The organism is Treponema vincentii (assembly GCF_010365865.1).
GTDB lineage: Bacteria > Spirochaetota > Spirochaetia > Treponematales > Treponemataceae > Treponema.
Window position 1 is genome coordinate 1,611,707 of sequence record NZ_CP048020.1, and the last position, 115,343, is coordinate 1,727,049.

Below are 115,343 nucleotides of genomic sequence, written 5' to 3' on the forward strand. Positions count from 1 at the left end.
GTAATACATTAAAATATATCATACCTACATAACATGATAGTCTTCTGTCGAATATTCTCACGGCAGCTTAAATGCGGAACTAGAGTTTACTGGTCTTTTGTTGAGTTTATTCTTGTCCCATTCAAATAGCATCTGTCTATCCGACACAAGTATACCATATTTTGCATTAATGAGACGAGGGGGATCGATTCCGATTGGGGGGAAAAAGCAGCAAGATTTGCGGGAATGGGCACGAGTTTTGTGAAACACAAAATATCTCGTATAACATCTTTTATGCCGTCCCTGGTACAAGCTTCTATTATATTCTGCAGATATCCGCAATTTGTGAATAGCTTAAAAACACTACGCAGGCGGGCGAGTTGTTTACGCTGTACGTACACGCAAAGGCACTGTCGCATAAGATATTTTACCGGCAAGTACACAAGGGTTAGCGATGGGAGCTACGCTCAAGAATGTGCGTCCTTGCACATTCTTGAGCTTCGAGTTTAGGCTAACGCCTAAACTCGCTTCTGACTCACATCACGGACATCCTTGTCCGTACGGAAACGAAGTGGAGGAATGGAGCGAAAGCGGAACAGCGGACGTAGCGACCCGAACGCAGTGAGGGGAACCTCCATAAAAATTTCGAAAGAATGATAAAGCAGAGCGTTCCGGTAAGTACTTTTTGATCTATTGATGCAACTTACCTTGATTAATGCGACTCCTTGACATCATAAGTAATTTTTGTCATACTAATCATACTTATTGCACTGATCATACTTGAAATGAGGAGGAGGAAAATGAAGCATCCGGAGGGAAAATATGCGTGGACGGTTAAGGTTGGAGAGAAGGGGCAGTTTGTTATTCCGAAAGAAGCGCGGGATGTGTTTGGCATTAATCCCGGAGATACGTTGATTGTCTTGGCAGATATAGAGAAAGGTATCGCGATCCCGCCTAAAAATATGTTTGCACATTTTATGGAGACTATTTTTAATCAAAATGAACCGGAGGAGGGGGAAAAATGAGTGCCATTGTAACCGACCGGCTGACAAAAAAATACGGCGATGTTGCTGCTGTAGATAATCTGAATTTGACTGTTGAGCAGGGGGAATTATTTGCCTTACTTGGGGTGAACGGAGCGGGAAAAACTACAACCATTAAAATGCTTTCTTGTCTGATAAAGCCTACGAGCGGGGATGCCGTGTTGCTTGGGAATAGTATTGTTTCAGAGCCCAGCGCGATAAAGGAAAAAATCAATATTTCACCGCAGGAAACGGCGGTAGCTGCGAATTTGTCGGTTTTAGAGAACTTGGAACTGATTGCGGGAATTTACGGGCAAGACGATAAAACCGCAAAGAAAAATGCGTACGAGATGGCTCAAAAATTCAAGTTGGAGCATGAATTGAATAAAAAAGCAACACGCTTATCGGGAGGGATGCAGCGGCGTCTTTCTATTGCGATGGCGCTGATTTCCGAGCCGCAGATTTTATTTCTCGATGAACCGACGCTCGGGCTTGATGTGCTGGCGCGCCGTGAGTTATGGGCATCCATTAGAGAATTAAAAGGAAAAGTGACGATCATTCTGACAACGCATTATATGGATGAAGTTGAAACGCTGTCCGACCGTGTGGGAATAATGGCAAAGGGCACGTTGAAAGCGATTGGGACGGTAGCGGAATTAACGGCACAAACAGGTACTGCTAAATTGGAAGATGCCTTTGTTGCGCTTTCGGGAGGTGAGTTATGAGAATACTGTTATTTGCAAGAAGAAATGCAAAAGAAGTTTTGCGGGATCCCGTCAATTTCTTTTTCGGTCTGGGATTTCCGCTCGTACTGTTGGTGCTTCTGTCCATTATCAATGGATCCATTCCGCCTGAAGCCGGAAATCCGATGTTTGAAATAAGCAATCTTGCCCCCGGCTTGGCGATGTTCGGGAGCGTATTTATGGCGTTATTTGCGGGGATGCTGCTGTCAAAAGACCGTACCTCATCTTTTTTAATGCGCTTGTTTACGTCTCCGATGACGTCCGTAGATTTTATTTTGGGCTACACGTTGCCTATGCTCGCTATGACAATAGTGCAGGTGGCGATAACCTTAGTGGCGGCGAAAGCTTTTGGGCTTGAAATAACGGTGTACTTCCTGTGTGCGGTTATTGTAACAGCGTTGACCTCTCTGCTGTTCGTGGGGTCAGGGTTGCTTTTCGGCAGCCTGATGAATGAGAAGGCGGTCGGCGGTGTTTGCGGAGCCTTGCTAACAAATGTTGCCGGATGGCTATCAGGAGTATTTATTCCGGTCGATTTAATAGGCGGCGCTTTTAAAACGATAACACATATCCTGCCGTTTTATCATAGTGTTGAAGCGATACGGGCAACCTTAAGCGGCAATTTCGATCAGGTCTTTTCTCATTTGGCTGTTGTGATGGGCTATACGGTGGTTATCTTTGTGCTTGCGATTGTTGTTTTTCAACGGAAAATGAATGGGGAGAAAGGATAGGGGGAAGTATTGATTTAGAACAGGCTTTCATTGAAATGCAAAAGCGGGGGAAAAGTGTGCCGGGCTGAGGTTACATTTTTCCCGAGCACTGCAAACGTTGCTCTATGACTTGTCTATGTACTGAGCGAATGAATAGTATACGGCAAAACCAGAGCGCTGCAATAATTAGACAACGTATCATATAATATGGAAAGTTTTTGTTTCCACCCATCTGATGCTGCGCAAGATAGCGCTCAACCTCATCTGCATATACAAGCGAGAAGCAATGGCACAGCTGTCTTTGAATGGTATTATATTCCGCGCTCTTATGAACTCGTACGATTTATTAGCCGTATTAGGTAAAAATTGATTCCGTGATTTTAGGTTGTAAATTATTGGTTTTTATGGTATTATGTAGAAATGATTTATACCCACGTGGATCTGGTAAGAAATTTAAAAGATGCTGTTTTTTTAATAATAGAGGAATTTACGTTATCTTAAAAATGCCTAATGCCGTTTTCAAAGCCGACAAACGGAATAAACCCGCTGCGGTTTAAAACAATGTTATGTGTACAATGTACTGCGCTGGATAAGAGAGGGAAAATTAAGCGACTTTGTCGCTTGATGGAAATTATGCAAACAAACGGAAATTTGTCTGTAGAGGGAGATTTGGATATATTTGTCTTACGATGTTTTATTTTTGTAATAAGGATGGTAATCTAAATTCATAAATAAAAAAGATCATTTCCGGATAATTTCGTAAATATTGATGTATAATATAATGCAAATTAAATGATAGGGGGGACGTAAATGTCTGTTGTAAGTATTGTTAAATGTGAAGCTTCAAAATTGAGTTCAAGAGTATTTGTTGCTCCTGATATTCCAGAAAAATATCTTAATAATGCTGTAATAAGTATTTCTGAGTCTAAAGCAGATCCTGATGTTGTAATTGCCGTTTTGGATACAAGTTTGTTAAATAGTTGCAAAGCAGGTGTGCTATTTACAGGAGACTCGTTATTCTTCAAAGGAACTTTGGGAAGTTCAATTCAAATTAAATATGAAGATATTGGTTCAGCACAAGAAAAAATAACAAAAACAAAGAAAGATGATGGTAGTGTTACTGAAACAAAAACTCTTTTGATTAAAGGTAAAGATGGTTCTGAATTATATAACAAGCATGATATTTATGATTTGAAGCTTCTTGCAAAGATAATCACTGAAATAATCGAAGAAGGCTCATCTACTGATTCAGAAGGAACAGTTGATGTTTTTAAGAATACAAATCAGGTTCTTCCACTTTCAGACTGTGAAAGTGTTATCAAACAAGCATATATAAAAATAATTTGTAATTATGCACTTTCTGATGATGGAATCATTGATTCAAGAGAATACTCTGAAATCTATAGCATAATGGTTCGTAATGATTATTCAAACGAAGATAGAATGACTGTCAGGGCGTATATAATTGGTGATTCTGAGAAAGATTCAATAGATAACTTAGTCAGTATTCTGAATGAAAATGTTCCGGAAGGAAGCCGCGATGCACTTATGAAGTCTATTGTAAAAGATTTGGTGTATATAAATCATGTAAAGGGCAATGGTCTTGATGCATGGAAACGCAATGATTTTATATGTGATACAGCAAAAAAATTGAATGTTACATCTGATCAGATTTCTGTAATAATACAATCTATTCAGAATGATGAAGATATTATTGCAAAACGTAAGTCAGATACAGAAATTGAAAAATCAATTAAAGAAATAGCTGCTAAAGGCGCTTCTGTCGGAGTACCTCTTGCTGCACTTTATTTCTCCGGAACAGTTGGTTTTAGTGCTGCTGGTATTACATCAGGACTCGCAACTCTTGGTATGGGGGGAATGCTTGGTTTCTCGAGCATGGTTACAGGTATTGGAGTTGTAATTATTACTGGTCTTCTTGCCTACAATGGCGTAAAAAAACTTACTGGTGCTAAAGATCTTGAAAATAATAAAGTTCGTGAAATGCTCATTCAGGGGGTTATTAAAAACCTCCAGAAATCAATTAATTACCTGATTGAGGATGTTAATTATATCTCAGGTGAATTAATTCAGGCTTTGGAAAATCAGGTAGATGATGAAGAAAAAATTACAAAACTAAAGAAACTTCTTCAGACATTCATTGATGCTTCAAATATTTCTTCACAGAATCTGCTTGTAAATGCAAAGGAATCTATAATTGCTAAGCTCCCAACAAAACTTGATAAAACAAGATTTGATGAACTTACATCAGAACCTACAAAACAAAAACTCCGTCCATTTGTCTATCAGATGTATCCTGAAACAGAGGAAACTGTAAAGAGTGGCGATACACAGAAGAAAGTAAAGGTTTATAAAATCGATTATTCTAAAGAAACCGAATATTACGAAAAACTTTATCAGATTCTTAATACTTTGGAATATTTTAAATTATCAACAGCTATTACTGCTGCAGGAACAAGTCTTGCTAAAAAGGGCCTTGGTGCATTGAAGAGTACATTAGGTATGTAATTTATGTTCAAAGATTTCTTCAAGAATGCAGGCAATGCATTAAAAGTTCAGAAAGATCAAGTTAATAAGTTAAATCAAGTTACAGGTCAGATAGAGGAAGGTTTAGATGCATTGAATGCTATGCATACAAGAGCTTCTTTTGAGCTTGATGAGTTAATTGGTCAAGCTGAAGCTTTATGTAAGAAGAATAATATAGATATAGAATCAGCATTGACCAAAGATATTGATTTCTCAGAAATTGATTCCATTCTTGAAAGTATAAAGGTAGATAAACCAAAGGTAAATATTCCGGTCATTGAAAAAATCGATACAGTAGAAATTGGAGATGACTGGGATTCATATTTATCAAATATTGATGCTTATGCTGAAAACCATGAAATAGATTTCTCAAAAGATCCTTTTGAAGATTTACTTTCTGCAGATGAAAAGAGAGAGATTCTTCAAAGAATTGATGATGATTATAAATTACATGGAAAACTTCAATGTGATACATGGGATTACATTTTTGCAGCTACGAGTGGTATTATAACAGGTTTAATTGATTCATTCTTTGTAGGAATGCCAGGTCAAAGTAAACTTGGCAATTGGACAAACTCACAGGCTGATAAACTTGTAGAAAAGTTTGCGAATGTTGTTTATAAAGCAGATAGAAAAAAGATTGATAAATTGATAGGTGAGGGTAAAATATCAAAACCAACAGACTTTGCTCCTAACGGAATACCTGTGCCTAAAAAAGAACCTGATGGAATTGCAAGTTCAATAGGTTATTTGGAAAAGAGATTTAATGTTCCTTATGATGCCCGATATGCACAGGATTTGAAAGGTGCAGAAGGCAATGTTGTGTTTAACCCTAAAGATCATCACCTAAAATCCTTCGGACATTGTGCAGATTTGGCAGGACTTTTCTTTTCGATTTTGGATCAATTTACAGGGAAAGTTACAATTATTTCTGAAGGAAAGATTCAACGCTTTGAACCTAATTCAACCACATTTAGATTACAAGGTGATAGTTTTTATCAGAAATTATTATTTGGATTTATAAATTGGTTTGGACACATGATGTCGGACATAGCTGGAAGTTCCGGCACCAGAGGCCATGAAGGAAAGGTTGGTGCAGGAATTGCAGCACCATTCTTTGAGTTTTTCCAGTTGTGTGATTTTGGTAAAATAAACGTCGGAGAAGATACAAAAACATTGGCCCAGTTTACGAGTAATATGTATACGAACGGTTATGATGCAAGATTTACTGCAGCACAAGCCATTCCAGTTGCTCTGAATGAAGTTTTAATTCGTTTATTCTGGAGTATTAAACGACATTATTATCATAAATTGCCTTGGAAAGAATGCATTCCGTTAAAGCTCAGTAATAAACCAGAATTAAGAAGAATGTTGCTTGTTGGACATGGTTGTTTATGTTTAGTGGATGTTACTGATGCGACCATTCGTTCTGGAGGAGATATGATGACCTTTGCATTACACATCAATATGGTTGCATGGACTAAGTTTGCTAACTTAGGCTTCCAAGAATTAAGGGCTTTATATAACAAAGATGCACTTAATGTTGAAGAGATGGAAACAGATCTGAAGGCAGAATGGGATGGTCTGCTATTAGAAACAGACATAGCATAGCGTCTTTGATGACAGGAATTTTTTTGATAATCGCTAACTGTTCATATTTAATTTTTATCTTCAAATCAAAAATTTTGCGAGTCTTTTAATTATTGTCTTATAAGTTACTTATAATTTTAAATTTTTTCAAAATATTCAGTAATTAATTCTTCAAATTCAAAATATGTATATAATATGTGTATTAAAAAATCAGTATCCTTATCTTTTAATAATGGTATACGGGAATTATCTATTTTGAATATTTTGTTTCTTTTCTTTATAGTGCCTTTTTGCCTTACATCATCCAACCTAGCAATATACTCATCTATAGAATAATATATCAGCTCATAATCTATATGCTTTATAAAATAGCAATACTCATTTTGAAAAAATACAAGATGTACCATTCTTGTAAAAACAATACTATCATCATGATAATACCGTTCTTTATTTGGCAGCTCTTCAAAAATAATTTCATTATTTTCCTTTTTGACCCACAGCGTATCAAATTTCTTAGAATATAACTTTGACACAATATTTTTATCTAAATTAGATAATTCGATTTTCTTTCCAAATTCGAGTTCTTCCATAGAATAAGCACCATCTTCTTGATTTTCGCCCACTGAAAAGTAATTCGGTCTAAATGAAAAGTCAATAATTTCTTTAGTAGCAATCCTGCTTTTTATTAATTTTAAAGACTCTAAATCCATATTTTTCGGATACACCAATGAATTAATTCTTTTATCATATATTCTAGGTGGATTAAGATCCTTTATTGTCATATATTTCGGATTGAATGTTAATAAATTCCATTGGGAATACATTTTGTCATTTTCAAATAAAGATATACCGTTATTTGAATAAATATTTTCTAATTTATTTGGAGAAATGTAATCAAGTTCAGGCTCTTTTTTCAATTTATAGAGTCTATATAGGTTCTCAAAAATTCTATAATACGCATAGATATCAGCATCCTCATCACGGTATCCATTACTTTTAATTTTTTCAAAATAATTAGTATAGTATACAATTATTTCCATAACAGTATTAACTTTTTTAAGTTTGTTGAACATATCGATGTTCTCTTGATAATGTTTAATTAATATGCCTAATCTTAAGTTATTATCTTTAAATTCAGATAAATTACTTTTGTAGTTTTTTTTCTTTTCTTTTATTTTTTGATTATTTTCATATATGCGCTCATCTAAATATTTAAAAAAAGAATATTTAATATCTTTCTCATATTCGGTAGTGTTTTCTCTAATATTAGGAATAATTTTCTGAATAAGAATGCTGTTTTTATCTGAAAAAAGCTTATATGAAAACCCAGACGGTTCATATGAACTAAAATCACCAGCTTCTATCTTATCTATATATTTTCTTTCTTCGATAAAATATTTATGAAAGTAGTCCATTAACTTTTCATTTAACATTCAATCCAGCTCCTACTTCTATATATTCAATGTATATATCTTTTAGCACTTGCTTTAGATTGCCATATATATTTAAAATTTTAACTCAAGAAGTATAACATCCTTTCGACCTTTTCTGATAATACCATAAAAACCGATACTTTTCAACCTAAACTGATATAGCTTAAAAAGCTCTTGGATAGTGCCGTCATCACACTCGGCAAACTATGTATCTATCCAAGAGCCCGCAGTGTGTGTCGCGCATCTTTCAGCAACGTCCGCGCAATCAATCGCAATCCGCTGCCGTTTTTCGCCGGAAAGTGTAGAACCCGCTTCACCTGCAACCGTGTCATACTCTTTCGTCAGCTTCATAATAAAATCGCGACAATTCGCCTTTTTCGCCGTCTCGTTCAACCTTGTGTTAAACCGCCAAGCTGCTTGACCGGTTTGTCAGCTTTGAAAAACTATGTTATGTGATTGTCTCATTCCATAATTCAATTTACAGCATAATGCTTTGCATATTGAGAAAGTACTTCATTCATCATAGTCTGATATTTTGTATGATTTTTCTTTGCTTCTGTTTTGAAAAAATTAATACAATCAGAATCAATTGAGAGTGTTATTTTTCCTTTTGTTGATTTTTTTACAAGCTCTGCCGGTGAAGGAAGAAAATCTATCACTAATACGGCAGAATCCGAAAATGATACGCAAGACAGCGCTCAACCTCATCCGCATATACAAGCGAGAAACAAAGGCATAGTCGCCTTTGAGCGGCATTATAAAATTTTCCATTGACACATCCGCCTCATTGTCATACAATGCTAACAAAGTTATCAATAACAAGAGAGATGCTCTAAAAGCTTAAAGTTAGTTTTTGAGGGCGGCTACTACGGATATGGCAAGCGGAACATACGAAGCAACCCACACAAGAATTTTAGAAAGCGGCAAAAAGATGTTTTTGCGGAATGGTTATGAACGTACAAACCTGCGGGATTTGTGTGGTGAGGCGGGCGTAACGACCGGTGCGTTTTACCGTCATTTTAAGGACAAAGAAGCGCTCTTTTCGGCTTTGGTAGAGCCTGCCGTCAAGAGTATTCACGATACATACGAGACCGCTGCGGATGAGTGCTTTCATTGCCTGAGTATGGGAAACACGGAAGACATTTGGGCAATTTCGGCAGAAACGATAGAAGCATTTGTCCGCATCATTTACGCGCATTTTGATGAGTTCAAACTCCTTTTGTGCTGCGCGGATGGAACACCGTATATCAATTTTACCGACCGGCTTGTTGAACGGGAACTGCAAGACACACACCGTATGTACGAATTTTTGGATAAAAAGCATATCAAATACAGCCGGATTGATGGAAAAAAACTGCACATGCTCATCCATTCTTATTTTTCTTGTATTTTTGAAACGGTTTTGCATGATTACACGCAGGATGAAGCGCTTGAAGTTGTGCATACCCTTGCCGAATTTTTTTCTGCTGGCTGGCGGAAGGTTTTGCGAGTGTAAGTAAACTCGACGATGAGCATATATATGGACGTACATTCAGAACTGACAGGGATGTCCGGGGTGTTAACCAATAGTGAGTTTGCGGTACGCAAACTCACGTTCAGCAGATGCCATGGACGGCATCTGCTGAACAGCGGCACGGATGCCGCTGGTTCCATACAGTAGCGATGTTTCGGCAAGGCCGAAACTCGTCGTTGAAAAGCGTACACGGATGTACGCTTTTCAACAGCGGCACGGATGCCGCTGGTTCCATGCAGTGGCGATGTTTCGGCAAGGCCGAAACTCGTCGTTGAAAAGCGTACACGGATGTACGCTTTTCAACAGCGGAAGGGATTGAAGGGGCGCGCGAAGCGCGTTCCGAAGTGAGCGGTGAGCGAATGGAGGAATGGAGCCGAGAGGCGGAACCCCGCAAAGCCCGGTTTTTGCGCTGTTTTAACGGCGCAAAAAGCCGCCCAAAAGAGAAAAAAGAAGACAAAGATCGTCTTGAGACGATTTATTTTTTTTGAAGAAAAGATAACAAAGTGTGCTATCAATGTTATCATAAGAGGTGCTCTAAAAAATACAGATTTTAGAGGTTTCCAATATTTTAATGGAGGTTTGCGTATGCAAAGCAGTAAGTTGTCGGCGAAGGATCTGATAAATGTCGGAATCTATACGGCGATGTATCTGGTTATTTTTTTTGTTGTCGGGATGATAAATGCAATTCCGGTTCTGTATCCGTTTTTGTATGTGATTGTGCCGATTGCGACGGGGATTCCGTTTATGCTGTTTTTGACAAAGGCGGATAAGTTCGGGATGGTCTTTATTATGAGCGTTATTTTAGGGATATTTTGGTATCTGATGGGATACACGTATCTTCCTATTATAAGCTATTGCGTGATGGGCGCACTTGCCGATCTGGTACTGAAAGCGGGTAAATACAAGAGTTTTAAGGCGAGTGTGCTTGGCTACTGGCTTTTTTCTTGCGCGATGATAAGCTGTCAGGCGCCGATGTGGCTTTTTGCTGCAACGTATATGGAAAAGGTGCGCAGTTCAATGGGGGATCAATATGTTGAAGGGGTGCAAAAGTTTATGCCGCCGTGGATGGGATTTGCGGCAATCGGTATCCTGTTTGCCTCTTCGCTGCTCGGAGCGCTGCTTGGAAGGCGGATGTTGAAAAAGCATTTTGAAAGAGCCGGTATTGTATAGGTGCGTATAGATGCTGCCGGTGCTACATGGTGTTAGATAAGGGTTATATAAAGGATTGTATAATGGAAGATTTTGAGCCGTATAGACCGCCGCGGGCAAAGGGAGTGCACATCGATCCCCGCACCAAGGTGCTGTTTATGTTTTTTCTTGCAACGCTGATATTCTTTGTGGAAGAGCAGAGTATGCTGAATATGGTGATTGTGCTTATTCCCATTAGTCTGCTTTTTCTGAACCGCCAATACCGGCCGGCGCTGATTTACGGAGGACTGTTTGCACTGGCGGCTGCGGTCAAGCTGTCGAACATGGCGGGGTCGCTTCCGTACCTTGCGGCAATGCTGTGGGGGCTTTTAAGCGAGCTGATTTTCCGGTTTTTTCCGGTGTTTATGTTCGGCTACTATATTATCGAATCGACAAAACCGAATGAGTTTATCGCAGCGATGAGCCGGTGGCATGTGCCTGATGCGCTGATTATTCCCATATCCGTTGTGTTCCGGTTTATCCCTACGTTGGGAGAAGAAAACCGTTCAATCGGCAGCGCGATGCGGATGCGGGAAATCGGGTTCGGTACGCCGCGGTTTTGGAGGAACCCTGCGATGATGCTGGAGTACCGGCTGATTCCGCTGATGATGTCGATTGCCAAAATCGGTGAAGAGTTATCGGCGGCAGCTTTGACGCGGGGCTTAGGGGGATTGAAAAAGCGGACATGCCTTGTTGAGCTGCACTTTGGCATATACGATGCGGGCATTGCCGTTATCGCGGCTGCGCTGCTTGTCTGTACGGTGTTACGCATTGGGGGATGATTGGGGCGCGACACAGATTAGACAATGATATGGAAAATGATGCAGATGAGAGGATGATAAGATGATTGAGTTAAAAAATGTAACTTTTACCTATCATAACGCGGAGCGGAGCGCGGGAGTGTACGGCATTGACTTACAAATCTCGGCGGGACAGGTGGTGCTGCTATGCGGGCTGTCGGGCTGCGGTAAGACGACGATTACCCGCCTGATTAACGGGCTTGCTCCGGCGTATTATGCGGGGACACTGGAAGGACAGGTGCTTATCGACGGGAGAGATTCGGCGTCCGTAACGCTGTATGAGCTTTCGCAAAAAGTCGGGTCGGTGTTTCAAAATCCGCGCTCTCAGTTTTTCAGTTTGGATTCCACGAGTGAAATCGCTTTCGGCTGCGAAAATACCGGCGTTCCGAGGGAAGAAATGTACCGCCGCATCGGGCAGGTAAGCAGAGACCTTGATATGGCTGACCTTTTGGATAGAAACCTGTTTGCGCTTTCAGGCGGAGAAAAGCAAAAAATAGCGTGTGCTTCTGCGGCAGCGATGCAGCCTGCCATATTCGTCTTGGATGAGCCTTCTTCCAACCTTGATCTCCGCTCCATTGCCAATTTGAAGGCGGTAATAGGGAAATGGAAGGAGCAGGGAAAGACGGTCGTTATCGCCGAGCACCGACTGTACTATCTGATGGAGATAGCCGATCGCGTGATCTATATGGAAAACGGGCGGATTATCAAGGATTTTCCGATAGCGGAATTTCTGCAGGTGGACACGGAAGCGCTGCATCGGAAAGGTTTGCGTTCGCAAAAAGCGATGGAATACACTCCGGGATGTATCCGTGCATATCAAAGCGGAGAGATCCTTGAAGGAATCTTTGAAGGTTCCCCCGACGAGGCATTCGTATATGCTCCCACCGAAAAATCTCCGGCATTTGACTGTGCCTCTGTCGAAAGCTCTCCGGCACCCGAATGTGCTTCCGCCGAAGAGGCATTCGTATGTGACCCTGCCGAAGAAAAGCCGCCGGTGTTTGAAGATACCTCTGTCGAAAAGCTGCCGGTATTCGAGCGGTATGTTACGTTTTCCGGTCTTGCGTTTTCTTACGGGAAAAAGCGCGTTCTCGATATACCGGAGCTGAAGGTTCCTTCCGGTGCAGTTACGGGTGTGCTTGGGTTTAACGGCGCGGGAAAATCGACCTTGGCGCGGGTTATCTGCGGGCTTGAAAAACGGGCGAAGGGGGTGTTGAACGATAGCGGAAAATCCTACACGGCGAAAGCGCGGCTGAAAAAGTCCTATATGGTGATGCAGGATGTCAACCATCAGCTTTTTACGGAAAGCGTTATCGAAGAAATCTTATTGAGTATGGATGTAAATGACGTAAGCGGCGAAGCGGCACGGCAAAAAGCACTTGATATTTTGGATGCGCTGAATCTTTCGGAATTTAAGGAAGTGCATCCAATGGCGTTATCGGGCGGACAAAAGCAGCGTCTTGCCGTCGCAAGCGCGATTGCTGCCGATAAGGAGTTTCTTATTTTTGACGAGCCGACCAGCGGCCTTGACTACGCACACATGCGGGATGTTGCGGAAAATATCACACGCCTTGCCCGTGCAGGCAAAACCGTGTTCATCATCAGCCACGATCCGGAGCTGATTGCTGCATGCTGTAATTATCTCATTTTTATGGATGGCGGAAAGTTAGTGTGGAGCGGCGGATGGTCGCAGGCGATTATGGAGAAGGTACAGGCGTTTTTTGAGGGGAGGTAGCGGGGAGAGTAAGCAGCAAGCTTAACTTAAAACGCTGCTCATTAAACGGTATTTGCTGTTTATAGCCTTTAAGTCGATTCCGGTACATTCTATCGAAAGCAGGAACACGGAAATCAACGTAATCATAAATCAGTACTTCTTCTTTTCCTGCAAAATTTCTGTGCAATCGGCCGCAGTATTGCGCAAGCGTCCCCTTCCAGCTGAACGGCATTGCAAGCATAAGCGTATCGAGCCGAGGATTGTCAATTGATCTTTTCCTGTGCGGTACTGTTCCGAGTAACAAGTACATGCGATGGATGATAAACATCTGCTGTTACAGATTCCGTCATCGTCTGGGTCATTATTTGTAGGTTGTATTCAACCGCAGCAGCATCTTTATTTTTTGTGCTTTCTTCGGCGACTTTTTCTTCAAGGACAAGCCGAATATCTTCATGAGTCGTTGCAAAAGAATGTAGTAACTCTATAAGCTCATCATGAGAGAGGGTTTCTAAATATGATAAAACAGCGGATGATCTATCGGACATTAATAAATGCTCTATTAAAGCCAGTTGAGTTCCAATAATCGAAGCCGGAAAATTTCATCTGAACAATTAAGGCGATCCAAGCTCCATACGGCAGTATAAAACGTGCGCTGTTCAATCAAAGTCATACCACATTTTCCATCAGCTCCTCCCTCCTACAGCAGCATAGAACGCAATGCCTACAAACAGCAGTATAATGATGTAGTCCGGAAAACGCATCTTTACCGTTTCATAAGATGTCCGTTTCCGTTCCGCATCAAGGCCGCGTGCAAGGGAAGCGGAGGCGAGCTCATCCATAACGGAGATACAGCTGAAAAGGAGCGGTATCAATATGTACTCGATTGTTTTAAAAGGCGCCCGTATCACCGCGCCCGGTTCAAGGGATATGCCTCTAAATGCCATAGCCTTCCGCACGCCGTCCCATTCTTCCTGCACTGTCGGGATAAACCTGAGCATTACGGATAGGGGGATAATAACAAAGAGCGGAAGGTGCAGAGCCGACAATGCCGCGATGAGTTGACTGATGCGCGTTGTTTTAATTAAAAATGAGAGGGATAGGAGCAAGGGAAAACCGTACCGGCACATCATAATAAGTGCGACAAGAATTCCGGTTAGCGCGGGAGCGCCTGTGCCGGAGGTGATGATGCGGTAGCGCAGATATTCCATACAAGCAATGAGAGCACCGCACTTGAGTGCAAACCATTTTTCCCCGCACAAGGCTAATAGTGCGCACATCGCTGCGCAGTACATCCACAACGCACATTCATTATAGGAAAAGGTACTGACAGCGATACCTGCACAAAATAAAAGCAGCTTTGTCCGCGGGTCAAGCTTTAAAAGCCCGCTCCCGCTTCCATACAGCCCGAACGCCATTTATACGGCTCCGGCTTTTTCAAAATGCTTTTTAACCAAATTTTTTGCGATAAGTGCGCCACCAATTCCCCCTGCAATAGCGCAGCCCAGTATCGCGAACCATATCTTTCCGTTAAATGCCAGTTTTGCAAACGACTGTGCATAAGCGGCACCACTGTATTTTTCCGAAAGCATCATAAATTTGTTGTAATCGGTAAGCAGCATCAGGGTCGGTGCCGCCATATTGAGGTTGAAAAAAACAAATGACAGCAGATACATCTTGCGGGATTGATACTTACCTAAGAACAAAATCAGCTCAGCTATAAGCGCCGCCGCCAGTGAAAAAATAACTGCATACAAACTTTGCGTACAAGTGATTAGCGTAAAAAACGCACCGAATATCAACGCGGCGCCGAACTTATGCACTTTAAGCACGCACAGCATATACACCGTACCGCAAATCAACCCAACCGTCAGCGGCGCCATGAAATACAGCACGGGAGAAATGGCGGAAGAACCCATTACGATAATCAGCATCAGCACGATGTACAATGCACCGAATGCCCCTGCATAGATAAAATCCTTTGTCCGCATTTTTTTATCGGATTGTGTCGTTGAACTCATTGTTTTTAAACTCCTTACGTTTAGAAATTAATAGGACGGTAGTATATAACATAGTTATGTGTCAATAGGCTTACTTTTTTCAAGAGGCAGCTGGTGTGATTGTCCTGATTGCGTTTCCGGTTGCATAATTTTGTTCCAGCAAAAATACATCACATCAGTCAATATATCCATAAAGGATAGGGCTTTTTCATAAGAATATTCATGGGTAATAATTTCAAAAAACGGTGTTAAGGCGGTACTGTAAACCAAATGGAGTTGATCGTCAGTGAGAGGATGTATATTGATTCCTCGCAGTTTTAAGTCGCCGATAAATTTTTTGCATGCAGCAACATCCGCCATTACAAATTCATGGCGAATGTTTTCGTATTTTGTTCCCGCAGAGCGGTTAAACAAAAGTTTAAATTCATCAAAGCGGCTGTAGGCAAGATCGCACAAATCTTGGATAGATATGCGTATTGCTTCTTTTGTCACGGAGTTGCCGTCAGTTGTGAATAGATGGATTGCAGTTTCGGAAAAATCGGTGCCGATATTTAACGTTTGTGTAATAAGCGGCTGCACGAGCGCTTCAAATATTGCAGCCTTTGACGGAAAGTGTTTGTACAAGGCGCCTGCCGTTATTCCCGTCATTGCTGCGATGGAACGCATAGACGCTTTTTTCAAAACCTTTTTGCAAAAATTCTTTTTTTGCGTTTTTAAGGATTTCAGTATAAGTGTCGTGTTTTTTTCCTCGATTCTTTCATCACTGATAGTATTATAGATTGTCGTTTATAAATTGTTAAGAGGACAATCGCCTCCGCCTCAATCCTCTGTCAGTGGGGTATGCTGCAACAGCTGCATCGTCCGGCGGTTAAACCACGAAAGGGAGCCATCATAGTTCACGCTGACAATGTATGCATCCGTCATCAGTGCTTTACGAGATAAAGCATAATCCCGCGGAAGCTGCCGGATCGATCTCCGCTTTTTATCGTAGTAACTCAGCTGATTTTTCCCGAGGTTGGTAAGCACTGCGTATCCGTCATCATAGAGCGAGGCTTGTAAGTTCTCATCACCATACGAAAGCGCTGCGGTAAAAGCGCTGCGGGCGGGATACACCGTATCGATTTTCATCGTCATTAAATCGGTTTGTGCCGCCTTCTCCGTTTTTAACCGAAAGCAGGAAAAGGTGTTTTTTACTTTATTATTTGCCTGTGCGGAAAACGCGATGTCTCCTTCCATATTAAGCGGGATGGTTTCGCTCGTTCTGATATCAATCAACAGGAGCGGCTGGCTAATAACACCGCCCGTACTCTTGGTGATAAGCACGAATGTGTCGTTAACCTGTACGGCATCCTGTAATCCGGCGGCTTGATACGTAAATAACGGTGCGCCGCTTTTACCGTCCAACAACACAAGCCCACTAAATGCCCGTACCGCCGCAATAGTATCATTATAAACGGAAACCGAATTGAGCCGTTCCCGTGGGCGGTAGAGGACAGCAGGTGTTTGTCCCTCCTCTGCATAATATAGCGGTGCGTTTTTTTCTGCCGACCAAAATAAAAAACCATTACCGTATACAGTACACCGTTCGCCTGAAACGGATTGAATGATGGGTTCCGGCTTATCCTCCGGGGAAGCGGCTACATAGAGCGTTGAACCGCTCAGCATATAAATTTTAGAATCCTTCGTGCATATATCGCTCACCTGCATTGAAGTGTCGATATTCAACTCCGTCAGCGAAATTGCCGCATCGCTATTTTGCTTCAAACGATATAGTCTACCGTCATCGGTTCCGATTACAACCGTCGAATCAACATGCCGCGCTGCCGTGATTGCTGCCGGATACGGAAGGCTAAAAGCAGGGGATCTTTTATCGCCTTGACACAAATGCCATGTTTGCCGTGTATCGCCTTTTTCAATCCATACCGGTAGGCTGTCCGTAATCTTCCCTGCAAACAGCGCCGAACGCGCGGGATAGCTTTTTAATACCTCGCCCGAAGCGGCCTTTACAACTACGACATTCCCGTTTTTATAGCCGATAATCTGAGTATAATTCTTAATAAGCTCAGGACTTTCCAATCGATCCTCTGTCTCGTATTGGGTGAGAATAGATTTTTTCGCAATATCGGCATACACAAGCCGACCGGTTTCTCCGTATGTTACGATACTTTTTTCGCTCGGGCCGGTCGCGGCAAGTAGCACGATTCCCGGCGGACGCGGATACACTTTTTTGATCTTTCCGCTTGCGTCAAGGATGGTAATACCTTCCGTCGATGCGGTTCCGATAAAAAGGTACGTCCCTTGAGCCGACCACGATAGCGAAAGGATGGAACTGGAAAAACGTTTCGCATACAGCTGTTTTTTTGTTTGCCAATCCCAAAGAGAAATTTTATGAACGCTGAAACCATCCGTTTCATAGACGGCAATCAACGCTTTTTTAGGATGTGCGGCTATGCGCTTAATCGGCATGGTCGATACCTGCCATGTTTCGGGCTTCATCGTTCCATATGAAAACCGAGTCATAAAACCGTCTTTTCCGGCAGCAAAAAAAGAACGCGTCACAGATGAGTCGGCAACAGCTGCTACGCCTCCCTCAAATCGATGAGAGATATAGGCTCGTTCCAAGATGTTTTTTTTAAGAGCATTAGGAGTTACCGTATCAGGAGTGTTTTTATCGGTAAGAGATGCAGTGTCATCCGATTTTTCTAATGGTGTACCTATATCGGTAGTTTTATCGGATTGGGATTGCCGATGCGTATCCGAATTGTCATCGTTATCCAATGCACCGGACTGTGATTGTCCGTCAGCTGCAGTTTGTTCGGTTTCGGAGAGCGAAGATTCGGATTCTTCTGGAGTTGGAGGCGTCACAATATTGCCAGTTGTCTGAGCTGCTGCACTTGCAAGGAAGCATATAAACAAGAGCAAAAACGAAAATCGTTTAAACTGATGCATCATGATCATCTCCTTCGGCATGAATATTCTTATAGGAAAGGTAGGGGACGAGCCATAAGGCTTGGAATACCTCTTTTTGCTTTTTTGCTTTACGATCTGCTTCGATCGAACGATAAAGATTTAGTGGAATACGCATCACTGCAACTTCTTTTTCCCGTAAGCCATGCACATGAAATTCAATTACATCATCATAAAATTTTTCAAACAGGATTTGAATTTGCTTACCCTTGATATTCTTCCCGTTATCCAATAAAAAGAATTTTACCGCTTCAACAATCTCCGGATCTAAACCGGAATCAAGGACGGCAATCCGATCGGCAAGTTCAGGGTAGCCGATAACGGGCGTTTGTCCTTTCTTCAGAAATTCAGTCTTTAATTTTTTATTATTTTCCGCATTAATTCTGACGGCTCCCGCACAAAAAGCAAGACATTCCATACGCTTCTTTTCGGGTACAAACAATAGCGTTGTTTTTTTCGATTTCCACACAAATTCCGTTTCAAGTTCGATATTGACTTTTGAATGGCAGGACGGGCATACAAAAGACAAAAAGGAGCCTCTTTTTATATCTTCCTTTACTGCTGGGCGGGCATCAAGATCGATTGTTTTTTCGTATTCCACATCAAATGAACAGTCGCATTTACAGGTAATTTTTTGCATAAGGCCTCCTAAAAAAACGCCGTGCTTGTTTCAAACGCAGGTAACTTCCTGCCCTTCATTTCATAATATATAGGATATCCGCCCATAATGCAAAGAAAAAAAGCACGGCGATAAAGGCGAATCCTACGAACTGGAGATAATATAACACACGAGGCGGTATTTGCCGGCGGACGATACATTCGATAAAGGCGGTAAAGATCAATCCGCCGTCCAGAATAGGAATGGGCAAAAGGTTCATTAAAAAGAGAGACACGCATATTACCGCGACAATTTCAGCAATATTCACAAAGCCCGCTCGTGTATTTTCGCTAAAGCCGTCCGCCGCGAGACTACCGATCATCGAACTGATTCGTACCGGCCCGGCAACCGCGTCAGTCATATTCACGCCTTTAAACAAAAGCCCGAGGCTTTTCAGCGTAACGGCCGTCAGTTCTCCGGTTTGCACTATCCCTTGGCGTAAACTGGCAATAAAACCGGTTCCTTTCTCGGTTACGGTGATATAGGCCCAATTCAAACCGAGATCGACGCTGCCGTTTTCCGTGCGGACAAGGTTTACCGGCAGCTCAATCCGCTCGCCGTCACGGATAAGCTCAAAAAGTGCGGTCTTTTGCGTATAGTCGCGGAAAAAGTATATCAACGCCATCTGGTTATCGAGCGCTGTGCCGTCAATACCGGTAAGCCGGTCACCTGCTTTGATTCCCGCCAAATCGGCAGCGGAGTCTTTCCGCACGGATGCAACTTCGAGCGGCACATAACGGTAAATACCGACCTGCCCCGCGCCCGTTTTTTTATTCAAATCAGGGCGTATAGTCATACTGAGCTGTTCTCCCCCCCGTTCAATCAGCATTGTAAGCGATTCTTCGGGATGAAGCGCGATAATCTGCTGAATATCGGCGAAGTTCGCTGTCTTTTGATCGTTGATTTGGAGAATACGATCGCCTATCTGTAGACCGGCTGTCCGCGCAGGCGATTGGTCGCTCGAATCGAGGCAGTATACCGGTACGATACGGTTATCGGTGGTGTAGTATGTCCTGCCGAGTCCGCTTATCATGGCAAGTGCGGCGGCGGCAAGCAAGAGGTTGGCAAAGGGCCCCGCAAACGCTATCAGTATCCGCTTAAAGGGGTGTGCGGCAAAAAGGCTCCCCTCTTCCTTGGGAACACTGGGCAGTTTTTTTTCGTACGCCTCTCTAAACGCGTGTTCTCCCTTCATGCCGCAGTAGCCGCCGAGGGGAATCGCCGACAGCCGGTAGTCGGTTGCACCGAACTTTTTATGCAGCAGTACCGGCCCCCAGCCGATGGAAAAGCTCTCCACCGACACTCCGCAGAGCTTAGCAGCGATGAAGTGCCCCAGCTCATGGATAAATACGACAATGCCGAGTACCGGCAATCCGATCAAAAATTTTAACATCTATATAGTCCTTCGCAGGGAAAACGAATCAGGTTATTTTTTTTACACCCCGCAGCATCACCAGGATTGTTCGACCAGAGTTTCGCCGCTTTGCGGCTCAAATGGTCGCCCAATCCCGGCGCTTCTGCGGTATTTGAACTGCACCACCTGATTCATTTTCCCTTCTCTTCTAAAATAAACTGCGTGAAATTTTATCTAAAATTTCACGCAGAAGGAAGGCAACCGCTTAATATTTCTGTGCGATTGCCGCTTACATTAAACATAGTATTGCTGCAATATCAGCCGGCGTAGTTATACGGGGATGTCTCAAAAGTTGGTTACTTTTTCGACATCTCCGCGAGTTTAAAATTAAGTCTTTATACAGTAATAACTTAATTTTAAACATCGCATCTACATCTAAGGAAGCTGTCCAAAAACTGAAGTTTTTGGACAGCTTCGTCTGCGCGGCGGCGGGCGGATTCGTCGATGCGCATAACATCCGTTATCTCCTTCGGCGTAGCGCTCCAATCTTCCTGCATCACCTGTGCGGTAATCTCCGCTAAGTGCACAAACCGGATTTGATTGCGCAAAAATGCTGCGACGGCCTGTTCATTGGCGGCGTTGAATGCGATCGGGTACCCTGCCTTTTTACGGGCGGCGATAAACCCGAGCGATAACATCGGAAAATCCTCCGTCCGCGGCGGCTCGAAGTGCAGATCTAAAGGCTTGGTAAAATCGAGCGGCGCAAGATAGGGCGGCGGTTCTTCAGGATAGCTCATCGCAGCAAAAATGGGATTGCGCATATCGGGCGGAGAAAGCTGCGCATAGATTTCACCGCCGGTAAGCTGCACCATCGAATGTACGACACTTGACGGATGTACCGCAACGGTAATACGGTCGGCAGAAATATCGAAAAGATGCACCGCTTCGATTACTTCCAAAGCCTTATTGGCAAGGGAGGCGGAATCGATCGTAATTTTAGCGCCCATCGTCCACGTCGGGTGTTTAAGCGCGTCCTGCAGCGTTGCTTCTTGAATCCGTTCCTTTGCCCATGTCCTGAACGGGCCGCCGGAAGCAGTAATGATCAGGCGTTCAATAGCCTCCCGTCCGTGAGCCCGTATTAAGCTGTAAATGGCTGAATGTTCGGAATCTACCGGTATAATGAGTGAATGATACTTTTCGGCTTCTTGTTGCAAAAGATGCCCCGCCATCACAATGCTTTCTTTATTTGCAAGAGCAAGTGTTCGATGAGTCCGAACCGCAATGAGGGAGGCCTGTAATCCCGCCGCTCCTGCAATACCGTTCACCACAATATCGGCAGGGGTTTCGGTTAAAAACCGTTCAAGACTATGATGTTTTATATCATACCCTGCGGCAGCGGCGGAATCCGTTACCGCAAAATCTTGAAAATGAAATTCGGCACGTAAGGCATTCAACACATCAGTCTTTGTATGTACGGAAACACCGGCAAGTTCAAAACGGCTTGGAAACTTGCGTATAATATCGATAGTATTTTGTCCGATCGTCCCGCTCGCCCCGAGTACGATTATCTTTTGCATTATTTCACCCTGTATAATGAGACACCTAAAAACCGAAGGTTAATTTTCTAAGATGCCAAATTTTAAAGCTGCTCTCTTATATTCCAATGAAAAATCGATAGCAAAGATAGAACACCGGCGCAGCAAGTAAAATAGAATCGGCACTGTCAAGGATTCCACCACGTCCAAGTATAAGCGCTCCGGAATCTTTTACTTCAGCAGAACGCTTAAAAATAGATTCGATAAGATCCCCGATGATAGCTGCCAAACCGGTGCAAAAACCCGTTAGTAAAGAGCCGCTTAAACTCTTTCCAAAGTCGGCAGGGAACAGCTTAAAGGCGAGAAAACCGGTTGCAGTCGCGGCGACGGCTCCTCCGATAAAACCTACGATGCTTTTGTTCGGACTCGCCGGTACAAAGCCGCGGTTTCCTTTCCCAAACAATATGCCGAACAACCACGCAAGCGAATCACAGGAAAAAACCATCAGCAAAAACATTGCAATAATATTCGAAGCAGACGGCCAGCGTGTCATTGCAGAAATGAATATAACCAAAAGACCCGGATAAAAAATGATAAATGCTGCAGAACACACACGCTGAATACTTTTTTCAAACGGCTTTGAAAAAGAATAAAAGGTTTCAACAAAGAATATAAAATAAAGTGCACCGATACCGATCAAGGTCATTACAGCGCGAGAAAAAAGCCCGAGCATAAAAAGATATACGGCCACTGGAATAAGCATGCCGGCAAATAAGACAATCGGCATAGAGTATACGGCAATCTTTCGGGAAAACATAGTGCGAATTTCTATAATCGAAAGAGCCGTGGCAGCAAATATTTCGAGATGCAGCACCAAAAAATGATGGTATGGTAAAAAATATACCGAACTGATTACAAGAGGCAATCCGATGACAAACATTATTATCCGTTCAATAATCTTTTTCATACGATCCTTCCGAAGCGCCGTATACGTTTACCGTAAGCGTCTAATGCTTCCATCAAATGGGCAGGTGTAAAATCCGGCCACAAGATATCCGTACTATAAAATTCGGCATACGCTGTCTGCCATAGCAAAAAATTGCTTAATCGCTTTTCGCCGCCGGTACGGATGACAAGATCTACAGGTGGAACACCAGCCGTATCAAGCAACTGCTCAAAGGCATCTTCCGTAAGCGTTTCAAGTTGTCTGCCGCTTAGTTTTTTTATTGCACGGATAATTTCATCTTTACCACCGTAGTTGATGGCAAGCTGCATAGTCGTCCCCGTGTAGTGTTCCGTTTTTTTCATTATATCGGCAATATCCATTTGAATTGCACGAGGCAATGCCGCTGCATTCCCGATATGTTTCACTTTGATATTATTTGCAGCATAAAAGGCGAGCTCTGCACGGAGATGCTGTTGAATGAGCCCCATCAAAAAGCCGACTTCTTCCTCCGTGCGCTTCCAATTTTCCGTTGAAAACACATACAGAGTGATGTACGGTATATGTAAATCGGCAACCGTTTTGACAATCCGTTTGGCTGCTTCCAATCCCTCTCGATGTCCTTTTGTACGAGCTAACCCCCGCTGCTGAGCCCATCGCCCGTTGCCATCCATAATGACGGCAATATGCTGCACTGTCATTAACCTTCCATAATTTCTTTTCCTTTTTCTGCAAGGAGCTTATTGATATCGTTGATATGAGCATCCGTTGCTTTTTGGAATTTTTCTTCGGCTACTTTTAAGGCATCCTCACTTAACACACCTTCCTTCTGCTGCTTCTTTGCCTCATCGATACCGTCTCGTCGAATATTACGGATTGCTACACGGCACTGCTCGGCAAAGTTTTTTGCCTGTTTAGCGAGCTCCTTCCGGCGCTCTTCGGTAAGCGGCGGAATTGCGATACGAATAAGTTTACCGTCGTTTGCAGGATTGAGCGAAAGCTCCGATTTAAGGATGGCTTTTTCGATTTCTCCCAACAGCGACTTATCCCATGGCTGAATAACCACTAAGCGGGCTTCAGGAATAGAAATGGATGCCACTTGATTAAGCGGCGTCGGCTGTCCGTAGCTGTCAACCCGTATTTTATCGAACAAAGAAGCAGAAGCACGACCCGTCCGGAGTCCGTTAAAATCATCCTTCAACGTCGCAATCGACTTCTTCATTTTTTCTTCATAGACACTATGAATATCGCTCATATCACCCTCTATTGGCCAAGCTGCCACAGCACAAGCTTTGAAAGGCTGATGTTGGCACCGAGCTGCTTTCCGACTTCCTTCATCTTTGCCGCTACGGATACCTTATCGTCCTTAACAAAGGCCTGCTCAAGGAAGCAAATTTCAGCCAAATGCTTATTCAGCTTACCTTTTACAATTCCTTCCTTTACATTGTCGGGCTTCTGCAATTCAGCAACCTGTCCGCGGAATACCTCAAGCTGCTCGTCGATATATGCCGCATCGACATCTTCTTTCTTTACATAGAGCGGGGTAAATGCCGCCGCATGGAGACAGCAGTCATACGCAAACTCCTGAAACACTTTGTCGGCAAACACGGCAGACTTATCTGATTTTAACACAACGATAACACCGGTTTTTTTGTCGGAGTGGACATAATGCGCAATGTATTCATCGCTGCCTGCTTGTACGGCAGTTAAGCGCCGTAAGCCCATATTTTCGCGTACACGGGTCGCAAGATCAAGCACCATATCGCTCAATTCTTTCTGAACATCGGTATAACCTTTTGCAAGAGCAGTTTCTGCGATTTTATCACCGACTGCGATAAAATCGGCATTTTTTGCGACAAAGTCGGTCTCACAGGTTAATTCCACCATTACCGCTTTAGAATCGGTAGTTTTAACAACAATGATACCTTCGCTGGTCGCGCGGCTTGCCCGCTTTTCAACGGCGGCAAGACCTTTTTCTTTTAAGTATTTTTCCGCTTCTTTTGCATCACCATTGCATTCTTGCAGAGCTTTTTTACATTCCATCATACCGGCGCCGGTCTTTTCGCGCAGTGCCTTTACGTCAGATGCTTTTATTTCCATAACTGTTTTCTCCTTAAATCTTTGTGCATAGTAAGATACCGCCGAAAGTATGCGTATCTTTCAGCGGCAGGTTATACATCCTTTTTAGCGGTCGCCGTATAGTTCATCTTCATCAATTAAAGAACTGCTTCCGTCATCCGAATCTTCTTCATGATCGTTCTTTTCTGAAGGAGTATAGTTGGAATAATCGGTAATCTCTTCATCTTCACGATCTTGATACGGATCGATATTGGAATCACTGAATCCTTCATCTCCGTCTTGAAGATTTTCGATAATCTTGAGGCCGCTTTCGTTATCAGCTTCGATAACGGCATTTGCAATAATCTGAGTGAATAAAGAAATCGAACGGATAGCATCATCGTTACCCGGAATCGGATAATCAATACCCTCAGGGTTACAGTTTGTATCGACTACTGCGACAATCGGGATTCCCATACGGCGGGCTTCGCTAATTGCGATAGTTTCTTTTCGTGTATCAATGATAAAGATGATGCCCGGGAGCTCTTTCATCTCTTTGATACCGCCGAGGTTCTTTTCGAGCTTGGCTTTTTCCTTCTGCAGCACGGCAACTTCTTTTTTAGTCAGGCTGTCAAAGGTGCCGTCATTTTCCATTTTTTCAATTTTCTTAAGACGAGCGAGGCTTTTTTTGATGGTAGAAAAGTTTGTCAGCATTCCGCCGAGCCAGCGGTTATTAACATAGAACATGCCGCAGCGTTCAGCTTCTTTTGCAATGGTTTGCTGTACTTGTTTTTTAGTTCCAACGAATAAGACCGATTTTCCTGCTGCGGTTGTCTTCCGTACCGCGTCATACGCCTCACGGATTGCAGTGATGGTTTTCTGCAAATCAATAATGTGGATACCGTTCCGTTCCGCAAAAATGTATTTTTTCATTCGCGGATCCCAGCGCTTTACCTGATGTCCGAAGTGGACACCGGATTCAAGCAGGTTTTTCATGGTTACTACTGCCATGGTTACTCCTTCACGAGCTTTTTAAAGCCCATCCTTCTCTATTTCTCTAAAAATGCATTCAGGGCGTTTCTAAAAACGTAGTGAGATTTTAGAAATTTCTCTCTGCATTTTAGGATATTTACACGACCACTGTCCTTAGGTAAAGCTGTAGCCGTGCTCCGTCAAAATATCATATAACTCATAAATAGGCAAGCCTACGATTCCGCTGTATGAACCTTCTATTTTTGTAATAAAACAAGCTGCGGTTCCCTGTATACGGTATCCTCCTGCAGCACCCTGCCATTCCCCGGTACTCAGGTACCAATCGATTTCGACCTCTGATAATGCCTTAAAAAACACTTGAGAACTGCTGATTCGGGTTGAAATGTGCTGTAATTTTTCATCATAGCAACAAATCGCCGTTATAACCTTATGCGCCGTATTTGAATACGATTGCAGCATCTTACGGGCATCATCGATATCGGCAGGTTTACCCATCGGCGTACCATTAGAAAAGATAAGCGTATCGGCGGATATAATCCACGGTGTATTGATTTTTAGCGGGGAACGGAGCACTGCTTCTGCCTTTCGCAATGCAATCTGTTCTACCGCTTTTTCGGGAGGAAGATCGGAGGCGACAGATTCATCGGCCTCCGACGGAATACTGATAAACGGAATGTTTAAACGCTTAAGGATGTCCTGCCGCTGGGGTGACTTCGATGCAAGAATAATCGGTTCCATTCATAACAGTATACGAAAGGAAGAATAAAAAGACAAGCAGGACAAGAAATCAGAATTAAGCGCACACGCAATGCGGCAAATATATTGCTCTCGAGATCTCTACAGCTTAAAAGCAATTCCTAACCGCGCGGTAAAATTGTTTGCCAAAAGCCCGGATACCGCCTGTTTAGCATCCTTAACACCCTTCTGTAAGTATTCAGAAACAGTACCATGAGTATAATACTGTTGGTTAGATACCTGTATGAACGAAAGATTATCCGTAACGCCCGCAAAAATACCTACATGAGGCAGAAAGTAAAAGCTTACCCCGACATTAAGGCCGAGTCCCAATAAACCAATGAGGCGGTCTTCTGTCCAGCCAGCCAAGGCTAATGCTGTTGCCGGAATATTTCTTGTTGTTCTGATGATATCAAATCCTACACCGCCCCCAACGAATAAATTGATGGGAGAATCTTTAAAGAAAGTTCCCCCACAACCAAGCTGTCCGTTAAAAATAAACGAATTGTTATTTAATGTTCCCCCGAAATTTTTTATATCATCGATAGTAATTTGACGAGGAAGTCCCACATTCAGGGTAAGATACGCACTGCTTATTCTAAGATCAGCTCCTAAGGCATACATATTATAGCCGTCGTGAAAGAACTTATCATAGTCTTTGAATATTTTTCTTACCTCTGTAGGGGCATGAGCAATAGTATCTTTATCATACTTTGTCCACACATTAAAATTCATAAATCCGACAGGACTCACTTGTGCCGAAAAACCGACTCCCTCGGAAAACACGAACGGTGCCATAAGCATTAAACCGATAAACATACATAAAATCTTCTTTTTCATAACACAACCCTCCTTAGAGTCTCATGATTACTATAATGCGGTACTCTCTTACATCCCAATTCGTTTAGATCAGAGAGACACCCCCATACCTACTTTAATTCGCGCTGAACGCGTTGCACAACATAATCGATAACACCCTCAAGCGGCATATTCATCGACTCTTCATCCGAACGGAACTTAAATTCAATATTAGGCAGTTTCTTATCGCTGATGACAAGCCGGATAGGCAAGCCGATGAGATCCATATCCTTAAACTTAACCCCCGGCCGTTCCAAACGGTCATCCAGCAATACTTCAATACCGCGAGCCGTGAGTTCATCGTGCAGCCGGTCAGCAACGGCCTTCATGGTTCCTTCATATTGTATCGGTACAATACCGACATGATACGGAGCAACGCTCATCGGCCAGATAATTCCGTTATCGTCGTGATGCTCTTCGATAATCGATGCCAGAGCACGGTCGATGCCGATACCGTAGCAACCCATTAAAGGATACTGCTGTTGACCACTTTCGTCAAGGTAAGTCATATTCATACTTTTGGTGTATTTTGTACCGAGTTTGAAGATGTGTCCAAGCTCATTACCTTTTTTGCTGTAAAACGGCGTTTTGCACAAAGGGCAGAGATCGCCTGCCTTGACGATCCGGACATCGCACACCATCGTGGGAGCAAAATCCCGTTTCGGTTCAACATGAATATAGTGCATATCTTTTTCCAGTGCACCGGTTACGGCATCATGCATCAGCATGACACTTTCGTCAGCCAATACGGGAGCCTTGGTTAAACCGATAGGGCCGGCAAATCCGACTACGGTACCCGTAATATCTTCAACGTCCGCATTGGAGGCAAGTTCAACTTCCGCAGCTTTGAGTACTGCTGTCAATTTTGCTTCGTTTACTTCCAAATCACCGCGGATACACACTGCAACAAACTCCGAGTCGATAACCTCGGAATCTTTTACATGATAGATTAGGGTTTTAATGAATGCTTTCGGCGAGGTGTGCAAGAACGCAACTAATTCCTCTATTGTGCGGGCATCGGGTGTCGGCAGCTTCGTGCATTTTTCCGCTGTTTCGGGAAGTTCGGTGTAGGGATCGGGTGCACAGGCAGCCTTTTCTTCGTTTGCAGAATAGCGGCACTGCGGGCAAAGGATGAGCGTGTCGTCCCCGATTGCGGATTCAACCATGAATTCCTCGGAGCCGCTGCCTCCCATAGAACCGGAATCCGCCCGAACCCGTATAATACTTAAACCGAAACGGCGGAATATCTTTTCGTATGCTTCACCGAATGAACGGTAGGTTTTATCAAGACAGTCAGCGTTCGTATGGAAAGAATACGCATCCTTCATCGTAAACTCGCGGGCGCGCATTAATCCGTAACGGGGACGAATTTCATCCCGGTATTTTGTATTAATATGATACACCGAAAGCGGATAATCCTTGTACGAACCGAGCTCATACCGCATCAGGGCGGTAAACGATTCTTCGTTTGTCGGGCTGACAACGAGATCTTGACCGAGGCGGTTTTTCATCCTTAAAAGCCCGTCTCCCATCGTGTACCAGCGCTTGGACTCTTGCCAAATCTCGCCCGGAGCGACAACCGAAGCTTTACACTCCAAACATCCGGTAGCGTCGATTTCCTCCCGCACGATATTTTCAACCTTTCTGAACACCCGTAAACCGAGCGGCAGATAATTAAACAGCCCGTTCCCCAATCTACGGATCATTCCGGCGCGTAATAATAATTGATGACTGACAACAACTGCTTCCGCAGGCGTTTCCCGTAATGTGGGAATAAACGTTTGAGATCTTTTCACACTATGCCTCACTCAGGGTAATCTCATCAGACTCCTTTTACAACCCCGCAGAATAATATAGGCCGTTCAACCAGAGTTTCGCCGCTTCACGGCTCAAATGGTCGCCCAGCCTATATTATTCTGCAATTTTTATGTATATGCCTGATGTGATTACCCTTCTTCTAAAATAAACTGTGCGAAATTTTAAAAAAATTTCGCACAATAAGGAATGCAACCGCTTGAAATATCTCCGATACGATTGCCCTGATACCTCACTGTCTTAAACCAGAGTGGAAGCATATAGAATTTTTTTTTTTATGTAAAGTAGAGCATACAGAGACTAACAGGGATTCCGCATAAATACAAATATGCGGAGTCCCTGCACTCACGAACAAACCGTCCGCGTTGGGAAATGACTACCGGCTACTCTTTCCAGACTAAGCGGAAACCTCTGATAGGATCAGCTCCACTGGAACCTTTTGATTTTCGCTTGCCGGTCATGCAATCGTATACAGCTTGTCCGGTACTTTCAGACCAGTTGCCGCCGCGTACTACCCGTTGTGTCTCATAGTCCGGAAAAGGACCGGTAGGATAGGCATTTGTACTTGCATTTATGGTTGTATATAAATCCCAGCACCATTCTGCAACATTGCCACTCATATTGTGCAGTCCCAATTTGTTGGCTGTTTTGTCTCCGACATTTGCTCTACCAGGTACGGAGGGACTTTGTGATGCAAATTCCGTGCCGTTCCACCATTTATTGAAAACTGCAAAGAGGGCGGTTTCTGCGCGTAAGGTTTCATAACTTTCACCGGACGGCATTGCCATACCTTCAAAGCCAACAGGCTTTGTTGCACCGCTTGCCGAATTCAAATTGGTTAAATAAACAGTGCCGTATTGTTCGGCATTGGTGCTGTCGTTACCCTGATAACGTGCAGCGTACTCCCACTCGGCTTCCGTCGGCAAACGGAATCCTTTTTTGGAAAAATCGCAATATGCTTTATCACCATGGAAAGCCTGTTTTATGACCTTCCCCGATGGTGATCCGTCACGGTATACACACTGTTCCGTGTTTCCGAATGTCATCTCGGTATATGCATTACACCACGCTATGCAGTCAGTCCAGCTTATGTTTGCCATCGGCTGATTAGCTTGGGTAGGAGTATCGTCGTTTTTAGGGTCAAATTCAAACAAATAACCGTTCCTTTGAGCCCATTCGCACACTTCATTCCATATTTGCACACTAACTTCGTATTTACCTATAGTATAGGCATTTAAATTGACTGTGCGTCCATTGATAAATACGCCTTTCCATGAAGCGTCGGCGGTTGGCAAGGTATACGAAACGGCATGTCCGGTAATACCGCCTGTAGGAGGCGTTACCTTTACACCGTTGGGAACGGGAACTTGTTGTGTGATCGCATATATGTCGGTGTCTTCTTCAAAATCATCAATGTCAAACAGCTCTTTTCCGGTTGTGCTGCCTTTTTTCCATGTGGCAAACACATAGCCTGGGTTACAGGTTATCTTAGTTTTTGCTTCGTCTTTTATTTCTCTCCATTTTACGCCATATGGCTTTGTAATTTTAGGATCTGCTGCCAACTGAACATAACCGTTGCTTTTTATCGTGATAGTAACATCTGTCGGTCTTGTTTCGACGTATATCGTCGTTTTGCCTCTAAATTGAAAGTTATCGTAAAATTCGATACCGGTTTTACTGCCTTTTTTCCATGCAAGTATGACAAAACCGGGTTTTTGACTAACTTTATCCATAACTCTGGTTTTTATTTCGCTCCATTTTGTGCCCTTAGGTACATACATTTCGGCAGGAGAAGTGATATCGACATGCTCTCCTTTAATGGTAAGCTGTATATCTATCGGTTTTGTTTCTATAAAGACAGTAGTATTGGCATTAAACGAAGTTATATAGCTGTCATCCAAAACCTGCCCTGAAGCATTGCTAAGACGCCAGTTTTTAAGCTCATAATGAGACTGATATTTTTGTATTTTCGTTTTTGCAAGCGCTTCGATTTCATCCCAGTGCTTGCCCGGAGCCACTTCAAATGTAGGATCGGCTTTTAATATAACCCCTGTGTCTCCCGCAACCGTTATCGTAATCTTAGACGGCAGCGGCGTTGTGATCTGTTTTGTTACAACAAAAACAGTTGTATTTGCATTAAAAACATAGTCAGCAATTAAATCATCACCGGCAGCATTGGTAAGTTTCCATTTGTCGAGTCCGTAATGTTCGTTGTAGTGGTCTATTTTATCTTCCGCCAATGCTTGTAATTGATGCCAGGTTTTTCCTTTATCAGCCGTAAATGTTTTTTCCGCTTTAAGCGTAACGTGCTCATCCCCCGCAACCGTTATCGTTATTTGTGTAGGTGTTGAGCTGCCGCCGCTTCCGCCCTCTTCCTGTGGGGAAGACGGGGGTAACGGCTGCGTCTCCTTGGATGGAGTATTGGGGCCTTTACATCCTGCAAAAAATGCCGCAAGCGTTATCATCGCTGCTATAGTCAATAGTATCTTTTTCATAAGCTCTCCTCGTGTCTTGTATAATGTGCAAATCCGCCTTTGTGCGGATAAATGGGTGAATACATCAATCTACGGCTCGGTGGTTACTTTTAATACGGGGCCGGAACCCTTGAGTTTTACCAGAACTTCCATCGATGTTGAATTGGCTTTTTTTTCCAATTGTATGTTTTCGATAAAGATAACCTTATTATTTTTAGTTTTTGAAGCCCCACCGTATGAGCCTCCTGCACTGCCTAAATAAGTGGCGGGATTCGTATTTTCACTGTTTACACACAAATTAAAAAGGGAATCGCTGCCGCCGAAAGGATTGTCGATTATAGCATTATTGGATTCATTTATACGCAACAATGCTCTGCTAAATACTTTGTTCTTCCAGTTGGTTTTATCAGCCGGTGATAATGAAGATTTCGGTATAAGATTAAAGAAAAGATGATTCTTTTTCGCAAGAGCCGCATTATCGGGAATACTTGCAAACCCCGACTTTTCTATCGGTTTAATTGCCGTAATATCGTTTTGATTTACAATCTGTTCATTGGTTGCAATACAAAGTTTTATCGTAACCGTACCTGTGTAGTCATCGGCATCGATTCCGCCGTTTTTAGGCTGAAAGGCACCGTACGAAATATCAAGTGCAAGGTGTTCATCTGAATCTTTATTCTGATACAGAGCAGCGTAGTTTTGAATTTTTGTTTTAAATCCCTCAGTAAAAAGATTTACCGGCGCTTGCCCGGATTTTTTTGCAAAAGCATAAAAGGACGAAGCAAATTCCTTCGAATCAACTTTTATAGCAATGTCGGCGGTTTTATCCAAAATATACTTGAATACATCCTTTGCTTCAAAATAGTCTTTTTTCAGCGACGAATTTAAATGGGTAAACGAAAATTCCGTATTCTTGACAAGTGTTTCTGTCCCGCCCTCGGTGAGTTTTCGGAACACAACGCTCGGCTGTACCCACACTTTCGTACCGACCGCTTGCGCCTCTGCCACCAGTGTATAGCTGTCGTGTTCGCCAAGTTCTATGGTTGTTACGGAATCACTCAGCATAAACGATAATTTTTTTACCAGCTTTTTTCCGCTCGGGTCTTTTTTTACTTCTTCAATATATTTTGCAAGCGAATAATTGTGTTCTATAGCGTCGTCCAAATTAAGCTCGCAATCGGCAATCGATTGTATCGTTTTACCTGCAAGCGGATGCGTAAATCCGGTTACGGAAATCTTTTGGGAAAAGTTTTTACCGTCTTTCGTCCCCTTTACTTCAACCGTAAAGGTACCGGCTTGATCATCATACGCAATCATTTTTCTTTCGGTAAAGGTAATGCCGCTTGCCGGAGTGCCGTTTGTAATCTTTTTTGCGGCTGCCGAAGCGGTGATATGTCCCTTTGAGAGAGAGAACGCCGTAAGCACGTCCGATTCCGTCAATGTAATCAAATTTTGCGGAGGAGTAGATGGGACACCAGGTGTTTCCGATGACCCCTTATGATCTAACGGCGAATTACAGCTTGTCATTCCGATAGCTATCACCGCTGTTATGCAGAGTATTAGTCTCTTCATTTATACCTCATTAAAAAATATTTCCCGGTCTTTAAAGCCCGGTTCTTTCGTTTTACCCTATAGGAATTGCCAAAAGGCAACAGATGCCCTTAGCCGGTTTCCCCGTCAATGCCCCAACAATTGTATAACTTTTGATAATAAAAACGTATTTGTAATAGAGATGTCGAATGGCTTTATTATAATTTAAGCCACCGGCTACTGAAAAAGACCGTTCCACGGATATCTTTTTAACTTACACGGCAACTATATAGGATTTCTGTGAATGAATCAAGCAGATTAAAGCATATTTTTTTAGATTTTCGGAATAATACCGATTTTTAGTTCTGCGGCAGAATCATATCTTCGGAAGTATCGCCTTCAATATGCAAGAAAACCCTGTTAGGCATACAGGCATTCCAATCCCCTGCTTTTTTGAGTGCTGCAGCATTCACACAGGTTTTATTGGGACACGGCGAATCGGAGATAAAGGCGGTATTATGTTCTATCCGGATGGTAGTATTGCCGATTGCACCGGGTACAACTACCGTGCGCGGTTCGGTAAGCGGGTATATCCATTTACCGCTTGGCGTTTCAATCACCAGCCGCTGTATGTGATTCTTTCCGGTATAGAGGAAAAAACCCGCCCACAGGGAAACGGTAATAATAGAAGCAAAAATAAGATAATCAAAAACACGCAAACGGCGAAAAATAGGAATCATACGCTATACTCTTTTCTTGTTTTTCGAGTTAAAAGTGCTCGTTGTATTTTACCGTTAATACCTTTTGCAAAAAAAGTTTGCAGCAAATCCCTGTTATCCATTGTTTTCCGATATCCGAACTCGATCTGTTTTTTGGGATTGGAAAAATCATGGGAAGAACGAGCACTTGTCAAATTGATAAACGCCGTGGGGTATTCATTCGGTTGCAATGCAATATGAGCGGTAGTACAGGCAAGCGTTCTCGTCAATACTGCAATCGAGGTATCCAATTCGGAAGCGGTAACCGGTTCAAGTGCACCGAAGGTGAGAGCAAGGATATTTTTATAGCCCTGATTGCGGGCAATCCATACGGGGGTATTATCCATCACACAAGCGTCGATCAGCATTTGTTTTTGCTGCTTAACGGGAATAAAAAGCCCCGGATAAGAAGCGCTCGCTCGCATCGCATCTGCTAAAAGACCTGACTGTAAAATGACCTCTTTACCGCTGCACAGATCCAAGGCATTGCAAAAAAAAGGGATGCTGCAGTCTTTAAAAGATTTGCAACCGGAAAGTTCCAGAAAGAATTTATGGGCTTTTTCACCCGAATCCGCCCCCGTACCGGAAAGCATACGGGTAATCAATGTACCGTACTGAATAATCTGATTAAGCGCGTGTTTAAAAAGCGGAATGTGCCTGCCGCCTACATAGCGGTTAACATCGAAGGGTTGCTCGAAAACAGCCTCCATATCCCGAACCGATTTTCCGCTTGCATATAAACCGCCGATAATCGATCCCATCGAGCAGCCGACGATGCAGTCAGGCTTAGGAAAGTTTAATTCTTCAAGTGCTTTAAAAAAACCGATATAAGCGAGGCCTGCAGCTCCGCCTCCGGATAACACGAGTGCCCATTTCATAGTAACTGGTAGTATACAAAAAAATGCGATATACGCCTATAGTGCGGTTGTCCTATGATGATACCCTGCTTGAAGAAAGTTATAAATTATAGTATCTTTGCAATACGTTCGGCGTTATCAATTTTAGCGGAGGATAGATATGGCGATTACTGACGCGCAGTTTCAATTGGTTACCTTTCAGCTCGGTGAAGAGCTTTACGGTGTCGATATAATGGATGTAAAAGAGATAGTAAAGGTTCAAGAAGTCCGACAGATTCCGAATGCACCGTATTACGTCGAAGGTTTTTTCCATTTGAGAAATGAAATTATACCGATTATCAGTTTGCATAAACGGTTCCATCTTAAAAAGGCGGATTTGGACGGTGACGATGAATATTTGGGAGGGTTTATCATCCTTAAAATCGGAAAATATAAAATCGGTATTGTGATTGACCGCATCGCACGTGTCGTTATGGTACGGCAAGAAGATGTTCAGCCGCCGCCCCAGATGATTACCGGTATCGGCACCGAATATATCAATGGGGTTATCCGCCAAGACTCCGGCTATCTTATCCTATTGGATATCCGCAGATTGTTTAATCCGAAAGAATTACAAAAACTTACCACCTTCTAGCATGCCGATACCTGTTTATAGCTCTACCATCCGCCGCTCGGAAATGGATGCCGTACTCACTTGCATGGTTGAAGAAAAAATCGGCCCGGGCGAGATGAATCAAAAAACTCATTAAGTTGGTACGCGAACTCTATGGGGCGGAAGGTGCTCTTGCTTTACGCAGCCCGGCGATGGCATTAGTTTATACGCTGAAGATGTTCGACCTTCCTGAAAAGGCGGGTATTTTATTGTCAGCACTCGCCCCTTCGTGGCAATATATCGAAGTAGTACGAAACGGATTTACACCGATTGTCTTGGATGTCGATCCGTTGACCGGCTTGGTTACGCTCGAGGTGGTTGAAGAAGGAATTAAACAAGGCGGTAGAGTGCTGGTACTACACGAAACGCTCGGCAACGTCCCCGATATGGAAGCGTTTACAGCTCTTTCAATTCCGATTATCGAAGATATTTCCCAAAGCGCCGGAGCCCTGTACAGAGAAAAACGGGCAGGAACCTTCGGTTCGTTTGCGATACTGGGACTCGAAGAACGCGACATTTTAACGGGCGGCGGCGGCGGTATCTTGATTGCTACAGAGCGGCGCAATGCCTCCGTACTAAAAAATATGGCAGAAACTATTCCGATAACCGATTTTTTGCCTGACATTAATGCATCGCTTGCCTTTGTGCAGCTTAAAAATATGGAAAAAAATCTCCAGCTTCGCGATGAAATGCGGGAGCTGTATCTCCGTGCGCTTTTGCAGACAAGGCATAAGCCGCTCGTATTTTCCGAAGCGGTAAAAAATCCTGTTTATTCCTTTCCGGTGATACTTGAAAGCGGCTTTAAGGATGTAAAACAATACGTTAACCGCAAAGATATTGAGATAGAGCTCGCCTTTACCAATTCTATTGCGGACTTTTTAAAAGAAGAAAATACATGTATCAATGCGGCGTCACTTCTGCTTCGGACGGTACTCTTTCCGCTCTATCCCCGGCTCGGCCTCAATAATGCAGCGAAGATTGCAAAGGTATTGGGAACACTGCCGTAACGGACACGTATGCAAAAGAATGCCATTATCATCCTAACAACCTATAAGCCGCACGTAGCGGAGATGTCCAAGGAGCTTCTTTGCTTTTTGCAAGAAAACCGGATTCAAGCGGATATCTATGAATATGACGGCTTACCACCGGCAAAACCGATACGGAAGCGGTATGATTTTGCCGTCAGCCTTGGGGGGGACGGTACGGTGCTGTTTGCAGCGCGGTACTGTGCACCGAAAAAAATACCGGTATTTCCCATTAACCTCGGTGAATTCGGCTTTATTGCGGGCGTTGAACCGGCACATTGGAAGCAAGCGCTCGGAGAATACCTCGCAGGGAATGCGGAACACCACGAGCGGCTGATGCTTTCTACCGCCGTGTATCGTAACGGCGAATGCGTCGGCTCCTTCGATGCGCTCAACGATGTGGTTGTTTCAGGCGGCGGTATTGCAAAGCTGATAAACCTCGCACTTTCCTTTAACGGTATCTCTTTCGGCGTATATCGGGCGGACGGCGTTATCGTGTCGAGCCCGACCGGTTCTACCGCATATTCGGCAGCCTCCGGCGGCCCTATTATGGATCCGACGGTTGCGGCCTTTGTTCTTACCCCCATCTCGGCATTTTCCCTGTCAAACCGGCCGGTCGTGTTACCTGCTTCCGGTACGATGCGTATTGAGGTTTTGCATAATCGTCAAAAAGATGTTATTGTATCTATAGACGGACAGGAGTTGTTTCCGCTCTGCGAAGGCGACAAAATTGAAATTAAGATGTCGCGCCACCGATTAAAACTCATCGGGTGCTCACCGGAAGCGTTTTACACGGCGCTCCGGTCAAAATTAGCGTGGTCGGGAAGTCCGTTGCAGGAATAACACTGCGGCGCGGAGGTTGATATGCTCGAAACCATTTCGGTAAAAAATATTGCGCTTATCGACGAGCTTTCTCTCGATTTTAACGCTCATTTGAATGTGCTGTCGGGAGAAACCGGCGCAGGAAAATCAATTTTGATCGGAGCGCTCAGCTTTTTACTCGGCGGGAAGGTTACCGCGGATATTATCCGCACGGGCGCTGCCGAAGCGGCGGTGTCCGGTACATTCTACCTTGCGAATACCCATCCCGAAGCCGCCGCATGGCTTGACGAGCGCGGCATAGAACCGGAAAACAATCGGATATTGTTGCGACGCACACTGAAAGAAAACGGCCGCGGCGGTATTTGGATTCAAGACACGCAAGTATCCCGTGCCGAACTTGAAGAATTCACCTCCTTTTTAGTTGATATCCACGGTCAGCATGACCATCAATCTCTTTTTAAAACAGCGGAACACCGCCGGTTTTTGGATTCCTACGCAGGCATCCTTGATGAGGTACGGGCATTCAGCCTTCTTTATACCCGCCTCGCCGAAATAAAAGCAAAGCTGGAAACGATCGGCCATTCCGAAAAAGAGCGTACCGAACGGGCAGACTATCTTGCATTCGTCATCGATGAAATCGACAATGCACGGTTACAACCGGACGAGGACGAGGTGCTTGAGGCGGAAGAAACAAAGCTCTGCCAGTACGAAAAACTGTATGAGCAGGTTGAGACGCTGCAAAACCTCTGTACGCAGGAACAGGGCATCGTACCGCAGCTTAAAAAACTACAGCATATCTCTGACAGCGTTACCGCTATCGACCCCGCCGTTCAGGAATATGCCGAGCGGATAGAAAACGCCTACTACGAAATGCAGGATATCGGCGAATTTTTCAGCTCGTATCTTTCAAAACTCGTATTTGATCCCGACCGGTTGGAACAGGTGCAAGAGCGGCTTTCCCTTATCAATAAGCTCAAAAAAAAATACGGTGCAACCATCAAGGATATCCTCGCCTATCGGGAATCCGCACACACGGAGCTGGACTCTCTCGGCGAAAGCGAGCAGGATAAAACCGCTCTGGAGAAGGAAGTCCCCGCGCTTGAAGCAAAACTGTTTGCAGCCGGTACCGCCCTGTCGCAAAAGCGGAAAACCGCCGCAGCGGATCTTCAACAGAACATTCAAACTACCCTCACCCGCCTCGGTATGCCCAAGGTAATATTTACCGTGCAGGTTACGGCAGCCGAACCGAATGGAAATAAGCAGACTGCCGGTCTCTACGGGTTCGATTCGGTGGAATTTTTAATCAGCACCAATCCGGGAGAGCCGGTCAAACCGCTCAACAAAATAGCGTCGGGTGGTGAACTCTCGCGTGTCATGCTGGCACTGAAAACCGTCCTCACCGCAGCCGATGAAGCGGATACCCTTGTATTCGACGAAATAGATACCGGTATCGGCGGAGAGGTTGCCCGCACCGTTGCGGAACATCTGAAAAGATTGTCCGACAATAAACAGATATTATGCATTACACACCTTGCGGTTATTGCCGCCGCTGCCGATACTCATATTAAGATACTGAAAATACAATCCGAACATACAAGCCGCACATCGGCGCAGCAAATAGACGGAGAAGCCCGTATTGAAGAAATTGCACGGATGCTCGCAGGCGATGAGGTGAGTGCCGCTTCACGTATTCATGCAAAAGAGCTATTATCAAGGCAAGGAAGCATAGGATAACACGATATGGATAGTCCACAGCAAGGTACCAATATATACGAAGAACAACTCCGTTACTATCAAGAGGAAATTAATCAAATACTCAAACAGGAAAAAGCGATGACCGAGCTTACCGCAAGAGACCCTGAAGGCAGTATGTATAAAAAAATCATGCTTGTCGACGAGTTGATATATATGGTAACGCTCTATTTAGCACAATATCAAATAGCAGTTTCTTTTTTAGGTAAAAAAAATGAAACGCTGCTCAACGAAGCGCGAAAGGCCATATATAAGGTCATTATCAATCTTGAAGAAATTGTTTCAAACTTTATCGACGCTCCTTTTTCCGACTATGAAGAAAAAGTACGCAAGATTGAACACGTACCCCAAAAACAGCGGTTTTATTTAATCAGAAAATTAGGCTTGGTGATAGATCTCGTCATTCGAGCATACAGCGATAATACCAAATGGAAGTGGTCGTTTGTAGAACTCCAAGGACGATACGCAACAGTTGCTAAAAATATCCTCGATTTAAAGGATACTGCAGAAACAGGCTTTGATCCCCGTTCTCCCGACTACGAAAGTACGATGTTCCACCTTAAACTGGTAAAAAAACTATTACTGCAAGCAGCCGATCAATACCGTGCACGCTACGAAACGGCGACTTCCAGTATAGAAGATTTCAGGCTTGCCATTCAGTATTTGGAAGCTGCACGGCGTATGCATATTTTGCTGAACGAACGAAGCGCAGCAGAAGAAGTAAAACGGCAAATTGGAATATGGTCAGATAAGATGGAAAAAGATTTACAGAAACGGAAAAAAGCATAGGGCATCTTGAAAAAATTTGCCGGATTTTCGGAGGCTCCCTATAACGCAGGCGAAAGAGGAATAACAATGTTCACGAAAGAAATAGTATTCAAACTCTTTGAAGCATTTTCCATTCAGCGGTGGAATGATTTAGTCCGCCCCTTCGATATTGTCGAAATGGACAAGACGGCGGAAAAAATGTTCCTCAGTTTTATCATCGGTAAATATGAAGAAAAGAATGGAAACACGGTCAATTGGCTTACCATCATTAACCATTCGTTCTTTGAGCTGCTGCGCCGCATCGCACTCTGCGATATGAAATCTCCGGTGCAGCGCATTATCCGCTCGGAATATCCCGAAGAATATAAAAAACTGAATCGCTGGGTACTTGATAAATACAAGACAATTATCACCGATCCGCTTTTTCTTGATGAGTTTGCATCCTACCTTTTTGACCCGGCTGACCCTACGGATATAAGTTTTCGAGTGCTGCGCGCGGCACATAAATATTCGGCAATGCGTGAGCTCGATATGATCCGCATGGTGAACGAACCTTTCCGGCTGACTGAAATCGACAAATGCTTAGAGGCAGATATCGCCGATTTTATGGACTTAACAGGTTTGCAGCTTTTGCTGACACGACAGCAACCGTATTATTTTATTACGGAGATCGAAAAGCTACGGTTCCAAACCCGCTGGAACCAAACGCCGCGGGTACCGGCGACGACAGTACTCGGGCATTCGTACTTTGTTGCCGCGCTGGTTTTCTTAATGAGCCGCACGCTCGAGCTGGCGCCGCACCGGCTTGCGATGAACTTTTTTGCAGCGCTGTTCCACGACTTACCGGAAGCGGTTACCCGCGATATTATTTCCCCGGTAAAGCAGGCAACCGATCGGCTACCCGAAGTGGTTAAGCATATCGAAGATGAAATTGTCGCGAAGGAATTGCTCCCGTTGATGGACGACTTTTACCGCGAAGAGGTACTGTACTTTATTCAAGATGAATTTGAAAACCGGATTAAACTGGACGGAGAAACCCGCTGCATAACAAGCGAAGAGCTAAATACAACATACGCGGCGCCTGAGTTCTGCGGGATTGACGGTAAACTGATCCGTGCGGCAGACCACATCGCAGCCTTTGTAGAAGCCGACAGTTCCATCAACTTCGGCATCCGCTCCGAACAGCTGGAAGAAGGCAGGGCAAATATCCTGCACCACTACGGAAAAAATACCGTCATCAACGGCTTTTCCCTAGAAAGCTTTTTCGAATCGTACCGTTAAAAAGCGTGTACATAACATAAGAGGTGTGTAACAGGGCAACCGCACCGAAAATAATTAAAACGGTTGTCTTCCTTCTGTGCGAAATTTTGCACAAAATTTCGCACCGTTTATTTTAAGGAGAAGGGTAATCGATCCAGACAGATAAATCAAAATCGCAGAATAACTGAGGTCGTGAGACCATTTGAACCATCTTCAACTGTTGTACATCCATGTACAACAGTTGAAGGCGAGTTTTATGCGTGCACAAAACATCGCTGCTGCATGGAACCACCGCCATCCGTGGCGGTTCTGCAGTGTAAGCCTTTTGAAAATAGATGGTGTAGATACCTCATCAACAAATGTACATCCGTATACATTTGTTGATGGCGAGTTTTTGCAATGCAAAAACATCGCTGCTGCACGGAACCACGGACATCCTGTCCGCTCTGATACGTTGATGATTTTCAGAAGCGGCACGGATGCCGCTAGCTTAAACAGAAGCGATGTTTCGGCTCTGACCGAAACTCGCCGTCAAAAGCGTACACGGAAGTACGCTTTTGGCAGTGCGACGCAGTAGATGCGCCGTATATTTTCAAAAGTGTCTGGTGCAATTACCCTATGGAGTAGAGAAGATGAATATTGTAGAAATCCCGTTACCGCTGTTGCGGAATGAACTTTCGGCTGTGTCTTTTTTATCCTGCATATCCGAAGAAGAGCTCGGAGCGCTCGCGCAGTTTTCTCAGCTTTGCGCATTTGACGAAGGTGAGGTGCTGATTGCGGAAGGTACGATAAACGCCGATTTGTATATTTTGATGAGCGGTTCCCTTGATGTGATAAAACAAGGAAAATGGAATAAACAGGTACATGTCGCAACATTGAAAGATCACGCTTCGGTCGGCGAGTCGGCACTTCTGGAGGATGAACTCAGTACCGCAACGGTACGCGCTGCCGAAGACACGATTGTGTTGATCCTTTCTCGCAGTCAGTTCAAAAAATATATTAACGCCTATCCCAAGGCAGGATTGGTGATGATGACCTATATCGTCTTCAGTCTGTTACAAAAGCTGCGCAGCGCAAGCGAAGAGCTCGCCGACGAACGCAGTATGGTATTTGCACAGGAATACTTAACCGCGATGGTCGATATGTTTCAAGAGGATGGAAAAGACGGAAGCTCCGACTCAAATGATGAACCGCGATAATTCAGCGATTAGATCTTTACCGTCCCAAATCGTGTCCATCTCCATCGCCTGCCCCAATGCGGAGATTCGGTCGATACCTGCCGAACGTCGCTGCGCAAAAAACCGAGCGAGTTCTTCCCGCCGGTAGCCTTCCGCACAGAGCGTTTGCACCTTGAACGAGAGCAGCGGCAACAGTTCCTCTTTATTGCGGATTTCGGTTTCAAAGAAAAAGCCGAATGTTCCCCGCAGCGTCTCCACCGCATTGGCAGGCAGCTTTGCCAAAGTCGCTACATATAAAAGATTCCCCGCATACTGTTTGACGGATATTTCCTCAGGTAAGGTCATCGCCGCAAGACACAGCTGCTCGTATTTCCGCGCCGCTTGATAGGCGCCGAACCGATACGCCGCTTGGGCTTCCGCCGCAACTTTTTCCCACCAGCGGAGACGCACTGTAGAATCATCTCCGTCGTTTTCCCACACAACAAGGTGCGGGGCGGAACAGGCATTTTGATCCATCAAATATGTATCGTTGTAAAACCGGTGCGCCCATACGGCGAGCGTTTCTTCATCCGCTTGGGAAAATGCCGCTTGACTGAACAGCGCAAACGACCAGCGGTCGGGGAATACCAGTTCAACCGCATGAGGCGGCATCGGCAGCGCACGTATGCGGCGTATCGTTTCGTCCCCGCCCCACACTACCCGCGCATCGCACTCGGCCATATACGCAGCGGTTACCGCATCATCCCGACCGTAGCTGATAAACGATGTCCGCCGTTTTATAGCTTCAAACTCAGGGCGATCCAGCATCCGGCCGATGCAGGCGCAGAGCAATGTGCTGATTTCGCCGCCCCGCTCCGACAGCCGTACGATGTTTGCGTTCCCTGCAAGCAGCCCGATTGTATATGAATAGGCAAACATCGTCGGTACGTTTGAAGGCGCAATGTGGAATGCCAGCCCCCGACCGAGACGCGGAAAAGGCGAAGCATGGCGTTTAGCCAAGGCTTCAAGATGCGCCCTGCGGCACCAGAAGCCGAATGCAGCAATCTCCGGTATGGAATGCAATTCCGATGCGCCGATTTCAGCCGACACCGCAGCAAGGAACTCCATTGTCTCCGGTGAAAACACGGGATACGGTTCCCTTTCCGGCTGCAAAACACCTGCCAACAATGTTACGGCGCTTTGCGGCGATATGATAACTTCATCGGTTTTCGTTTGCATGGGCATCATCCTTCATACGTGTCGCTGCATCCCCTTATCTCCGCGCGCGGGATACGTCCGGTAATGGAAAAATACTTACCGAGCCGCCCGCAGGGACAGTCATCCTCTCCCAACAGCACACCGGTATCCTCAGTCAACAGCGAATGCCCCGGGTAAGAGCCGGGTAGCGGCGAGAGTACCTGTACAATCCCCTGCTCCCCGATGCCGCACACGCTGAAATCCTTTGCCCGCCTGAAAAGCACGTCAGACCAAATGCTTGCGTGCAGATGCCCCTCAGGGCATTCCATATAAATACAACCGGTCTGTTCCGCCATGCCGTAATAGTTGCTGATACGCGCAATGCCGGTCGCAGCGGTTATCCGCGCTTTAAACTCTTCCGGAGAAACAGCCTCGTTAATGAGGTTCTTCCAGCCGCCGCCATGTATCAGTATCCCATTCGGAATATCAAGGCGTATCTTTTTTTCTTCAAGAACACGGATCACGTGTTTATAGATGATAAAGGTGAAACCGAAGGCAAGCACCGGCTCGCTCGCATGTTCGGCAAGAAAATTTTGAACAGCCGGAATATCCAGCTCCATATTTTCGTCAAGCGCGTAACAGGTACGGGAGGCCAGCAAAGAAAAGCCCAAGATACCGGCTCCCCGTGCCGAAAACATCTTCCTATCCCGCAGCGTTTTTTTCGTATCAAATACTAAATAGGGAATCCTGTTTTCACCGGCAAAATCGGCAATAATCCGGTACAGCACCTGTTGCTGATTCGCCGCCGTTTCCGCATCCAAATAAATCTGCGAAACACGCTGACCGGTTGTTCCCGATGAGGTGAGCGTTTTAAACACTGCTTCTTCGGGAACACTCTTGAGTGGAAGCTCCTTAAAAACCGACACCGGCAGCATCGGTGCCGTCTCCGCCGAAAAAGCAGCATTCTCCGGAATACCTAAGGCTTTTAACAGCCGTCCATACGGCTCACAATGGTTACGGTGAAAGGCCGTCCGCTCCGTCAGCAGCTCAGTGTACGCCGCCGCTTTTTCTTGATGCGTCAATGAATACGGTTTCAGCTGTATGAATTCATCTATGGTCATGATAATGATAATCCTTGCCGTGCCCGGGGTAAATATGAATACCGACCGGTAATGTTGCTAAGAAGGGTTCCGTGATTTCGTGATAGTCTTTTTCGCTGCCGCCGGGAAGCCGCAAAATCACCTCCCTGCCCGGCAACAAATAATCACCCGAAAAAAAGATATCGTCATCAAGAAAAATACCGACACTGCCTGCGGTATGCCCGGGCAACGGCACAAAGCGGAACGTATGCTCGCGCCAGTCCAACGTACAGGCCTCGCTATATGTTTTATCTGCAGGGCGGCACACAAACGGGGTATAAGACACACCCGACTTGCCGAAAAAGGTGAGATACACCTCCATCATCCGCGACATATTGAGCCGCGCATTCTGCATCCCGACATTACACTGCTCGCTCGCCATTACCTGCGCATCGGGAAAACGCTCCCTCATCGGCTCCAATCCCGCCGTATGATCGCAGTGCTCATGCGTTAAAAAGTATCCATTCAGGCCGTAAGCCTTTTTGTTCCAGCACCGAAAGCGGCCCCGCAGGATCGTTCGGATCAATCACCACGCAGGGGAGCGACCTCGTTCCCGTGTCTTTCTTTATGTTCGTATATAATATAGCAGTTGCTTTCGGCCAGAGGCTCCGTCCACACCGAAATCGCTATGGCAGACACTTAAATCTCTACACCGTATTTCGCCAGAATCGTTTTGCCTTTCTCGTAAGTTGAAAATTCCAAAACATCCAGCGTACTTAAATTAATTCCGAACGTTTCTTCGATAAGGCCTACCAAGTCCATGTGCCCAACCGAATCCCATTCTTTCAAACCGCGGTACTTTAATCCGGGTAAATCCTCTTTTTTAACCGGAAAATTCTGTAAAAAAATGCGGTCATATTTTTCAAGATTTGTCATTTTCATCTCCTCTATAAGTCCGTGTGTATTTTGCTTCGTATAAACTATTTCATAATTAAACGATTTATACGAGATATGTCGGTTATTTTATAAGCTATAAGATATCCGATAATTGTACATAAATTAGTTAAGATAAAAGCGATAACGATCATATTATAATAAGATAAACGCAGAGAAAAAATAATAAACGGTATGAAAAAAATATAGACAATACCTGTTTCGACAAAAACAGTATTAATAAATTTATTTCTTAATTGCATTTCTGCGCGTAAAAAAGATACGAGAGAATCCGTCAATAGTAAAAAAATAATAGTTTTTAAATAAAATTGAAATATCCGACTATTATCAGATAATCCATAAATATTCACTATATTCGTTAGGAAAATACGTATTATAACATAAATAAATAAAATAAAGATTGAATTTAATAGAATAGAATAAAGCTTTTCTTTAAGCGAGGTATTTCCTAAAATGACAGCAGTTCTATAGGTGCTGATAGGTATTACGGAAATAAGGTTATTAAATTCAAATATAATACTAAATTGAAGAATAACAGGCATAGTGTAAGCAGAATCGGAATGAGCTAATACCATTCCGTATACAATTGCCATCCCTACTTTTAATAGTACAATTCTTGAAAATTCCTTATAGATATTATTTTTTGATTTATTAACTAAAGCCATTTGAATACGCCAATTTCTATGGAGTAAATTTACCCGCAAGCTAATTATATAGCCGACACTTGTTACTATCGTTACTAATAACGTAGCAAAAAAACAGCCGATGTATCCAAAGATGTTTAAAAACCAGTAATCAAGAATATAATTGATAAAAATACTGATAAACGAAATAATTAAAACGATATATCCTTTTTTTTTAAAATGTAGTAATGATGTCGTACTTAATTGCAGCCAACGGAATGGAATAGTAACGGTAATTATAATCAATACGAAAAAAAACTCTTGAAACGGCATATTTAATTTTTTATTCATTTGGAGTGTAAAAAATAAAACCATTGAAACGATAGCAGAAATACATCCAATAATTATGCCGCAATAACAAGAAAACGGGATTAAACTATTTTGAATAGCGCCGGAACGGTAATGCGAAACAGTAACTAAGCACGTTGGAATTACTGATAGAGCAATAATAAAATCGAAAATAGAAATTTGTGAGAAAAAAGAAAGAAGAACGATTGTATTCGGGAAATTACGTAAAAAATACAAATCGGTTTGAGTCAAAATACGAGAAAAGCTGAGGGATATAAGCATAGGAAAAAATATTTTTCCCCATTCGAATACTTTTATCTCTTTAAGAAACAAGATATATCTTCTCCCTGATTGCATTCTCCAATACCATTTGTATATATTATTATTGGGCATCTTTCAAAAACTTGGTTAGATCTTTAGAAGATGCTCCATCAGCAAAGCCGATACCGAGGGTAAAAAGCGGATAGCCTTTACTCCCCAAAAAGCAGGCTGTCCTAGTAAACCTGTTCGAAAACTTCCGTTTCGGAACAGGTTACTTTGAAATGCGATATTCACGCATCGCGCTATCTGTGCGATGCGTGAACTCATCGGCCTGTTTGGCAGCGCAGTTATCGCATCATGCCTAGTATTTGCAGTTAAAGCGCTTTTCGAATTCAGCTTTTAATTCTTCGCGGAAATCGGGATGCGCAATTGCAATCAGATTATGCGCACGCTGCTTTAATGTCAAGCCTTTCAGCGCGGCAATGCCGTATTCGGTAACGACATAGTCCACATCATTGCGGCTTGTAGTAACGGCAGCGCCTTCATCCAACAGCGGAACGATCTTCGAAATCTTGCCCTTTACCGTTGCCGGCATTGCCATAATCGAAACACCGCCCTTGCTTGCGGATGCGCCGCGCACAAAGTCAACCTGTCCGCCGACGCCGGAGAACTGCTTAAGTCCGATGGTTTCGGAAGCGACTTGTCCCATCAAATCTACCTGTACGCAGGAGTTAATCGAAATCAGACAATCATTCTGTGCAACGATGAACGGGTTATTCACATAGTCAACCGGACGCATATCGACATCGGGATTATGATTGACAAAATCATACAGCCTTTTGGTACCCATCAAGAAGTTGACGATAAACTTTCCGGGATGCAGCGTCTTTTTCTTGTTGGTAATAACACCCGCTTCTGCAAGTTCGACTACGCCGTCCGAGAACATTTCGGAGTGGATACCCAAATCTTTTTTACCTTTAAGGAACAACAGAACGGCGTCGGGAATAGCGCCGATACCGAGCTGGAGAGTCGCTCCGTCGGGAATAAGCGAGGCGCAATGCTCTCCGATTGCTCTTTCTATATCACCGATCTTAGGCGGCGGCAATTCAATCAACGGTTCATTGTGTTCGACAATAAAGTCGAGGTCTTGTACTGAAACGAGACTGTTCGGGCCTGTCCACGGCATTTCCTTATTGACCTGCGCGATAACGGTTTTTGCCTGTTTTACCGCTTCCTGTGTGTAATCGACGGATACGCCGAGTGAGCACATACCGTTCTCATCGGGCGGGCTGACGGTTACCATTGCCACATCGACCGGTAAGGTTGTTCTGAACAGCCGGGGAATTTCAAAAAAGAAGCACGGCGTATAATCCGCACGTCCTGCAGCAACTGCCTCGCGTGTGCTTCCGCCGACAAACAGCGCATTGTGCCGAAAGTTTTCGGCATATTCAGGCTGGCAATACTTACCGCCGCCCATTGCAACCATGTGGACGATTTCGACATTTTTATATGCCGCGGCATTATCCACCATCGCATTCACCAAGTGAGCAGGTTCACCGCAGGCATGGCCGATCACAACGCGGTTTCCCGACTTAATGTGCTTGACAGCCTCTGCAGCAGTTGTCAAATGCTCCTGATAATACTTCTTCCAATCAGACATACGATACTCCTTTCCATACATTTTTTATGTTTTGAAATACGTTCGTGCGCTGCACAAACGTATTTCAAAACCCGTTAAGAGTGCTCGGAAACTGCGATTCCCGAGTCTTTCTTTAAAAACATCCGTTCCCTTACCGCATGGCAAGGGTTACTTCGGCATCGGCGGCTAAATCACCGTCCGAAAAGATTTGGCCGTGGCAGCTCACCCAGCCTAATTCCGCCCGCTCTTCCAAAAGCGTACTGTAGATTTCAAGCGTATCGCCCAAAAGAATTTTCTTGCGGAAGTTCGCTTTTTTAATTCCCATAAAGAGCGGGGTTTTACCGGCATACCGATCGAGCGTTAACAGCAAAATGTCCGCCGCCTGAGCAATCGCTTCAACGGCGCACACTCCCGGAAATATCGGATTATCGGGAAAGTGCCCTTTTAACAAACTCAACTCAGGCGTAACGGAAAAGGACGCCTTAACTTCCTTACCGGGAACAAGCGTAGAGACCGTGTCGATAAACAGCATCGGCGGCCGCTGCGGCAGTATTTCCAACACTTGCTCATGGGTTAACGAACGCTCCTCTTGTTTCGCACACGCTTCCGCACAAACTTCCTTAATAAAATCCCGTGCCGGTAAAAGGTCTTCCCAGCCGCCGATTTTAAACAAGCGGCCTGCCGGTACGGAAATATCATCGCGTTTTGCACAATCGGTCGGACAGCCCGCAACGATAAGCGCGGCCGGATAAGGAGTTCCCGGCTGCGCCGTTACGAACTCAACCTCCGGCACCAGCGTTTCAAGGCGGCGAATAACGGCAACCCGGTCGTACCGGTTATTACATCCGCCGCAATAGCGTACACCGATCGAAATCTTATCCGCCATGGCGTTGTTTTAAAATGGATCGAGCCTCATCCAACAAACTCTGACTCACTTCATTTATTAAAACGGCTTGTTTTACTTCCGGCATGTGTTCCATCAGCTCTGTTTGAATAAGATTCTCGGTGGTAAAATCGGCAGCGGGACAGCCCGCACAATGCCCGTGTAATTTGAACTTAACTACACCATCGGTAAAATCCACGACCTGCATATCGCCGCCGTGAGCTCTCAACAGCGGCCGCACATAAGTATCCAATGTCTTTTCCAGTTCCTCGTACATGCAGGCATCTCCTTTTGCCAATAAAATTTTTTTCTATACAATAGCCGATTATTTCGTTCGATTTACCTTGGAATGGAACTTAATCGGCTGCATAGAGGCTGTCCCAAAAATCAGTTATTCTCAAGACAGCCTCGTACTATTCATCCATACGGAGAGCTTAATGCCCGCCGTTTCCCGGCAACGTTCTACGTTGAGGACGATAATTAGTTTTCTGCCTTTTCGGCCTGCTTTGCAGCTTCTTTTTTGTTCGAATCATAGAGCAGTACAAAAAGAACAAGACCGACGACGAGCCCCCATGCGGCGCCACGCATTGCCAAAACAGCGCCCATAACACCGCAAATACCGCGTTCAATATTGGTTTTGCACATATTCATCGCAAGCTGCGTACAAATATATCCTTGTACGATCAGCGTTAACGAAAGCGCAAGCGGCAAAGACGGCTGCAACAGAGAAGAAATAGGCAGCAGCGCAACGGCTACGAATGTCGAAAGACGGAACGTACCGAAACCGCTATAAATTGATTCCATCGCTTTCGGACTTTCCTTATAACGCTGAGAAACTGCTGCGGTAACAGCTGCCCACAGCGGGCCGCACATTTGCGTATACGGACAGGTCATTGACATTGCCACATTACGAATACCGCTAACGAGGTTCGACCGGTTTGCGTTAAAGTCGATCTTTTCATCCTGCCGAACTTCATCGGCTTCTCTGATGAGTGCTTCCGACGTAACAAAGTCGCCGAATGCGATGATATACGTAACAATCGCTACGGGAATGGCAGCAGCCCAAACTTTCATACTCGGCCATCCGATTGCGAATGGAGAAAGCTGATTCCAAATATCCGCAAAATCGGGCACTTTAATAAGCGGCCACCATTGTACATGGGGAATGGCAAATTCGCCGGCGAGCAGGCCCACTACGACACCAATTAAAATTGCAGGCAGCATACCGAATTTACCGATTGAATCGATGAGTTTATTCTTCCTACGCATATCCGCCCAAATCGGGCTGAATAAACAAAAATACGCCACGATAATTCCGATAGTGATGGAAATGGGATATTTATCAAAACGGCCGGTAGCCTTAAATTCACCTAAAACAGCCGCAATACCACCACCCATCAAAACACCGGCTTTTACGGAATTCGGCACGACTTTAACCATCTTACCGCCCAAACCGGTGATGCCGAATACCAAAAAGATAAGTCCGAGACACATCTGCACGGCAATCAAGGCTTGAGTCCGCTCCAGTCCCATTACATAGCCGTTAGTTAAAAAGGCCGTAATCAGCGGGATTGCGGGTGTAACCCATCCCGGAACGACCGGATCGCCGAGTAATACATGCAGCGTATAGAAGAAGCCGTTGATGATAACCATCGATAACGCTACTTCATAGCTTACGCCCAAGACTTCGGTTAATACCGGAATAGCTCCCAAACAGGTCGCGCACATAAAGAGCGCCTGAAACATCTCCGGAAAAGACCACGCATAGTGAATGAAAGGTAACCGAATCTTAAACGGTCCCGCCGGCCAATACGCTTGCTCACCGCCGTACTCACGATAGCGGCTTTTAAACTGCATTTGCGCATCTGTCATAAAATTCCCCCTTAAAGCCTTTCTTAAATCAAGACTTTATCATTTACCGCACTGGTCATTCAACACTACTGCGGCCTATATAGTTATTATATAAGCAATATCTATGCCAATCTCCCCTTTTGCAAATAGATGACGCATCTACTTCGTTGCTGCGCACAAATTAATCCTCAACGTATCAGAACCGCCACGGACGGCGGTGGGTTTATGCAGTAGCGAGTTTTTCGCTAGAAAAACTCGTCGTTGAACAACGTACACGGATGTACGTTGTTCAACAGGTTATTTTCAAAAGCAGTGTTCCCATGCAGTAGCAATATTTGTGAAAGCAAAATATTACTTCTGAAGATCCTCAACGTATCAGAACGTCCACGGATAGACGGGAAATCAACAACCTCGACGCAAGCGTCGGGATATTAAACCCTCCGCACGAATAAAACAAGAGCGATGTTTTTGCTGTGCAAAAACTCGCCGTCAGCAAATGTACACGGATGTACATTTGCTGACATCGATAATTATGGTATTTTTTAAAAAAAAGCGGCTTTTTAGCATTTCCGTGGGGTTCACCAGCAACAGTACAAATAGTCTAAATGTAAGCTATATCTAACTTTACAAATTACACTTCACTCAATATTTTGGTTCATTTATAAACCGGTTCGTTTGGTTGGCTCATAAATGTACCGATCATCATCCCCAATGCAGAACGCAGACGCAAAACGTCAGGTAATAAACACTCCACATAAACGAAAAAAAATAAGATGACAGCAAAAACATTAATCCTTCTTTCCTGAGAGAAATTTTGTCTAGTAGACCGGCAAATACATCAGGGAGAATAATTAAAAAAAGGGTATAACACATTCGATATACATACGTTGGCACAAAAATTGCTTTATGATTAATAAGACGTCTACCTTGTATAGACAAATAAACAAAGTAAGGAGTATGCACATGGCACTTATGACAGGCGAACAGTATGTTGAGAGTATGCGTAAACTGAATCTGCAAGTTTACATGTTCGGAAAAAAAGTTGACAATGTTGTTGACAATCCGATTCTTCGGCCGTCCCTGAACTCGGTGAAGGCTACTTATGATCTGGCTCAGATGCCGGAATATGAAGATTTAATGACCGTTAAATCTTCTTTGACCGGAAAGAAGATCAACCGCTTCACACATATTCATCAGAGTCCTGAGGATCTGATTAAAAAGGTAAAGATGCAGCGGCTTTGCGGACAAAAAACCGCAGCTTGCTTCCAGCGCTGTGTCGGTATGGATGCGTTTAACGCCGTTTACAGCACAACGTATGAGCTCGATGAAAAATATGGAACTCACTATCATGAAAACTTCAAAAAGTTTATTCAGCATGTTCAGGATGAAGACCTGACCGTAGACGGCGCAATGACCGACCCGAAAGGAGACCGCTCTTTGGCGCCCCATGCTCAAACCGATCCCGACTTATACCTCCATGTCGTGGAACGGAGAGCTGACGGTATCGTGGTTCGTGGTGCAAAAGCGCACCAAACCGGTTTTATCAATTCACACGAAGTTATCGTTATGCCGACCATCGCAATGGGCGAAGATGACAAAGACTATGCAGTAGCCTTTGCCTGCCCGACCGATGCGAAAGGTATCTTCATGATTGTCGGACGCCAGAGCTGCGACACCAGAAAGCTGGAAGGTTCCGAAATCGATGTCGGTAACTCAACCTACGGCGGAACCGAAGCTTTGGTTATCTTCGATAACGTATTTATTCCGAACGATCACATCTTCCTGAACGGAGAATTTGAATTTGCCGGTATGTTGGTTGAACGTTTTGCAGGATATCACCGCCAGTCTTACGGCGGATGCAAGGTCGGCGTCGGTGACGTTCTTATCGGTGCGGCGGCAGTTGCGGCAGACTACAACGGCGCGCAGAAAGCTTCTCACGTTAAAGACAAGCTGATTGAAATGACCCACCTGAACGAAACGCTGTACTGCTGCGGTATCGCATGTTCGGCAGAAGGTACCAAGACCAAATCCGGTAACTACCTTATCGACCTGCTGCTTGCCAACGTCTGTAAGCAGAACGTTACACGCTTCCCGTATGAAATCGCACGCCTTGCAGAAGATATCGCAGGCGGCTTGATGGTAACTGCTCCGGCAGAATCCGATCTGCGCGATCCCAAACTCGGACCGTACGTTGTCAAATACTTGCAGGGTGTTGCCTCCGTTTCTACCGAAAACCGCTTACGCATTCTCCGCTTGATCGAAAACCTGACCCTCGGCAGTGCCGCAGTCGGTTATCGCACAGAGTCCATGCACGGCGCCGGTTCTCCGCAGGCACAGCGCATCATGATTTCTCGCCAAGGTAACCTTGCAATGAAGAAAAAGCTTGCAAAGGATATCGCGAAGATTAAGGAATAGTGCCGCCTAAGAACTTTAACTGCGGTTGCTAATGATGACATACCGCAGCTATAGAGGCGAAACTTACGAACAAAGGCAGGGCCAATAACCCTGCCTTTTTTTAAAAATGCTTTATAAAATTGTTTCCCATACATAACAACATACAACAACGCAGCTGCAAAAGGCACAATCAGCTTTTAGGGGCTGCAAAAACAAACAAAGGAGGCTCACATGAGTGACCAACTCGCAACTGCAAAGATGCCGGAGCACTTTAATGAAGGGAAATTTCCTTTAAAGAAGAGAGAATTCGGCGGCGTGCAGCCGTACATTCCGCTCGGCCCATTCAATTTACGCATTCCGCTGATCCATCACGAATGGTCATGGACGGAAATGCTCGCTGCATTCTTTCTCGGCGTCGCTTGTCTCGGAGCAGGAACCGCTACCACAATGACGACTTTCGGGTTCGACAATCCCGAAAATATCGCGGCACTGGGAATGACGGAGAACAGCGTCTTTTTGATGTCGCTGACATTCGGCGTACTAAACGCTATCTGTTATTATCTGCCGTCATTACTTGGAGACCCCGTCGTCCCCGGGTGGATTACCCCCGCGCTCCCGCTTACCTTAAAGTATTTGGCACAATGGGAACTGCCTAACTACGCAACAGGAAATGTTGACCGCGTCTATGCAATGATCGCCTTGCAAATGGTTGTAGCGCTTTTCTTCTTAGTGATGGGCGTGACCGGTATCGGACGTAAACTGGTCGATGCGGTACCACGCTCCATTAAGGCGGGTATCGTATTGGGCGCCGGCGTTACCGCAGGTATCAACGTATTCCAATCCCGTATGCCCAAAGCGCCGATTACCGTTGTCATAGCGGTATTGATGTCCTACTTCTTCTTGTTTAACTCGACCTTTGCGAAGGCTGCCTCAAAGAACAAGACATTAGATACGCTCCGCAACCAAGGCGTTGTTCCGGCACAAGTATTTGCCATCGTGTTGGCGCCGTTCCTTATCAGAGAAATAGCCGTGCCGAATATTCAATGGGGCTTTACGCCACTGTCTTTCGGTTTTGTGCTTGAACACTTCACCATTTTCGGCCTAGGGATGCCGGCTACAAAATTCTTCTTGGCGGCATTGCCGATGGCACTTACCGTCTATATTATTGCGTTCTCCGACTTTGTTCTTGCAAAAAGAAATTGTCACCGAGGCAACCGCTACCCGCGATGATGAAACCGTTATTTTCGATGCGGGACGATCAAATCTCGTGTCATTCCTGCGTAACGGCATCATGTCGCTCTTTGCACCGTGGGTTCCCATGTGCGGCCCACTTTGGGCATCGGGTCTGCTGACCATTACGGAACGCTACAAGAGAGGATACAAAACGCTGCATAGCTACTGGGATGGCGTCTGTACGTTCCGTGCCGCAACCGTTATTGCCGTTTTAATTCTTCCGCTCGTTACGCTTATCCGTCCGGCTTTCGCTATATTCTTCGGCATTACGATGGGCGTTCAGGCTTTTGCCTGCGGTAACGTCGGAATGACAATGTGTACCAACCGTAATGAAAGAGGTATCGCCTGCGTTATTGCTTCGGCGCTCTGCTTCTATACCCCCGGATGGGCACTACTTATCGGCATTATCCTGTGGGCTGTTATCGAAGGCACCGAGCTCTTTGCAAAAAAATCCGACGCTCAGAGTGCCGCATAACTCCGGCAACAAAATCGTTTAAAAGGATCGGTATGATATGATGACATTACAAGAAGCGCCCTGCGCCGTTTATACCGTCAAAAAAATAAACGGCTCGCGCGATCTTAAAAGACGGATGGAAAACATGGGTATTGCAGCCGGCGCGGATGTGGAAGTGATCGAACATACCAAAACCGTATGCCGGATTAAAACCGTTAAACGAGAAATAGAACTATCCATTGAAGAGGCTGCCTGTATCGGCGTTGGAGAACAGTTTAAACGAAACGGAGACCCTGTTTTGTTCAGCTGCTGCTCTTACGGCCGTGCAGGAGACCTCTGGGATAGGGCAAACGAAATTAATGAAAACGTACAACAAAAAGGAGATGAAAGACCATGAAACAGCTTGCGGTAAAACCTGAAATTCATAAGTTTGAAACGGCGAAAGAATTTGCGGAAGCGTTCAAACTCGGAAAAGACGATCTTGTTATCACAAACGAGTATATCTACAAACCGTTTTTCGGCGCATTGAACCTGCCTTGCGCGACGCTTTTTCAAGAAAAATACGGTGCGGGAGAACCTTCCGACGATATGGTTGAAGCTATGTACAAAGATGTACACGGCAGCTATAAGCGTATTATCGCAATCGGCGGCGGAACCGTCATCGACATTTCGAAGTTTTTCTCCTTAAAGCACACCTCGCCGGTGTTGGACTTATACGACGGAAAGCAGGAAATCGTAAAGGGCAAAGAACTGATTATCGTACCGACTACCTGCGGTACCGGATCGGAGGTAACCAATATCGCCGTACTCTCGCTGAATGCCCGCGGAACAAAAAAAGGCCTTGCGCACGATGCAATGTATGGCGACTATGCGGTGCTGATTCCCGAACTGCTGAAAGACTTGCCCTTTAAATTTTTTGCAACAAGCTCTATCGATGCATTGGTGCATTCTGTTGAATCATCGCTTTCACCCAAAGCAACGGAAAGCACAAAGCTGTTCGGATACAAAGCTATCGAGATGATTTTAAAAGGCTATAAAGAAATCGAGAAAAGCAGCCCCGATGCACGGCTTCCGCTGTTAAGTGATTTCCTGCTTGCATCTAACTATGCAGGTATCGCATTTAGCATTGCAGGATGCGCAGCGGTTCACGCGATGAGCTATCCGATCGGTGCAACCTTCCATGTCGCTCACGGTGAATCGAACTACGCGATGTTTACCGGCGTCTTGAAAAATTATCTTGAAATTAAAAAAGACGGCGAGATTGCAAAACTGAACCGATTTATGGCCGATATTCTCGGATGTGATACGGCACATGTCTACGATGCGTTGGAAAAGCTGCTCAACTGTCTGCTCAAAAAGAAACCGCTGCACGAATACGGTATGAAAAAAGAGCAGATTGCCGAATTTGCCGACAGCGTCATTGCAAATCAGCAGCGCCTTATGGCAAATAACTTTGTGTTCCTTGACAGAGACCGGCTGATTAAAATCTATACCGAATTATTTTAAAGTACGGGGAACGGGGATATCCGAAAAGTTGGTTACTTTTCGAATATCCCCGACATTAAAACCCCTCTAAACACCTGTCATTGACATTTCAAGCGGAATCATCGAGAATATCTTCACGAGGCACTATGATACTACAAAAAAATACTGACCAACACCGTTGGAATTTTTCGCGCTTCGGCGGTGTTACACAGGTCATCTTGAAGGATGCAGATGATATCACGCATTTGTACGAACTTGATCAGAAATTATGGACAGTTTTGGCAATGCCAACTCAGGGGATATTTTTTGATCCTAAGACGATTTCGCTGCTTGATTATGATGGTGACGGATTCATCCGTCCACCTGAAATTCTCGCTACCGTTGATTGGATTAATACTCAGCTTTCCGATATTTCTTTGTTGCTGGAGGAAGGAGATTCCGTACCGCTTGAATTGATTAAGGATGAGACGCTTCGCGCCAGTGCTCGTTGGTTACTGGATCATATCAAAAAGAATGATGCACAAGAAATTTCGATAGCGGATATAGAAACACAAAAAAAATTTTTTGATGCACATATACCGGACTGTAATGCACCGATAGCAGCCGATGAATCGGATGATGATAAGCTAAAACAGATCATCAATATTGCCATTGCCTCTTGTATTGCAAATGGTACACTTACAGACGGAGTTCAACAACGTATCCTGCAAGATTTAATGGCCGATGCGGAGGCATTTTTAGCATGGCAGATTTCTTTGAAAGAAGAAGGGATTCTGCCGCTTGATCTGGAACATACCCAAAAAGCCGCAGCGGCGCTCGCCGCTATAAAAGAAAAGGTGGAAGATTATTTTTTACGCTGTACATTAACCGAGTATGCACCAGACAAGGCTGCTGCCTTATCAGCAGACGAACAGGTATTCCAACAACTTGCAACCGAAAGTATTCATTACGATAATGAAGCGCTGTATGCATTACCCCTCGCCGCAGCAGCCGCTGATAACCCATTACCCCTGACAAAAGGAATCAATCCTGCATGGAAAGCAAAACTACAAACCTTTGTAGAAGATACCGTTACACCGCTGCTCGGGCACAAAGAATGCATTACACAAGATGAGTTTGCCCTCATAGTGCAGAAACTGACACCGTATCAGGGACGTTTGAGCGGGAAACCTACTACACCGGTAGCGTTGCTCAGTGTTCCGTTCTTACAAGCGCTTATCAACGGCGAAAAACAAGGAGAAGTATCCTCGTTAATTCGATATGCATTAACGATAGAAAAAGAACGCGGAAATGTATCTAATTTGGAAAAACTCGTGCTCCTACGCCGCGATTTTGTTACGTTATTGAAAAACTATATCAGCTTCAGCGACTTTTATGAGGGTAAAGGTTCGGTTTTTCAAGCCGGCGTATTGTATTTTGATACACGTGCAGCAGACTTATGCTTTGAACTTAACGGAGATGCTCGCCATGCGACCTTGGATACGCTTTCCGGTGCCTATTTGGTATACTGCGATATCAGCCGCAAGGGAGAAACCACTAAAAAAATCGTTGCCTTGTTTACAAACGGTGATAGCGACAATATCGTAATCGGTCGAAACGGTATTTTCTACGACCGCGCCGGCAAGGATTGGAACGCAGTTGTTACAAAAGTCATTGCCAACCCAATCAGTGTCCGGCAGGCATTCTTCATGCCGTATAAGCAATTAGCTGCGATGATAGAAACGCAAATTGCAGCACGAGCTGCAGCAGGAGAAGCGAAATCAGCCGATTTGCTTTCCAAGACGGCTGCCACCGTCACAACCGCTGACAAGCAAGCTGTTGCCGGTACAGCCCCAGCGACTGCGGCACCGACAGCAGCCAAAAAACTCGACTTAGGAACCATTGCCTTGATCGGTACTGCATTAGGCGGTATTTCAGCCTTAATCGGCAGCATTCTGCAAGCATTATTCGGATTAGGATTTTGGGTTCCGCTCGGACTTATCGGTATTTTGCTCTGTATTTCCAGTCCGTCGATGATTTTAGCTTCGACGAAATTGCGGAAACGCAGTATTGCTCCGATTCTTGAAGCAAACGGCTGGGCGATAAATATCCGCACAAGAATTAATATTCCGTTCGGAACTCAGCTTACCCAACTCGCCGCTATTCCATTCGGCAGCATCGTGGTTCCCATCGATCCCTTTGCCGATAAGAAAAACGGGCGAAAAGCGGTGTTTATCATACTCGGAATCTTAATCGTCGGAATTGCTGCTTTCTGCTACTTAAAATTCGGTTTGCATTTCCGTTTTTCTGAAATATCGACTTATTTAAAAAATCTCAATAATAAATAAACAATCAGTATCCCCCGATGCTCTGCGTCGGGGGATAAAACTGTGCACGAGCCTATGCGCGTTCGCTTACGAAACAGGACGCAAAACAGCCGTATCTTTGTTCGGAATGCATCAGAAATATCAATACTGTATACCAATTATTCGATTAGACATTATGCGGTGGGATATGGGCAATGCTGGAATCGAACCAGCGACCCCAAGCGTGTCATGCTTGTACTCTAACCAACTGAGCTAATTGCCCGCATTCGATAAATAACAAAAAAGAGTTTATCTTATTTTACTATTTACGTCAAGTCCCAAAATAGGTATACTATTTTCCATCTATGAATCTTGAAGCATTTATCTTGGGCTGCGGGGGCATGATGCCTTTACCGTACCGTCATCTTACTTCGGTGCTGCTTCGCCGTGAGGGCGATTTATTTCTTTTTGATGCAGGCGAAGGCACGCAAGTTTCCCTACGCCGCCTCAACCTCCGATGGAAAAAAATCAATACCATCTTTATCAGTCATACCCATGCGGATCATGTAACGGGATTGCCCGGCATTCTGATGTTATCGGCACAGGTTGACCGCGATGAGCCACTTTACATTATCGGCCCGCCGAAAATTAAAGAATACGTCGAAACAAGCCGGCAAGTTCTCGATATGTATATCAATTACGAAATCATTATCCAAGAAATTACCGAACCCGGCATTGTGTATAAAACCGATGAGTTTCAAGTGCGGGCATTCTGGCTTGAGCATACTAAGCCGTGTCTCGGCTATGTATTTGAGGAATTTCCCCGGCCGGGAGCCTTCGATCCCGAAGCAGCACGCAGGCTTAATGTCCCATGCGGACCGCTCTGGTCAAAGCTGCAGGCAGGAATGGCCGTAGAAGCGGCAGACGGTACTGTCGTAGAAAGCAGCCAAGTACTCGGACCGCCTCGAAATGGCAGAAAATTCGGATTTGTAACCGATACAAAATATCTCCCGAGCATCGCACCGGAGGTTGCCGGATCCGACTTCTTAGTCTGCGAATCCATGTTTGCAAAAGGAATGGAACAAGATGCTGCCGAAAAAAAACACATGACTTGTACTCAGGCAGCCCAAATTGCACGAGACGCTGCAGTAAAAAAAATGGCACTCATTCACTACAGTCCTCGTTATACGGATCATGACTTAAAGCAGCTTTTAAAAGACGCACAGGAAATATTCCCCAATACGGTGTTATCAAAAGACCGGATGGTAGAAACTATCGAATATACAGATTAAACACCGGACATCTCTAAAAGCTCATTGAGTTTTTAAGAGATGCTTAACTTTTTAGAATTCCCACCCGATACCCAGCTGCGGTTGGATGATATATTTCGGAAATCCGTTTCCCCTTCGAATCGGAATAAGATGATCAAGATTAACTTCGATATATAGCTTTTTATACACATATGCATACAAGGCCGTACCAACATTGAATGTTAATCCCCAATACCATGCCTTCTCACTTGTCAGTTTTTCCGTTGTATTAGTTGTATTATAGGTAAACTGGGTATTTACGAGAAACATCGTACCAAATCCGGCATGTGCATCGAATATCAATCGATGTTTAATAATGGGATAGAAATAAGCAGCATTCAGTTGAGCAAATAATATTCCTGCATTGAGCGTATACCCATCGGTTTTATTTCTTAAATAGGCTCCTGAACCGGTAAAATTAAAACCGAAATTTCCGTAAAACCGCTTTATCGGAGCAACAGTCAGCCGGATACCGCCAGCCAAAGGTGCAATACTTGTGTTGAAATAATCTTTTTTTGCTAATATTCGGTTACCGATAAAACCGTTAAAAACATAGTTACCTGAAATAAATATATCAATCGGCTTCTGAAATCGGAACACAATACCGTCTTTTTCTGCCGAAAGGTCACTCGGATCAACTGCTGCAAATGTATAAGTTCCCGGATTTGCTCTCAAAAACTCAAAAGAGACGACTGCATGCGTACCGTTGTCCTTTAACTCAATCACAGTTCCATTTAAAACAGATCCGCTAAGATCATTTTTAAGGACAAAAGCCGTATCTTCATGAAAATTTTTACCGGTTATAGTAAGTGTTTGATCTTCCAACTCATCGAAGTTGATAACTTGCGGAGAGACCGTCGAAACTTCCGGTTGATACGCAATACGAATGGCAAAGTTACGATACTCGCTCGACTCTTCTTTTTGGCCTAAAAGATTGATAACCCGCACACGGAAACGGTAATCCCCCGGAGACAAAGAAACGTCTACATAATTCGTTTTTACAGTACGTTTATCTATCACACGCCATACTTTCGTTTTTTTATCTTGCTGTTCAAGGTCAAATTCAAACCCCAAAATATCATCCAACTTCTCCCAAGAAAGGCGCTGTACAAGCGTAACACCTTTATCGGTTTCTTTAAGGAAATAATTTTTCTTTTCATCCACCGTTTTTTTTGTTTCTTGGGCAGAGGAAGAGAGTTGTTGCGCCGGTAACGGAATAAAACAAAAAAAGAGGATACCGGCAAGTAGTAAGCCGTACTTATTTTCCATATAGAACTCCCGTCTCATCCGTCGATACCGTTCTCCCCTTAGGAATATCTATTCGAAAACGTACACGCGAAACAGTACCGTCTTGGAATACTTTTCCGTTGCTTAATCGCCGCTGTGCTTTCACTTCTGCAGAAAAAATACCGCGGGATAGACGCGCAATGTCCTTAAAGCTGACCATCGGCTTTGTTGCACCGTCTGCACGAATATCGGCTGTAAACACTACCCGTCCGGAAGAATCGGAGAGTTTAAAATGATAATGTGTAGCATCCGATACTCTATCCCACTTAAAATCGATACTCCGGTTTGATTTAAAAAAAGAAGCATCTAATACCGTATCTGTTTTGGGGAAACCAAATACAACCTGTGGCAGTGGAGGTACCGGTAAAACGGTAAATACAAACCGTTTCCGCGACGAAATATCAAATCCTTCCGGTATCGTGGCTTTTACTTCCCATGTATATCTTCCCGATTCGAGCGGTGGCGCCTGTATTTCTGTAGACGGATCCGATACTTCAAAAACCGGATTAGCAGTACCCGATTTTCTCAATATGAGTTTTGATGTAGCAGGAGAAACAACCGATTTCCACTTAAAGGTAAACGGATTAAGCGCAGCCTCAAGTCCGCCTATTTTTACCCCGTCAGCCGGATATAACAGTTCTACAGGTTTTAGATGCATAAGTGCGAAGCTATGATCAACAGCTAAGCCGTACCGCCGCGTCGACGTTACGGAAGCGGAGGCAAAGCCTTGAATACTAACTCGGTAGTTGCCTTCTAAGACACGTTGCAAAGCAATTTCAACTTTAGTCTCGGTAATAAATAAGTTTTCATATAACGGAGAATCTTCCTGACCGATTTTTGTAATACGCACCTGATAATAATCCGCGCCCTTAACAGGTGACCACGCAAATTTCGTTTTACCCTCAGGAAAAACGATAACGGTATTCCCGACATCAAATAAATTCGGTTTCTCCAACGGAGGCGCAACAGTAAAATACTTAGGTTCGGTTTTTATCGTCCCCGCTTGACCGCCTTCGGAGACTATTCTCCAATACCACTGACCTTGCGGTAAAGAAATTCCTTCAATGCCGTTACCGGATGTCTTTATATCGACAGCAAGTGTCGAGAAATCTTGGGAAGCGGATACTTGAAAGTGTTTTTCCGTTTCGATGTTTGTTTTCCATGTAAACCGGGTATCGGGACACAGAGTATCTGCAAGTACATATCCGTTAGGCGGGAAAATACCACGCAGTGTATAATCGGTATTAACCGTTTCAAATTTAGCCGGTGCGGAAGCGACCATCTCGGTACCTTTTGAATCGATTCCCGATACCGTCCAATAGTATTCACCGTTAGGCAAAACCGTTGCGGCATTATCAAGCTTAAAAGAATTGGATTCAACGATGGTATCGACGACAATCGTCTTCATTTGGGCGTCTTTTGCAACTTTAAGCCGATACGACTTTGTTTCGGAGATGTTTTTCCATGCAAAAGCCATTTCTTTCCCACGCGCAGTTTCCGCCGTTGCCTGAGGAAATAACACCTGTGGGATTTCGGCTGCGGCAGCTTGTTTCTCTATATGAAAAAACGATACTTTCGACGCTTCAGGCGCATTTTCAACTCCGATAAGATACCGAGGGGTAACGCGCCAATACCATGTTCCTTCACCGAACTCGGATAACGTCAGCGATTGAGTATTGATAAAGCGGCTGAATTGGGGGGCTTTCAGTTCAGGATTGTCGGCAACTTCCAACAAATAAGAAGCGACAAGGGAATTTCCCTCCCACAAGAATCGTACGATTGGAGCTGTCTCCGTATAGGTATACTCCGCTTCGAAAGCCGGTTCCAACAGTACCGGAGCAGGAGCCGCAATAATATTCACCTTACCGGATTGCACATTCGCGTCAGACGATCCGGAGGCAGAAGAATAAAGCCTCCAATAGAATGATCTGTTCTGTTGCGTAAGCGTAAATTCCGTCAAACCGGTAACCGTGTATTTTTGAACTTCATCGGAGAAACTACCGAGCGGTGAAGTCTCCAGTATTATCTCCTCACCGGTGGGCAATGAGCTTTGCCATTGGAAGGGCACATCGGTGCCGCGGCCGCTCTGGTCAAGCAGTTTAATGTTTTTTCCCGGTCTTACCACCACAAGCGGAAGCTGAACACCCGCCTGCATTACCGCCCCTTGGGTCAACACTTCGGCAGTGCCTGCTCCATCCTGTCCGGTAACGGCGGCTTCCCCTTTTTCGACGACAAGCTGCAGACTCCCCTCGCCACTTTTATCCGCACGAAACGAAGACCCTTTTGAAACCTTCGCTGTCGTATTTTCCGAACTAATCAGCATATTTGAAGAGTCCGAAGTTTCAACTGACACAAGCCCATCCGTCAGATCAATGCGGGATTCTTCATTATTGACAAACACCTGAATCATTGTATTTGAACCGAGCTCGACGACATTACGGTCGATAAAATACAATGTTGCTTCCGCTTCGGGGGATGTACGTATCGTATCACCGTTATACACAGGGGAATTCTGTTGTGGACGATCCCAGACAGCGCGGTCGATAAACTTACGCTGAACCGACTTATACTTATACTGCACGGTCGCAACCGGTGTCTTATCGTTACGTGAAAATGTTCTATTTAAATTCCTCACGAATAAAAATGAACAAATAAAAATGATCAATAGACAAAGGGCTACAACGGAAATATCCACACCCGGATTTTTAAAACTAGGATTGGATTTTGTATTTTTTCTCGTCTTCATTGAGATTTACCTTTGCAAAATCGGGAATAGGGATTCCCAACACATTTCTAATCTGATTAAGACTTGTCGGCCCTTTTTCGCCCGCACCCGGAATACCTTTTTCGTTGGGCATATTGATGACCGCAAACATGCGGAGCGGTTTCTCTTTTCCTTTTACGGTAACGGACGGCATCTCTTCTACCAGAACCTGATCATGCACGAGCTTATAGGTGTATTCGGTGATAAGAATGTCGGTACCCATCGGTTTATTCAGCGCTTCCGTTCGGGAGGCAAGGTTAACCGCATCGCCGATAACTGTATATTCCATACGCTTCTGAGAACCGATTTGCCCGGCAACGACCGCCCCGGAATTGATACCGCATCCGATGCGGATAATCGGCTTTTTATCCCCTCCCCGTCCGCGGTTAAACTGCATCAAAGCTGCCCGCATACGGAGCGCTGCGCGGATACAATTCAACGCATCTTCGCGCGGAGAGCCGGAACTCGTCGGCGCACCCCAGACAGCCATAATCGCATCGCCGATAAACTTATCGACAACACCATGTGTGTCATTGACACATTCAACCATCTGAGTCATATATTCATTTAAAAATCCGACAACTTCAAACGGTTCGAGTTTTTCCGAAATCGCGGTAAACGAACGAATATCCGAAAAGAATATCGTTGTTTCTTTGGTTTCACCGCCGAGTGCCAACCGCCCCTGCGCTGCAAGCTCCGCGATCTCCTTATTAATAAACCTTCCGAACGAATCCTTTAAGCGTTCCCGTTCAGCAAGACCTTTTCCCATCTGTACGAAACTTGAAGTTAAAAGCCCCACTTCATCATGCGTTTTCGGCTTTAAGTCAAGTTCGTATTCGCCCGCTTCAATTTGGTGAGCTGCGACGGTCAGCAGCTTGATCGGTGTGCTGATGGATTTGGATAAGAACCACACAAACATTGCCGAAAGAGCGAGTACCGCAATGCTTAAATAGAGGTTGCGCTTTGCCGTATCGTTGACGGGCTCAAGAACCTGCTCCGCTTCTGCAGTGGTAAGAACCGCCGCATCGCCGAGTGAAAGGCGCGTATACGAACCGAAATACTTTTTACCTGCTTCATCCTGAAACAGCATTTGCCGGTTGGTATCGCCGTTTTCGCGCATTTGGGTAAAGAGCGGAAAGGTAGCGACGCTCGCACCGCGGCGGATAAGATCAAAATCAGGATGAATAAGTACATCCCCCCTATCGTTTACGAGATACGTTGTCTGCAATGTCCCTTGCCCGAACCCGTCGGAGAGCTTCTCTGCAGAAAAGAATACCGCAAGCCCTTGTGCAAGACCTTTCTCTTTATACGGATAAAACAAGACCAACATCGGTTGATTAAAAAGCGGCGCGGCATTGAGGATCTTCATAATCCCCTGCTCTACTTGAGCCGCTGCCTCCCGTTCTTGCTTTAAAAACGCTTCTACTAGTGACGGCTCCAGCTCATGGGATAAAAAGAACGTCGTATTCAGCAATGTACGGTCGATACCGTCAGAACGTCGTGAATCGGTAACCAGAACAGCTGCAACCGAAGGGTTGCGTTCAAAATAAAACGCGGCAGCTTGCTTTGCAAAACTGCTTGAACTTTCGGCTGTATTGATAAGATCCAATAACAGAAAAGCATTTGCTCTAATGGAAGAAAGTTCATTTTCAACGGAACTTGCCGCTTGAGCGTTCACCGTTCGGTTGTTTTCCTCGGCAGTAATTCGGACATCTTCGCTGCCGAACCATGTTACCAATAGGGTAATCGTTCCAAGCGCAATAATAAGTAAAATGGAAATCATCATAACCAATTTTACTGCTATCGGAAATTTTACCCTTTCCTGTCCAACAGTATGCGTGTTTTTTTGTTCTGACATTTATTTCTCCGCATTCGGAAATGACCACCATTTTCCTAAAGAAAACTCCATCATCCGAATTTTTACATTTAGCACACAATATCTCTTATTATTTTATTATAACTTCCTATTTATCGCAAGGTAAATAGAAAAAGAAATATGAAACTTAAAAAAAAGAACCATGGTTATTGCCCTTTAAATGCACGTAAGGCCATCGACATGGTACCGTAAGCCCTCTAAAAATACACTTTTTAGAGGGCTTTTTGCTTCTTTTTGTAATGCATTTATAACGCAGCAAGTTTTTTCCGTACCAGTTCCGTAGTTTGATTAGGATTCGCCTTGCCCTGCGATTTTTTCATCACCTGCCCCATCAGCCAGCCGGCGACATTAGTCTTGCCCTTTTTCCAGTCGGCGATAGCTTGGGGATTTGCCGCAAAGACCTCATCCACCAGTTTCTCGATAGTGCCGGTATCGCTTACCTGCGTCATTCCCCTATTTTTGATGATCTGCCGGGGATGTTCACCGCTTTCCAACATCTCTACAAAAACATCCTTTGCCTGCTTGCTGGTAATAGTCTGTGCATCAAGTTCATTGACCAGTTCGGCAATATGGTCAGGACCAAACGGAAGCTGCTCAAGTCCAATATGCTTTTCATTTAATACCGCAAGGACTTCCGCAAGTACCCAGTTGGCAACTTTTTTGGGGTCTTTTGTTTGAGCGGCAGCAGCCTCAAACCACTCCGCTAAATTCCGCTCGGTTGTCAGTGTTTCCACATCGAATTGAGAAAGGCCGTACTCTTTTTTAAACCGTTCCCGTTTTGCAGCCGGAAGCTCTCCAACGGTTTTGCATACCGAATCGATGTATCCACGGCTCAGCATCAGCGAAGGAATATCGGGTTCGCGCATAAAACGGTAGTCAAGCGCGGAATTTTTTGTGCGCTGGATAACGGTTTTTCCGCTCGGCTCATCCCAGCCCATTGTACGTTTAAAATCAGCCGAATACTCCTGCCGGTCGGTTTTAAACTCTTCGAGCTGCCGCTGAACTTCATACGCACAGGCATCGCGTACCGTTCTAAACGAGTTCATATTCTTAATTTCGGAAATCGGCGTCCGGTATTCTTTGCCGTTTTCAAATACTTTTAGGTTGATGTTCGCATCGCAGCGCATCGCGCCTTCTTCCAAGTTACCGTCGGTAACGCCGATAAACTTTAAAATTTCCCGAATTGTCTGCATATACTGTGCTGCTTCTTCGGGGCTTTTCATATCCGGCTTAGATACGATTTCGATAAGCGGAACCCCGCAGCGGTTATAATCTACATAGCTATGCGCTCCTTCGATGTGAAGGCTTTTACCGGCATCTTCTTCGAGATGAATACGCTCAATTCTGATTGTCCGCATCTCGGGCGGTTCATTAGGAGCCGCCATATTGATTTCAACCTGACCGTTTTCACAAATCGGTTTATCGAATTGGGTAATCTGGTAGCCTTTAACCAAGTCGGGATAAAAGTAATGCTTCCGGTCAAACTTGCTGAATTCGTTGATCGTGCAGCCAAGCGCAAAACCTGCTTTAATACCGAGTTTGACGTATTCGTCGCCGACAACGGGCAAGGCGCCGGGAAGTCCTAAACAAACCGGACAGACACGGGAATTCGGCATTCCGCCGTAACGGTTTTCGCAGGAACAGAACGCTTTTGTCTTTGTTAACAGTTGGCAGTGAATTTCACAGCCGATAATTACTTCGTAGGATAATTCCGAACTCATACCCGTTCCGCCTCCAACGTTTTTGCCAATCGTAAGATTTTTCCTTCGGAAAGCTTCGCGCCCACAATTTGCATACCGATCGGGCGGCCGTCTTGTGCTTTGCCCGCGGGTATCGACAGCGCCGGAATATGGGATAAATTAACAAATGTCGTAAACAAATCCGAAAGGTACATCGCAAGCGGATCGTTTACGCGCTCACCGAGCTTAAACGCCGGTGTCGGCGCGGTCGGGCAGAAAATAAAATCATAGTGCTGTAAAACCGCCCCGACCTCTTTTTCCATACGGGCGCGGACACGGAGCGCATTTTCATAGCAATCCCCCGACAGGTGATGCGACAACACATAGTTTCCGGTGATAATGCGCCGTTTTACCTCACGGCCGAACCCTGCTGATCGGGTGGCACAATATAGCTCGTCGTACCCTTTGCCCGGATCCACACGTAAGCCGTAGCGGATTCCGTCAAAACGGGCAAGATTGCTCGCCGCCTCGGAAAGCGCAATAACATAGTACATTGCAATGGCAGATTCCAACACCGGTATGGAAACGGGATCGACTTGAATACCCTTTGAGGCAAACCAACTGCGGAACTTTTCAAACAGCACCGCAACATCCGTATCCAAACCTTTCGCTTGCGTAAATTCAACCGGTAATGCAATGCGGAGTTTTTTTAACTCGTTGTCGGCGTAGGGTTGCAAGTATGCGCAGGAAGAAAAATCATATTGGACACTCGTTTCATCATGCGGATCGGCGCCTCCTGCGACCGAAAGGCCTAATCCGACATCATCTACACAGCGGGCAAAAAGCCCTACTTGATCGAGCGAAGAGCCGAACGCGACGACGCCGTAGCGGCTGATAGCGCCGTAAGTCGGTTTTAATCCGTATATTCCGCAATACGAAGCGGGAAGTCGTACGGAACCACCCGTTTCCGTACCGAGCGCAAACGGAACCTGAAAACCGGCAACCACCGCTGCGGAACCGCCCGAACTGCCGCCGGGTGTCAGCGCGCGATCTACAGGATTATGCGACGGCCCATATACCGAATATTCGGTGGAAGAGCCCATCGCAAACTCATCCATATTTGCTCTACCAATCGGGATTGCGCCAGCCTCCGTTAAACGGGTAATAACCGTTGCGTTATACGGGGCTCTGTAACCGTCCAATATCTTACTGCAGCAGGTACAAAGTTTCCCGCGTATTGAAATATTATCTTTTACTGCAAAGGGTAACCCTAAAAGCGGCTTATCAGCCCCCTTGCCTTCTTTCCGTAGTGCATCGGCTTTTTCCGCTTGCGCTTCTGCATCGTCAAAAAACTCAATAAATCCATGCAACGGCGTCGTTTGCTTTTCATCCGCCTGATATGCTGCCTTTAATGCACGAACGATGTCAACGGAAGAGGCCACCCCTTCTTCCAAGTACGTTTTTAATTCGGCTAAGCTCGCTGTACAAAGATCTTTCATGATCACACCCCACTCCCGAGAACTTTAGGTACACGAAAATAGCCGTCCATATATTCACTCGACATCTTCTTTAAATCCGACTGCGTTATGCCAGCTGAAATGGTATCGCTGCGGAGTAACTCTTCCGAAATCATTGCAGTGTCGTCTGCCTCGGTAGATACATCATACTTTTTGAGAATATCGAAATATTCGATAATTTGACTAACCTGTCCGGCAATAGACTCTGTGTCACTGTCATTCGAAGAAAGGCGCGAGAGATAGAGTAAATTATCGAATACTTCAGGAGTAATTTTGCTGTTTTGATCCATCGTTTTTCCTTAACTATAAATATTTAAGGGGAACCCAAAAAACTTCAGTTTTCAGAGGTTCCCACTTTTTTTAGTCAACATACCCCGATGCAGAGCGCTGCCGAAGAACGGCGGGTATTAAAACCTCCGCATGAATAAACATCGGAAATATGATTAGATTTCCGGGACTTCATTTTCATCCGGACATGTTTCTCGATTTTGAGAGGATAACCGATTTAAACGGCTGATAATTTCACGTGTTTGTTCTTGCGATTCTGCCGTTTTCGAAAAAATGCGTATTAGGCTGGTGATATTATCAACCATTGCATCAATTTCAGCATTAACCTTTTCGGTAGCTTGCGTTAAATGGTCAAAACTGGTAACCGTATTTTCCCGTGTTTCGATAATCCGGCTATTTTCGTTCTTTAAGGCCGTCATTTCTTCCAACACTTCTTTCAACGTTTGTTCCATTCGGGTCGTATGAGCATCCGTATGTCCGATAAAGGTTGCGATTTCTGCAAGCATATGCTCGAAATCGGTTACTTTATTGCTGATATCGGCAAAACTCTGGGCTAAAATATCCGCAGCAGAAGCAGTTTCGTCGATAGAAGTGGTAATTTGTTTAATAATCTTTCCGGTCGAATCCGATTCGGAAGACGCCCTCTCAGCCAAATTTCGAATTTCTTCAGCAACAACAGCAAACCCTTTTCCGGCATCACCTGCATGGGCAGCTTCGATAGCGGCATTCATTGCAAGCATATCCGTCTGCTCTGCAACCTGTGTTATCAGCTGGTTGGTTTCAAGCAAAACGGCAGAACGGGCAGTAATGTCGGATATCGTCTTTGTCATCTTTGAAAAGTTTGTTTTTCCGACTTCATTTGCTTGGAAGATATTCATAAAGTTATCTTGAATAACCTTGAATTTTTCCGTCAGTAATTTTGTGTTTTGGATTAAGTCCGTAAGCTTATCCATTGCATCCTTCGACTTTTCACTTTGCTGTGTAATTTGCGTATCCAAGCCTTCAAGGAAAGTATTTAAATAATTAGTATTGGTTTCCGTATCAATCAAACTCGTTTTCTGCGAAGATACTTCTTCGAGTACCAACTTAATATAGCTTGAAATTTTATCTACATAGGACTGAGCGCTGTGCATATTCGAGGTCAACACGGTATCTTCGTTTGCCAAATCTTCGATAACTTTTTTAATTTCAGCGATAAATGTATTCAATTGATCGGAAGAGGCAATAACCTTATCGCGCATCAACTCGCTCTCTCTTTTCTCAAAATAAAATATTCTTGCAAATGAGACTGCTTGGATCAGCAGGAAAAAGAGAAGGCCAAAGGGGAGCGTCGCCGGCGTATGGATAAGCTCCATTCCCTCAAGGATATCGATCACGGAGGTTACCATCAGCGCAGCAAAACCTGTTGCAATAAACGACGCCTCCTTCTCTTTCTTTTTTATACACCAACCGCACGATGAGATATAGGAGGTATAAAACTTCTAAAAGACAAACGACCTGATGTATATAGAGAAACGATGTAAAAAAAGCCCCTCTCGTAACAAGCGTTAAAATTCCATACAGCAAACCTTCAGAGACCCAGACAATGACAATCGCTTTATGAATATATTTCTTGTAAAGTTCATAAAAGTACATGATGACGGGAATTGAAACGGTTGCAAAAACTGAAATAGTCCATACGGAGCACTGTCATCCAGGAAAAGCCGAATAAATCGGATCCGATTATCGTTCCCGTCGAGAGTATTCGTATCATAACGATAAATACAAGCAGCGTAAAATACAAAATACTGAGCTCTTTTGTTCTGAAGATAAACAATATCAAATGGTAAAGACCGAGTGCTAATGCAAAACTGAAAATCATTGCTTCGATAAGTTTATTTCGATATATAGACGATTCGATAACGGACGTTTTATTAATGATAACAGGATTGTATATACCCTGTTTCTTGTGATCAATACTTTTTATTTGAATCAAAAGATCGATCTGCGTTTCGCCAGCCGGTAATACAAAACAAGACGATTGCGCATCCGTAAGCTTTCTTCCGGAAGGATTATACGCGTCAAGTTTTACGCCGTTTGCAAAAACGGTTAGCGAAGGGAACCTGTTTTTCAGGTACACCGAAAGGGAAGGAGCTCCTTTAGGCAACAGTAGCCTTAGGGTATATGTCGCATAGCCGTTTGAAGGATAAGATTTTCCTTGCCCCGATTTTCTATCTGCCCAAGAAGATGGTACCGCCATATATTCGGAGGGATCTTTCCAATCTTCCAAGAATTCGTTCCAAAAAAAACCGTAATTGCCGGAGAGAAGAACCTTACCGCGGGTATCAAAGTTCCAGTTTCGTAAATCGATAACACCGCCTTGTACTGTCGGCGCGGTTTCCGCATAGACAGCGGTACCCAAGCCAAAAAAAATAAAGGTCGTCAATACGACCGATAAAAGATACTTTTTATTATAGAAAGTTTTTTTAAACAGTGAAGGGCGGTATACCATAGCAGAAGCGGGACAAATCACTTCGGTATATTTTGCACCGGGACGAGAAATTAATTCTTTCATGCTGTAACTCTCCATAGGTATGCCGTTATCACAAAGGGACGATACTTCCCCCATGATATGAACCGGCTATTTTGAATGTATTTAGTATAGACTAAAAATATGAATTATGCTATCACCCTACTTTTGAAAATATGCATACCGTCTACGGCGTTGCAGGGTGAATAACAGTCCTCGACGTGCAAAAAGCACGCCTGCGGGTGTTATTCACTCTGCGCCTTGTATCCGGTACTACTATTTTCAAAAGCGCTGGAATTACGGGGCATATACGGCGTTGCAGCGTTATTTTTTATCGATGGGATAAAAATGAATGAGTATGAGACCGCATAAACACATGGTTGCAGCGATCAGCCCTGCAATAAACCTAATAGCAAATATCGTTTTAGGAGGTTGGATTACATCAGCACAGTAACCGGCTGCACTAAGAATTAAGCCCGAAACGCCGGTTGAAATAGCCTGTCCGAGCTTACTGGCAAAAGTCCACACTCCGTAATAACAACCTTCGTTGTGTACCGTATCAGGCTGCCACGCGATCGCATCAGGCAGCATTGCCCAAGGAGTCGCGAAAGCAAAGCCAACCCCAACTCCTGCAGCTACAAACAAGAGTGAAAGGCCGATTACCCCGATACGGTGTCCGATAAAAAATATAACCATCGTAGAAATACACAATACGGCAAGTCCTACGCAGTATGAAAAATTTTTTCCCAGTATATTTGAGCATTTGGCCGCAACCGGAATAGAAACGATCGCCGTTACCAGTAAGAGCCCCATAATCGTACTTGAAGACGCTTCCGCTTGGTAAATGTACTTTAGGTAATACACAACCATGCCTTGCAAAAAATTGAGTGCAGTAATATGTAGTACAAAAACAGCCAGCAACACCGTGTACGCGGAATTTTTAAATACCGAGCGGTAGGCGGAAAAGAACGCTCCTGTTTTTTTCTTACCGTTTTTAGGCGGTGCAGCAGACTCTCGCACTGAAAAAAAGGTGATAAGCGTTGCTATTATGATAATACCGCCGATAGCTGCCCCTGCAACCGAGAAGCCTAAGGCTTTAGACGGAAACATATTGACAATCGGCACCACAATAACAGCACCCATTATCGTACCGATTCCGGCGCACAAAAAACGGTAGGCATTTAACGAGGTTTGTTCGTTATAATCCGAGGTTAATTCGGGGGTTAAAGCAGAATACGGAATATTCACGAGAGTCATCGTCGTATTTACCAAACAAAGCATCAACAGTGCCCACCAAAACAGCGCTGTTTGACCGGTAACCGAAGGCTTGGTAAAAAACAGCCAAAGCGAAAGACCGAACGGAAGCGCTCCGAACAAGAGATACGGACGGCGCCTGCCGAATCGGGAACGAGTGTTATCGGAAAGAAAGCCGACAATAGGGTCGGTAACCGCATCCCATATTTTTGCCACCATAATGGCGATACCGGCAAGGGCGGGCGCCAGATACACCGTATCGGTAAGATAGGTCAGCGTCCAAAAGCCCATAGCCGTAAAAAACAGATTTCCACCGATGTCGGCAATTCCGAATCCGAGTTTTTTTCGTACCGGCAACCGTACATCGGCTAAGCATACTTCGGTTATCGGGACTTCTGCACTATCAGCAACAATTTTTTCGCTTATAATTTTTTTATTCATAGACAGTAACAATCTGCGGAAGCGCCCGCTCTTTTAAAATACGACTTATTCCAAAAGCGATGGCAACCCCTGCGGCAAGACCGGCAGCGATACCGGCTAAAGCCAGCGATTCGTTATGCGTTCGCAAAAAGATTACCGTAAAGGAAAGCATCGAAAGCACGAGCGGAATACCCACTGCGCACAGTCCCTGAAAACGGGCAGCTTTTTCGGAAATAAAGACACCGACCTTGTTTCCAATCCATAAATCTTTTCCCGAAACGTTCAGCGCATCGACGATGTTGCCCTGTACAACCAGCAAACCGTCTTTACTGCCTCCGCCACAAGCATGACAACCGCCGCCGCATGACGCGCATCCGCTGCGGCTATCGGTAGATTTAATGGAACAAAGATCTGCTTCGGGCGTATCGTATTCAATAGTCGCAATCTGCATGCCGTTCCGTTTCGTTATCGGCATACGTATCACTCTTCCTATTCTTTCCATTTAAAAAAGCCCTCCAAAATTAAATACGGACATACGTTATGATGACTGCGGCACCGCAGCGGCAGGTATTTCGATACGGACCCGTTCTATCGACAGGGCGCCGCCCGCCCCGTCCAGCTCAATATCCACCCCCTGTATACAGACCCGTTGCCATGTTTCTTGCGGGTACTCAAAAAGACCGGTGCGATATTCCCGAATCTTACCGGACGGGGGCATGTCCGCCGACGGAGTCAAAGCTGCCGGTTCGTCCCGCATCCGTGATATAAGCGGTTTTTCTGCTCTGCTGTTCGCAGCATGTTTCTACAGTTGCAGTCTGCATATCGATATGCACATGATCGGAACCGGAACCGGATAAATCACACTCGGCGGACATCAGCCGCTCATCGGCTGTGGCGGCGCCCGAGCCTGACCCGACCAATGCGGAGATCCTCCCCGCAAGGAAAAATGCCATAGTCTGTTTTTCGGCGGTTGCAGTTGAAGAAAAATCCGCCACGATAAACGGTGTTTCTCTTTCTATTTTCGGAAGCAGCGCCTGCATCAACGTAAACGGATTATCCGCTAAAAGCCGGTGGCGCCCTACCCGCCCCAAAATCGAAACAACCGCAAGTTTTCCCCCATTTCGAGCTGTAAAATAGCGATAACCGGCTCCTAAACTGTGCTCGGGTAGATTACAAGGACGCAGTACAAAAGGCATCTGTGGGAGATTTTCGACTAAATCTTTCTTTTGAAAGATACAATCCCCGCCGGTGATGCAATCGATCCCCATCTTTCTCAAATAACCGGCGTGTTGTTTGCCCAGCCCGCCCGCGCCTGTCGCCATACCGGCATTTGCGATAATAAAATCAGGCTGATAGCGGCGCTTAATTTCCGCAATATTTTTTTTAACCGCCCACACGCCCACCTTACCGGTAATTTCAGCGATATAAAAAATTCTCACAGTTCGTTCCGCTTTTGTACCAGCGTATTCGGATTTTTTAATGCCAGTCTGTCGATTATTTTAGTGCATTTTTTGGCAAGCTTTTTGTTCCCCAATATCGTATAGGTATCGCGTAAATTAAAAAGCGTATCCTCTGAATCGGGAGCAAGCGTCAAGGCTGATTCAAAAGCGCGGCGGGCTTGTTCGTATTTTTCTTCATTAAAAAGGAGCGTACCGTAGTTATTCCAGATACGGCCGTTTTCGGTCTCCAGCTCAAGCGCTTTCGTATATGCAAGCCGTGAAGCCTCCATTTCGCCGGTTTCATGGAGAACAACACCGAGCGTATCCCAAATGTCGGCATCAAAGGGATTGCAACGCGCTGCCTCGTAGAGTGCATAGCGAGAGTTATCTTTATCATCAAGCGCATAGTAGCTGAGCCCCAAATTAAACCACATTAAGCTGCTGTACGGTTCAAGCTGTAAACCGCGGCGAAGGCATGCTATCGCTTCGCTATGGCATCCTTCGGCAGCGAGCATCACTGCACTGTCATTAAAAAAATCGGCTGTCTCTTGCATATCTAAAATATATACTATTTAATGAAAGAACTCAATCGATATTACCTTACAGCCCTGCATATTCCGGTTTACTAAATCTATTACCTCTGCATTGGCCATATTGCGCCGTTAGATGAGAGACAAAAGCCAATCTTTTAAATCCTTTGCTGACGAACATTCAAGCACAGGTTCATTCGTTATTTGAGGATTATACTTCAGGCGAGAGGGTATCGACGGGTATATTCCCGTTGCCGTCCTAACCGCTTCAGTGTAGAAAGCGGGATGAGTTATTTCCGGAGTAATCATAATACAGGAATGCGCAGTGTGCTCATCGGATACCCAACGGGGAAGCAAACCGGTATCCGTAAAAAAACTTTCGATCATTTTATCCGATTCCGATAAACCATTTTTTACTGTGTTCCAGGCCTGCCATATTTCCGCAACATAGGGACTGATAATATACCCTGTTCGATCTTTACAATCTCTCATTGCCTCCAATACAGAATCTTGGTTAAATCGAAATGAGGCGATACTTGGAGTAGATTTCTTAGAAGCCTCGTGTGCATACAGCATTTTAAAGCGTGTATATTCTCTCTCGTGCTCTATTTCAGGGGCATGACAAGTAGAATCGACCGTCGTAATAAAACCGTTTATAGGTGTACCCATCTTCTGCGCAACTACGGCGGCACTGAGGGCATTCGGCTGCTTTAACGGGACTCCGATAATCAAACGGGGATGCTCAATACTGTTATCATAGCCGGCTCGTGAAAGTGCCGTCAATGCAGCATACATACAGCAGCACACTTGCGATAGCAGATAATCGATATGCGCTACATGGGGTATAAACAGCTCCATCGAACCGGTAATATCAGCATCTGACACCGTCTCTTGAATTATAGTCTTACAATCTGCCAAAGAACCGTTGACTCCAAAGATATGAATGTTTTCAGGGAGCAAAAGGAATTGCTGTTTTACCATGGGCTGAAAAGCATCCTTTGAATTTTTAGGATATAAAAAGGTTGCATGAATATCCTCAAACTCAGAAAAAGCTTTTGCAAGTGAAAGCGTTTCAAGCTCTGTCCCCGCAAAAAGAATATGCACCGGCTGCCCGTTGAGCTGGTAGAAATAATCGACCAACTGCGCAGTAAAACGTGCACCGAAATCGGCATAGGAACCGCCATCTCCGTGGGTCAGTTCAGCGATATAAGTACGCGGATCAATCGGAAACACCGGAACTCTAAATGGAAATGCGCGGACGATAAGAGTATACAAATCGGATTCAGGAATAGCATCCCGAAAAAATGATCTGAACACTTCAAACGCAACATCGCGGAAGGACGGCGGAGGATTTTTATATATTAAAGAATCGGGTAAAAGCGGTATCTGCCGGGGAAGATAATTACCTCCTTCCGCATTGTGTGTTTTTAACAGCATTTCTAAAGGAACGCATACGGACGGATCTCTTATATTATAAAAAGATATGGACGGCTGCATATCCCTTTATAGCATAGATATACGGTGATTTCAATCGTAAAAGGTATATTTTTAGGGCAAACATATTCTTTGCCTTATTCAGCAGCGATAAAAAGAGCGTGTAACATACATCGTCATATCCTTTTTCTTCTTCGCGCCGGTTAAGTATATGCTCCTTATACGCAAAGAGGTTAAAAAAATCGTATAGCCTGCTGCCGTGTTCGCAAAATTGTATATTCATATGGGAACCTCTAAAAAACGAGCTGTTGCATTTAAAACGGCGGTTTTCTAAATATGAATTGTCCCCTACCCTTCTCACCTAAAAATTTGTTCTCCTTTACGATTAATTCTCCGCGGCTGAATACGGAGTCGATTGCGCATTGTACCCTCATTCCTTCATAGGTGCAGTAATCGCAGGCGCTTTTCAGGTTCTTCTTTGTCAGCACTTCTTCGGCATTCGGATTGATAATCGTAATGTCGGCATCGGCGCCGGGCAAAAGGCAGCCTTTTTTGAGGATACATACCGAAGATGCGCGCAGGATTTGCCGCCATCACCTGTACGAACCGTTCAAGCGAAATCCGCTTTTTTTGTACGCCTTCGGAGAAAATAATCCGCACTCGCTCTTCGATACCCGGAGCGCCGCCCGGCCCTTTGGTAAAATCGCCCTTGGTATCCATCTTCTCTTTTAACAGGAAGGGACAATGGTCGGTTGCAACGACTTGGATATCACCGTTTGCAAGACCGATCCAGAGCGCTTCTATATCCTGCTTTCTGCGCAGGGGGCGGCGCCATGATATATTTCAGCCCTTCGATATTTTCAGGATCATCGGGACTGCCGTTCTCATTTCCGTATTTTTCTTCCGAAAGCGTCAGATACTGCGTACAGGTTTCTACAAACAGCCGATTAACGTGCTGCCGTCCCTCTACCACGCTGATAAGCGCCTCTCCCGTAGAAAGGTGTACAATGTACAGCGGCGCATCCTTTACCATTTCCGAAAAATGAATAAGGCGGGAAACAGCCTCGGCTTCCGTTTCGTTAGGCCGACTGCGCGCATGGTAAATAGGCAGCATTTTATTTTCTTTTACAAATTTTGACCGGAGATAATTGATAAGCGAATCGTTTTCCGAATGCACGGTTAAAATGCCGCCCGCTTCTTTCACGGTTTGCAGCAAGCGGTAAAAGCCCGTATCGTCAATTTTAAATCCGTAGGTCGTATAAGCCTTAAAGCTCGTAATACCTTCATTTTTAATGATGCCGGATAGCTCCTGCAAAATTGCATCATCCACATGCTGAATAACACCGTGAAAGCTGTAGTCGATAACCGCTTTTTTTGCAAGCTCATGGTATCGGTCTATGGAATAATGCAAGTTGCATCCGGCGGGGCCGAAAGAGATATGGTCGATAACGGAGGTCGTGCCGCCGCAGGCTGCTGCAACGGTGCCGGTGTAAAAGTCATCGACGGCGCGGTACTGCGGAGACTGCTGCAACTCAAGATGTGTATGAGCATCAATCAGCCCCGGCATGACATAACAGCCGGGAACTTCATACACGACATCAAAATCGACGGGATTAAAATGCCCGATTCCGGTTATCTTGCTGCCGGTTATTGCAATATCCGCCTTAAATGTATCATTTTCGGTTACGAGCGTACCGCCCGTTATCAATGTCTTTTTCACAATTCCTCCTTATCTATGGACAGCTCTAAAAGCCCTGTTAGATTTTTAGAGTTACCTCTATGCAACTTTTCATATACGAAAAATGCCGATCAGACTTACGATGACCCAATCGGCATTTTTGTATTTAATTTTTAATCGTCGTCCACCATAATGCGCAAAATCACCTTATCGGTTTCCCTCATACCGTCGGCAGCAACGGCGCCTACACCGGCGATGGTCTTTTCTATGTCGCCTTTTACGATACCTTCACCGGGTTCAAACACTCGGTTCTGCATTGCAAGATAATGCGCATTCAGCGCTGCATCAACCGATGTGGCAATCTTCGAGGCACACGAGGGCTTGGCACCGTCACAGACAATTCCCGACACAACTGCAAGGGTGTTAGTGATGGTCTCGCATACCTGTTCATAGCTTCCGCCTGAAAGATACGTAACGGCAGCCCCGCTCCCGCATGCAGCGCTGACAGCTCCGCAATAGGCGGAAAGTCGGCCGATCCGCGTTTTTTGGTGAATCGCAATCAAGTTGCTGACCAACAGACCGCGCAACAGCTTATCATGCGGGAGCTTTTTTTCTTCGGCAAACACGATAACCGGTAGCGACGCCGTCAAGCCCTGATTGCCGCTGCCCGAATTGGTAACAACCGGCAAGGTACAGCCGCTCATGCGGGCATCGGAACCCGCAGCGGCGGCGGCCTGCGCACGGATTTTTAGGGTAACGGCCTGCTCAGTCTCGGCAGCCTTTAGGAGATTCGCCCCCGCATTAATACCGTAGCGGTGCTCCAATCCTTCCTGCGCGATGCGGGTATTATAATCGATCTGGCGTTCCAGTATCGGGCGGACGCGGTCAAGGTTTATCGTATCGGCAAACTCAAGGATCTTTTTTACCGATAAGCCCAACCGGTCGGTCAACGCGGCATTTGCACTAGCCGGATCAAACGGAACGGATAACACATCTTTTCCGTTTTTGGTTGTGTGCACGATATTCGTATGCTGATGGATAATCTCAACCGATGCGCTGTCGGCGCCGGCAAAAACTTCTACAATAAAATGCAGAGAAGCCACCGTATCCAAAAGGGAAACTTTACAAGGAACTTTTTCCAAAAATTCCTTTGTGCGAGCGATATCGGCTTCGGTTATGTCGGCAAGAACCTCAAGTCCCTTATCGGGATTACCGCCGATAATGCCGATTGCCGCCGCCGCCGGAATTCCCTTCATATTGCCCGAATTAGGGACGGTAACACTCTTTACATTTTTAATAATGTTACCGCTGCTTTTGATGCACACACGGTCGGGAATCTTACCGAGCAACGCACGGGCATGAGCGCCCGCATACGCTATAGCAATCGGTTCGGTACAGCCGAGCGCAGGAACCAGCTCTTCTTGAAGGATCGCAATGAATTGATTACAGTCAAAGTCCGTAAGTTCCATACCTTACGCCTGTTTTAACGTTCCGTCCGGTTTATAGAACACACCGCGCAGAATAAGCGCAAGCGCTCCGTCTCCGGTTACATTGCAGGCTGTACCGAAGCTGTCCTGTAGGGCGAAGATGGCGATCAATAAGCCGGTACCGATTTCGTCAAAACCGAGTATGCTGATAACGATACCGAGCGAAGCCATAACCGTTCCGCCGGGTACGCCGGGCGCTCCGACAGCGAATACACCGAACAGGAATGAGAACAAGACCATTGTCCCGATTGGAGGAACCGCCCCGTACAACATCTGAGATATCGTCATTGCAAAGAATGTTTCGGTAAGAACGGAACCGCACAAATGGGTTGTTGCTCCCAGCGGGATAGCAAAGTCAACGATATCGGACGGAAGAGCACTGGATTTATGAGCACAGCGTAAGGCAACCGGCAAGGTCGCCGCGCTCGACATCGTACCGACTGCGGTGGCATACGCAGGGCCGTAGTGCTTTACCACTTCAAGCGGATTTTGCTTTGAAACCGCACCGCCGATGAGGTACAACAGCGTCATCCAGATAAAATGACCGATGAGTACAATAATGATAACTTTCAAGAATACGGGAAGCTGGCGGGTTAAGCTACCGCTGTATGCAAGTTCGGCGAAGGTTGTCGCAATAAAGAACGGCAGTATCGGTACGATAACGCGGTTGACGATTTCAAGCACCATTGCCTGAATCTCTTTTAAGAGTTTTTCAACCGTCGCAGCTTTTGTCCAAATAACCGAAATACCGGCCAAGATAGCCAATACCAGTGCGGTCATAACCGGCATAATCGGCTGTATGTTCAGCGAGAACGCCGTAGAGGGTATTTCCACCAATTCGGCAGCCTGTGCAGGAATATGCAGGAACGGAATAAGAATATATCCTGCTACAGTCGAAAACAGGGATGCTCCGACTGCGGACAAATACGATATCAGCAAAAAGACGCCGAGCATTTTGCCTGCATTTGCTTTTAAATCGCAAATAGCCGGAGCAATAAAACCGAAGATAACGAGTGGAACGGCAAAAAAGATCAGCGAACCGAGCAACCTTTTAATGGTCGCAATAATCCCCATTACCGGAGCGGGTACAAACAACCCGAGCAACACACCGGCAAGAATCCCTAACGCAAGCTGCGGTAACAGTCCCAATTTTCTACCGCTTTGTTTTTCCATAATAGAATCCCCCATAAACATTTTTGTAGGCAGTGAATGCCCGTTCATTAACATGAAGCAGGGCAACTCACAACAGAAGACATTATATACCCGCTGTTTTACACTTGTCAAATTATAAATGAGTTTCTTTGCGCAAACATCGCGTATTAACGTGTGAGCGTTCTGTGCACGAATTAAACAACTTCCAAAGTTGATTTGCAATCCGCTTTAGCGGATATTATAAATTATTCCTTTACAGAACAGAACCAGAGGCTCTGATACTTTGTTCAATTGTTCAATTTTAAAGAACGTTTAAAAAATATATATTTTCATACTTGACTTTTGAGGGTATTATGGAAGAGAACTTCACCGCGAATGTTATTCGGAAAAACAAATGTGTGAAGCGAAATTATGAGGAATGGTCGAAAAGGTGTTAGATTGACCTGTCTAAAGGCAGGAGCGGAGCCGGTTTGACATTCTTCCGCCCGAAAAAAGTAATTGCAATGAAAAAGGACGTTGCAAGAAGGAAGGTCGAAATGAAACAAAGAAAATTAGTTTTAATGATTGGAATGCTTATCTTGCCGATAAGTATTATTTTGGTAGCAGGTTGCTCAACTTTCAGACCTGTGCAGACGACAGCGCAATTCCCTGCTGATGGAAGTAAGTATGTAATATTAGGCAGAGTAGAATACGCTGGAAAAGTATCAAGCTCCGGAGCCGGATATACAAAATTGCTTGAGGTTGCAAAAGAGACATATCCGAATGCAGATGATGTTGTTAATATAGTTATGGACGCAAAATACAAAAAAGGTTTATTTGGTGGTGCAAGAATGGATTATATCATTATATCCGGTGTTGCAATAGATTACCTTGAAGTAAAGTAGCAGAGAATCAAAACAGTTTTATATTAGAAGTTCCGCAAAAATATAAAACTGTTTTGGTGTAAGGAAGTTGTTATGAAGTTTGTCGATATTTTTAAGAAACTTGCCGAAGACGGCTTATGCGATAGCAGGGATATAGTGAACAAAATAGTTGGAGCTGATTATCGCGATATTTATTTTACGGAATATCCGAATGACCCCTATGTCTGTAAAGGTTGCGGAAAAATCTTTAGAACACGGGCGAATGAGTGTACTGTTGATCATATTATTCCGCGAAAATACGGAGGTACAAATAATATAGCTAATTTACAAATTCTTTGCAGAGAGTGCAATCAAAATAAAGGGCATCAAATAGACCGCTTAACGCTAAAATATGGCGGAGATGCATTAATAAGAGAGTTGAAAAAAATACTTCATTATTAGAAATTGCTGAGGTTACTAAATTAATTATAGGAGTAATAGTATGGATTATGAAGAATTGAAAAAAAATGCGGATGGAATAATTAATACGCATTTAGGATTTGCAATGGTTGCAGGTGCGGTACCGCTACCTATTGTTGATATTGCTGCAGTAACGGCAATTCAAATGGATATGCTGCAACAACTTGCAAAACTTTATGAAGTTGATTTTAACGGTGAGCGAGGCAAGAGTATAGCCTTATCGTTAATCGGTTCAACATTCGGAACAACACTTGGAAGACTTGGAGCCAGTGCAGTAAAAACAATTCCCGGGATAGGAACGATATTAGGTATAAGTTCACAAGTAATCCTATCAGGAGCAGCGACCTTTGCAATAGGAAAAGTATTCCAAAGTCATTTTGAGAATGGCGGTAACTTTTTTGATTTTAATGTAAGATCAATGAAAGAGAAATTTGAAGAATTCTTAAACATCGGCAAAAAGGTTGCCAAAGATCAACAAAAGAATGAAAATAAAAATGATATACTAGCGACGATAGAAAAATTAAAAGAACTGAAAGACAAGGGAACTATTAGTGAAGAAGAATTTGAAAAAAGTAAAACGGAATTACTTGGTAAACTTCATGGCTAACCTCACACCCGCTTCAACCTGACATTGCCTTTGCGGCAATGCAGGTTAAGCGAAGGTAAGGTTAGTTCTGCATTTAAACTTTAACATCAAAAAACAAATTGGGAGAAGATGCTCGAAAGCTGTTCGGCGTTGTGTCTTGGAAAGTACAAGATTTAGGAGCGGTTTGTGTAGCAATCTCTAAAACTGAGAGAGACCAAAAAGCTATTAGCTCCGCGCAGCAAAGGCCTATAAATCCATAATTAAACAAAACTTCCAGGACAGCCCCGTTCCCTGTATGTTTATATTGATTATGCGAACCTTTTGATGTAACAAAATACCAGCCATCGGCCTTTAGTATCTTCTCTATTTCTTTTGCCGTCATTTTACGTTTCAATATATCATACAACACTATATGTATAACAATCAAGCAATGAGGAAAATATTGATTGTGTATGGAAAAGCAGAAATACGAGCTATGTTGAGGCGGATTTCCGGCGTTTAAATCCTTCGACACGGGCGCTTGCAGGGCAATCGAGAGGGCTCCTGTCGCCACGCACCAAATAGCGGTAGCCTACTCCGGCAATCATGGCGGCATTATCCGTGCAGAGCTTGAGCGGTGGGAAGATGCACGTTAAACCTTTTTGTTCGGCGAGTTTTTCACGAAGCAGCGAATTTGCAGCAACGCCGCCGCCTGCGACAATCGTGTGCAGTCCCGTGTCTTCTACCGCCCGCAGCAGGGAACGCAGTAATATTTTAACGGCTCTCGATTGAAAGGCCGCCGCGATATTTTCGGGCGTTTTTTCATATCCGGGATTCCAGAATTGATCGATTTGATTGATGACTGCGGTTTTTAATCCCGAATAGGACACGTCATACCGGCGGCCGGATTCGTGCAGTACCGGCATCGGAAAGTTTGCAGCCTTGGGATCGCCGTTTTTCGCCAGCCGGTCAATAATTACGCCGCCCGGATAGCCGAAATCGTAGAACTTCGCAACCTTATCGAATGCTTCGCCCGGCGCATCGTCGATAGTACTACCGAGCACTTCGATTGAATCAAAATCGTATACTTTACAGATAAGCGAATGGCCGCCCGATACCAAAAGACCGAGGTAGGGATAAGGAATGTCCTGCTCAAGATGCGCTGCGTACAGGTGCCCGAGCATGTGGTTTACGGCAATAAACGGTTTATTGCATGCCCATGCGAGGGTTTTCGCAAAGGTCAGCCCTACCAGCAGCGACCCCATCAGCCCGGGCCGATTGGTAACGGCGATACCGTCTATCGATTGCAACGTTTCACCCGCTTCCTGCAAAGCAGTTTTGACAACCGGCAATATCCATTCGGTGTGCTTGCGGCTCGCAATCTCAGGCACGACACCCTTATACGCTTCGTGAAATGGTATTTGAGTCGCCACCACAGAGCTGATGATTTTATGTCCGTCCTCCACGACGGCGGCTGCCGTTTCATCGCAGGAGCTTTCTATTCCAAGTATCTTCATTCTGTTGTTCCTATTGTTCCATGATTGACTTTGGACATTCTCTTTTAGTTGCCGAAGTTAACTGTCCCTTTTTGTGCAACTTGAGCAATTGCCGAAAGTGAAAATCCGTCTTCGATAAGTGCAGGATACATCTCGGTTAAAAGCTCTGCAAGCTCAACCGTAAAGACATGGCCGATCATGATGGCAGAGCCTTTCTGTCTCGCAATGCTCAACCCTTTTTTAATTTGCGTTTCCATTGCAGCGCGGCTTTTATCGTTATCAATAAAAATTGCCCGTTCCCAGACAGCCATATTTTTCTCCTTTGCAACCTTCGCAACGACTGACCGAGCGGTTGTCCGCGAATCCAAAAAGAATATATGTTTTTCCGCTACGACATCCAAAACCGCGCTCATCGCTGCCTCGTCCGCCGTCATCAGTGAGCCTTCGTGATTATTCATCCCGGCTACCGGCCAAATTTCTTCGAGATTTTTTCTGACGATATTTTTGATTTGCTCCGCAGAAAGTCCCGGCGTCACCGCCCCCAGTCCCGGATTAATATGCAGATCAACCGATTGCATCGGCTGGTGCAAAATAACCTGTTTTCCGGCTTTACGTATCCGCCGCGCCGACTCGCTAGAGTACCGCAATCCGGGTAAAACTGCAATAGTACAGGGGAATGGCAGCCGTAAAAAGTACTCGAGCTGGTCGAGATTGTGCCCTGCATCGTCAAACACGAAGGTGAGGTTCCCTGCATAAGGGGCAGGCTTGCGCGGCTTTTCCGGTTTTGCAGCAGGCTGCACCGGCTGCACTTTTTGCACGGTTTTTTTCTTATCGGGTACGGCAGGTTTTTCCGGTACACTGTTTTTCTTCGATGCGGTATTTTTTTTATCAGATGCAACGGATTTTTCCGATACGGTATTCTTTTGCGGAGCCGGATGGACTGCCGGCTTTTCTTTCTGCGCAGTACCTTTCTGTGCAGCAGAAGCGGTGCGGGATGCAGGCACAGCGGCAGGCGAATGGGGAGCCGGTTGTGCAGCCGGTGTTGTTTTTTTTACAGCAGGCGCTTTCTCCTGTGATGACTCCGTTTTTTGCTGCGCTGTCGGTGTATTTTGCCGTTTTTGCTGCACCGCGGAATCGGTATGCGGCTGTGTTTGTGCAGCAACCTGCGACACGGTAACCGGCGGTGAAGGTTCTTGTGCTGCCGTAAGCGGTTCATTCCGTTTTTGTTCAGTTGACGGTATTTCCTTTTCAACCGGAGTTTGCGCTTGAACCGGTTCGGATTTTAATGAATTTTTAAGATTAGGCACTAATTTTAACACTAAAACAAGATTAAAACCCAAAAGCAGAACGCACAATATCACCAATGCGGCAATAATATTCCCTCTCGAACGCTTCTTTCGGGCGGTTGAACTGCGCGGCTTTTTCTTTGTTGTTGTACTGCTGCGGCTCTTGGTTTTTGACTGCCCCTTCGCCGCTGTTTTTTTAGGTGTCGTTTTTTTGCTTGTTTTTACTTTATCTTCTTTTTCGGACATAGGCGAAAGCATAAAAACAGCGCGGCTTAATGTCAAGCGGCATTTATAATGGTAGCCCCTATCGGAAAACCTCTAAAAACCGCAAGCCTATCAGCTTGTTCTGTAAGGAAATCATTTACCGTATATGCTAATAAATCTCTATGCTTTAAGATAGAGCCGTTTTAATGAAAAGATATAATAAAAGTATGATAGGGATAGAAATAAAATAGAGAAAATAATCGGGCAAGCCGGATTTGAACCGGCGACCCCAAGTCCCCCAGACTTGTACGCTAACCAACTGCGCTATTGCCCGTTTTGTTTCAATGACAGAAAGAGATATTATCGATAAAATTCCGTTATGTCAATACGCAGTGTTGCATCATACGTCACATTCTGTCCCGAAGCAATCGATAGAATGTTCAAAGAATAATGTAACCATCGATTGACTTTTACCGTATTCTGTATATACTAGACATATTCGATAACTTCGTTGTCGAACAAGTTTGCTAATATACTTGTGAGGTTATACTATGAAAAAATATATTGTAGGAATGTTAATTATTATTATCGGTTTACTCGTTCTGTTTGCTCCCTTCGGATATGCCCATGTCTGTTTTCCGAAAGCTGACGGCGGTTTTATGAAGTGCCATTGGATGGGCGAGGCTGTCCGAATGCTCGGCGGTTTAATTGCTGCATTAGGCGTCGTATTCTTACTGTTCAAGAGTTCCCGCATCGGTATCGCATTTTCCAATATCGGGCTCGGTGTTTGTCTGATATTATTGCAAACGGTTGTTATCGGTACATGTAAGACTGCAACTATGCATTGTAATGTTTATACCAAACCTGTCATTTTACTGTTGGCAATCATACTGATAGCCATTGATGTCGGGTATCTGTTCGTTAACAGAAGACGATAAATTTTACCATTGGATTATTACGGTATGTTATTGCAAACAAAACAACTTTCCAGAACGTTTACCAGAAGCGGTTTCGATTTTTTTGCCGTTAAGGAGGCCGATTTCACTATCGATTCTTCCGATTTTGTCTTTATTGTCGGCCGCTCCGGTTCGGGGAAAACGACACTGCTTAATCTGCTTTCGGGAATTTTAGAGCCGACTTCAGGTACGGTTCTTTTTGAAGATAAAGATATTACGCTGATGAGTGATACCGAAAAAAGCTATTACCGTAATGAGTCTATAGGATTTGTTCCGCAATCACTCGGCGCCTTGCCGAATCTGTCGGTACTGGATAATGTGCGCGTCCCGTTTTTTTTATTTAGCAGGGACGGCGATACCGAAGGGAGGGCGCTCAGTTTGTTGGAAGTGATGGGAATAGCACATCTAAAAGATGAAATGCCGAAAAATCTTTCGGGCGGAGAATCAAAGCGGATGCTTATCGCGCGTGCATTGATGAATGCGCCCAAGTTGCTCATCGCCGACGAACCGACGGCAAACCTCGATGCGGAAACGGCAGCTGGTGTCATGCAGGCGGTAAAAGATGTAAACAAGCTCGGAACTGCCGTGCTGATTGTAACGCATGATTCCACTATCTTGGATCCGCACTGTACAACCTACCGCATGGATGCCGGAACCCTTTCAAAAGTCTAGGTCTTCCATAATATTGCTTTCTTATGTGTCTTATGCTATAAATTAAGACTAAATGATAGTCTGTATACATAGACGCCTTATCAGCAAAATTGATAACAAGTGTTTTTATAAATGATTACAGCAGTATTGTCAGCTGCCCTTCCGATTAAAAACACATCGGTCAGGAAAAAATTCGATTCTTTGTAAAAATTTCTAAAAAAAGTGATTTTCAGCAGTTTTTTTAAGCCAAAATCGCAACAAAGACATATAACAAAGATAAGAAGTAATGCGACGGGGCAAGACGTGCCGGAAGCAAAAACACTTTTGCAGAACGTCATTGGTAATGTTCTAACGGTACCAGCCGAGCGCACATAATTATGGAGGCACAAAAATGGCAAAAACAAAATCGGAAATAAATCAGGTAACCAATATTACCGATGCTGATGAAAAGCTCAAAGCGTTGGAGGCTGCGCGTCTGCAAATTGAAAAACAATTCGGACAAGGGTCGATCATGAAGCTCGGTTCAAAGACCGAGACGAGCGGTATCGAAGTAATCCCGTCAGGGAGTATCTTGCTTGACGAAGCGCTCGGTATCGGCGGCTATCCGCGCGGCAGAATTATCGAAATATTCGGTCCGGAGTCATCGGGAAAAACCACGCTTGCGCTCCATGTTGTTGCAGAAGCGCAAAAACGGGGCGGTATTGCAGCGTTTGTGGATGCCGAACATGCCCTTGACCCGCAGTATGCGCAAAAACTCGGTGTCAATATCGATGAGTTGTGGGTCGCCCAGCCCGATGCGGGAGAGCAGGCGTTGGAAATCACCGAAAACCTCGTCCGATCGGGTGCGGTGGATGTCATCGTCGTGGACTCGGTAGCAGCCCTTACGCCGCAAGCGGAAATTGACGGTGAAATGGGCGATTCACACATGGGATTACAGGCTCGTTTAATGAGTCAGGCGTTGCGGAAGCTGACGGCAATTATCTCACGGTCAAAATGTATTCTCATCTTTATCAACCAAATCCGTATGAAAATCGGTATTGCGTACGGTAATCCTGAAACCACCACCGGCGGTAATGCGCTCAAATTCTATTCCTCGGTACGTATCGAAGTCCGCAAAGGCGAAGTGCTCGGCAAGGATGAGGATGAAGCATGGGGAAACAAGGTGCGCATCAAAGTTGTCAAGAATAAGGTCGCGCCGCCGTTCCGAAAGGTTGAGCTGGAAATCCTGTTCGGCAAGGGAATTTCTCCCTACGGCAGCTTGCTGGACTGCGCGGTAAAATACGAATTGATAGACAAAAAAGGTGCATGGTACTCGTATAAAGAAGATAAGATTGGACAAGGGCATGACAACGCCGTAAAATTCTTGGAAGACAATCCCGATGTTGCAATCGATCTTGAAAAGACCTTGCGCGCACAGCTGTTCCCCAACCAAAAATATGTGTCAAGTTTTGTAAAAATCGATCAAGCCGCCGATTCCGGAACTGCGGGCAAAACGCCGTCCGGTTCCGGCACCGGCGAAGCGGCTGCGGCAAAGGCGGCGGGTTCCGTAAAACCGGAAGTGGCAAGAACTGATAAAGAAGCTGATGCTCAGGCCGCTCCGGCAGGGAAAAAATCCATGCTCGAAAAAGCAGCTCTCGCTAGCGGCAAAACTGAAAGCTTGAATGCCGATTCTGCAGCAGTATCCGCTACGCATAAATCAAAGCCGGGCAGCACTTTTGACGGCGACAACGAGCTCTTTTAAACAGCCTGATATCACAGGGTAATCGCATCAGACTGTTTTGCTGTATTTCCCGCAGAATAATGAGGCCGTTCGACCAGAGTTGAACCTCTTTGCGGTTCAAATGGTCTCACAGCCTCATTATTCTGCGATTCTTATGTATAGGTTCTGATACGATTACCCTGCTGCAGAAAAAGATGTGTGAAATTTTAGGAAAATTTCACACAAAAGGAAAACAATCGCATCAGACTGTTTGAGGGTTACGCTGATGTGTCGGGCAGTATCTTAGTCCATGCGGGAAGCAGCGTTTGCGGCTCCTTCCGCTCGGTGATGAGTGCGGTAAAAAGCGGTTCCAGCTGAGGCAGCGCCGCATCCAGCAGGGTAAATTCTTCTTGAGAAAAAGGAGACAGCACATAGCCTGCGATATCGGGATGATCGGCGCTGCTGCTTTTTTTCCCGCCGGGACGCCCGATACCGATCCTGAGCCGCCAAAAGTCCGGCGTACCCAGCGCAGCCTTTATTGAGCGAAGCCCATTGTGTCCGCCGAGCCCTCCCGACCACTTGAGACTCAAGGCGGCAGGCGGCAGTTCGAGTTCGTCATGCACGACAAGTATTTCCGCCGGAGGAATTTTAAAGAACTGGGCAGCTTCTTCCACCGCTTCCCCCGATAGGTTCATATAGGTTTCAGGCTTTAAAGCATGGACAGCCTGTCCCCCGCTCACTGTCGCCGGAAACCGCCCGTACAGTCCGCGGAACTTATGCTGCCACGAAATTCCCCCGCAAATAGATAAACGATCCGCAGCAATCCATGCTGCGTTATGCCGGGTTCGTTCATACTCCCGCCCGACATTTCCTAAAAATGCTATTAACGAAATCATCTTTTTTGACCTGTAATTATTCTTTTACCTTCGTGTCGATTATGATCGTAACTGGTCCGTCGTTGTGAATTTCCACCTGCATATCCGCCCCGAATTGTCCGGTTTTTATCGGCTTACCAAGCGCTTCGCTCAGTTTGCGGATACAGCATTCATAGAGCGGGATTGCAATCGAAGGCTCCGCCGCTGCATTGAAGGACGGGCGATTTCCTTTCTTCGTACTGGCAAACAGGGTGAACTGACTGACCAGCAAAATGTCTCCCTGCACATCCGCAAGGGCACGATTCATCTTCCCCTCATCGTCTTCAAAAATCCGCATCTGTACGATTTTCTTAACCAACCAATCTATATCGTCCTCAGTATCTTCAGGACAGATACCGAGCAAAATCACAAAGCCCTTGCCGACGGTCTGCGTTTCAAAACCTTCAATCGCCACACTTCCCGACCGTACCCGCTGTATTACTGCTCGCATGACACACGCTCCTCATTCCGTATATCCATACAATAAAATACACCTTTAGTCGTATAATGAATACTTCGAGCCATTTTTTCCTCTCTTATTGATTATATCCTGCCGTCTATGATGTATCTCAATTGTTGCATTTCGAGGCCGCTTCAGTTATATTGGACGGGCATCGGGAGTGCGCTCTACAATGAATACACAAAACACGGAACTTTTACAAGCGGGATTAACCGCATTACATATTGAAGACCGGCAAGGCAAATTGGCAGATATGTTAACGCGATACATTCGCGAACTTGAAACGTTTAATGCCGCATTTAATTTGATAAAGGTGCAAAACACTCAAGAGCTGATTATCAAACATATCCTCGACAGTCTTGCGCCCTGGGAAGCGTTAGCACACAGGCTCGATTCACAGCAAACCGAGGGCACCTGTACTATTGCAGATATCGGTTCGGGGGCGGGGCTGCCGGGTATTCCGCTTGCATGTCTGTTTTTACTTAAAGATCCGAGCATTAAATTTACGTTAATAGAGCGGATGCACAAACGATGCGCTGTTTTGGAAAATGTACAAGCCATGCTAGGGCTAACCAATACCACCGTGCTGGAATCCGAGGCAGAAAAAGCTCCTGCCGATTATTTTGACATTGCCGTATTCCGAGCCTTTCGGCCGCTTGACCGCGCAATGCTTGCTACCCTGCAAAAACGAATTCACAGTACCGGTATCTTAGCGGCCTACAAGGGAAAACGCACCGCAATTGAAGAAGAGATGCAAGCTTTGGACGCTTATAAGCCGGACTATGAAGTAATACCGGTACAAACACCTTTTTATGACGCGGAACGGAATCTTGTTATAATTCCCAAGTGCCGCGAGGATGATTAACAGAGCAATTCTCCCGAATAGTACCGGCGTTCTTTATCCTCTTCCGTAATGCACAGCGCCCCATCCGGAGCGATACCGGTAAGGATACCTTCGATAATATCGTTTTCCTGTTGCCCGCGCATAAAGCGTACTATAGAACCTCGCTTCCAAAGCCGGCGGCTGATTTCTTCATTCCAATCGCGGCAGCTAAGACATTCCTGTATGTGAGTCAGCAGCGCAGGAATAAACACTTCAAACGTGGGGCATTTATCGGCGCCGATAATCATTGCAAGCGAAGTTGCCGTGTGTTCTATGCTCCGCAAAAAAGCCGTTTGAAGCAGGTTGATACCGACACCGGCAAGAACACAGCCGCCCGCGCTTTCGCACAGGATGCCTGCAGCTTTTTTACCGTTGATAAAGATATCATTCGGCCACTTAACGGCAGTCCGTACGCCGGAAGGCAAAAACGAATCGAGTGTTAAACTAGCGGCTAAGCCTATCCGCAGCGTAAAATCGGTGGATGCGGGTTGCCTCAAAATAAGCGTACCGAGCAGGTTTTCCTCTGCAGGGGAAAGCCACTGCCGATCGGCCGTACGCCCGCGCCCTTCCGTTTGATAACCGGCATAGATGAATGTCCCATCCGGACACCCCTCCGCAAGGCATTCGCGAGCAGTCTGTAATGTAGAATCGGTACGTGCGTAATAATACACAGGCGCATTAAAAGGGTTCGTGATTGAGGTTGTTTCTCGTTTTTGTTGAGGTATCAAAATAAACTCCGTGAATAATCTTTCTCTTTTTGCTCCGTTTCGGGGGCTAACAGACTGGCAACATCCGTTTCCGTACGGATTTTTTCTACCAGCTCGGGATTGTTTTTTAAAAATCTACTTAATATTTGCTCAAACAATTCCATGCAGACGCGGGCATCGTCTTCGGCACGGTGAGCCTCCAGCGCTGTAATACCGAACTGTACGGCAAGATCCTGTAATGCATAGCTGGATAAACCGGGAAATACTTCCTTTGCAAATATTCGCGTATCGACGGCTTTATTGGTTAAAGGAAATTTTCCGGCGCGCTTTAACTCCGCATTAACATAGTTTATGTCAAATGGAGCATTATGCGCAACTAAAACACCGGTACCGATAAAATCGAAAAAGTCAGGAAAGACATCAGCTATCAGCGGCTTATCCTTCAACATCTCATCGGTGATTCCGTTGACCTTGCCCGCCTCCTCCGGCATCGGCATTTCAGGATTGATAAGCACATTGTACCGGGCAATAACACCGCGTTGGTCGAACTTTACCGCACCGATTTCTACAATTCGCCCCGATACGGGATCAAGTCCGGTCGTTTCGGTATCAAAAGCGATAAAGGCTACCGTGTCATATACGGCAGCCAACCAATCATAACTGGTCATTAGACGATAGTGTCCAACGCTTGAGCAAAAATTTTAACCTGCTGTTCTGCTTTGGTCTGAGCGGCGGCAACATCCTTACCCTGTACCGGCTGCGGATGGATGATATAAAACTTGATCTTGGGCTCGGTACCGCTCGGGCGGATACTGATAATCGTTCCGTCTTCAAGATAATACTGCAACACATTACTTACCGGAAGATGTACCGCTTCTTTTTTATCAGGTGTCAACGGGTTGTATGAACATGATTGATCGATATCGCGGATGGTTAGAACCTTTACGCCGGCAATATCCTTTAATGCGGAAGTACGGAGCTTTATCATCATATTTTTCATAATTTCAACGCCTTCCGCACCGGGAAACACCTTGTTGATGGTTTTCTCGCAGAAGAGGTTATGCTGTGTAAAGAGTTCGTTTAAGCGATCTAACAAGCTCTTCCCTTGTTTACGCCAATAGAGCGACATCTCGGCACAGAGAGCAGAGGCAGCAATTCCGTCTTTATCGCGGATTTCCATCCCGAAATTATAGCCGTAGCTTTCCTCAAAGCCGTAAATGTAGTGATACCCTTGTTTGGAAATTTCATCAGCTTTGTTGCAGATCCACTTAAATCCCGTTAAGCATTCAAAGGAAGCAACCCCGTAGCTTTTCGCAATACGGTCACACAGATGCGATGTTACAATAGAACGAACAATGGCAGGTTTTGCCGGCATAACACCGAATTCTTTTGCAGTCAGGCAGAGGTAGTCGGCAAAAAGGGCGCCCATCTGGTTGCCGGTAATAAGATGCATTTTTCTGTTGCCGTCTTTTACCGCCGAAGCAAAACGGTCGGCATCGGGGTCGGTTGCCATCAGGATATCGGCGCCTTCTTTTTCCGCAAGTGCAATCGCCATTTTAAGCGCAGCAGGGTCTTCGGGATTGGGGTAGCTGACTGTCGGGAAATTGCCGTCCGGCTGACGTTGTTCGGGTACGGTGATGATGTTAAAGCCCATATCGCCGAGTACTTTTTCGACATGCATCGCACCGGTACCGTGCAGCGGGGTGTAAACAATTTTTACGGACTTTGACATCTCTTTAATAAGATCACCGCGATGCAGCTTGGCCTTAACGCTCGCCCAATATTTTTCATCTATCTCTTTATCGATGATGATGAGTTTACCGCTCTTAATCGCTTCGTCGCGGTTCATCATGTTAACTTTTTTAACAGCATTGACCTTGTCGATAATGCCCTTATCGTGGGGTGGGATAACTTGTGCACCGTCATTCCAATATGCTTTGTATCCATTATACTGCGGCGGATTGTGCGAAGCGGTAACGACTACACCGGTATCGCAGCCGAGGTGGCGGATTGCATAGGAAAGCTCCGGTGTCGGGCGTAATGCCGAAAACAGGTACACCGTAAAACCGTTTGCCGCAAAGATGAGCGCGGTTGCCTCTGCAAACACATCCGAATAGCGGCGCGAATCATGCGCGATAACTGCTTTTAGTTGGCCTTTTTTTGCCTTTTCGGGAAAGGTTTCGATAATATAGTCAGCAAGCCCTTGAGTTGCCTTCTTAATAACCGTAGGATTCATCCTGTTTGTTCCGCCACCGATAATCCCGCGCAAACCGCCGGTACCGAATTCCAATTGACGGTAGAAGCGGTCAAACAGCTCTTTTTCATCATTCTTTGCGATGAGCGCTTCCACTTCCTTTACAAATGTAGGATCGGTTTCCTCTGCTATGTACTGTTTTGCAGAGGTTAGAATTGTTTTACTATCCATAATTGAGTCTCCCTCTTAATCAACAACCCCGACGCAAGCGTCGGGGTACAGTGCTCAATGTTTCGCACTGTATGTTCTATAAGGTGGTTGCAGTCGGCTTTAATACCCTTTGTTACGACGCAAGCGTCGGGGTATTAAACCCTCCGCACGAATAATCACAACGTTTAAATATCTTTAGGGTATCTTTAAAAACTTAATTTGCTTTCGGATACCGCTATTTATTTAGTGTAATCTTTTTTTATAGATTACGCAAGGTAAAATATCAAGAGTGTCAGGAGATAAAAAAAGGGCAACCGTACTCCATACCGGATTTTTAATACGGTCACCCTTCGCACGAATAAATACTATCCGTTTTGAGCTTTTACCGAATCCGCTCTAACCCAGCCTTTTTTTTGCTTGTTTTGGATATAGAGCCATTCAACGCCACTCTCGGAATCTCCATCCTGTTTAATATATTTGCGGGTGGCAGTGGCCGATGTTCCTGCTTTCAGCATATTTACCGTTCTTGCAGAATCTTCATCGGGAATACTTAACAGATTGGTATCTTCGATAGCCGTAACCTTTTCACTGATTTTTTCAACTGTAAGCTCTTTCATAAAATTCTCTTCTTTTATCATAATTTCAGAAAGTGACTGTAAAACCGCAATGGTATCGCTATAGGGAGAACCCAGTTCAATTGCATTCTGAAACAGCTCCGTCCGGATGGTATCGTTTTTGGATTCCATCGCAACCTGAGCGAGGATCATAGCCGAAACACTCATTTCATCCATTTCTACCGCATCCCGTTTTACATATTTGTCTTTAATACTCCATGAACTAACCAGTTCAGGATTATACGCTGCAATTTTAATAAATTTACTGTCCGGCTTTTCAAGGCTGTCTTTATATACCGCAACAATAGCATAACGAGGAATGAATTCGTCGGTCATAGCCGCAAGGGATTCCGATTTATACAGCACGACGTCTTGTCCCGAAATAAAGGCCGCTACGGTATCGGGTTCATAAGAATATTCTTGTATCCAATAGCGCTGCCCGTTAAGCTCGACATGAAAAAATGTCCGCTTTTGTCCGTCGGTTCTTACAGCTTCTTTCTTTTCTCCCAAATAGAGCGCTTTATCACCCAGTGAAGCCTCAGCAGTCCACTTCATTTTTCCTTCGTCGTTTTCCGTATAAAGCCCCGCATTGTTCACATAAACGACTCCGCTAATATCCATAGCATTCCCCATACCGGACGCAGACTCTTGTTTTGCATCCATATGGTCGACTTTTTGTACTTCATCGACCGGACTATTCTCATTATTCGTGCTTTGCCTTCCATTTTTTGCACATGATACAATCTGTATAATCCCAAATACGGCAAACAGAACTATCTTATTTAATCTTTTCATTTTATATGCTCCTTGCAGCTATTATTATTTGATAGTAACAAAGTGTCAATATTGCACACACAGGTATATGCTTGAAAAAAAAATGATTTTGTGCTTTTATAGGCACATGCGCGGACGCACCGTCTTTTTATATATTTATCTTATTATTGTTTTTACCGTGCTTGTTGCGGGTTCGGCAATGCTAGGCTATCTTTTGGCAGAAACAGCAGCCGTAAAGCAAAGCGAACAATTCACCGCTTTTAATCCCGATTTACCGACCCGAATACTTGATATACGAGGAGACTTAATCACTGAATTCTCGTCCAATGAAAAACGGGAGATTATTAAATTCGAGCAGATACCCCCCGCATTGATTAATGCACTGCTCGTCCGTGAAGACCGCAGCTTCTATCGACACCGAGGCTTTACTTTAAAAGCTATTTTTCGTGCCGTTATCGGAAAGCTCACCCATAGAACACTCGGCGGCGGAAGTACCATCACGCAGCAAATCGCAGGGCTTCTATACTGCGACCGCACCGATATGAGTATTTCGCGAAAGATAAAAGAACTATGGTGGGCGATTCAAATGGAACGCCGGTATTCAAAAGACGAAATTCTTGAACTTTATTTGAACAAAGTATATTTTGGCGGTGGAACCTACGGTGTTAGCGCCGCATGCCGTTTTTATTTCGGCCACTCTGTAGCGGAAATTACCCCTGCAGAAGCAGCGATACTGGTTATTCAACTGTCAAGCCCCGCTAAATATAATCCCTTTGAATACCCGAACGTTGTACAGGAACGCCAGAGCTATGTTCTTGATGAGATGGTGCGCCTCGGCTATCTTACAAAAGAGGAAAGAGACGAGTCCTACGATGAGTATTGGGCTCACTTTGACTATACCCGCACTGCTTCGTCTGCATGGTTTAATCGTGAAGACAAAGCCCGCTGGTTTTCCGAATATGTACGCCGCCAGCTTGAAACGATGATGTACGGTACGATGGATTTTTATTCTGACGGCTATATCGTACATACCACTTGCGACCTGCGTCACCAAGCAGCAGCAGAAAAAGAGATGGGTGACTATATCCGCATTGCAAACACCCGGGTAAAGAATACCCGATCGCACCGCTTTGCTCAGAGCGAACTATACAGCAATATCACTGCGCTGGTTTCACTCGCCTTTAATATTCCGGCACTCCATATCGACTCCGAACGAGTTCAAGCAAAAACACTCTCCTACTACCGCAGCGATTTGAATCCTATTGTGGATATGGCGGCAATGCTCTTCGGCTTAAACAACCTCAAAATTACCGGCACAAAAAGCACCGCAAAGGTGCAAGATGAGCTTGCAAGGAAGACGGTTGAAGGAACGCTCATCTGTTTGGAAAATAATACAGGCTACATTACAGCGCTCGTTGGAGGAAGTAGATTCGATGAATCAAACCAAATGATACGAGCGACACAAGGGCGTGTTCAGCCGGGGAGTTCCTTTAAGCCGCTTCTGTATTCCGCAGCTTTCGACACCAAATTAATTACACCGGCAACAGTGCTGGAGGATACGCCGCAAGTATTTCAAAATCAAAGCGGTGTCCCATATATTCCGAACAACTATGCAGGGCATTGGCAGGGCACAGTTCTCGCATGGCGAGCACTGGCAAGATCGCTGAATATTCCTGCGATTAAGGTACTTGATACAATCGGCTTCGATGCGGCAATCACTCGATCCGCTGCTCTGCTCGGCATCACCGATCAGGACGAAATAGACCGTACATTCCCACGAGTATATCCGCTCGCTCTCGGCGTTATCAGCGTTGCTCCCATTCAGATGGCAAAAGCGTTTGCCATCTTTGGAAACCAAGGGCGGCGGGTTGACCCCATTGCCATCCGTACCGTAGAAAACCGTAATGGTACAATCGTGATGGATCCCGAACGGGATTTACGGCTGGAACAGCGGCGGCGGGGAACTGCAATGCAGGTTATCAGCCCGCAAAATGCCTATCTTATGACATCGGTACTACAAAAAACAATTACCGCAGGAACACTTATGACTGCTTCCGGTAGCGGGTCAAAATTCCGCTTTAAGGACAAAAAGAGCGGTAAGTATTTTTCCATGCCTATTGCAGGTAAAACCGGTACAACTCAAAACTGGTCGGATGCATGGGCGATCGGTTATTCTCCGTATTATACCGCCGCTGTTTGGTTCGGATATGACAAGGGAGGGCAGTCGTTGGGACTCGACAATACGGGTGCAATGCTCGCAGGACCTCCGTGGGCAAACTTTATGAAAGCGATCCATGAAGATATGCCGTATCGAGATTTTATTCGACCCGAAACAGGATTAACCACTGTGTCGGTTTGTTCAAAATCAGGAATGCTGCAAACACCTTACTGTAATGAGGGGACGGTATCGCTCTACTTTTTATCCGGTACGGAACCGACAGAGGCTTGTACCTATCATGAAGCCAACAATGTACTGTTGGAAATTGCAAAAGACCGTCTGCGCAAAAGTAATTACAGTACAGGACAAACACCGGTCGACATTATTAAAACGGATGTACTTATTGACCCACGCATTTTTGAAGATCCTGAACCAAGCAAACATAGACGGACAGGGAATGCTTCCTCTTATACAACAGATCCATTTATAACCGATGAACTTACAGTGCCTTCCGACTCCAGCAACGTTTTGGAACCCGACCCGTTATTACATTCGGGTGAAGATAATTCTTCAACAGAGCCGCCGGTGCTTACTCCACAGCAAGAGCAAAATACACAAAATCCCGGAATTCAGCCCGGGCAGACTTCGGGACAATCAGGAGTGAATAATACGATACAACCACCGATTCCTCAAACGCATCCGGATTCGGGAACCATCGACGAAGGAACTCCGGTACCGTCTTTTCCACCTATAGAATCTGACCCGTCCGGTAGCGAATCCGAAACACAGGAACAGAATAACGGTGCGATACAGGGAGAAGGCATCAACCCGTGGTTGTAACAGGGTATCCTATAAAAGTACTGTTAGATTTTTAAGATGTCTCAGCAGTGTTATGCCAAGAGCCTTAGACCCTACGCAAACACATATCAGGGGGAAACATGACTGAAGAACCGTATATCCGCCCAACATGGGACGAATACTTTATGGAAGTGTGCCGCGCAATCGCGAAACGTGCAACGTGCGACCGCGGTAGATCCGGATGCGTCATTGCACGGGATAATCAACTCTTGGTTACCGGCTATGTGGGTGCTCCCCGCGGATTGCCCCATTGCGACGATGTTGGACATCAGTTTAAAAAGGTGCAGCATGAAGACGGTTCCGTAAGTCAACATTGCGTCCGTACTGTTCATGCAGAACAGAATGCAATTTGCCAAGCAGCAAAGCGAGGTATCAGTATCGACGGTGCAACGCTCTACTGCAAAATGACTCCCTGCCGCACATGCGCGATGCTGATTATCAATTGCGGTATAAAACGAGTTATTGCCGAAAAACGATACCATGACAGTGCCGATTCAATCCAGATGTTTAAACAGGCAGGAGTTGAGCTTGAGCACCTGAGTGATAATGTCGAAGAATATCAAGGCCAATAGCACTTTTGAAAATAGCGCATCTATGAGGAAAAAACTATGGCTGATATGTTGGTAAACTTGCTCCGGCTGCCTCCGGCAGAAGAGCTTTACGCAGAATTACAGCGTAAATACGATGTGCATATCCGGCGCGCGATGACGCCTGATAAGTTCCGAATCGTTGAATGGGTAAAAGAACATTCCACTTTAAGCGCAGCAGGCGAATGCGATACCTGCTTTTCCCGCATACCGGTGAGCTGCTTTATTGCTACCCGCGGGCAGAACATACTCGGATATGCGTGCTATAACGCAACCGCGCCCGACTTTTTCGGTCGGCCCTACAAAGGTATTGGAAGATGAACAGGGGAAAGGAATCGGCAAAGCGCTGCTGCTCGCATCGCTCCATGCCTTACGCAACGAAGGGTATGCCTATGCCATTATTGGAGGAGTCGGCCCCGAAGTCTTCTATCAAAAAAAACCGTCGGCGCTGTATTGATTGACGGCTCTACGCCCGGTATTTACAAAGACTTTCTGCCGAAACTCTAGGCCGTGGATCCTGTGTTTTTATCCCAAAGGTTAGCGATGGGAGCTGCGCCGAAGGCGTTCCGGAACGAAAGGGTATAACATTTATTTTTCTGCGTAAATGAGGCTGCTTTGGATATAGGTTTTTATTGCCAAGCCGTGTCCCCATTTCTTTGCGTATTCGTCTGAAACGTCTTTTGAACGTATGATTATGTTGATAAAGCCGATTTTTTCAAAGGTGTCTTTTATCTGCTCCGCAGACCAAGCTCCCCCCACTCACGTTTTTACCATATCGGGATCAGAGATCCATTCGTGCGGCAAAGCAGCCTTTAAAGTGATGTCGGAAATCGTGACTCTTCCGCCTTTGCGAAGACAGCGGTAAAGCTCTGAATACACTCCATATTTATCCGTTGACAAATTTATCACGCAATTACTCATGATGAGATCGAGGGAACTATCGGAAAGCGGAATATGTTCAATTTCGCCAAGTATAAATTCGCAATTGGTAAACCCGTTTTTTACGGCGATTTCCGAAGCGCGGCTGATCATAGTTTTTGAGCTGTCAAGCCCGAAAACTTTTCCGTTTTTACCGACAGCTTTTGACGCTATAAAGCAGTCAAGTCCTCTTCCGCATCCTAAGTCAAGGATGGTTTCGTTTAAGCGGGGCTTGGCAGCTTCTTGCGGATTTCCACAGCCGAGTCCGAGGTCGGCCTCTTTCGGAATGCCGACCAAATCTTGTGCGGCATAGCCTATCGAAGTCGTTATCTTTTCAGCCTCACCATGTACGGAAAGGCTTCCCTGTGCCAGATTTTCGTAATGCTCTTTGACGGCTTCTTTCACCGCATTCTTATCGTAACTCATTCAAATGATTATATCCCCGCTTGCTCTTTTAGACTATACCGTTCCATGTGAACTGTTTACAATGAGGCATCTCCTAAAACGCTTAAGTGTGTTGCGGTTCTTTACTGAAACAACTCGGCAAGTTCTTCATTGCTCATCTTGCCGATCCACGATTCGCCGCCGCTCAAGGTCATCTGAGAAATATGCCGCTTCTTTTGAATCATCTCGTCGATTTTTTCTTCAAAGGTACCGGCGCAGATAAAACGGGACACAAACACCGTGTTGTGCTGCCCGATTCGGAACGCGCGGTCGGTTGCCTGATCTTCTATCGCAGGGTTGTACCAGAGGTCAAAGTGGATAACGCGGGTTGCAGCGGTAAGGTTTAAGCCGGTACCGCCTGCCTTGAGCGAAATCAGAAAGATGCGCTGTGCCGGATCGGTTTGGAACGATTCAACTGCGGCCTTCCGTGCGGTAAGCGGCATCTGTCCGTGCAAGAGGAGCGGCTCATCTCCGAATTGCTCATGTATCAGCTTCCGCAGTAAAAAGAGCGTTTGCGTGTATTGGCTGAAAATCAAGGTCTTTTCGCCGGCGTCCAATATTTCGCCGAGCAGCTGCATCAGCGCGGCGGTTTTTCCGGAAAGCGCTATATCGGTCTGAAAGCTGTCATCGTAGACATGGGGATGGTTGCACACCTGCTTTAAGGCGGTCAGCAGTTTCAGTACCAACGCATTCCGCTGAATCCCATCTTCCGTCTTCAATACGCTTTTCAGCTGCGTTTCAACAAGGCTTTCGTACAGCGCGATTTGCTCCGGCGTCAGGCGACAATATTGCGGTGTAATCACTTTTTCCGGTAAGTCGGAAATAACGGCAGGATCGGTTTTAAGGCGACGGAGTAAAAACGGCGCGGTAATTTTTTGAAAGGATTCCGCAGTCTCCGCATCGCCGTGCAGCTCGATGGGTATGCGCCATTTTTTACGGAAGGTTTCCGCAGAGCCGAGATAGCCCGGAATGATAAAATCGAACAAGGCGCGCATATCCTCAAGGCTGTTCTCAACCGGCGTACCGGTCATCGCGATACGGGACTGTGCCTGCACAAGCCTGAGCGCTTGGGCGTTTTTGGTCTGCGTATTTTTAACCGCCTGCGCTTCGTCGATAATCAGACAGTCAAAGGTCTTTTCGGAAAGTTTTTTTACATCCCGCCGGAGGGTCTGATACGTCGTAATATGAATGTCAGACTTTGCGGAAAACCGCCGCCCCTGTCCGTGCAAGATTGTACAACGCAGCGACGGAGCAAAGGTGTGCAGCTCATGTTCCCAGTTCGGCAAAAGACTCGCCGGAGCCGCGATAAGGATGCCGCTATGCTCAAAGCCCTGTTCTTTCAATTTGAGAATGAGGGCGATAACTTGCAGCGTTTTACCGAGTCCCATATCATCCCCCAACAGACAGCCGAAACCGCTTTTAATGGTAGAATAGAGCCACTGAAAACCTTTTTCCTGATACGGCCGGAGCGTCGCCTGCAATATGCGGGGTACCGCGGCATCCGTTTCCCGAAAGAGCGAATAAGAAAACGGCGCTCCGTCCGCCATTACGGTATCACCGGTCAGCGTCCCTTGAATAACCTCGTTGATGTCGGGTCTTTCGTGCTGCATGGTTTCGAGAAGGCGCGCCGTATGTTCGGGATCGACAAGGATGTAGCGGTCGTTGAATTTCACCAAACCGCTACTCTGCTTCATCAATGCGCGGAATTTCTTGGCGCTGATGACGGTATCGCCAAGCATAATGCTGCGGTCATAGTCCATCAGGTTATCAAGGCTGAGGTACGACTGTACAGCGCCGGCTCCCTTTTGTCGTTTCAGCTGGAACACCGCCCGCGGTTTCAGCGCCCGCTGCAGTGTCTTAGGCAGCACGACCTCTATCCCAAAACGGGAGAGGAGCGGCGCCGCCGTCCGTAAAAACACCGCCGTCTCTTCCTGCGTAAGCGGAACCGACTTTTGCCCAATCATCTCCGTTAATTTCGGCAGATATGCGGAAAGCGCAATCGCGAACTCCACCGTTTTACTTTCCAGCTGTACGGAGTCGGCGATACGGGAAAACGGTACGAACCGGTTGTTCGTTTCTTCGCTGTGGCAAACCTCGGCGGAAATCTGAAAGTCGGATTTTTTCGCTTCCTCTAAAATGAGCCGAAAACGGAGGCTGTTGCTGTCGTAGTAGAGCGCGGCAAGCCAGCGGGTAATCGATGCGGGAAGGCGGCGCATACCCGGCGCCTTCGTATTGATAGTCGCGCCTTGGAAAAAGAGAGCCGCAATTTCCTGTTCCGCTTGGCGGATACCGGCGGGCATAAAACCGGTAGTATGTACATATTCGGTGAGGAACGCCGTCAGCAGCAGTTCGGCGCAGTACCGCCTGCCCCAGCTCTTAACTTGCGGAAAAAATGCTTCGGTAATAAAGGAAGCGCAGCGGTCGATTGCTGCGGAAACAGCCTGCGCCGAAGTCAGCGGCTTCCAAAATATCGCCAGTTTCCGCGTTACCGGATCGAGGTATACCGCCGGCAGCAGCGCAGACTCGGCGGCAAGCCGCTCTCCGAGTGTCAATACCGTATATGCCGCCTTCATACCGTCCGGAGAATCCGTAAGGGGTGTAACGCCGCGCAACAGGTGAAGTGCTTGCACGAGTGTCAGCGCGGCCTCCGTACCGTTCGGAAGCCGCACGCGGAGCTGCAACGCTGCTTCTTTCTGCAAGGGGAAAGCCGGAACCTCTGTCGTTTTTTGCGTCGGCAGTTTTGCCATATCGAGCCGAACCGGCGTGTACAAAAGGCGGCTTGAATCGCACAGCGTTGCCGCCGATGCGCAGCCCGTACCGGATTTCATTAAAACGGCAATCCGCTGCTCAAGCGTCAACTCGAATTCTTTGTTCTGCCGGACAATCAGTTTATGGTATAGCTCTTTAAAGGCTGCAACCAAGTCATCATCGTAGAATGGCGTAAGCGGCGGAAGCAGCGCAGAAATCAGCGGTAAAAACGATTCTTCAAGCGGAAAGCGAGGAAGCTCAGCCGGTACGTCCTGTGCAGGCTCATCCGCACAGCGCAGGGATAACGGCACCGGATGTTCGTATTCGGGTTCTGACGGCACTAAAAGAGACGATGCTTTAGTTGCCCTACCCGCCGCGCCGGATTGCCTCGCTTTCCTTTGCGCTCCAGCAGTTGTGGCATTACCAGTTGCCGGTGCAGTATTATCCGCCGGTGATGCACCCTGCTCCGGTACGGCGGTTAGAGCCGGTTCGATGGACATATTCCCTGCGGTGGGCAATATCTTTTCCCGCAGTTCGGCGAGGTCGATTCCCGCAAGCTGAAAGAGGAGCCGCGGATCGTGGTCGATTTCTTTCGCCAGAATATACAGCACCGCGGCGATGTGTTTACACAGGGAGGCGGAGTCGGGACAGGAGCAATCGCTTTCGATAAGGCTCCAGCGGCGGGGAATAAACCGTATATCCTTTGCCTCAAAGAGCGTTACAAGACGTTCCGTCATCGTACCGCTTCCCAACGCGATGAAGTCGGCAGGATGCAGTGTTAAGATCTTTTCCAATTTTTTTTGATTCGGTTCGGAAATACGGGGAAAGGTGAGCGAAATATAGTACCACGGGTCGTAATGCCCCGCAACACGGGCAGCAACTTTATTGCCGGTAATAACGAGGGAATCTACCTTACCGGTATTCGCATAACTTTTTCCCCGCGAAACCCGCCCGTTGCCGTCATAACTTTCGATCATCCTTAAAAACCATGCGCCCCACGGCGTCATTCCGTACTTACTGCGTGCCATAGACTGATCTTATCGGATTTTTAGCGAATAAGCCAGCTGTAAAAGTAATCATCATTATGAATTTTATTCAGTTAGACCGGCGTATCATTCTGCAAAACCGAACAATACGCCGTGTATTCGCGGAACGTCCGGTTTTATTCCAACGGAGCAAAATAGCCGGTTTCATCTCGGCCCGAACGAGTTAAAAGTCGTACCTCAACTTCGACGGGCAAATAGGCACGGCCGAAGTCGGTTGGCAATGTAGAGGTGTAACTCAGCTGATATGAACCTACCGGTTTTGCAATTAAGTCTTCAATAATCGGAGAAAGCCCCTGTTCGGCATAAATGTACGTGCTCATTCCACCTGTCTTTGTACAAAGATACGCCAACTCAGGTGGCAATGTCCGCGGTTTTAGGTTAACCGCATAAAACCGGATACCGTTGTTAGTTATATACGAGGCAAGATCATTTAAGCTGTACTGCTTAAAGCTGTCGGAACCGATATCTTCAAACGATAAGAACACGATAGCCCGCTTCGGAGCCGCATTAATAAGCTCTCCGCTTGCCAACCGCAGCGCAAGATCACAGTTCCATACGGGCGACCACGCCGCCTTTAATTTAAGCGGCTGCGATAAAAGCGCTTCGGGAGAAAACTTACCTTCCAGCACCGGCAATTGAGACGCCGACACAAGAGAAATTTTTCCTTTCCCTTGCATTGCCTCGGCAAGCTCTTTTACAACCGTCTTAACAAGCTCAAATTCCTTTTCCGACTGAGGAGAGCGCTCGATTACAACAGCAATATCACATCCGGTATTGAGGTAGGCGGCGCCTTTTAACGTAAAGTCATTAACCTGTCGATTTGATTCGGTCAGGAAAAAATTATTTTCCGTTAAGCCGACCAGCGGCTGCCCCATCCGGTTTTCTACGCGGACATCGACGGTTACCGTCGGAAACTTATCGGCATAGACACGGTCAAAGCGGACAAACAAGCCGCCGGCCAATTCGTTGATATGAGAAAAGACTTGAATATTTCCGTTTTTATAATCGGCTAACAAAAGGCTGCCGTTGACATCGGGAATTGCCGCGGTTACACGGGCGGGCGCATTCCCTAAACTCGCAACGGTATACAAACTTGCTAAGCCGATATCGACCAAGTACACCTTATTGGCGCAGGACACCAGCAGATTGTTTTTCCATACCCGCATCGACTCCGCCTGTACGACACTTCCGTCCGGCAGCAGCGTTCTAATATAGTTTCCCGCCGTATCAAACACATAGATAGAACCTTTTACCGAATCCGCAACGTAGACCAAATCATCTAAGATTGCGATCCCTGCCGGAGCGGTAAAGCCCGGGAATATGCCGCTGCGCTGCCCGAAGGTAAAAAGCCCTTCTCCGTCCGGAGAAAACACCACGACGCGGGCGTTGCCGAAATCCGTTACAAAAATATTTCCGTAAGAATCGTGCGCTAAAAACTGAGGGCCGATGCACTGTCCGTCTCCCCTGCCCTTCGTACCGAACGACTTAATGAATTTTCCGTCTTTGGTAAGCAGTGAAAGCCGATCGGCAGCAAATTCTGAGATAAGGAGATTTCCGTTTTTGAGCGGTAAAATATCGAAAGGACGGTCAAATCCTTGCAGCGGGCCACTCGTCCGGTCGAGTATAATTCCGTTAATATCGAAGTGCACCAATTCGTTGGAACCGTAGGCAACCACCCAGAAACTGCCGTCCCCCATTGCCGCAACTGAAAGCGGCTGTTTAAAAAAGACTTCCGATCCATGTTTGGATTCAAACACGGCGGTTTCCACATAGCGTACCGATTCCGCAAAATCGGGCTGAGAACTGCGTCGTTCTTTCACAACCTCTATTTTATTTTTTAAAAGCTGCCCGCCGTATCCTGAGGCAGACGCCGCCGACCATTGCTCAAGTGCTGCCCCCTCTATACCGGAACGGTAATAGGCTTGTCCGAGCCAATCCAAGATGAGCGGATCGCCGGGGATATGCGTGAGAGCTTTTTCAAATAGCAGGATAGCCTCATTAAATGTCCCGCGATAATATGCCTGCACGCCGCGGCGGAATTCTTCAAATCCGTGATCCCTATCGGCGGAGCTCAATCGGGGTTGGAGGCTGTTGGTTTGCGCAGTCAGCGCCATACCGCCGCACAATAAAAGCAGCATTAAACCGGCTGTTTGCAATAGTCTCTTTATACGCATGATATTTATCCTTTTTTTAAGGTTACCCATTCATAATACGCTGCAAGTGGCGTTTAATTATTATATTATCGGGAAGTTGTTCATTCGCCCGTTGGATATATGATCGAGCTTCGGTATCAAAACCCATCTTGTAATATGTCCATGCCAGCGAATCCAAATAAGCGGGATTATCGGGCTGCGCATCAAGCGCTTTTTTACACAGAATTAAGGCGCGAGTTAAATCTTTTTCGGTATCGGCAAGGATATAGCCGAGTCCGTTAAGCGCGGTCGGATTATCAGGATCGAGCTCCAACGCTTTTTCATAAAGACTCAAAGACTTGTCTACTTTATCCTGCTCATACGCCAAATACGCCATCGAAGTATGCACCTGCGGAGAATCGTACCCTGCATCCAGAAGTTTTGAAAGCTCGAATTCCGCAAGACGAGCACGCCCCGTTTTTGCATAAATAAAGGCTAAAATAAGTCTGCATTGATATACACGGGCGATATCGGTTCCGGCAGTGATAATCTGTTCCAAATAGACAAGCGCATTGTCATATTGTAAAAGGCTCGCATAACAGAGGCCGATATAATACGCCAAATCAAAATTGAGCTCAACATCTTTAGAAGATATCTTTAAAAATGCGGTAAGCGCTTCTTCATATCGATTTTCCCGATACAACTGTATGCCTTCTTTAAGAACCGTATCCATTTCGTTTCTCCATCATAGTATACGAACCCCGCCGGAAGGTTTAACTTTATAATACAAAGGCTTAAAACCGAAAATTCGTTCATAATCACCCAATTTTTCAATATAGGTTTGGATATCGTTCGCCCTCAGGATACTGTATGTACATCCGCCGAATCCCCGTCCCGTCAGACGCGAACACACAATGTCGTTCATATCGGGTGCGACAAACTCCATCGCCCGTTTAACAAGCCAATCCAATTCGGGGCAAGAAATCTCAAAGCGGTCGCGTAAGCTTTCTTGAGAGCGCGTTACAATACGCGAGAACACAACCCAATCGTTTTTCTTTAAGGCGCTGATAGCGTCATCGACACTTATCGACTCACGGATAATATAGAGTACCCGCCGACGCACCGATTCCGGGATGGCAAGCTCTTCAAGATCGCTTTCGGCAAGCTTACTAAAATCATTGGGAATATCAGGCATCTTTTTAACCCGCTCGTAGGCCTCCATACATTCTTGGATTCTGTGATTCAGTTCCTCGCGCGCCAACAGACGGGGAACCCGCGAATCCGTTAAAATAATCCGATAGTTATTGATGGGAAACGGATAAATATCGGCTGTCTTCCGCCGATGATTTGTTCGTATACAGTGTCCCGCCTTGGCATATAACGCGCACAGAATATCCGCGCGGTGAGGATAGGTTTTCAGGTGCTGCACATTTGCATTTTCTAGAATATCTACGAGATCAGCCTTCGTAAGCCGCGGCGCAAATACCTTCCGCAATGCCATCGCCGTTGCAACCTTAAGCGCATTCGGCGTACCGAGCCCTGCATCCGCCGGTATTTCGGAAAGAATGGTAAAATTGAGCCCTGTCATCTCAATCCCTTGATCCATAAACGAAAGAATAACAGCCTTTATCGAATTTGCCCAACGATCCTCTTTACGATACCGAAGGTTGGCGGCTGCAACTTTTTTCCGCTCTTTGAGCGATAAAGAAAGAAAGCGATAATTGGCGTCTTTTCTTTTTGAAACGCAAAGATACAGATAATGATCGATCGCCATCGAAAGCGTATTGCCCTGTGCAAACCATGTATGTTCACCTAAAAGGTGGAAGCGCCCGGGAACCGCAACGGTTACTTCCGGCTCGTCTCCATATTCGTCTACATGAAACGGTAGAATCTTCTGCATACTCTCTATAATATCCCTTATATTGAAACAATTCAAGAAAAATGATTAAATTACCTCAAAATTATGTCGGTTATTTCATCTTTTCTAGCGGTTTTATGCTCTGCGGTGCTGCTTTCACTCGGGATACCGAATGAATACCTGTATTTTGGGTCGGCTTTCTTCGGCGTTATTGCACTGATACCGTTATATACCGCCTTTTGCCGCTGCCCTGCACGACGACGCACTGCATTGATGTTCGGCGCAATGATAGCCCTTGTCCACCTGTGTTCAAGCTTTTGGCTGGCATATTTCGAAAATTTTGCAATTTTTACCCTCGGCGCTTCTACCGCCGCCTATTTGTTCCTCGGCTTCCTTTTCGGGCATTGGTTTTATTATGCAATGAAGCTGCCGTTAGGACTACGCCCATTCGCCTTTGCCGGTTTGTGGACACTCTGGGAATGGTTTAAAGGCAGCGGCTTTGTCGCATATCCCTGGGGTAGCCTTTCGATGACGACATTATCGCTGCGTCCGCTCATTCAAATAGCCGATATTACCGGCGTATGGGGAATTACCTTCCTTGTTGCATTGATTTCCGCGCTCCTTGCAGAAATAATCAGGGCAACGGCAAAATTAACCACCGGTTTTTCCAAGCCGCACGGCAGACCGTTGCTACGGCCGCTGGCATTTACGGCTGCGTTGTTAATACTGATCAACGGGTACGGACTTTTCCGCATATATCAAAAAAGGACGCCACAGCAAAACCTCCATCTTGTGTTAGTGCAGCAGAACACCGACCCGTGGGGCTACGGCCTCGATCTGTTTTTTGATAACCTGTATGACACCCAAAAACTTACCGAAAAGGCAATTAGCGAATCTCCGGTTAAACCCGATCTTATCGTATGGAACGAAAGCAGCCTTGCATACGGCTACGACCAATTTCAAGATTATTATAGGCGGCTTCCCTTTAAAGAGTCCTTCACCGATTTTTTGCAGCGGATGGATATACCGATTCTAACGGGTTCTCCGCTTTTACAGGATGCCGAAAGAGAAAAATATTCGAATGCCGTCTATCTTATTGCGCCTGACGGAACGGTGCTCGACACTTATTCAAAGATACAGCTGATCTGCTTTGCGGAATACATTCCCTTTATTGACCATCCGTTCGTGCAGCGTTTTTTTGACTCACTAGTCGGTTTTTCATCAGGATGGGCGCCGGGAACGGAATATAAAGCGATGGCATTCACCGCGCAAAACGGAAATGATATCCGGTTCGCCGCGCCCATCTGTTTTGAGGATGCCTTTCCAACGCTCTGCGCCGATTTGCATAATCAAAAAAGCAATATCCTGATTAACCTAACGAACGATTCATGGTCAAAAACGGCGAGCGCGGAATACCAGCATTTTGCCGTCGCCTATTTCCGTGCAATTGAACTGCGAACGCCGCTTGTCCGCTCTACCAACGGCGGCTTTACCTGCGTTGTTGATCCTGCCGGAAACGTTACCGCGAGCCTTCCGCTCTTTACTGCGGATGCATTGAGCGTTTCCGTACCGATCTATCCGTACCGCCGGACTTTTTATGCACAATGGAAGGACTGGCTGCCCGCGCTTTTTTTAGCGATTGCGCTTATCTCCGCTGCAGCATACCGGTTTAGCCCCGCGTTTTGTAAAAAAGCGGTGGTGTATATGGAACATCCGCTCGCACGGCTCTCCCGCGCCGCACGAAAAAAGCGACAACAAAAACGGCTCTGGAAAAAGGTATGGTTTAGAAAACGGCGGAAATCGGACGCATTATAGGCTTTTCACTCCTGCATTTTCTCTAAGCCACTGACAAATTTAATGGAGATTCATTTTCTGAACTTATCGACCGCACAAACTTTCGATATACAGAAAGCCCCTATCGAAAAACGGCAAAAACTGATAAACTGATCACAATTGATAAGAGTCCGCATTTTCAAAAATAGTAATATCGGATACAAAAGTTTTTATGGGAGATATAATCATGAATACACCAAACCAAAATCCCGCACGGGAGATACCCTTTTTTAGGCCGTCGTTCGACCGCAGGGAAGAAGAAGCGGCAATCCGCGTGCTGCACTCAGGCTGGTTGACGACCGGCAAGGAAACGCTCGCCTTTGAAAAAGAGTTTGCCGATATGGTACATAGCCCGTACGCACTTGCAGTTAATTCCGCGTCAAACGGATTGATGCTCGCAATGGAAGCCTTCGGAATCGGCAAGGGAACCAAAATACTCACCAGCCCGTACACTTTTGTATCGACTGCAACCAGCGCCTTGCACCTCGGCGGAGAAGCGATCTATGCGGATATCGAAGCGGACTCCTACAGTATCGATCCTGAAAAAATCGAAGATAAACTCAAGCAGGATAAAAGCATTAAGGCGATTGTGCCTATCCATATCGCAGGGAACCTCTGCAATATGAAGGCGATTAACAGCCTCGCCAAGAAATACAACGTCGCGGTTATCGAGGATGCAGCCCATGCCTTTCCTGCAAAAACAGCGGACGGCTACGGCGGCACCTTCGGCGATGCGGGCGTGTTCTCTTTTTATGCCACCAAAACCATCACCACCGGAGAAGGCGGTATGATCTGCGTCCGCAATCCCGAAGCGGCGGAACGCATTAAGCTGATGCGCTCCCACGGTATCAACCGCACAATATGGGATCGCTACACCGACAAACACGCCAGCTGGCAATACGATGTCGTTGCGGAAGGCTATAAATGCAACCTGCCGGATATTTTATCGGCAATCGGCAGAGTACAACTGCAAAAGGCGGAAGAGTTTTACCGGAAACGGAAGCTCATCGCCGAACGCTTTACCCACGCCTTTGAACCGCTCGACTTTTTTCAAGTTCCACCGGACGGAGACGGCAATGCGTGGCACCTCTACCTCCTCCGCATCGTACCGGAAATGCTTTCCGTCGGCAGGGATGACTTTGCCCGCGCGCTGCAGGAACGGGGACTCGGTATTTCAGTCCACTTTATCCCCCACTTTGAACTGACCTTCTTGAAAGAGCGGTACGGGCTGCGCGCACAGGACTTCCCCAATGCCGCGGCGCACTATGCGCAGAGCATCAGCCTTCCGTTCTGGCCGGATATGACCGATGAGGATGTGCAGTATGTCATCGATACGGTAATCGATACCGCAAAGAAGTTCCGCAAATAGGAACCGACTTTTGAGATATCCCCACAGTTTTCAAAAAGCAGGAATTTGACAGGAAGTTTGATATGATAGAACAATTTGTTTCGGATATGAGCTTTGAGGGGCAGCAGTATGCGGTGATTGTCCGTGCTCCCGTACCGTCGGGAATTGTTTCCGCCGTGCATCTGCCGCCCTTACCCGAAGGCTATGCCTTTTACGGAGCAGCGCAGCTGCCTGCTCAAAAAACGATCGACATATTCGAACATTCGCTTCCTCTTTTTGCAGCGGACGAGATAAACTATAAAGGACAAGCAGTCGGAATCCTCACCGGTGATAATGAGGCGGCGCTTGAGGCACTGCGGAAGGATGTCACAATAGAACTGGAGCCGATACCCGAAGACAGCTTTGAAGCAGGGCGGCCGCATACGCTGTTCGACTATCCTATCGTTGCACGGGAGGTGCGTACTGCCGGAGATATTGATTCAATCTTTGAAACAGCCGCTTCAACCGTATTCTCATCGCTCAAAATAGCTTCGCAGTATGCAGCCCGTTCGGAACCGTTTTCCGCCGTTACGGTGTTCCGCGAGGACGGACTTGACATCTATGTGCCTACCCAGTGGCCGTTTCATGTCCGTACTGCGGTAGCAAAAGCGACCGGGCTTGCGGAAGAAACTGTTGTCGTGCACCCAACCCAAACCGGCGAAACATTCAATGAGCTTTTATGGTTTCCGTCCCTCCTCGCCTGTCAGTGCGCCGTTGCAGCGGTGCTGCAGCGGAAAACCGTTTCGCTCAACCTGTCAGCGGAAGAGAGCAGAGCAGCCGCACCTAAAACGCCGGAGATGATTATCGAACATCAATCGGCGCTGTCCGATACTCATTCGATTGCCGCAATGCAGATTTCGATTATTGTCAACGCCGGCGCCTGCTGTCCGCTTATCGGCAACATACTCAAGCAAATGGCCGCCGCTGCATTAGGGCCGTACACCGTACCGAACTACCGGATCGAGGTGCGGGCATCAAAAACAACGGGAGGTCTTATCGATATTCTCGAAGGATGGGGCGACTACTACGTGTCAAACGCACTGGAAAACCACATCAACAAAATTATTCAGGATTACAATCTCTCTCCGGCAGAATGGCGCATACAAAATATGTCGGACAATTACGGCACCGTTTTTTCAAGCCTCTTCGAACTTTTGACCGGCAAAAGCGATTTTATCTGTAAATATGCCGCGTATAATGTTTTTAACCGAGGCAAAACGGATAAACGGGACGGGCGGTGGCGCGGTATCGGATTGGCAGCGGGCTTCCAATACAGTGGATGCGCCGCAGACTTCACGTATACGGCAGAACTGACACTGGACGTTCACAATCGGCTTTTTATTAAGGCGGAACCGGCGGAAGACAATGTAAAAAGAGTCATCAGGAAGCTGGCTGCCAAAAAACTGAACATTGCCGAATCCGATATTACCTTTGCAGGTCTTACGACTGCAGATATGAACGAGTCCGGACCCGCAACTGCCGACAACACCGCCGGTATCGTTCTTCCCCTCGTTGAGCAATGCCTGCACGATTTACAGGAGCAGCGATTCCGCAATCCGCTGCCGATCAGTATTTCGAGAAGTACCCGCACCCCGCACCCGGATGCCTCACAACCTAATACCTCGCAAGCCGATGTTTCACAGTCCGATGTTCCGCCGCTCGATACTCCGCAGCCAAATGTTTCATCGATAGAAAATAAAACAGAAAATAAAACCGGCAAAAATAGTGTTCCGTTTATAGCCAAAACGCCCGCTGCCTGTATTATCGAACTTGAACTGGATACGGTTTGCTATGAAATACAAATCCGGAAAGTGTGGTTCGCATGTCATCCCGGAAAAATCTATGAAAAAAAGCAGGTTCTCAACTATCTGCGTAAAAATATTGCCGCGGCATTATCACGTACCGCAAAGGAAGCGCTCCCCCAGTCGGAAGCCGAGGATACTCCCCTCCCCTATTCGGAATATCGGATGATACTGCCGACTGAAATGCCGCCTCTTTCCGTGGATATTCCAGAACGGGGAAATTCGATGAGTGCTTTCGATTCATGTGCGCTGAATATAGTGCCCGCTGCCTATCTTGCGGCGTTAAACCAAATACTGCTGCGTGTTCCGACGCGGATAGATACGCTGCCGATCCGCACTGAACGCTTATTTAAAGCGTTAACGGGGAAAAAATAATATGAGAATACGATTTAATCTGAATAACCAAGCGGTAGAGATTGAAACCGATGCCGATGAGCGATTGTCAGACGTGCTGAGGCGGGATTTCGGCCTGCTCAGCGTGAAGAAAAGCTGTATGCAGGAGACCTACAATTCCTGTACGGTGCTCTTAAACGATCATGCGGTGCCGTCCTGTATAATTCCCATCTTTGCCGTATCGGGGCAGAATATTATTACATTTGAAGCCTTTAGCACTACGCAGGAATATAAAGATATTACCACCGCGTTTGAAAAAGAAGGCATTACGCTGTGCGGTTTTTGCTCTGCGGGTACCCTTTTAACCGCTCACAGTATTGTGCAAAAACACTGGAACCCCACCGACGAACAAATACGCGATGCCTATATCGGAACCGTGTGCCGGTGTACCGATATTGTTTCGATCACCGCAGCGTTAAAACAGGTATGCAGATCAAGGAGGAGCAAGCGGCATGAAAAATAATTATATCGTCAATACCGCAAAAAGCATGGCAGAGCTGTATACGCTGATGCAGAACAATACCGACATTACCCCGCTTGCCGGCACCACGGGATTGCTCAAAGATTGCCATACCGACCGTTTCCTCTTGCCGGAATCGATTTTATTCCTAAAGAATCTTCCCGAACTTGAAACCATCGCAAAACGGGAACGCTTCATAGACTTCGGCGCAGCCGCAACCCTCAATACCATTTTAGAACTGGGAGAAAAAAACGTACCGCAAATTCTCTATCAGGCGAT

General features: G+C 45.6%; 107 protein-coding genes, 2 tRNA genes and 2 pseudogenes (1 of these 111 cut by a window edge). 41 read left to right on the plus strand and 70 right to left on the minus strand.

The window, feature by feature from the left end; all coding sequences use genetic code 11:
• The first annotated feature begins 779 nt into the window (after nucleotides 1-779).
• The 5 genes from GWP43_RS07500 (at nucleotide 780) to GWP43_RS07520 (ending at nucleotide 6,606) form a co-directional block, all read left to right on the plus strand.
• On the plus strand, nucleotides 780-1,004 hold the full coding sequence (locus GWP43_RS07500) for an AbrB/MazE/SpoVT family DNA-binding domain-containing protein (protein ID WP_016518554.1): 225 nt from the start codon (nucleotides 780-782) through the stop codon (nucleotides 1,002-1,004).
• Complete coding sequence (locus GWP43_RS07505) at nucleotides 1,001-1,726, plus strand: ABC transporter ATP-binding protein (RefSeq protein WP_162663649.1); 726 nt, start codon at nucleotides 1,001-1,003, stop codon at nucleotides 1,724-1,726. The genes GWP43_RS07500 and GWP43_RS07505 overlap by 4 nt, the downstream gene beginning before the upstream one ends.
• Nucleotides 1,723-2,472, plus strand: coding sequence for an ABC transporter permease (locus GWP43_RS07510; protein WP_162663650.1), 750 nt, complete (start codon nucleotides 1,723-1,725; stop codon nucleotides 2,470-2,472). The genes GWP43_RS07505 and GWP43_RS07510 overlap by 4 nt, the downstream gene beginning before the upstream one ends.
• A 789-nt stretch (nucleotides 2,473-3,261) precedes the next feature.
• Entirely contained in the window at nucleotides 3,262-4,977 is a 1,716-nt protein-coding gene (locus tag GWP43_RS07515; RefSeq protein WP_162663651.1) for a hypothetical protein, read from the plus strand.
• Between the two features lie 3 nt (nucleotides 4,978-4,980).
• Nucleotides 4,981-6,606, plus strand: a complete 1,626-nt coding sequence (locus tag GWP43_RS07520) for a hypothetical protein (RefSeq protein WP_162663652.1) — start codon at nucleotides 4,981-4,983, stop codon at nucleotides 6,604-6,606.
• 116 nt (nucleotides 6,607-6,722) lie between these two features.
• On the opposite strand, the gene GWP43_RS07525 is transcribed toward GWP43_RS07520, so the two are convergent.
• From GWP43_RS07525 to GWP43_RS07535, 3 genes are all read right to left on the minus strand, one after another.
• A complete protein-coding gene (locus GWP43_RS07525) occupies nucleotides 6,723-8,018 on the minus strand; it encodes a hypothetical protein (RefSeq protein ID WP_162663653.1) in 1,296 nt (431 codons plus the stop codon).
• A 204-nt stretch (nucleotides 8,019-8,222) separates the two neighbouring features.
• Nucleotides 8,223-8,369 carry a hypothetical protein gene (locus GWP43_RS07530; protein ID WP_162663654.1) on the minus strand — a complete coding sequence of 49 codons (147 nt, stop codon included), beginning with the start codon at nucleotides 8,367-8,369 and terminating at the stop codon, nucleotides 8,223-8,225.
• 122 nt (nucleotides 8,370-8,491) lie between these two features.
• Nucleotides 8,492-8,677: a BrnA antitoxin family protein gene (locus GWP43_RS07535; protein WP_203232389.1), complete on the minus strand. Its 186-nt coding sequence runs from the start codon at nucleotides 8,675-8,677 to the stop codon at nucleotides 8,492-8,494.
• Nucleotides 8,678-8,892: 215 nt separating this feature from the next.
• On the opposite strand from GWP43_RS07535, the gene GWP43_RS07540 reads away from it, so the two are divergent.
• On the plus strand, nucleotides 8,893-9,513 hold the full coding sequence (locus GWP43_RS07540; protein WP_162663655.1) for a TetR/AcrR family transcriptional regulator: 621 nt from the start codon (nucleotides 8,893-8,895) through the stop codon (nucleotides 9,511-9,513).
• 24 nt (nucleotides 9,514-9,537) lie between these two features.
• Nucleotides 9,538-9,678, plus strand: coding sequence for a hypothetical protein (locus GWP43_RS07545; RefSeq protein ID WP_162663656.1), 141 nt, complete (start codon nucleotides 9,538-9,540; stop codon nucleotides 9,676-9,678).
• Nucleotides 9,679-9,830: 152 nt separating this feature from the next.
• On the opposite strand, the gene GWP43_RS07550 is transcribed toward GWP43_RS07545, so the two are convergent.
• Nucleotides 9,831-10,055, minus strand: coding sequence for a hypothetical protein (locus GWP43_RS07550; protein ID WP_162663657.1), 225 nt, complete (start codon nucleotides 10,053-10,055; stop codon nucleotides 9,831-9,833).
• A 61-nt stretch (nucleotides 10,056-10,116) separates the two neighbouring features.
• Here GWP43_RS07550 and GWP43_RS07555 point away from each other — a divergent pair, with 61 nt between their 5' ends.
• From GWP43_RS07555 to GWP43_RS14240, 3 genes are all read left to right on the plus strand, one after another.
• On the plus strand, nucleotides 10,117-10,701 hold the full coding sequence (locus GWP43_RS07555) for an MptD family putative ECF transporter S component (protein WP_162663658.1): 585 nt from the start codon (nucleotides 10,117-10,119) through the stop codon (nucleotides 10,699-10,701).
• A gap of 62 nt (nucleotides 10,702-10,763) precedes the next feature.
• Nucleotides 10,764-11,501: an energy-coupling factor transporter transmembrane component T gene (locus tag GWP43_RS07560; protein ID WP_162663659.1), complete on the plus strand. Its 738-nt coding sequence runs from the start codon at nucleotides 10,764-10,766 to the stop codon at nucleotides 11,499-11,501.
• A gap of 61 nt (nucleotides 11,502-11,562) precedes the next feature.
• Nucleotides 11,563-13,251, plus strand: coding sequence for an ABC transporter ATP-binding protein (locus GWP43_RS14240; RefSeq protein WP_203232390.1), 1,689 nt, complete (start codon nucleotides 11,563-11,565; stop codon nucleotides 13,249-13,251).
• Here GWP43_RS14240 and GWP43_RS14815 read toward each other — a convergent pair.
• From GWP43_RS14815 to GWP43_RS07670, 21 genes and pseudogenes are all read right to left on the minus strand, one after another.
• Nucleotides 13,214-13,471, minus strand: a complete 258-nt coding sequence (locus GWP43_RS14815) for a hypothetical protein (RefSeq protein WP_230977594.1) — start codon at nucleotides 13,469-13,471, stop codon at nucleotides 13,214-13,216. The two genes, GWP43_RS14240 and GWP43_RS14815, sit on opposite strands and share 38 nt — an antisense overlap.
• A gap of 22 nt (nucleotides 13,472-13,493) precedes the next feature.
• Complete coding sequence (locus tag GWP43_RS07575) at nucleotides 13,494-13,775, minus strand: hypothetical protein (protein ID WP_162663660.1); 282 nt, start codon at nucleotides 13,773-13,775, stop codon at nucleotides 13,494-13,496.
• Between the two features lie 138 nt (nucleotides 13,776-13,913).
• The gene (locus GWP43_RS07580; RefSeq protein WP_162663661.1) at nucleotides 13,914-14,645 is read right to left on the minus strand and encodes an energy-coupling factor transporter transmembrane component T; all 732 of its coding nucleotides are present in this window, start codon (nucleotides 14,643-14,645) and stop codon (nucleotides 13,914-13,916) included.
• Nucleotides 14,646-15,248 (minus strand): MptD family putative ECF transporter S component, encoded by a 603-nt coding sequence (locus GWP43_RS07585; RefSeq protein WP_162663662.1) that lies wholly within the window; start codon nucleotides 15,246-15,248, stop codon nucleotides 14,646-14,648.
• Between the two features lie 54 nt (nucleotides 15,249-15,302).
• Nucleotides 15,303-15,948 (minus strand): annotated as a pseudogene (locus GWP43_RS07590) (TetR/AcrR family transcriptional regulator).
• 98 nt (nucleotides 15,949-16,046) lie between these two features.
• Nucleotides 16,047-18,179 (minus strand): hypothetical protein, encoded by a 2,133-nt coding sequence (locus tag GWP43_RS07595; RefSeq protein WP_162663663.1) that lies wholly within the window; start codon nucleotides 18,177-18,179, stop codon nucleotides 16,047-16,049.
• Entirely contained in the window at nucleotides 18,163-18,834 is a 672-nt protein-coding gene (locus GWP43_RS07600) for a CpXC domain-containing protein (RefSeq protein WP_162663664.1), read from the minus strand. Before GWP43_RS07600 ends, GWP43_RS07595 begins: the two co-directional genes overlap by 17 nt.
• A gap of 55 nt (nucleotides 18,835-18,889) precedes the next feature.
• Nucleotides 18,890-20,242, minus strand: a complete 1,353-nt coding sequence (rseP, locus tag GWP43_RS07605) for an RIP metalloprotease RseP (protein ID WP_162663665.1) — start codon at nucleotides 20,240-20,242, stop codon at nucleotides 18,890-18,892.
• 377 nt (nucleotides 20,243-20,619) lie between these two features.
• Nucleotides 20,620-21,780 carry a 1-deoxy-D-xylulose-5-phosphate reductoisomerase gene (gene dxr, locus GWP43_RS07610; RefSeq protein ID WP_162663666.1) on the minus strand — a complete coding sequence of 387 codons (1,161 nt, stop codon included), beginning with the start codon at nucleotides 21,778-21,780 and terminating at the stop codon, nucleotides 20,620-20,622.
• A 76-nt stretch (nucleotides 21,781-21,856) separates the two neighbouring features.
• A complete protein-coding gene (locus GWP43_RS07615; protein ID WP_162663667.1) occupies nucleotides 21,857-22,705 on the minus strand; it encodes a phosphatidate cytidylyltransferase in 849 nt (282 codons plus the stop codon).
• Nucleotides 22,702-23,382 (minus strand): polyprenyl diphosphate synthase, encoded by a 681-nt coding sequence (gene uppS, locus GWP43_RS07620; RefSeq protein ID WP_162663668.1) that lies wholly within the window; start codon nucleotides 23,380-23,382, stop codon nucleotides 22,702-22,704. Before uppS ends, GWP43_RS07615 begins: the two co-directional genes overlap by 4 nt.
• Nucleotides 23,382-23,936, minus strand: a complete 555-nt coding sequence (gene frr / locus GWP43_RS07625) for a ribosome recycling factor (RefSeq protein WP_162663669.1) — start codon at nucleotides 23,934-23,936, stop codon at nucleotides 23,382-23,384. The genes uppS and frr overlap by 1 nt, the downstream gene beginning before the upstream one ends.
• An 8-nt stretch (nucleotides 23,937-23,944) precedes the next feature.
• Complete coding sequence (gene tsf / locus GWP43_RS07630) at nucleotides 23,945-24,781, minus strand: translation elongation factor Ts (protein WP_162663670.1); 837 nt, start codon at nucleotides 24,779-24,781, stop codon at nucleotides 23,945-23,947.
• 84 nt (nucleotides 24,782-24,865) lie between these two features.
• Nucleotides 24,866-25,750 (minus strand): 30S ribosomal protein S2, encoded by an 885-nt coding sequence (gene rpsB / locus GWP43_RS07635; RefSeq protein ID WP_162663671.1) that lies wholly within the window; start codon nucleotides 25,748-25,750, stop codon nucleotides 24,866-24,868.
• 135 nt (nucleotides 25,751-25,885) lie between these two features.
• Nucleotides 25,886-26,470 carry a Maf family protein gene (locus GWP43_RS07640; protein ID WP_162663672.1) on the minus strand — a complete coding sequence of 195 codons (585 nt, stop codon included), beginning with the start codon at nucleotides 26,468-26,470 and terminating at the stop codon, nucleotides 25,886-25,888.
• Nucleotides 26,471-26,569: 99 nt separating this feature from the next.
• The gene (locus GWP43_RS07645) at nucleotides 26,570-27,307 is read right to left on the minus strand and encodes a DUF2715 domain-containing protein (protein WP_162663673.1); all 738 of its coding nucleotides are present in this window, start codon (nucleotides 27,305-27,307) and stop codon (nucleotides 26,570-26,572) included.
• An 89-nt stretch (nucleotides 27,308-27,396) separates the two neighbouring features.
• Nucleotides 27,397-29,121, minus strand: a complete 1,725-nt coding sequence (locus GWP43_RS07650; protein WP_162663674.1) for a proline--tRNA ligase — start codon at nucleotides 29,119-29,121, stop codon at nucleotides 27,397-27,399.
• Between the two features lie 402 nt (nucleotides 29,122-29,523).
• On the minus strand, nucleotides 29,524-31,635 hold the full coding sequence (locus GWP43_RS07655; protein ID WP_230977595.1) for a formylglycine-generating enzyme family protein: 2,112 nt from the start codon (nucleotides 31,633-31,635) through the stop codon (nucleotides 29,524-29,526).
• Nucleotides 31,636-31,704: 69 nt separating this feature from the next.
• On the minus strand, nucleotides 31,705-33,186 hold the full coding sequence (locus GWP43_RS07660; RefSeq protein WP_162663675.1) for a lipoprotein 17-related variable surface protein: 1,482 nt from the start codon (nucleotides 33,184-33,186) through the stop codon (nucleotides 31,705-31,707).
• A gap of 317 nt (nucleotides 33,187-33,503) precedes the next feature.
• Complete coding sequence (locus GWP43_RS07665; protein ID WP_162663676.1) at nucleotides 33,504-33,884, minus strand: NusG domain II-containing protein; 381 nt, start codon at nucleotides 33,882-33,884, stop codon at nucleotides 33,504-33,506.
• Entirely contained in the window at nucleotides 33,881-34,780 is a 900-nt protein-coding gene (locus GWP43_RS07670) for a patatin-like phospholipase family protein (RefSeq protein ID WP_162663677.1), read from the minus strand. The genes GWP43_RS07665 and GWP43_RS07670 overlap by 4 nt, the downstream gene beginning before the upstream one ends.
• 139 nt (nucleotides 34,781-34,919) lie before the next feature.
• Between GWP43_RS07670 and GWP43_RS07675 the strand changes: the two genes are divergently transcribed.
• From GWP43_RS07675 to GWP43_RS07710, 8 genes and pseudogenes are all read left to right on the plus strand, one after another.
• Nucleotides 34,920-35,393 carry a chemotaxis protein CheW gene (locus GWP43_RS07675; protein ID WP_044016249.1) on the plus strand — a complete coding sequence of 158 codons (474 nt, stop codon included), beginning with the start codon at nucleotides 34,920-34,922 and terminating at the stop codon, nucleotides 35,391-35,393.
• Nucleotide 35,394: 1 nt separating this feature from the next.
• A pseudogene (locus GWP43_RS07680) lies at nucleotides 35,395-36,418 on the plus strand (DegT/DnrJ/EryC1/StrS family aminotransferase).
• Between the two features lie 9 nt (nucleotides 36,419-36,427).
• Nucleotides 36,428-37,279: an NAD(+)/NADH kinase gene (locus tag GWP43_RS07685; RefSeq protein WP_162663678.1), complete on the plus strand. Its 852-nt coding sequence runs from the start codon at nucleotides 36,428-36,430 to the stop codon at nucleotides 37,277-37,279.
• 21 nt (nucleotides 37,280-37,300) lie between these two features.
• Nucleotides 37,301-38,992 (plus strand): DNA repair protein RecN, encoded by a 1,692-nt coding sequence (gene recN / locus GWP43_RS07690; protein ID WP_162663679.1) that lies wholly within the window; start codon nucleotides 37,301-37,303, stop codon nucleotides 38,990-38,992.
• A 6-nt stretch (nucleotides 38,993-38,998) separates the two neighbouring features.
• A complete protein-coding gene (locus GWP43_RS07695) occupies nucleotides 38,999-39,799 on the plus strand; it encodes a hypothetical protein (protein WP_162663680.1) in 801 nt (266 codons plus the stop codon).
• A 66-nt stretch (nucleotides 39,800-39,865) separates the two neighbouring features.
• A complete protein-coding gene (locus GWP43_RS07700) occupies nucleotides 39,866-41,059 on the plus strand; it encodes an HD domain-containing protein (RefSeq protein WP_162663681.1) in 1,194 nt (397 codons plus the stop codon).
• 235 nt (nucleotides 41,060-41,294) lie between these two features.
• Entirely contained in the window at nucleotides 41,295-41,615 is a 321-nt protein-coding gene (locus GWP43_RS07705; protein WP_162663682.1) for a hypothetical protein, read from the plus strand.
• A 55-nt stretch (nucleotides 41,616-41,670) separates the two neighbouring features.
• Nucleotides 41,671-42,237 (plus strand): cyclic nucleotide-binding domain-containing protein, encoded by a 567-nt coding sequence (locus tag GWP43_RS07710; RefSeq protein ID WP_162663683.1) that lies wholly within the window; start codon nucleotides 41,671-41,673, stop codon nucleotides 42,235-42,237.
• Here GWP43_RS07710 and GWP43_RS07715 read toward each other — a convergent pair.
• From GWP43_RS07715 to GWP43_RS07755, 9 genes are all read right to left on the minus strand, one after another.
• Nucleotides 42,217-43,434, minus strand: a complete 1,218-nt coding sequence (locus GWP43_RS07715) for an acyl-CoA reductase (RefSeq protein WP_162663684.1) — start codon at nucleotides 43,432-43,434, stop codon at nucleotides 42,217-42,219. The genes GWP43_RS07710 and GWP43_RS07715 overlap by 21 nt on opposite strands.
• Before the next feature lie 5 nt (nucleotides 43,435-43,439).
• Nucleotides 43,440-44,513, minus strand: a complete 1,074-nt coding sequence (locus GWP43_RS07720) for a LuxE/PaaK family acyltransferase (RefSeq protein WP_162663685.1) — start codon at nucleotides 44,511-44,513, stop codon at nucleotides 43,440-43,442.
• Nucleotides 44,500-44,943 carry an MBL fold metallo-hydrolase gene (locus GWP43_RS07725; protein WP_230977596.1) on the minus strand — a complete coding sequence of 148 codons (444 nt, stop codon included), beginning with the start codon at nucleotides 44,941-44,943 and terminating at the stop codon, nucleotides 44,500-44,502. The genes GWP43_RS07720 and GWP43_RS07725 overlap by 14 nt, the downstream gene beginning before the upstream one ends.
• A gap of 227 nt (nucleotides 44,944-45,170) precedes the next feature.
• A complete protein-coding gene (locus tag GWP43_RS07730) occupies nucleotides 45,171-45,407 on the minus strand; it encodes an acyl carrier protein (protein ID WP_006188701.1) in 237 nt (78 codons plus the stop codon).
• 44 nt (nucleotides 45,408-45,451) lie between these two features.
• Nucleotides 45,452-46,729, minus strand: coding sequence for a hypothetical protein (locus tag GWP43_RS07735; RefSeq protein WP_162663686.1), 1,278 nt, complete (start codon nucleotides 46,727-46,729; stop codon nucleotides 45,452-45,454).
• Nucleotides 46,730-47,018: 289 nt separating this feature from the next.
• On the minus strand, nucleotides 47,019-48,317 hold the full coding sequence (locus GWP43_RS07740; protein ID WP_162663687.1) for an acetyl-CoA hydrolase/transferase family protein: 1,299 nt from the start codon (nucleotides 48,315-48,317) through the stop codon (nucleotides 47,019-47,021).
• Nucleotides 48,318-48,447: 130 nt separating this feature from the next.
• Nucleotides 48,448-49,182 carry a 3-hydroxyacyl-ACP dehydratase FabZ family protein gene (locus GWP43_RS07745; RefSeq protein WP_162663688.1) on the minus strand — a complete coding sequence of 245 codons (735 nt, stop codon included), beginning with the start codon at nucleotides 49,180-49,182 and terminating at the stop codon, nucleotides 48,448-48,450.
• Complete coding sequence (locus GWP43_RS07750) at nucleotides 49,172-49,456, minus strand: NifU family protein (RefSeq protein WP_016517772.1); 285 nt, start codon at nucleotides 49,454-49,456, stop codon at nucleotides 49,172-49,174. Before GWP43_RS07750 ends, GWP43_RS07745 begins: the two co-directional genes overlap by 11 nt.
• 203 nt (nucleotides 49,457-49,659) lie before the next feature.
• Complete coding sequence (locus GWP43_RS07755) at nucleotides 49,660-51,051, minus strand: hypothetical protein (protein ID WP_203232391.1); 1,392 nt, start codon at nucleotides 51,049-51,051, stop codon at nucleotides 49,660-49,662.
• A 942-nt stretch (nucleotides 51,052-51,993) separates the two neighbouring features.
• Here GWP43_RS07755 and GWP43_RS07760 point away from each other — a divergent pair.
• The 6 genes from GWP43_RS07760 to GWP43_RS07780 all read left to right on the plus strand — a co-directional run bounded on the left by GWP43_RS07760 (nucleotide 51,994) and on the right by GWP43_RS07780 (nucleotide 58,923).
• Complete coding sequence (locus GWP43_RS07760) at nucleotides 51,994-53,445, plus strand: 4-hydroxyphenylacetate 3-hydroxylase family protein (protein WP_006188709.1); 1,452 nt, start codon at nucleotides 51,994-51,996, stop codon at nucleotides 53,443-53,445.
• 210 nt (nucleotides 53,446-53,655) lie between these two features.
• Nucleotides 53,656-54,654: a hypothetical protein gene (locus GWP43_RS07765; protein WP_203232392.1), complete on the plus strand. Its 999-nt coding sequence runs from the start codon at nucleotides 53,656-53,658 to the stop codon at nucleotides 54,652-54,654.
• A complete protein-coding gene (locus GWP43_RS14245) occupies nucleotides 54,611-55,132 on the plus strand; it encodes a hypothetical protein (protein ID WP_203232393.1) in 522 nt (173 codons plus the stop codon). Before GWP43_RS07765 ends, GWP43_RS14245 begins: the two co-directional genes overlap by 44 nt.
• A 37-nt stretch (nucleotides 55,133-55,169) precedes the next feature.
• Complete coding sequence (locus GWP43_RS07770) at nucleotides 55,170-55,508, plus strand: ferrous iron transport protein A (protein ID WP_162663689.1); 339 nt, start codon at nucleotides 55,170-55,172, stop codon at nucleotides 55,506-55,508.
• Nucleotides 55,505-56,617, plus strand: a complete 1,113-nt coding sequence (locus tag GWP43_RS07775; RefSeq protein ID WP_162663690.1) for a 4-hydroxybutyrate dehydrogenase — start codon at nucleotides 55,505-55,507, stop codon at nucleotides 56,615-56,617. Before GWP43_RS07770 ends, GWP43_RS07775 begins: the two co-directional genes overlap by 4 nt.
• A gap of 125 nt (nucleotides 56,618-56,742) precedes the next feature.
• A complete protein-coding gene (locus GWP43_RS07780) occupies nucleotides 56,743-58,923 on the plus strand; it encodes a hypothetical protein (protein ID WP_162663691.1) in 2,181 nt (726 codons plus the stop codon).
• A 167-nt stretch (nucleotides 58,924-59,090) separates the two neighbouring features.
• On the opposite strand, the gene GWP43_RS07785 is transcribed toward GWP43_RS07780, so the two are convergent.
• A tRNA-Val gene (locus GWP43_RS07785) sits at nucleotides 59,091-59,164 on the minus strand.
• A gap of 82 nt (nucleotides 59,165-59,246) precedes the next feature.
• On the opposite strand from GWP43_RS07785, the gene GWP43_RS07790 reads away from it, so the two are divergent.
• A complete protein-coding gene (locus tag GWP43_RS07790) occupies nucleotides 59,247-60,173 on the plus strand; it encodes a ribonuclease Z (RefSeq protein ID WP_162663692.1) in 927 nt (308 codons plus the stop codon).
• A 51-nt stretch (nucleotides 60,174-60,224) separates the two neighbouring features.
• On the opposite strand, the gene GWP43_RS07795 is transcribed toward GWP43_RS07790, so the two are convergent.
• The 19 genes from GWP43_RS07795 to GWP43_RS07870 all read right to left on the minus strand — a co-directional run bounded on the left by GWP43_RS07795 (nucleotide 60,225) and on the right by GWP43_RS07870 (nucleotide 81,526).
• The gene (locus GWP43_RS07795) at nucleotides 60,225-61,460 is read right to left on the minus strand and encodes a fibronectin type III domain-containing protein (RefSeq protein ID WP_162663693.1); all 1,236 of its coding nucleotides are present in this window, start codon (nucleotides 61,458-61,460) and stop codon (nucleotides 60,225-60,227) included.
• Nucleotides 61,450-64,224 (minus strand): FecR domain-containing protein, encoded by a 2,775-nt coding sequence (locus GWP43_RS07800; protein WP_162663694.1) that lies wholly within the window; start codon nucleotides 64,222-64,224, stop codon nucleotides 61,450-61,452. Before GWP43_RS07800 ends, GWP43_RS07795 begins: the two co-directional genes overlap by 11 nt.
• Nucleotides 64,190-66,100: an adenylate/guanylate cyclase domain-containing protein gene (locus GWP43_RS07805; RefSeq protein WP_162663695.1), complete on the minus strand. Its 1,911-nt coding sequence runs from the start codon at nucleotides 66,098-66,100 to the stop codon at nucleotides 64,190-64,192. Before GWP43_RS07805 ends, GWP43_RS07800 begins: the two co-directional genes overlap by 35 nt.
• Nucleotides 66,101-66,363: 263 nt before the next feature.
• A complete protein-coding gene (gene gatB, locus GWP43_RS07810; protein WP_162663696.1) occupies nucleotides 66,364-67,839 on the minus strand; it encodes an Asp-tRNA(Asn)/Glu-tRNA(Gln) amidotransferase subunit GatB in 1,476 nt (491 codons plus the stop codon).
• Entirely contained in the window at nucleotides 67,836-69,296 is a 1,461-nt protein-coding gene (gene gatA, locus GWP43_RS07815) for an Asp-tRNA(Asn)/Glu-tRNA(Gln) amidotransferase subunit GatA (RefSeq protein ID WP_162664809.1), read from the minus strand. The genes gatB and gatA overlap by 4 nt, the downstream gene beginning before the upstream one ends.
• Nucleotides 69,297-69,298: 2 nt before the next feature.
• Complete coding sequence (gatC, locus tag GWP43_RS07820) at nucleotides 69,299-69,604, minus strand: Asp-tRNA(Asn)/Glu-tRNA(Gln) amidotransferase subunit GatC (protein ID WP_162663697.1); 306 nt, start codon at nucleotides 69,602-69,604, stop codon at nucleotides 69,299-69,301.
• 153 nt (nucleotides 69,605-69,757) lie between these two features.
• Entirely contained in the window at nucleotides 69,758-70,990 is a 1,233-nt protein-coding gene (locus GWP43_RS14820; protein ID WP_230977597.1) for a methyl-accepting chemotaxis protein, read from the minus strand.
• Between the two features lie 233 nt (nucleotides 70,991-71,223).
• Nucleotides 71,224-72,156, minus strand: coding sequence for a 7TM-DISM domain-containing protein (locus GWP43_RS14825; RefSeq protein WP_230977598.1), 933 nt, complete (start codon nucleotides 72,154-72,156; stop codon nucleotides 71,224-71,226).
• Between the two features lie 279 nt (nucleotides 72,157-72,435).
• Nucleotides 72,436-73,806 (minus strand): MFS transporter, encoded by a 1,371-nt coding sequence (locus tag GWP43_RS07830; protein WP_230977599.1) that lies wholly within the window; start codon nucleotides 73,804-73,806, stop codon nucleotides 72,436-72,438.
• Complete coding sequence (locus tag GWP43_RS07835) at nucleotides 73,799-74,287, minus strand: SoxR reducing system RseC family protein (RefSeq protein WP_162663698.1); 489 nt, start codon at nucleotides 74,285-74,287, stop codon at nucleotides 73,799-73,801. The genes GWP43_RS07830 and GWP43_RS07835 overlap by 8 nt, the downstream gene beginning before the upstream one ends.
• A 36-nt stretch (nucleotides 74,288-74,323) precedes the next feature.
• Nucleotides 74,324-74,503 (minus strand): hypothetical protein, encoded by a 180-nt coding sequence (locus GWP43_RS14830; protein ID WP_230977600.1) that lies wholly within the window; start codon nucleotides 74,501-74,503, stop codon nucleotides 74,324-74,326.
• Entirely contained in the window at nucleotides 74,487-75,224 is a 738-nt protein-coding gene (locus tag GWP43_RS07840; protein ID WP_230977601.1) for a YmdB family metallophosphoesterase, read from the minus strand. Before GWP43_RS07840 ends, GWP43_RS14830 begins: the two co-directional genes overlap by 17 nt.
• Complete coding sequence (locus GWP43_RS07845) at nucleotides 75,221-75,778, minus strand: tetratricopeptide repeat protein (protein WP_162663699.1); 558 nt, start codon at nucleotides 75,776-75,778, stop codon at nucleotides 75,221-75,223. Before GWP43_RS07845 ends, GWP43_RS07840 begins: the two co-directional genes overlap by 4 nt.
• Before the next feature lie 108 nt (nucleotides 75,779-75,886).
• Nucleotides 75,887-77,191, minus strand: a complete 1,305-nt coding sequence (locus GWP43_RS07850) for a PALP domain-containing protein (RefSeq protein WP_230977602.1) — start codon at nucleotides 77,189-77,191, stop codon at nucleotides 75,887-75,889.
• A 34-nt stretch (nucleotides 77,192-77,225) separates the two neighbouring features.
• The gene (locus GWP43_RS07855) at nucleotides 77,226-77,471 is read right to left on the minus strand and encodes a hypothetical protein (protein ID WP_162663701.1); all 246 of its coding nucleotides are present in this window, start codon (nucleotides 77,469-77,471) and stop codon (nucleotides 77,226-77,228) included.
• Between the two features lie 155 nt (nucleotides 77,472-77,626).
• A complete protein-coding gene (locus tag GWP43_RS14835) occupies nucleotides 77,627-77,908 on the minus strand; it encodes a hypothetical protein (RefSeq protein WP_330997087.1) in 282 nt (93 codons plus the stop codon).
• A 49-nt stretch (nucleotides 77,909-77,957) separates the two neighbouring features.
• Complete coding sequence (locus tag GWP43_RS07860) at nucleotides 77,958-78,908, minus strand: amidohydrolase family protein (RefSeq protein WP_230977603.1); 951 nt, start codon at nucleotides 78,906-78,908, stop codon at nucleotides 77,958-77,960.
• Nucleotides 78,909-79,039: 131 nt separating this feature from the next.
• Nucleotides 79,040-80,335: an L-cysteine desulfidase family protein gene (locus tag GWP43_RS07865; protein ID WP_162663702.1), complete on the minus strand. Its 1,296-nt coding sequence runs from the start codon at nucleotides 80,333-80,335 to the stop codon at nucleotides 79,040-79,042.
• Nucleotides 80,336-80,338: 3 nt separating this feature from the next.
• A complete protein-coding gene (locus tag GWP43_RS07870; RefSeq protein WP_162663703.1) occupies nucleotides 80,339-81,526 on the minus strand; it encodes a dicarboxylate/amino acid:cation symporter in 1,188 nt (395 codons plus the stop codon).
• Nucleotides 81,527-81,975: 449 nt separating this feature from the next.
• Between GWP43_RS07870 and GWP43_RS07875 the strand changes: the two genes are divergently transcribed.
• The 3 genes from GWP43_RS07875 (at nucleotide 81,976) to GWP43_RS07885 (ending at nucleotide 83,434) form a co-directional block, all read left to right on the plus strand.
• Nucleotides 81,976-82,389 (plus strand): hypothetical protein, encoded by a 414-nt coding sequence (locus GWP43_RS07875; protein WP_230977604.1) that lies wholly within the window; start codon nucleotides 81,976-81,978, stop codon nucleotides 82,387-82,389.
• Between the two features lie 72 nt (nucleotides 82,390-82,461).
• A complete protein-coding gene (locus tag GWP43_RS07880) occupies nucleotides 82,462-82,809 on the plus strand; it encodes an HNH endonuclease (protein ID WP_162663704.1) in 348 nt (115 codons plus the stop codon).
• 40 nt (nucleotides 82,810-82,849) lie between these two features.
• Nucleotides 82,850-83,434 (plus strand): DUF697 domain-containing protein, encoded by a 585-nt coding sequence (locus tag GWP43_RS07885; RefSeq protein ID WP_162664812.1) that lies wholly within the window; start codon nucleotides 82,850-82,852, stop codon nucleotides 83,432-83,434.
• 73 nt (nucleotides 83,435-83,507) lie between these two features.
• On the opposite strand, the gene GWP43_RS14840 is transcribed toward GWP43_RS07885, so the two are convergent.
• The 4 genes from GWP43_RS14840 to GWP43_RS07905 form a co-directional block, all read right to left on the minus strand.
• Nucleotides 83,508-83,795: a type II toxin-antitoxin system HicA family toxin gene (locus GWP43_RS14840; protein WP_230977605.1), complete on the minus strand. Its 288-nt coding sequence runs from the start codon at nucleotides 83,793-83,795 to the stop codon at nucleotides 83,508-83,510.
• A 91-nt stretch (nucleotides 83,796-83,886) separates the two neighbouring features.
• Nucleotides 83,887-84,909 carry a tRNA (adenosine(37)-N6)-threonylcarbamoyltransferase complex transferase subunit TsaD gene (gene tsaD / locus GWP43_RS07895; RefSeq protein WP_162663705.1) on the minus strand — a complete coding sequence of 341 codons (1,023 nt, stop codon included), beginning with the start codon at nucleotides 84,907-84,909 and terminating at the stop codon, nucleotides 83,887-83,889.
• Between the two features lie 44 nt (nucleotides 84,910-84,953).
• The gene (locus GWP43_RS07900) at nucleotides 84,954-86,420 is read right to left on the minus strand and encodes a divergent polysaccharide deacetylase family protein (protein WP_230977606.1); all 1,467 of its coding nucleotides are present in this window, start codon (nucleotides 86,418-86,420) and stop codon (nucleotides 84,954-84,956) included.
• Between the two features lie 218 nt (nucleotides 86,421-86,638).
• Nucleotides 86,639-86,712, minus strand: a tRNA-Pro gene (locus GWP43_RS07905).
• 217 nt (nucleotides 86,713-86,929) lie between these two features.
• Here GWP43_RS07905 and GWP43_RS07910 point away from each other — a divergent pair.
• The 3 genes from GWP43_RS07910 to recA all read left to right on the plus strand — a co-directional run bounded on the left by GWP43_RS07910 (nucleotide 86,930) and on the right by recA (nucleotide 89,726).
• Nucleotides 86,930-87,316 carry a DUF4418 family protein gene (locus GWP43_RS07910; protein ID WP_162663707.1) on the plus strand — a complete coding sequence of 129 codons (387 nt, stop codon included), beginning with the start codon at nucleotides 86,930-86,932 and terminating at the stop codon, nucleotides 87,314-87,316.
• A gap of 24 nt (nucleotides 87,317-87,340) precedes the next feature.
• Complete coding sequence (locus GWP43_RS07915; RefSeq protein ID WP_162663708.1) at nucleotides 87,341-88,006, plus strand: ABC transporter ATP-binding protein; 666 nt, start codon at nucleotides 87,341-87,343, stop codon at nucleotides 88,004-88,006.
• A gap of 370 nt (nucleotides 88,007-88,376) precedes the next feature.
• On the plus strand, nucleotides 88,377-89,726 hold the full coding sequence (gene recA / locus GWP43_RS07920; protein ID WP_162663709.1) for a recombinase RecA: 1,350 nt from the start codon (nucleotides 88,377-88,379) through the stop codon (nucleotides 89,724-89,726).
• Nucleotides 89,727-89,962: 236 nt separating this feature from the next.
• Here recA and pth read toward each other — a convergent pair whose 3' ends face one another.
• Both pth and dtd read right to left on the minus strand, forming a co-directional pair.
• Nucleotides 89,963-90,580: an aminoacyl-tRNA hydrolase gene (gene pth, locus GWP43_RS07925; RefSeq protein ID WP_162663710.1), complete on the minus strand. Its 618-nt coding sequence runs from the start codon at nucleotides 90,578-90,580 to the stop codon at nucleotides 89,963-89,965.
• Between the two features lie 16 nt (nucleotides 90,581-90,596).
• The gene (dtd, locus tag GWP43_RS07930; protein WP_162663711.1) at nucleotides 90,597-91,049 is read right to left on the minus strand and encodes a D-aminoacyl-tRNA deacylase; all 453 of its coding nucleotides are present in this window, start codon (nucleotides 91,047-91,049) and stop codon (nucleotides 90,597-90,599) included.
• A gap of 181 nt (nucleotides 91,050-91,230) precedes the next feature.
• On the opposite strand from dtd, the gene rsmG reads away from it, so the two are divergent.
• Nucleotides 91,231-91,923: a 16S rRNA (guanine(527)-N(7))-methyltransferase RsmG gene (gene rsmG / locus GWP43_RS07935; RefSeq protein ID WP_162663712.1), complete on the plus strand. Its 693-nt coding sequence runs from the start codon at nucleotides 91,231-91,233 to the stop codon at nucleotides 91,921-91,923.
• Here rsmG and GWP43_RS07940 read toward each other — a convergent pair.
• From GWP43_RS07940 to GWP43_RS07955, 4 genes are all read right to left on the minus strand, one after another.
• Nucleotides 91,920-92,669, minus strand: coding sequence for a biotin--[acetyl-CoA-carboxylase] ligase (locus GWP43_RS07940; protein ID WP_162663713.1), 750 nt, complete (start codon nucleotides 92,667-92,669; stop codon nucleotides 91,920-91,922). The genes rsmG and GWP43_RS07940 overlap by 4 nt on opposite strands.
• Nucleotides 92,666-93,316, minus strand: a complete 651-nt coding sequence (locus tag GWP43_RS07945) for a 3'-5' exonuclease (RefSeq protein ID WP_162663714.1) — start codon at nucleotides 93,314-93,316, stop codon at nucleotides 92,666-92,668. Before GWP43_RS07945 ends, GWP43_RS07940 begins: the two co-directional genes overlap by 4 nt.
• Nucleotides 93,316-95,073, minus strand: a complete 1,758-nt coding sequence (locus GWP43_RS07950) for a phospho-sugar mutase (protein WP_162663715.1) — start codon at nucleotides 95,071-95,073, stop codon at nucleotides 93,316-93,318. Before GWP43_RS07950 ends, GWP43_RS07945 begins: the two co-directional genes overlap by 1 nt.
• A 344-nt stretch (nucleotides 95,074-95,417) precedes the next feature.
• Nucleotides 95,418-96,461, minus strand: coding sequence for a hypothetical protein (locus tag GWP43_RS07955; protein ID WP_162663716.1), 1,044 nt, complete (start codon nucleotides 96,459-96,461; stop codon nucleotides 95,418-95,420).
• A 106-nt stretch (nucleotides 96,462-96,567) separates the two neighbouring features.
• Here GWP43_RS07955 and GWP43_RS07960 point away from each other — a divergent pair, with 106 nt between their 5' ends.
• The 4 genes from GWP43_RS07960 to GWP43_RS14850 all read left to right on the plus strand — a co-directional run bounded on the left by GWP43_RS07960 (nucleotide 96,568) and on the right by GWP43_RS14850 (nucleotide 100,500).
• The gene (locus tag GWP43_RS07960; protein WP_230978154.1) at nucleotides 96,568-99,438 is read left to right on the plus strand and encodes a PBP1A family penicillin-binding protein; all 2,871 of its coding nucleotides are present in this window, start codon (nucleotides 96,568-96,570) and stop codon (nucleotides 99,436-99,438) included.
• A 98-nt stretch (nucleotides 99,439-99,536) separates the two neighbouring features.
• Nucleotides 99,537-100,028 (plus strand): deoxycytidylate deaminase, encoded by a 492-nt coding sequence (locus tag GWP43_RS07965; RefSeq protein WP_162663718.1) that lies wholly within the window; start codon nucleotides 99,537-99,539, stop codon nucleotides 100,026-100,028.
• Between the two features lie 36 nt (nucleotides 100,029-100,064).
• Entirely contained in the window at nucleotides 100,065-100,364 is a 300-nt protein-coding gene (locus GWP43_RS14845; protein WP_230977607.1) for a hypothetical protein, read from the plus strand.
• Nucleotides 100,354-100,500, plus strand: coding sequence for a hypothetical protein (locus tag GWP43_RS14850; protein WP_230977608.1), 147 nt, complete (start codon nucleotides 100,354-100,356; stop codon nucleotides 100,498-100,500). Before GWP43_RS14845 ends, GWP43_RS14850 begins: the two co-directional genes overlap by 11 nt.
• A 131-nt stretch (nucleotides 100,501-100,631) precedes the next feature.
• Here GWP43_RS14850 and GWP43_RS07975 read toward each other — a convergent pair whose 3' ends face one another.
• From GWP43_RS07975 to GWP43_RS08000, 6 genes are all read right to left on the minus strand, one after another.
• A complete protein-coding gene (locus tag GWP43_RS07975; RefSeq protein WP_006188064.1) occupies nucleotides 100,632-100,802 on the minus strand; it encodes a hypothetical protein in 171 nt (56 codons plus the stop codon).
• The gene (locus GWP43_RS07980; protein ID WP_162663719.1) at nucleotides 100,803-101,387 is read right to left on the minus strand and encodes a methyltransferase domain-containing protein; all 585 of its coding nucleotides are present in this window, start codon (nucleotides 101,385-101,387) and stop codon (nucleotides 100,803-100,805) included. It lies immediately after the preceding gene.
• Between the two features lie 101 nt (nucleotides 101,388-101,488).
• Nucleotides 101,489-105,181, minus strand: coding sequence for a DEAD/DEAH box helicase (locus GWP43_RS07985; RefSeq protein ID WP_162663720.1), 3,693 nt, complete (start codon nucleotides 105,179-105,181; stop codon nucleotides 101,489-101,491).
• A 134-nt stretch (nucleotides 105,182-105,315) separates the two neighbouring features.
• A complete protein-coding gene (locus GWP43_RS07990; RefSeq protein ID WP_162663721.1) occupies nucleotides 105,316-107,373 on the minus strand; it encodes a hypothetical protein in 2,058 nt (685 codons plus the stop codon).
• A 22-nt stretch (nucleotides 107,374-107,395) separates the two neighbouring features.
• Nucleotides 107,396-108,064: a tetratricopeptide repeat protein gene (locus GWP43_RS07995; protein WP_162663722.1), complete on the minus strand. Its 669-nt coding sequence runs from the start codon at nucleotides 108,062-108,064 to the stop codon at nucleotides 107,396-107,398.
• Nucleotides 108,065-108,076: 12 nt separating this feature from the next.
• Nucleotides 108,077-109,231 (minus strand): galactokinase, encoded by a 1,155-nt coding sequence (locus GWP43_RS08000; RefSeq protein WP_162663723.1) that lies wholly within the window; start codon nucleotides 109,229-109,231, stop codon nucleotides 108,077-108,079.
• Between the two features lie 63 nt (nucleotides 109,232-109,294).
• Here GWP43_RS08000 and lnt point away from each other — a divergent pair, with 63 nt between their 5' ends.
• The 5 genes from lnt to GWP43_RS08025 form a co-directional block, all read left to right on the plus strand.
• Nucleotides 109,295-111,004 (plus strand): apolipoprotein N-acyltransferase, encoded by a 1,710-nt coding sequence (gene lnt / locus GWP43_RS08005; protein WP_162663724.1) that lies wholly within the window; start codon nucleotides 109,295-109,297, stop codon nucleotides 111,002-111,004.
• A 205-nt stretch (nucleotides 111,005-111,209) separates the two neighbouring features.
• Nucleotides 111,210-112,391 (plus strand): DegT/DnrJ/EryC1/StrS aminotransferase family protein, encoded by a 1,182-nt coding sequence (locus tag GWP43_RS08010; RefSeq protein WP_162663725.1) that lies wholly within the window; start codon nucleotides 111,210-111,212, stop codon nucleotides 112,389-112,391.
• Between the two features lie 62 nt (nucleotides 112,392-112,453).
• Nucleotides 112,454-114,586 (plus strand): molybdopterin cofactor-binding domain-containing protein, encoded by a 2,133-nt coding sequence (locus tag GWP43_RS08015; protein WP_162663726.1) that lies wholly within the window; start codon nucleotides 112,454-112,456, stop codon nucleotides 114,584-114,586.
• 1 nt (nucleotide 114,587) lies between these two features.
• Entirely contained in the window at nucleotides 114,588-115,067 is a 480-nt protein-coding gene (locus GWP43_RS08020; RefSeq protein ID WP_162663727.1) for a (2Fe-2S)-binding protein, read from the plus strand.
• Nucleotides 115,057-115,343: the 5' end (the start) of an FAD binding domain-containing protein gene (locus tag GWP43_RS08025; protein WP_162663728.1), read on the plus strand. 562 nt of this gene lie beyond the right edge of the window; only the first 287 of its 849 coding nucleotides appear in the window; it begins with the start codon at nucleotides 115,057-115,059; the stop codon falls past the right edge of the window. Before GWP43_RS08020 ends, GWP43_RS08025 begins: the two co-directional genes overlap by 11 nt.

Coding starts and splice junctions, on each gene's coding strand:
- GWP43_RS07500 (WP_016518554.1), top strand. CDS start 780: ATGAAGCATCCGGAGGGAAAATATGCGTGGACGGTTAAGGTTGGAGAG.
- GWP43_RS07505 (WP_162663649.1), top strand. CDS start 1,001: ATGAGTGCCATTGTAACCGACCGGCTGACAAAAAAATACGGCGATGTT.
- GWP43_RS07510 (WP_162663650.1), top strand. CDS start 1,723: ATGAGAATACTGTTATTTGCAAGAAGAAATGCAAAAGAAGTTTTGCGG.
- GWP43_RS07515 (WP_162663651.1), top strand. CDS start 3,262: ATGTCTGTTGTAAGTATTGTTAAATGTGAAGCTTCAAAATTGAGTTCA.
- GWP43_RS07520 (WP_162663652.1), top strand. CDS start 4,981: ATGTTCAAAGATTTCTTCAAGAATGCAGGCAATGCATTAAAAGTTCAG.
- GWP43_RS07525 (WP_162663653.1), bottom strand. CDS start 8,018: ATGTTAAATGAAAAGTTAATGGACTACTTTCATAAATATTTTATCGAA.
- GWP43_RS07530 (WP_162663654.1), bottom strand. CDS start 8,369: ATGAAGCTGACGAAAGAGTATGACACGGTTGCAGGTGAAGCGGGTTCT.
- GWP43_RS07540 (WP_162663655.1), top strand. CDS start 8,893: ATGGCAAGCGGAACATACGAAGCAACCCACACAAGAATTTTAGAAAGC.
- GWP43_RS07545 (WP_162663656.1), top strand. CDS start 9,538: ATGGACGTACATTCAGAACTGACAGGGATGTCCGGGGTGTTAACCAAT.
- GWP43_RS07550 (WP_162663657.1), bottom strand. CDS start 10,055: ATGATAACATTGATAGCACACTTTGTTATCTTTTCTTCAAAAAAAATA.
- GWP43_RS07555 (WP_162663658.1), top strand. CDS start 10,117: ATGCAAAGCAGTAAGTTGTCGGCGAAGGATCTGATAAATGTCGGAATC.
- GWP43_RS07560 (WP_162663659.1), top strand. CDS start 10,764: ATGGAAGATTTTGAGCCGTATAGACCGCCGCGGGCAAAGGGAGTGCAC.
- GWP43_RS14240 (WP_203232390.1), top strand. CDS start 11,563: ATGATTGAGTTAAAAAATGTAACTTTTACCTATCATAACGCGGAGCGG.
- GWP43_RS14815 (WP_230977594.1), bottom strand. CDS start 13,471: ATGCTTGCAATGCCGTTCAGCTGGAAGGGGACGCTTGCGCAATACTGC.
- GWP43_RS07575 (WP_162663660.1), bottom strand. CDS start 13,775: ATGTCCGATAGATCATCCGCTGTTTTATCATATTTAGAAACCCTCTCT.
- GWP43_RS07580 (WP_162663661.1), bottom strand. CDS start 14,645: ATGGCGTTCGGGCTGTATGGAAGCGGGAGCGGGCTTTTAAAGCTTGAC.
- GWP43_RS07585 (WP_162663662.1), bottom strand. CDS start 15,248: ATGAGTTCAACGACACAATCCGATAAAAAAATGCGGACAAAGGATTTT.
- GWP43_RS07595 (WP_162663663.1), bottom strand. CDS start 18,179: ATGATGCATCAGTTTAAACGATTTTCGTTTTTGCTCTTGTTTATATGC.
- GWP43_RS07600 (WP_162663664.1), bottom strand. CDS start 18,834: ATGCAAAAAATTACCTGTAAATGCGACTGTTCATTTGATGTGGAATAC.
- rseP (WP_162663665.1), bottom strand. CDS start 20,242: ATGTTAAAATTTTTGATCGGATTGCCGGTACTCGGCATTGTCGTATTT.
- dxr (WP_162663666.1), bottom strand. CDS start 21,780: ATGCAAAAGATAATCGTACTCGGGGCGAGCGGGACGATCGGACAAAAT.
- GWP43_RS07615 (WP_162663667.1), bottom strand. CDS start 22,705: ATGAAAAAGATTATTGAACGGATAATAATGTTTGTCATCGGATTGCCT.
- uppS (WP_162663668.1), bottom strand. CDS start 23,382: ATGACAGTGCAGCATATTGCCGTCATTATGGATGGCAACGGGCGATGG.
- frr (WP_162663669.1), bottom strand. CDS start 23,936: ATGAGCGATATTCATAGTGTCTATGAAGAAAAAATGAAGAAGTCGATT.
- tsf (WP_162663670.1), bottom strand. CDS start 24,781: ATGGAAATAAAAGCATCTGACGTAAAGGCACTGCGCGAAAAGACCGGC.
- rpsB (WP_162663671.1), bottom strand. CDS start 25,750: ATGGCAGTAGTAACCATGAAAAACCTGCTTGAATCCGGTGTCCACTTC.
- GWP43_RS07640 (WP_162663672.1), bottom strand. CDS start 26,470: ATGGAACCGATTATTCTTGCATCGAAGTCACCCCAGCGGCAGGACATC.
- GWP43_RS07645 (WP_162663673.1), bottom strand. CDS start 27,307: ATGAAAAAGAAGATTTTATGTATGTTTATCGGTTTAATGCTTATGGCA.
- GWP43_RS07655 (WP_230977595.1), bottom strand. CDS start 31,635: ATGAAAAAGATACTATTGACTATAGCAGCGATGATAACGCTTGCGGCA.
- GWP43_RS07660 (WP_162663675.1), bottom strand. CDS start 33,186: ATGAAGAGACTAATACTCTGCATAACAGCGGTGATAGCTATCGGAATG.
- GWP43_RS07665 (WP_162663676.1), bottom strand. CDS start 33,884: ATGATTCCTATTTTTCGCCGTTTGCGTGTTTTTGATTATCTTATTTTT.
- GWP43_RS07670 (WP_162663677.1), bottom strand. CDS start 34,780: ATGAAATGGGCACTCGTGTTATCCGGAGGCGGAGCTGCAGGCCTCGCT.
- GWP43_RS07675 (WP_044016249.1), top strand. CDS start 34,920: ATGGCGATTACTGACGCGCAGTTTCAATTGGTTACCTTTCAGCTCGGT.
- GWP43_RS07685 (WP_162663678.1), top strand. CDS start 36,428: ATGCAAAAGAATGCCATTATCATCCTAACAACCTATAAGCCGCACGTA.
- recN (WP_162663679.1), top strand. CDS start 37,301: ATGCTCGAAACCATTTCGGTAAAAAATATTGCGCTTATCGACGAGCTT.
- GWP43_RS07695 (WP_162663680.1), top strand. CDS start 38,999: ATGGATAGTCCACAGCAAGGTACCAATATATACGAAGAACAACTCCGT.
- GWP43_RS07700 (WP_162663681.1), top strand. CDS start 39,866: ATGTTCACGAAAGAAATAGTATTCAAACTCTTTGAAGCATTTTCCATT.
- GWP43_RS07705 (WP_162663682.1), top strand. CDS start 41,295: ATGCGTGCACAAAACATCGCTGCTGCATGGAACCACCGCCATCCGTGG.
- GWP43_RS07710 (WP_162663683.1), top strand. CDS start 41,671: ATGAATATTGTAGAAATCCCGTTACCGCTGTTGCGGAATGAACTTTCG.
- GWP43_RS07715 (WP_162663684.1), bottom strand. CDS start 43,434: ATGCAAACGAAAACCGATGAAGTTATCATATCGCCGCAAAGCGCCGTA.
- GWP43_RS07720 (WP_162663685.1), bottom strand. CDS start 44,513: ATGACCATAGATGAATTCATACAGCTGAAACCGTATTCATTGACGCAT.
- GWP43_RS07725 (WP_230977596.1), bottom strand. CDS start 44,943: ATGAGGGAGCGTTTTCCCGATGCGCAGGTAATGGCGAGCGAGCAGTGT.
- GWP43_RS07730 (WP_006188701.1), bottom strand. CDS start 45,407: ATGACAAATCTTGAAAAATATGACCGCATTTTTTTACAGAATTTTCCG.
- GWP43_RS07740 (WP_162663687.1), bottom strand. CDS start 48,317: ATGTCTGATTGGAAGAAGTATTATCAGGAGCATTTGACAACTGCTGCA.
- GWP43_RS07745 (WP_162663688.1), bottom strand. CDS start 49,182: ATGGCGGATAAGATTTCGATCGGTGTACGCTATTGCGGCGGATGTAAT.
- GWP43_RS07750 (WP_016517772.1), bottom strand. CDS start 49,456: ATGTACGAGGAACTGGAAAAGACATTGGATACTTATGTGCGGCCGCTG.
- GWP43_RS07755 (WP_203232391.1), bottom strand. CDS start 51,051: ATGACAGATGCGCAAATGCAGTTTAAAAGCCGCTATCGTGAGTACGGC.
- GWP43_RS07760 (WP_006188709.1), top strand. CDS start 51,994: ATGGCACTTATGACAGGCGAACAGTATGTTGAGAGTATGCGTAAACTG.
- GWP43_RS07765 (WP_203232392.1), top strand. CDS start 53,656: ATGAGTGACCAACTCGCAACTGCAAAGATGCCGGAGCACTTTAATGAA.
- GWP43_RS07770 (WP_162663689.1), top strand. CDS start 55,170: ATGATGACATTACAAGAAGCGCCCTGCGCCGTTTATACCGTCAAAAAA.
- GWP43_RS07775 (WP_162663690.1), top strand. CDS start 55,505: ATGAAACAGCTTGCGGTAAAACCTGAAATTCATAAGTTTGAAACGGCG.
- GWP43_RS07780 (WP_162663691.1), top strand. CDS start 56,743: ATGATACTACAAAAAAATACTGACCAACACCGTTGGAATTTTTCGCGC.
- GWP43_RS07790 (WP_162663692.1), top strand. CDS start 59,247: ATGAATCTTGAAGCATTTATCTTGGGCTGCGGGGGCATGATGCCTTTA.
- GWP43_RS07795 (WP_162663693.1), bottom strand. CDS start 61,460: ATGGAAAATAAGTACGGCTTACTACTTGCCGGTATCCTCTTTTTTTGT.
- GWP43_RS07800 (WP_162663694.1), bottom strand. CDS start 64,224: ATGAAGACGAGAAAAAATACAAAATCCAATCCTAGTTTTAAAAATCCG.
- GWP43_RS07805 (WP_162663695.1), bottom strand. CDS start 66,100: ATGTCAGAACAAAAAAACACGCATACTGTTGGACAGGAAAGGGTAAAA.
- gatB (WP_162663696.1), bottom strand. CDS start 67,839: ATGAGTTCGGAATTATCCTACGAAGTAATTATCGGCTGTGAAATTCAC.
- gatA (WP_162664809.1), bottom strand. CDS start 69,296: ATGAAAGATCTTTGTACAGCGAGCTTAGCCGAATTAAAAACGTACTTG.
- gatC (WP_162663697.1), bottom strand. CDS start 69,604: ATGGATCAAAACAGCAAAATTACTCCTGAAGTATTCGATAATTTACTC.
- GWP43_RS14820 (WP_230977597.1), bottom strand. CDS start 70,990: ATGGTAACCTCCGTGATCGATATCCTTGAGGGAATGGAGCTTATCCAT.
- GWP43_RS14825 (WP_230977598.1), bottom strand. CDS start 72,156: ATGAAAGAATTAATTTCTCGTCCCGGTGCAAAATATACCGAAGTGATT.
- GWP43_RS07830 (WP_230977599.1), bottom strand. CDS start 73,806: ATGAATAAAAAAATTATAAGCGAAAAAATTGTTGCTGATAGTGCAGAA.
- GWP43_RS07835 (WP_162663698.1), bottom strand. CDS start 74,287: ATGGAAAGAATAGGAAGAGTGATACGTATGCCGATAACGAAACGGAAC.
- GWP43_RS14830 (WP_230977600.1), bottom strand. CDS start 74,503: ATGCCCCCGTCCGGTAAGATTCGGGAATATCGCACCGGTCTTTTTGAG.
- GWP43_RS07845 (WP_162663699.1), bottom strand. CDS start 75,778: ATGCAAGAGACAGCCGATTTTTTTAATGACAGTGCAGTGATGCTCGCT.
- GWP43_RS07850 (WP_230977602.1), bottom strand. CDS start 77,191: ATGCTGTTAAAAACACACAATGCGGAAGGAGGTAATTATCTTCCCCGG.
- GWP43_RS07855 (WP_162663701.1), bottom strand. CDS start 77,471: ATGAATATACAATTTTGCGAACACGGCAGCAGGCTATACGATTTTTTT.
- GWP43_RS14835 (WP_330997087.1), bottom strand. CDS start 77,908: ATGGATACCAAGGGCGATTTTACCAAAGGGCCGGGCGGCGCTCCGGGT.
- GWP43_RS07865 (WP_162663702.1), bottom strand. CDS start 80,335: ATGGAACTTACGGACTTTGACTGTAATCAATTCATTGCGATCCTTCAA.
- GWP43_RS07870 (WP_162663703.1), bottom strand. CDS start 81,526: ATGGAAAAACAAAGCGGTAGAAAATTGGGACTGTTACCGCAGCTTGCG.
- GWP43_RS07880 (WP_162663704.1), top strand. CDS start 82,462: ATGAAGTTTGTCGATATTTTTAAGAAACTTGCCGAAGACGGCTTATGC.
- GWP43_RS07885 (WP_162664812.1), top strand. CDS start 82,850: ATGGATTATGAAGAATTGAAAAAAAATGCGGATGGAATAATTAATACG.
- GWP43_RS14840 (WP_230977605.1), bottom strand. CDS start 83,795: ATGACGGCAAAAGAAATAGAGAAGATACTAAAGGCCGATGGCTGGTAT.
- tsaD (WP_162663705.1), bottom strand. CDS start 84,909: ATGAAGATACTTGGAATAGAAAGCTCCTGCGATGAAACGGCAGCCGCC.
- GWP43_RS07900 (WP_230977606.1), bottom strand. CDS start 86,420: ATGTCCGAAAAAGAAGATAAAGTAAAAACAAGCAAAAAAACGACACCT.
- GWP43_RS07910 (WP_162663707.1), top strand. CDS start 86,930: ATGAAAAAATATATTGTAGGAATGTTAATTATTATTATCGGTTTACTC.
- GWP43_RS07915 (WP_162663708.1), top strand. CDS start 87,341: ATGTTATTGCAAACAAAACAACTTTCCAGAACGTTTACCAGAAGCGGT.
- recA (WP_162663709.1), top strand. CDS start 88,377: ATGGCAAAAACAAAATCGGAAATAAATCAGGTAACCAATATTACCGAT.
- pth (WP_162663710.1), bottom strand. CDS start 90,580: ATGATTTCGTTAATAGCATTTTTAGGAAATGTCGGGCGGGAGTATGAA.
- dtd (WP_162663711.1), bottom strand. CDS start 91,049: ATGCGAGCAGTAATACAGCGGGTACGGTCGGGAAGTGTGGCGATTGAA.
- rsmG (WP_162663712.1), top strand. CDS start 91,231: ATGAATACACAAAACACGGAACTTTTACAAGCGGGATTAACCGCATTA.
- GWP43_RS07945 (WP_162663714.1), bottom strand. CDS start 93,316: ATGACCAGTTATGATTGGTTGGCTGCCGTATATGACACGGTAGCCTTT.
- GWP43_RS07950 (WP_162663715.1), bottom strand. CDS start 95,073: ATGGATAGTAAAACAATTCTAACCTCTGCAAAACAGTACATAGCAGAG.
- GWP43_RS07955 (WP_162663716.1), bottom strand. CDS start 96,461: ATGAAAAGATTAAATAAGATAGTTCTGTTTGCCGTATTTGGGATTATA.
- GWP43_RS07960 (WP_230978154.1), top strand. CDS start 96,568: ATGCGCGGACGCACCGTCTTTTTATATATTTATCTTATTATTGTTTTT.
- GWP43_RS07965 (WP_162663718.1), top strand. CDS start 99,537: ATGACTGAAGAACCGTATATCCGCCCAACATGGGACGAATACTTTATG.
- GWP43_RS14845 (WP_230977607.1), top strand. CDS start 100,065: ATGGCTGATATGTTGGTAAACTTGCTCCGGCTGCCTCCGGCAGAAGAG.
- GWP43_RS07980 (WP_162663719.1), bottom strand. CDS start 101,387: ATGAGTTACGATAAGAATGCGGTGAAAGAAGCCGTCAAAGAGCATTAC.
- GWP43_RS07985 (WP_162663720.1), bottom strand. CDS start 105,181: ATGGCACGCAGTAAGTACGGAATGACGCCGTGGGGCGCATGGTTTTTA.
- GWP43_RS07990 (WP_162663721.1), bottom strand. CDS start 107,373: ATGCGTATAAAGAGACTATTGCAAACAGCCGGTTTAATGCTGCTTTTA.
- GWP43_RS07995 (WP_162663722.1), bottom strand. CDS start 108,064: ATGGATACGGTTCTTAAAGAAGGCATACAGTTGTATCGGGAAAATCGA.
- GWP43_RS08000 (WP_162663723.1), bottom strand. CDS start 109,231: ATGCAGAAGATTCTACCGTTTCATGTAGACGAATATGGAGACGAGCCG.
- lnt (WP_162663724.1), top strand. CDS start 109,295: ATGTCGGTTATTTCATCTTTTCTAGCGGTTTTATGCTCTGCGGTGCTG.
- GWP43_RS08010 (WP_162663725.1), top strand. CDS start 111,210: ATGAATACACCAAACCAAAATCCCGCACGGGAGATACCCTTTTTTAGG.
- GWP43_RS08015 (WP_162663726.1), top strand. CDS start 112,454: ATGATAGAACAATTTGTTTCGGATATGAGCTTTGAGGGGCAGCAGTAT.
- GWP43_RS08020 (WP_162663727.1), top strand. CDS start 114,588: ATGAGAATACGATTTAATCTGAATAACCAAGCGGTAGAGATTGAAACC.